The sequence below is a fragment of the Mesorhizobium loti CJ3sym genome (assembly GCF_000472785.1).
In the GTDB taxonomy this organism is placed as follows: domain Bacteria; phylum Pseudomonadota; class Alphaproteobacteria; order Rhizobiales; family Rhizobiaceae; genus Mesorhizobium; species Mesorhizobium loti_E.
In genome coordinates, this window is record NZ_AXAL01000001.1 from 721738 (window position 1) to 832797 (window position 111060).

Below are 111060 nucleotides of genomic sequence, written 5' to 3' on the forward strand. Positions count from 1 at the left end.
CACGCCGCCGGGCTGCGTGTCGTCCTTGCAGACAGCCCGGCGCATCCGATCGCCGCCGCGAGCACTGCCTGCGCCGCCTATTTCCGTCTGCCGCCGGCGCGCTTTGCCGGGCATGCCTATGGCGAGGCGGTGGAAGCGCTGGTGCGCAGCGAAGGCATCGATCTCGTCATCCCGACCTGCGAGGAAATCTTCTATCTCAGCCAGGTCTGGCGCGACCGCGCCATGCCGGCCCGACTGTTCGCGCCCGATATGGCGCTGCTGGCACAGGTCCATGACAAGCATGCGTTCATGCGACTGGCCGAAAGCCTCGGCCTTGCCGTGCCGGAGACAGCGCTGCTGCAAAGCAGGGATGATCTGCGAGCCGTGCGTGGTCAGTCTCGCGAGCTGGTGTTCAAACCGGTCTGGTCGCGTTTTGCCAGCCATGTCTTGCTGCGCCCCTCGCCGGAAAAGCTCGATGCGATCGACCCTTCGCCAGCAATCCCATGGGTGGCACAGCGCTTTGTCGACGGCGACGAGATCAGTGCCTATGCGGTGGCGGTGAAAGGCGACCTCAAGGCGCTGGGGCTCTATCGTTCGCTCTACCGCGCCGGCAAGGGCGCCGGCATCTGCTTTGAGCTGGTCGCCGATCCCGTCGCGCGGGATTTCATCGAAAGCTTCGTGGCAGGCACAGGCTGGACCGGCCAGATCTCCTTCGACCTGACGCGCGAACAGGGCGGTCGTATCCTGCCGCTCGAATGCAATCCCCGCGCCACAAGCGGCCTGCATTTCTTTCGCGATCCGCAACGCTTCGCCAAAGCCGTGCTCGCCGATGGCGACGAGGTGATGCCGGACGTCGAGGTGCCCCAAACGGTGCGGCTGGCGATGTGGATCTACGGATTTCCGGTCGCTTTGCGATCGCAAGAGATCGGGCGTTTCAACAAGGCGATGCGCGAAGCCGGCGAACTGCTCGACTGGCCCGGCGACCCCGCGCCGAAACGGGCGCAATGGCGCGCCTTGGCCGAGATCGCCGGCACGGCACTGCGCCAGCGCATCAGCCTGCAAGCAGCATCGACGCGCGACATCGAATGGAACGGACCGCTTCAGGATTGAAGCAAATGATTCCGCAAACGCGCCTATCCCTTTGTTCAGGCGAGTTTTTCTGACTGTCCGTAGAGACCTACAGTTCTATCCGGTGAACGCGCGGCTCCGCCGCGGCCGATGGCATCTTGCCGTCCATGATCGCGGCGATGTCGCGCCGCAGGAAATCCAGCGGCCCGATAGCAGGCAACACCTGAGGCGGACAGCGCGCATTGTCGCTCGCCGATTTCAACACCTTGCGATCCTGCTCCAGCGCAATGTTGAACAGCGGTTTGAAGGCGAGCGCCTTGAGATGACCAAAGCCACCCTGGCGCTGGCCGATCAGCCAGCCGACGCCCTCGACGGTCTGCTCATCGGCCTGGCGCAGATGAAAAGTCGTCGCCAGCGCGAGCCCGCCCTTGCCCCAATATTCCAGCTCGGCGATGCCGGGATAACGGAAGCGACCAATGGTTTTGGTCCGCTCTCCTTCCAAAAGCCGGCTGATCAAGCCCTGCTGGCGCTCTTCACCGATGTAGCAGGCCTCGACCCAGCCCTCGCCGCCGGTGACCTCGACCTGAACCAGATGGCGTTTGGCGCTGAGGCCGCGCAGCAGACCTTTGTGGGTGAAATGCGTGTGCGTGGCATCGAGGATGTTTTCCGCCGCATCGATGACCGTCGACTGCGTCGAAGAACGCACGCGCCGCACGATCACATCCTTGCCTTGCATGCAGTGCAGGTAGGGTTCGCCGGTGGGCGTACCGATCGCGACGAAGACGACGCCGTCGCGCTCGATCGCATGATAGCGCCGCACCCTGTAATGCGGCATCTCGCCGACATGGCCGGGAATGGCGGTGCAGCGGCCGTCGCCGTCGAAGCGCCAGCCATGATAGGGACATTCGATCTCGCCCCGGATGACCTTGCCGGTCGACAATTCGACCAGACGGTGCGCGCAACGGTCGAAAAGGGCCGATATGCCGGTGCTCGAACGAAACAGCACGATCGGCGCGCCATCAAGCAGGACACGCCAGGGCTTGCGGCCGATATCGGCCGACAGCGCCACCGCCTGCCAGAGATCCTTCTTCGCGGGAAGACTCACAGTTCAAATCTCCGCAGCAGCGGTATGCCCACCAGCGCCAGAACCGTTTCCATGATCCGCACCGCCGCGCGGCGGCGGCGGGGCAAATGGCCGACATAGACGGCGTTGTACTCGATTGCCGGCACGGCGCCGCGACGGCGTTTGAAATCGCCCGCACCGGCGCTCATGTTGAAGAACAGACCGCGCGCCGTGGCATGATCCTGCGCCATCGCCATCATCATGCGGTAGAGCGCGTCGCTGGCCGGCAGGCTGGTGTCGTAGCCGACGATGGGTTGGGTCAACGTCCCGCCATTCTCGAACAGGCCAGTGACCGCGACGAGCCTGCCACTGCCGTCACGCAAGCCGGCGAGCTGCAGGACGCCGCGCCGATGCATCTCACTGATGTAGCGTGCCGTGTAGTGCGGATTGAGCGGCGTGTATTTGTCAAGATAGAGCATGGCGTAGAGCTCTTCGCTCCTGGTGTAATCGGCTTCGGCAAAGTCGCTGTTGCCGACCCGTAGAAAGGGCGTCGCGCGCAATCGGGCGCGGTCGCGCTTCATGTCGCGTGTCATTGGCGGCGCAACACTGCGGTCGGCGAAGATATAGATCTGCCGCGCCGCCAGCATGCGAAAACCCTCCGCCTTCAGCGCCGCGATGGTCGAGGGATCGGCGATCTCATTGAGCGAACGGATGACGATGGCGCGGTCTGCAAAACGTTCCGTCAGACCGGCTCGTATCGCCGCGATCGCTATTCTATCGAGCCGCGGCACCGGATTGGTCGAATAGAGCCAGTTGTTGAGCTGCGCCTGGTGATCGAGACCGCTCGCTTTGACCAGCGGCGCGCAGGCTCGGATTAGCGCGCGAATTGTCCCCTGCAGCAATGGCACTGAGCTGAAGTTGCGCGTCTCGTCTATGGCATAGTCGATATAGGCGCTGGACGGACAGCAGATGTAGCAGTTGGGCGCCTCGCCGGCGTCGTTTAGCGTCAGCGGAAAGCTGCGCCCGGCGACTTCGAAAGTCTCGACCCTGACCGTCAGGTTGCGCACGAGGTCGTGCACCGGGCTTTCGTTGAACAGCCCGACGAAGGCCTCGACCTGGAGCGGGCTGTTCTCGACGCGGTCGGCCTGGGTTTCGTCGAGGGTTGCGAGGCTCATGGAGCCGCTCCTGGCGGCAGCCGACATTCTACCCGGCGTAGTTTGCGGCTGGTTTCCAGCGTCAGCGGCACACGAACGAGTTCGACTGTGGCGATTGACCGGCGCGCCGCGAGCAGCGCGCGTACTGCCCCCAGTGCGGCCTGCCCTGCATCATCGGCAAGGTCGGGCGCCAACCGCAATTCGACGGCATCGGGCGTGGTCTGGATCAACCGGAAATCGTCGATGCTCCGATCCGCCTTCAACACCGCGTTGCGCAAGACATCTGGTGTAATCTGGATCGGCCCATGCACGGATGCGAACCGGAAGGCATCATCCATGCGGCCGACAATCTCGTCCACCGTGCGCAGCGGCGAGCCGCAGCGACACGGTGCCTTGGACAGACGCAGCAGGTCGTTCATCCGATAGCGCGCCATGATCTGCGTGCGCCTGCGGAAAGCGGTGACCAGCGGCGTGACCAGGCCGTCGCCGACCGGCTCGAATTCGAAATGCACCGAATCTTCCGCCAGATGCAGCCCGCCTTGCCGGCAGGTGACCGCGAACAGCCCTTCCGTCGCCATGTAAATCTGATCGAGCGGAAGCGAGAAAGATGCCTCGATGACCGGCCTGTCGACGGGATCCAGCGTTTCGGCGGCCGAGAAGATTCGGACCGGCGACAACTTGAATTTCTCGGCTGCGAAATGCCGCAGCATCTTCGGCGGCGCGATGATCACAGTCGGCGCAAAATCCTCAAGTTCCCTTCGCCAGCCTTCCGGACCAAGTGTCAGATCGAAGAATCCAAGCTCGACACGCCGGGATGTTTGGGCGCTGTCATAGAGCCCGGTGTTCTGCGGCAGAATCACGGCCACGCGTTGCCGGCGCCATAAAAGATCGGGAATGGCTTTTGCCAGGATCGCACCCAGCCAACGATATGTCTCGGCCTCGGAAATGACGAACAGGCCGCGATTGCCTGAAGTGCCGGTGCTGGCGCCAACGGTCAGGTCGCCGAGGCGGCCATCGGCGGAAGCCGCGGCCCAAGCATCGCTGGCCGACACGCCAGCTATGTTGAAGCGCTCGAAGTTCGCCATCAGCAGCACCTTGTCGGTGACCGGAAGATCGCCAAGGCCGCGCGGCGGTTTGCCGTAGAAAGGCGCCAACGGCAGGTCACGATCAAGCCAGCGTCGCAAGGCGCGAGCCTGCCAGCGCTCGAAGTTTTCGCGGCTCTTGCGCGACACCCATTGGGTGACGGCAAACGAGCCCAGTGCCTCAGTGAGCCCGTTCATTCGCCCCCGGCGTCCAGATCGTATGGCGTCGGAATGGGATCGTGGCAGAACATCACTTCGCCGCCGGCCGCAGCAAAGCGCCGCAGCATATCGCTGGTCGGCTCGATCGCAGCGAAATCCTCGGCCAGCAGGCTCGCCGGAAAGCCTGGCGTTCGATTCTGCAAGAGCGCCGTGACCAACCACTGCACATCGACCGCGTAAAGCAGCGGACGCTCCCTGTCGGGAAACAGCAGGCCGAACTGGCCATCGGCATGGCCGGGCAAATCAACGGCGACCACGCTGCCGTCGCCGAACAGATCGGCGCCGCCAGGAATGGCTCCGCGCGACCCGATCTGCTGCTTCGCCGACAGCCCGTCGAGCCGGGTCCCAAAATCGGCCGGGAACAGTTCGGTGAAGACGCCATGATGCAAGTTCTGCCAGGCCGTCCGCACCTTCAGCCGCGACCAGGCAGCGTCGCTGGCGATGAAGCGGGCATTGGGAAACAGCGACAGGCCGGAAACGTGATCGGCATGGAAATGGGTGACGATGACGGTGCTGACATCCCGCGGTGTGAGACCGAATCGCGCCAGCAGCGGCAGCGGTTGTTCTGATGCGTTGAGCTGCGGCTTCAGCACCGCGCCATAGAGGTGCAGCGCTTTGCCTCTATGGTCGCCACTGATGGCCTGCGGCGTATAGCCCGTATCGATCAGCACCGGGCCGGCCTGTGGATGGATGATGAGGCCATAGCGGACACGCAGCCGGACGCTGCGCCAGCTGCCGCCGCGCAGGATCAACCTTTCGGCGGCACTGACCCAGGCGCTGTTGGCAAAGACAATCTTCACGCTGCCGCCCTCCCTGCGCCTTCCGCTTCGTTGCCGAATGTGCGGTCGAGCCCCTCCTCGAACGACACTTTCGGCGTCCAGCCAAGAATACGCCCAGCCTTGGAAATATCGAGGCTCTGAGCATAGGCGAACAGGCCAAGGCCATAACGGGTCGCCAGCGGCTCGGGACGACCCGGCAAGCGCAGCGCCACGGCCTCCATCACGCCCGCCGCCAGCATCGCCGGCCATAGCGGCATTTGTCGCCAACGCAGGGCCACGCCGGCACGTGCGCAGGCGCCTTCGGCGATGCGGCGCACCGGCAGCACCTCGCCACTGGAGACATTGAATATCTGGCCATCGACATCCCTTCTGCCCTCAAGCGCCGCGACCACCGCATCGACGACATCATCGACATGGGTGAGGTCTATGCGCGCATGGCCGTCGCGAAACAGCGGCAGCGGCCGTTGTCGGGCAGCACCAAGCAGGCGCGGCAGCAGCGAACGGTCGCCTGCGCCATAGATGCCGCGCGGCCTCAAGATGACCGGCCCGACCTCGGGTGCCGCCAGCACGATCTTCTCGCCTTGCCGCTTGGTGCGGGCATAGGCGTTGACCGGCTCCGGCAAGATCATGTCCTCGGACACATCGAGCTGGTCGCGAAAGGCGAAACAGACCGAAGGGCTGGAGATGTGGACGAAGCGGCGCACGCCTTGCCGCTGCGCGAAATCGACGAGATTGCGGGTTGCCGTGACATTGGCCGTCTCGAAATCCGACAACCGGCCAAAGGGCGCCGAAAGTGCGGCGCAGTGGACGATGGCATCGGGCTCGCCAAAGGTAGCGTCGGTGGCGGCATCAAACGGTCGCGACAGGTCGCGGCGGACGACCGCATATCCTCCGGCATCGAGCGCAGCGCAGCGTGCGGTGTCGCGGCCCTGAGCCATCACCTGCGTGCCAGTGGCTGCCAGCCTCGCCACGACATGCGCGCCGAGGAAGCCGCTGGCGCCGGTGACGAGCACGCGCCTCATGCCTGCAGCGCCATGCCGCCGAACGACACCCCGGCCGAGGTGCCCAGGAAGAGCACTTTTGCACCCGGCGTGATGCGACCTTGCCGACGGGCTATGTCGAGTGCGAATGGAATGGAGGCGGCGATCTGGTTGCCATAACGCGCCGCGATATCGACGAGCTTCTCCGTGGCGAAGCCGGTCTGGCGCGCCATGTGGGCCAAGGCAAAGGGACTCGCCTGATGCGGCACGACGAGGCCAACCTCGTCTTGCCGCCATCCCGCCCGTTCGAGAAGGTCGCTGACGAAGCCGTTGAAATGGCGCGATGTCACGCGAAACAGCTCCTTGCCATCCATGTGGAACAGAGTGTGGCTGGCGAACTCCTGCGGCTGGCCGTGAAAATCGAAACGCGTGCCACCGGAGCCGATGCCGCAGGCATCATAGGCCGAGGGATAGGTGCGCATCAGATTGGCCACCACCTTGGCCTCCCCTGACGCCGACCGGCACAAGACAGCCGCCGCCGCGCCGTCGCCAAAGAGCGCGGCGATTTCCGGCTGGTCTTTCCATGGCAGAGCCCGCGAGGCGATTTCCGAAGAGAAGATCAGCGCCCGTTCGCATTGTCCGGCCTCGATCATGCGGCCGGCCGTCTCGAAAGCGGTGAGGAAGCCGAGGCAGGTGCTGTTGACGTCAAAGGCGGCGGCCGAGCCATCGGCCATGCCCAGACGCTGCATGACCAGCGGCGCGGTCGACGGCAGCGGCTGGTAAGGCACCCCGCAGCCGCCGATGATGAGATCGATTTCGCTGGCCTCGATTCTGGCATCGGCGAGCGCCAGACGGGCTGCCGTGCAGGCGAGGTCTACTTGCGATTCGCCTTCGCAAACATAGCGCTCGACGACGCCGGTGACGGCCTCCAACTGGCCGCGGCCAAGTCCCAATCTTTCGTCGAGCGCGAGCGATGTCACGCACGTTGCCGGAACGGCACGCCCGGTTCCGATGATCTCGATCCGCATTCTCAGCCCGCCGTGAGAGTTGCTCTTCTTCCAACTCATAGATCGATGCTAGCAATTTATGGTGATATTCCGTCAACCGTCGTCGATGGTTAAGTTCTTAAATGAACCAGGGAAGGTATACGCCCTTGCAAAGCTCGATCGGTCTTGCCTTGGTTTTGGTGCTTGGCGGAGGCACTTCTTGCTTTGCCAACACCGATTTTCTGAGAGTTTCGGTCGAGTGCCCGACCCCCGGCGGCAGCAAGATTCTCGAGACGATCGACGAAAAGCCCAACGGAAACCAGTCGCGCGTTTCGACATTCTACATGGATGGGCGGGTAGACAGGATCGCCGTGTCATTTTCCGAAGACGGGTCCAACTTCCGCGAGCAATTCGCACTCAGTCGTTCAACAAGCGTCGGAACTAAGGAGTTTCCTGCGTTCCGCGCGCTCGAAGACCGTGCCAACGAACTGCTCAGATTCTTTTGCCAGGCCGATGCCGATACGGAAGCGAGGCAGCGGTATCTCGATCTGTTGAAGGCCAACCGGCAGTTTCTCAGCGAAGAGAAAGGCCAGTAACAGCCAAACTCAAGAGATCCCGATTGGCGGGAGCTCTCAGGCCTTGCGCTCCCAGCGCCGGTCCGGCGTCTGCTGCCAGTAGGTCACGGCGTGGCCGGCATCCTTCATCACCTTCCAGTGCCCACGGGCCGCCTCGACCTGGGCGGCGTCGTGGCCGTCGAACAGGAACACGGCACGCTCATAGCCGCTGAGCTCAGGCGGCACCGCGCCGTCAACCAAGAACCTTATTTTGGCTTCGTTGGGGTTGCCGTAACCGGTGGTCAACAGGACAGGTTGTTCGCCGGGATAGGCTTCGCGGTCGGTCGCGTGCGCCAGGAACGAATCATCGCGGAAGGTCCACAGATGCTGGTCGAGCGCGTCGCGCCGTTCCTCGGTGCCGGTCTGCACAACGGCGCGCCAGCCGCGATCGACGCTGCGCTCGAGCAGGCCGGGCAGCGCATCCTCCAGCGTCGATTCGGTCAGATGGTAGAACAGCACGTCGGCCATGGAATGAGGTCAGCTTTCGTAGTGATCGCGCACCAGCCGGTCGAGCAGCCGTACGCCGAAGCCTGAACCCCAGGACTGGTTGATCTCGCTCGATGGCGCGCCCATCGCGGTGCCCGCAATGTCGAGATGCGCCCAGGGCGTATCCTTGACGAAGCGCTGCAGGAATTGTGCCGCGATGATGGCACCGCCATAGCGGCCGCCGATGTTCTTCATGTCGGCGTTCTTGGAATCGATCAGCTTGTCGTATTCAGCACCAAGCGGCATGCGCCACAGCCGTTCCTGCGTCGCCTGCCCCGCCGCCGTCAGCCTTTCCGCCAATTCGTCGTTGTTGGAGAACAGGCCGGCATAGTGCAGGCCGAGCGCGACCATGATGGCACCGGTCAGCGTCGCCAGATTGACCATGAATTTCGGCTGGAAGCGATCGTTGCAATACCACAGCGCATCGGCCAGCACTAGGCGCCCTTCGGCGTCGGTGTTAAGCACCTCGATGGTCTGGCCCGACATCGAGGTGACGATGTCGCCGGGGCGCTGCGCATGGCCATCGACGGCGTTTTCGACAAGGCCGATGATACCAACGACATTGGCCTTGGCCTTGCGCGCGGCCAAGGCGTGCATGAGGCCGGTCACCGCGGCGGCACCACCCATGTCACCCTTCATGTCCTCCATACCCGAAGCTGGCTTGATCGAATTGCCGCCGGTGTCGAAGGTGACGCCCTTGCCGACAAAGGCGACAGGGCTGTCCTTGGGCTTGCCGCCGTTCCACTGCATGATCGCCATGCGGGCGCCGCGAGGCGAGCCTTGGGCGACGCCGAGCAGCGAGCCCATGCCGAGCTTCTTCATCTCCTTTTCGGTCAGGATCTCGACCTTGACGCCGAGCGCCTCGAGTTCCTTGGCGTAGCCGGCGAACTCGACAGGTCCCAGCACATTTGCCGGTTCGTTGACTAGATCGCGCGCCAGAAGCACGCCGTCGACCACCGCCTCGACTTCCGCGAAGGCCTTCCTGGCACCTGCCGGGTCGGCGGTGTGGATGGTTACCTTGACCGGCTTCTTCGGATCGGCCTTCGCGTCATCCTTGTCCTTCCTGGTCTTGTACTTGTCGAAGGAATAGCCGCGCAGGAGAATGCCCGCCGCCAGGTTGGCGGCGTCCTTGCCGTCAGGCGAGGCTCCGACGAGGTCGAACACCACGGCGACGTCGGTTGCCTTGCGCAGCGACGCTGCAATGGTGCCGCCGAGTTTCAGCCAGGCGTACTCGTCGAGCCCCGACACCTTGCCGGTACCGATCGCGATCAACCTGTCGAGCGACGTTGCTTCCGGCGCCAGAATCTCGACGACACCAGCGAACTTGCCCGTGAACTCTGCCACCGGGAAGGCCCGGTCCAGCGTCTTGCCGGGATCGTAGGCCCTGGCCGCATCGCTCAGGCCAGCGTCATCCGTCGACAGCACGAAGACCGTGCCCTTTCTGTTCGCCGCCTGCTGAGGCGCGGCGAATTTTGCAAAGGCGATCGACGGTCTCGGGTTCATCATGTCCTGCTTTCGGGGATTGCGCGATGGTGTGCGACGCGGTTTCAAGCGATCCGCGACATTTGGTCGTTTTCCGGCATTTGGCAAGACTTTGCCAAAATGGCTACCCATATGACACGTGGAATCGATGGCGATTCGTCGCGGCACGGCCCCGCTTCATGCCGCAACTTGTTGTTAACCATCGATGTTCGCCCTTTCTTATCCATTCCCTCCGACACTCCGGTTCATTGCGGCACGCGACGTGGGACGGGAACCGGATCGCCTGCCTGATCGAGCCTATCGCAGCCAGTTGTGCGGGCGTCGCCGGACAGCTACCCTTAGCGTGGTGGCATGATGCCGTTCGAGAAAACCGAGTAAAGCCTTCATGAAGGTCGTTGAACGCTACATCATGCGCCGCGCTTTCGTGGTCTTCCTGGCAGCGCTGGTCTGGACGCTGGCCATTGTGTGGACCACGCAGGTGCTGGCCAAGATCGATCTGGTCACCGATAGCGGCCAGTCGTCGCTGACCTTCTTCGAGGTCGCCGCCCTTATTCTTCCCTCGATCATCCCGATCGTCGTGCCTTTCGCGCTGGTGGTGGCGGTTGCCCAGACACTCAGTGTCATGAATTCGGATTCCGAGCTCGCCGTCGTCAACGCCGCTGGCGCCTCGCGCTGGACGATCGTGCGGCCAATCATGCTTCTAGCAATTGCAGCCAGCGTTTTTTCCTTTGCCGTCGACAATGGCATAGACCCCTATGCTCGGCAGAAGAACCGCGCTTTGGTGGCTGAGTCGCGCGCCGATCTGCTGTCGCTGATCATCCAGGAAGGCACCTTCCGAAAGATCGAGGACGGGTTGTTCCTGCAGATCGGCGAGCGGCTTCCCGACAACAGGCTGGGCGGCGTCTTCGTCGCCGATTCGCGCGAGGAAGGCGTCAACCTCGTCTATTACGCCAAGACCGGCAGCGTTGCCGAGCGAAACGGTGAAAAAGTCCTGGTGATGAATGATGGCGTCATCCACCGCAAAACGGTGACCGGAGATCTGTCCGTTATCCGGTTCACCTCCTATGCCTTCGACATGTCGGCCTTCCTGTCGGCAGCCAACCAGGTAACGCTGCTGCCGAAGGACCAGACGACCCAATACCTGCTCAATCCCAGCGCCAACGACAAGAATTTTCAGCAAAACCCCCAGGAATACCGCGCCGAGATCGATCAACGGTTTTCGGAATGGACCTATTCCATGGTTTTCGCGCTGATCGCGCTCGCGGTCGCAGGCGATGCGCGCTCGCATCGCGAGGCGCGCATCAATCCTTTGATCACCGCCATCACGATATCGCTGTTCGTGCGCTGGCTGGGTTTCTTTGCCGCGAGCAAGGCCGATGAAGTGCCTTTATACGGCTATATGGTCTATTGCGTGCCTATCGTGGCTGCTGTGGTGGCCATCTGGTTCATCGTCTCGAACCGGACCATGGAGCTGCCGGTGGCCTGGGCCGACTGGATGACAAACCTGGCGGGCCGCTTCGGCGACGGCTGGAACGCGCTCAAGCTGCGTTTCTCCCGGCGCGGCACTTCAGGTCAGGGGATCGGCTGATGGGCTGGACGCTGGGCCGTTATTTCTTCTTCCGTTACGTGACGATCACGATCTGGTTCTTCCTGGGCCTGCTGGCGCTGGTGTTCCTGATCGATTTCACCGAGCTGTCCGGGCGCACCACCGGCCTGCCCGGCTTCACCTATGGGACGGCGGTGGCCATTTCGGGCCTTCGGATGCCGATGATCATGCTGCAGACGGTGCCGTTTGTCGGCTTGTTCTCGGCAATGGCGACCCTGGTTTCGCTCAACCGCCGCTACGAACTGGTCATCGCGCGCTCGGCGGGTGTTTCCGCCTGGCAATTCCTGTTGCCATGCTGCATCGGAGCTTTGCTGTTCGGCTTGGTCTCAGTGGGGCTCATCAACCCGCTCGCCGCGCACGCCTTCTCCTGGTCCGAGCAGATCGAGACTCAATTACGCTCCGGCAAATCAAATACCGTTTCAGCCGACGCCGCCCCCTGGATCCGGCAGAAAACCAGCTCCGGCGACACCATCATCGGCGCGCGGGCCATCCTCAATCAGGGCCTTGAGATGGCCGATGTCGTCTTTTTCATTCTTGACCCGCAAGGCAATATCGTCGAGCGCAAGGACGCTGCCCGCGCCTATCTTCGCGACGGATATTGGGATTTGCAGGATGTAAAGACGTTCCGGAACGGCACCATCACGCCAGCGGCAAGCGATCGTGTGCCGACCTATTTGAAGCCGGAATTCGTGCAGGAGCGGCTGGCGCGCCCGGAAACCATCCCGTTCTACGACCTGCCCGGAAAAATCGAGGTTGCCCGCTCCTTCGGCCTCAAGGCAAATGCCTTTGCCATGCAGTTCGATTCGCTGGTGGCGCTGCCGTTCCTCCTCGTCGCCATGACGCTGATTGCGGCAACAGTTTCAATGCGATTTGCACGAATGGGGCAGTCTGCAACGATGATTCTGGGTGGCGTCGTTGCCGGGTTTCTGCTTTATGTCGTTTCGGTGCTCGTGAAGGCATTCGGCGTGGCAGGATTCGTGCCGACCGCCATAGCCGCCTGGGTACCGGTCGTGGTAGCTATGTTCTTCGGGGTGACTTTCCTGCTATACAAGGAAGACGGCTAGTGAGGGAGGCGTTTTTGCCCAGCAACAGGCAGGCCCGTTTGGCGCGCCTCTATGCGGCGAGCGCCTTGGCGTGCCTGCTTGCCTGCGGTGTCGCTCTGCCGGCGTTCGCGCAGAAGGTCGGCAACGTGTCGTCCGTTCCGGCCGGCACCCAGATGCTGCTGGCGGCTGATACGCTGGAGTATAACAACGACAACCAGACCGTGACGGCAATCGGTGGCGTGCAGATCGACTACGGCGGCAACCGCCTCGTCGCCCAGAGGGTTGTATACGACCGCGCCACCAAGCGGTTGGTTGCCAGTGGCAAAGTCGAGCTCGTCAACAGCGACGGCACCAAGATCAATTCGGAACATATCGACATCACCGACGATTTCGCCGACGGTTTCGCCAACGCGCTCCGCGTTGAAACCATCGACAAGGCCTATTTCGCCGCCGAAAGCGCCGAGCGCATGGGCGGTGTGCTGACCACCTTCCATAATGGCGTCTACACCGCCTGCGAACCGTGCGAAGACAAGCCCAACAAAGCGCCGACCTGGCGCGTGAAGGCCAGAAAGATCATCTGGAACGGCGAGAAGAAGACGGTTCGCTTCGAGAATGCGAATTTCGAATTCTTCGGTTTTCCGCTCGCCTATCTGCCGGCGTTCGAGATCGCCGACCCGACCGTGAAGCGCAAGAGCGGATTCCTCATCCCCAGCATCAGCTACAACAGCCATCTGGGATACAGCGTCAAGGTTCCCTATTATTTCGCCCTTTCGCCGACCTATGACCTGACGGTGACGGGCAGCGGCTACACAAAGCAGGGTTTCCTTGGAGAGGCCGAGTGGCGCCAGCGCTTCAACAATGGCGAATACACGTTGAAGATCGCCGGGATTCAGCAGCAGAATGCAGACGCCTTCATCGACAGCAACGGCCGCAATGTCGATTCGGGTGCGGCGGGCGATCCAAACAAATTCCGCGGCATGATGGGTACGCAGGGCCAGTTCGCCATCAATGAACGCTGGAATGTCGGCTGGGACATACTGCTGCAGACCGACAAGGATTTTTCGAACACCTATAATATCGATAAATACAACGCCTCCGTCCACCAGTCGACAGTTTACCTGACGGGCCTCAATGACCGAAACTACTTCGACGTGCGCGCCATGCATTTCGACGTTCAAGAAAACACCACCGACAGCACCGCGCGCAGCGGCCAGCAGCCCTGGGTGCTGCCTTCACTAGACTACGCCTACATTCCCGATGCGTCGGTTGCCGGCGGGCAGTTGTCGTTCAATGTCAATACGCGGGTCATCCGCCGCGATGATCTCGATGACGGCACGACGACACCTACGGTGCGCGTGCCCGGCATCGAGGGCGAATCCGGGCGCCTCACCGCCGAGTCCGAATGGAAAAGGACTTTTGTCACCGATGACGGGCTGGTGGTGACACCATTGCTGGCGCTGCAGGGTGACGTCGACTACCTTAACGCATCATCTGGTTCACTCGCCGCGATCAACCAGATGGCGACGAATTTGGGCCAACAGGATGACATGCGCTCATCGTTTGCCCGTTACATGGCAACCGCCGGGCTTGAAATGAGCTGGCCGCTGCTGTTTTCCTTGGCTAGCGGGTCCAGCCACGTCTTAGAGCCGATGGCGCAGGTGTTCATGCGTCCGAACGAACAATATGTCGGCGGCCTCGCTATTCCCAACGAAGACGCCCAGAGCATGGTGTTCGACGCGACCACTCTGTTCGAACGCGACAAATTCTCCGGTTATGACCGCATCGAGGGTGGCTCGCGCGCCAATGTCGGCTTCCGCTATTCCGGCTCCTACATCAACGGCTGGGGCACCAATGCCATTTTCGGCCAGTCCTATCAGATAGGCGGAGAGAACTCCTTCGCCGCGCCGGATGTGGTCAATGTTGGCGCTTATTCGGGTCTGGAAACCAGCAAGTCTGACTATGTCGGTTTGTTTGGCATCAACAGCCCGAACGGCTTCGCGGCCTCGGTCAGCGGCCGCTTCGACGAGCAGACCTTCCAGGTTCGCCGCGCCGAGCTGAAAGCCGCCTATTCAGGCCTACCGGTGTCGCTGAGCGCCAAATACGCCTTCATCCAGGCCCAGCCGCTCTACGGTTTCACCACCGACCGTCACGAGGTCACGCTTGGTGCATCGACGCATCTTGCCGAGAACTGGCGCGTGTTCGGGACAGGAACATACGATCTGCAGCAAAGCCTGCTGGTCAAGGATGGGGTCGGCTTCGCCTACAACGATTCCTGCTTCACCTATCTGATGACGTACTCTCAGTCGCGTGACCTGACCACCAGGGAAGTGACGCAGAGCATCGGCTTCAACCTGTCGTTCCGCACCCTCGGCGACTTCGGCTCGTCGACCAGCGCAGTCGACACCATCCAGTAATCGGCGACATCGTTTCGCCGCATAGGGCTGGCACGGATTCGCGCACCCGGAAGAGGACGAAATTGGGCGGGACCGGGATAGAATTGGGATGCTAACGATGAGGAAATACCTCTTTTCAGCAGGGTTTGCGCTGCTTGTGGCCGCGACATCCGTGTCGATGACCGTCATGACGCCGCCGGCTTTCGCCAGCGAGATCAAGTACGTCGTCAACGACATACCAATCACGTCAGGCGATATTGCGCACCGTGCCGCCTTCCTGAAGCTGCAGCACAAGAAGGGCGACGCGGGCCAGGAAATGATCGACCAGACGCTGCGGCTGGCCGAGGCCAGGCGACTTGGCATCCGCATCAGCGATGCGCAGGTCGAGGCGGCCTACCAGCGCTTTGCCTCGGGCAACAAGATGCAGCTCAGCCAGCTTGACGGCGTCATGGAAAAATCCGGCGTCAGCAAGGACCATTTCAAGGAATTCATCCGCGCCCAGATGGCCTGGAACCAGGCCTTGAGCGCGCGCTACCGTTCCGGCGACGGCGGCAGCGTGACCGAGCAGGACGCCGTCAGGCGCATGCTCGACAAGGGCGGAGCCAAACCGAGCGCCACCGAGTACATGCTGCAGCAGGTCATCTTCGTTGTGCCCGCCGCCGAACGCAGCGCGACGCTGGCCAAGCGCAAGCGTGAAGCCGATGCCATGCGTGCCCGCTTCAACGGCTGCACCACGACGCGCGAGTTCGCCAAGGGCCTGATCGACGTCACCGTTCGCGATCTGGGCCGGATCCTGGCGCCGCAATTGCCGCCGGACTGGGCCGAGCAGATCAAGGCCACCAAGGTCGGCGGCGCTACCGTCACGCGCGAGACCGAGCGCGGCGTCGAGTTCATCGGCATCTGCTCATCGCGCGAAGTGTCGGACGACAAGACGGCGCAGATGGTGTTCCAGAGCGAAGGCTCCGGTGACAAGGATGCCGACGCACTCAGCAAGAAATATGTCGACGAATTGAAGGCGAAAGCCCGCATCGTCAAGCGCTGACGTGAGCAGCGCGATGACCGCGCTGGCGCTGAGCGTCGGCGATCCCTCCGGCATCGGCCCCGAAATCGCCATCGCCGCCTTTCTGGCGCGTGAGGCTCTCGGCCTGCCCGCCTTTTATCTGCTGGCCGATCCGGCGCTGATCGCGTCGCGGGCAAACCACATCGGCGTGTCGGTGCCGATCGTCGAAACGACGCCGGCGCAAGCGACGCAAGCGTTTGCCCGGGCCCTGCCGATCTTCCCATTGACGGCCAAAAGCATCGACAGTCCCGGACGACCCGACCCGGCTAATGCGGCCGGCACCATCGAAGCGATCGACCGCGCCGTCGCAGCTTGCCTTGCCGGCCACGCGGCGGCCGTGGTCACCTGCCCCATTGCCAAGAAGCCGCTCTATGATGCCGGCTTCCGCTTTCCCGGCCACACCGAATATCTGGCGCATCTGGCGGCCCGGCACAGTGGGGTCGACGCAATGCCGGTCATGATGCTCGCAGGCCCAGACCTGCGCACGGTTCCCGTCACCATCCACATCGCTCTGGCTGAGGTGCCGAAGGCGCTGACCACCGAATTGATCATAGCTACCGCGCGCATCACCGCCGCCGATCTCGCCAGTCGCTTCGGCATCGCCAGGCCGAGGCTGGCCATAGCCGGCCTCAATCCGCATGCGGGCGAAGGCGGTTCCATGGGCCTGGAGGACGAGCGTATCGTGCGCCCGGCAGTCGAGATCCTGCGCGCCGAAGGCATCGATGCTTTCGGGCCGCTCCCGGCCGACACGCTGTTTCATGTCCGGGCGCGGGCAGGCTACGATGCGGCGCTATGCATGTATCATGACCAGGCGTTGATCCCGGCCAAGGCGCTGGCCTTCGACGAGGCGGTCAACGTCACGCTCGGCCTGCCCTTCATCCGCACCTCGCCGGACCACGGCACGGCGTTCGACATCGCCGGCAAGGGCATTGCGCGGGCCGACAGCCTGATCGCGGCGCTGAAGCTTGCCAGGAGGCTCGCCGACACCGACGCAAAGGCCGTGGCCGCATGAGCTTTTCGGCTTCAGGTCTCCTAGCATGAGCATCGACGGGCTGCCGCCGCTGCGCGACGTCATCGAGCGCCATGGGCTGCAGGCGAAAAAGGCGCTTGGCCAGAATTTTCTGCTCGACCTCAACTTGACCGGCAAGATCGCACGCAGCGCCGGCGATCTGACAAACACTGCGGTGATCGAGGTTGGACCGGGACCTGGAGGACTGACGAGGGCGCTGCTTTCCAACGGCGCTCGCCGGGTCGTTGCCGTCGAGCGCGATGAACGCTGCCTGGCAGCCCTTGCCGAAGTCTCCGCTCATTACCCCGGCCGCCTGGAGGTGATTTCGGGCGACGCGCTGAAGACCGACTTCGCCGCTCTTGCTTCCGCGGCTACCGCAGACGGTGGTCCGGTGCGGATCGTGGCCAATCTGCCTTACAATATCGGCACGGAACTGCTCGTGCGCTGGCTGACGGTCGTGGACTGGCCGCCCTTCTACGCCTCGATGACGCTGATGTTCCAGCGCGAAGTGGCGCAGCGCATCGTCGCCGCGCCCGGCAGCGATGCCTATGGCAGGCTTGGCGTGCTGGCCGGCTGGCGCACGCAGGCCAGGATCGCTTTCGACGTGCCGGCCCAGGCCTTCACACCACCGCCCAAGGTCACCTCTTCAGTGGTGCATCTGGAGCCGCGCGCGACGCCCCTGCCCACCGATGTCAAGAAACTCGGCCGCGTCACCGAGGCCGCTTTCGGCCAACGTCGAAAGATGTTGCGGCAGAGCGTGAAAAGCCTCGGCGGCGAAGCCCTGCTCGAACGCGCCGGCATCGACCCGACCCGACGCGCCGAAACGCTTAGCGTCGAGGAATTTGTGCGGTTGACGAACGCGGTTTAGCTCCCTTCTCCCGTTTTACGGGGAGAAGATGCCGGCAGGCAGATGAGGGGGCGGCACGAACTTTTCGCAGGTATGGCGCTGCCCCTCATCAGGCCCTTCGGGCCACCGTCTCCCACAAGGGGAGAAGGAAAAAGACTTCACTCCGTCTTCTCGTCCAACAGTCCAGAGACAAAATCGAACAGACCGGGTCGGCGGTCCCGCCGCAACCTTTCGGCGACAACGATGCCGCGCACCTCGGCGAAGGCGCGGTCGAGGTCGTCATTGACGATGACGAAATCATATTCCTTCCAGTGCTCGATCTCATTGCGGGCGTTCTTCAGCCGCGTCTCGATCACCGCTTCCTGGTCCTCGGCGCGGCGCTTCAGCCGCGCCTTCAATTCCTTCATCGACGGCGGCAGGACGAAGATCGAGACAATGTCGGCGCGCATCTTCTCCTTCAGTTGCTGCGCGCCTTGCCAGTCGATGTCGAACAACATATCGCGGCCCTGCGCCAGCGCCAGTTCGGCGGGTTCGCGCGGTGTCGCGTAGCAATTGCCGTGCACCTCCGCCCATTCAAGTAGCGCGTCGGAATCGCGCAGCCGCTCGAACTCGCGCATGGTGCGGAAATGGTAGTGAACCCCTTCGATCTCCGAGCCGCGGCGCGGTCTGGTGGTGACCGAGACCGACAGTTCGAGGCTGGAATCGCTTTCCAGGAGGTTGCGCGCGATCGTCGACTTGCCGGCGCCTGACGGCGACGACAGGACAAGCATCAGCCCCCGGCGGCGAATGCGGGACCCCAAATCCCTCAGAACCATTGGTTCCTTGGCAACCATCGGCTACTCCAGATTCTGGACCTGTTCACGAAACTGGTCGACCACCGCCTTCAGCTCCAGCCCGATCGCGGTAACGGCGGCGGCATTCGACTTTGAGCACAGCGTATTCGATTCGCGGTTAAATTCCTGTGCCAGAAAATCGAGCTTGCGACCGACGGCGCCGCCGTCCTTGAGCAGGGTTCGGCCGGACGCGACATGTGTTTTCAACCGGTCGATCTCTTCGCGAATGTCGGCCTTGGTGGCCAGGAAGGCCGCTTCCATATGCAGCCGGCTTGGGTCCAGATTGGCGGACGCATCCATCAGCAGCCTGATTTGCTCGGCGATGCGCTCACGGATCGCCGCCGGATCGCGTGACGTGTCCGCTTCGGCGCGCAGCGTCAATGCCTCGATGGCGTCGATCTGGCCCGACAGCAGCAGAGCCAATGCAGCACCCTCGCTCTGCCGTGCCTGTTCCAGCCCTTTCAGCGCCATGTCGAGCGCGGCCATGATGGCGATGTCGAGTGCGGCGCGGGCCTCTTCGGTTTCGACGGTTTCAGGAATGTCGAGCACGCCACGCAGCGACAGCAACCCGTCAGCCGTCGCGGGCGCTACGCCGAATTGCTCCTGCAGCCGCTTGGCCAGGCCGGCAAGGTCTTTCAGGAAGGCCTCGTTGACGACGGGTTGCGCCTGCGCGCCGGCGGCACGGCCGATGGTCAGCGTCGCCTGGAAATTGCCGCGGGCGAAACGCTTTTGCAACGTTTGCCTGACCGCCGGCTCCAACCGCTCGAAACCTTGCGGCAGCCGTAGCCGGACCTCGACGCTCTTGCCGTTGACGGACTTGACCTCCCAGGCGATCGAGGTGCCGTCATGCTCAGCGACGGCGCGTGCAAATCCGGTCATGCTCTGCAAATTCATGTCGCCTGCACACCCCTGGCGCATCACCCCGAAACCGGTTTTCCGGACAGGGGCAAGTGCTGCTTAAAAATAACCGCGCCGCGGATGCGTCGAAATCAGACGCGCGACGTTCTTCAAATGTCAGGCTGTCGCCTTCCGGGCAACGTCTTTCTTTGTATTACTGGGCATCGCCGCCGGCGTCGCCACTGTCGCCACCGCTGCTATCACCATCGCTGTTGTCGGCAGGCTTGTTGTCGGCGGGCTTGTCGGCATTGGTACCAGCGGCAGCGGCGGCCTTGGCCGCGTCATCGGCCTGCTTCTTCTGCAACGCACGATAACGGGCGACGTTCTCATTGTGCTCATCCAGCGTCGCGGCAAAGACGTGACCGCCCGTGCCGTCAGCGACGAAATAGAGGTCGTCGGTCTTGGATGGATTGGCCACGGCCTCAAGTGCTGCACGGCCCGGATTGGCGATGGGCGTCGGCGGCAGGCCGCTGATCACATAGGTGTTGTAGGGCGTCTGCTTCTGGATGTCCGACTGGTAGATCGGGCGATCCGCGGGCTTTCCCTTGCCGCCGAACAGACCATAGATGATGGTCGGATCGGATTGCAGGCGCATGCCCTTGGCCAACCGGTTGATGAAGACGGCGGCGACGCGCGAGCGCTCGTCACCCCTGCCGGTTTCCTTCTCGACGATCGAAGCCAGGGTGACAAAGTCATCGACGCTGGCCAGCGGCAGGTCCGGCGCACGCCGTTGCCATACCTCATCGACCAGCTTCTTCTGATCGGCCACCAGCTTGTCGATCATCTGCTGGCGCGTCGCGCCACGCGTGAAGCGCAACGTGTCGGTGGCAAGGCTGCCCTCGGGCGGCGTTGTCGTCGGCATGTCGCCACTCAAGGCGGGTTCGTCGGCGATGCGCTGCAGGGCCTGCTCGACCGTCAGCCCTTCGGGGATGGTCAGTGAGTACATCACCGACTTGCCGCTCTTCAAAAGCTCCATGATGTCGCGCATGGATGCCTTGGGCTTGATCTCGTACTCACCGGCCTTGAGCGCGGAATCGTTGCCGAAGGCACGCACGCCAAGGCGGAATACGCGGGCGTCGCTTATCAAGCCGCGGCGCTCAAGCTGGTCGGCGATGTCCGCAACGCCGGTGTTCGGCTTGATCAGGAAGGTGTCGCCATTGGCCGAGGGGCCTGGCTCGGTGAACTCCTGCTTGCCAAGATAGACTGCGACGCCCGCCGCCAGAACCATCAGCATCACCGAGGTGATGACGAAGTTCATGAACACAACCACTTGGCTGCGCGAAGCGCGCGAGCGCTTCGGCGGCGGCGTGCCGGCTTCCGGGCGCAAGGCCTCGCTGGCCGTTTTCGGCACAATCGGCCCGGTGTTCGCCGGCCGTTGCCCGAATTCTCCGTTGCCCGCCGGATTTGTGCTCATTTCGCCCTACCGTTTGATCGCCCAACGAATCCCCTGCGGCAGAGTAGGGGCGAATATGGCAAAATTGACGGCAGGCCAAAGCATCGCCCGGCAGCCGGGCTATCAGCCATTGTAGCGTTGGAACACAAGCGAAGCGTTGGTACCGCCAAAGCCAAAGGAATTGGACAGCGCCACGTCGATCTGGCGAGCGCGGGGCTTGTTCGGCACCAGGTCGATCGCGGTTTCGCGCTCCGGGTGGTCGAGGTTGATGGTCGCCGGCGCGACATTGTCCCTGATCGCAAGGATCGAGAAGATCGCTTCGGCGGCACCCGCCGCGCCAAGAAGATGGCCGATCGACGACTTGGTCGACGACATCGAAATCTTCGATGCGGCATTGCCGACAAGCCGCTCGACAGCGCCGAGTTCAATGGTGTCGGCCATGGTCGAAGTGCCATGGGCGTTGATGTAGTCGACATCGGCAGGCGTCAGCTTGGCCCGGTTCAACGCCGCCGTCATGCAGCGGAAGGCGCCATCGCCGTCCTCCGCAGGCGCCGTGATATGATGGGCATCGCCAGTGAGGCCATAGCCGGTCACCTCGGCATAAATCTTGGCACCGCGCGCCTTGGCGTGCTCCAGTTCCTCAAGCACGACGACACCGGCACCCTCGCCCATGACGAACCCGTCGCGATCGCGGTCGTATGGGCGCGACGCCGTCTCCGGCGTGTCATTGCGATCGGTCGACAATGCCCGACATGCAGCAAAACCTGCGATCGACAGCCGCGTCACCGGCGCTTCGGCGCCGCCGGCGACCATGACGTCAGCATCGCCCCACATGATCAGCCGGGCGGCATCGCCAATGGCGTGCGCGCCGGTCGAACACGCCGTGACCACGGCATGGTTCGGGCCCTTCAGCCCGTGCCGGATCGACACCTGGCCAGAGACGAGATTGATGATCTGGCCCGGGATGAAGAAGGGACTGATGCGGCGCGGACCGCGTTCCTTGAGGATCATCGCGTTCTCCGCGATGCCTTCGATGCCGCCAATGCCGGAACCGATTAGCACGCCGGTAGCGCATTGTTCTTCGTGGGTCTTGGGTTCCCAGCCGGAATCCTTCAGCGCCTCATCGGCGGCTGCAATCCCGTACAGGATGAAGTCGCCGATCTTGCGCAGTTCCTTCGGCTCGAGCACGGCCTCGGGATTGAAAGTGGCATTGCTGCCATCGCCACGCGGAACGACGTGGGCGATCTTGCAGGCAAGATCCTCCACCTCGAACTCGGTGATGCGCTTGGCGGCGCTGCGGCCGGTCAGAAGTTCCTTCCAGCTGTGCTCGAAGCCCATGCCGAATGGCGACAACAACCCAAGGCCCGTGACAACGACACGCCTCATCGCAGGTCCTCCCCGGTGATGACTGCGGAAAGCGTCAGGCCGAAGCCTTGTCGATGTACTTCACCGCATCGCCGACCGTCAGGATGGTCTCGGCTGCGTCGTCAGGGATCTCAACGCCGAACTCTTCTTCGAACGCCATGACGAGTTCGACCGTGTCGAGGCTGTCAGCGCCCAGATCATCGATGAAGCTCGCCTGCTCCGTCACTTTGTCGGCATCGACGCCAAGGTGCTCGATGACGATCTTCTTGACGCGCTCTGCGGTGTCACTCATTTGGGGCATCCTCGTCTTTTGTTTGTCTGTCTTCGTTAGCGGGCAGAATGCCGCTAATCAAGCTGAAAGATGGTCCTGCCGGAAACGCAACGGCCACGAACCGGTTTTTGCCCGAACCGCCGGGTTGCGGGCCGCATTACACGAAAAATCGCTGAGGTCCAAGGCGAAATGGTCTCTTTTCACAACCCCGCCATTACAGTCAAATCATCGCCATGCCGCCGTTGACATGGATGGTCTGGCCGGTGACGTAGGCGGCTTCGTTGGAGGCGAGATAGGCGACAGCGGATGCGACTTCAACACTCGTGCCCATGCGGCGTGTTGGGATCGCCGCCATGATCGCCTCTTTCTGCTTGTCGTTGAGCTTGCCGGTCATCGCCGATTCGATGAAGCCGGGAGCGACACAGTTGACGGTGATATTGCGGGTGGCGATCTCCTGCGCCAGCGACTTGGAAAAGCCGATCATGCCGGCCTTGGTGGCGCAGTAATTGGTCTGGCCGGGATTGCCGGTGACGCCGACCACCGAGGTGATGTTGATGATGCGGCCATGGCGGCGGCGCATCATCGGATGGGTGAGTTCGCGGGTCAGCCGGAACACGGCTGTCAAATTGACCTCCATCACCGTATCCCAGTCGGCATCCGACATGCGCACGAACAGGCCGTCCTTGGTAATGCCGGCATTGTTGACCAGGATGTCGACGCCTTCGAGATCGGCCTCCGCCTTCTGGCCAAGCGCCTTGACCTCGTCGCGGTTCGACAGATTGGCCGGAAACAGTTTTACCCGATCGCCGAGTTCGCTTGCCAAGGTCTCCAGTTTCTCGATGCGGGTGCCGTGCAGGCCGACAATGGCGCCTTGCGCATGCAGCACGCGGGCGATCGCCTCGCCGATGCCTCCCGATGCGCCGGTGACGAGCGCCTTGCGGCCGGTCAGTTCGAACATTTTTGTCTCCTGATCTTAGAGAACACCCTTCCCACGGGAGGGGTCAAATCGCCAGTGGATTATGCAAGTGAGGCCAGCGCGGCCTCGACATCGGCCGGCGTGCCGACGGCTGATGTGGCGATGTCGCGGTTGATCCGCCGTGCCAGACCCGACAGCACCTTGCCGGCGCCGATCTCATAAAGCGTGGTGACGCCATTGGCGCCAAACCATTCCACCGTTTCGCGCCAGCGCACGCGGCCGGTGATCTGGTCGACCAGGCGCCGCGCGATCTCGTCGGGATCGCTGGTCGGGGTCACGGTGACGTTGGACAGCACGGGCACCGCCGGCGCATGCTTCATCACGCCAGCCAGCGCGTCGCGCATGATGTCCGCGGCCGGCGCCATCAGTGCCGAATGGAAAGGTGCCGAGACCTGCAGCATCAACACCCGCTTGGCACCCTTTTCGGTGCACAATTTTGCAGCGAGCTCGACCGCGGCCCTGGCGCCGGAGATGACCAGCTGGCCGCCGCCATTGTCGTTGGCGATCTGGCAGACCTTGCCGGACCCTTGCGCGGCCTCGGTGCAGGCGGCTTCGACATCGGCCTGCTCCAGTCCAATGATCGCCGCCATGGCGCCCTCTCCGGCCGGCACCGCCGCCTGCATGGCATTGCCGCGAATGCGTAACAGACGGGCGGCATCGGCAACGGAAACAAAGCCCGCGGCGGCAAGCGCTGAATATTCGCCCAGCGAGTGGCCGGCGACATAGGCGACCTTGTCCCCCAGCAAGAAATCGCGCGCTTCCAGCGCCTTGATGGCCGCCAGCGATACCGCCATCAGCGCCGGCTGCGCGTTGGCAGTCAGCGTCAAGGTCTCTTCGGGACCTTCCCAGATCAACTTCGACAGGTTCTCGCCGAGCGCGTCGTCGACCTCCTGGAAGATCCTGCGCGCCTCGGGAAAGGCGTCGGCGAGATCCTTGCCCATGCCGACAGCCTGGCTGCCTTGTCCCGGAAAGGTGAATGCAATGGCCATGCGAGGGCTCTCCAAGACTGGTTTTGCTTGCCTGATAGTACGAGTTTTCCCTGCCTGTGGCGCAAGGCAGGCTGCTAAGTCAAGCCCGGATCAACCTGATCCCAAACCCGAACCCCGCGCGGAGTGCCTGTTCCAAAAGGGCTTTTTGGCGATCACTCCTGATGAAAACCGCTCACGAATCGTTTGCTGGCTCTTCTTATTTTCGCTACAGGCGCTAGCTTTGCGTGACAATTGTATGACAATCGAGCGACGTGCCTGTCGCTGGGTGGGGAAGTTAAGGTGGCAAAGAGTTCGAAACGCGTCGGCAAGGCCGCGCCACAGTTCCTGGAAGACGATCCGTCCACCGGCTATCTGCCGGGCCGGAGGTGGCCAGTGGTCCGTTACGGGCTGATCAGCTTGGCGATCTCGGCCATTCTTGTGTTTGCCATCGAATTGATCGTGCGCGGCGACTTTGCCGGCACCGTCTCCTTCTTCCTGCAGCCGCTCAAGCCTGGCTGGACCACGATCGTCGTGTTCGCGCTGATCCTGATCGGTCTCGACGCTGTGCTCGGCCGCAGTCATCAGAGCCTGATGATCGTCGCGCCCTTGACGCTGTCGCTGGCTTTTGTCGGCCACCAGAAATCGCATTATCTCGGCGATCCGCTCTATCCGACTGACTTTCTCTATGCCCGCCAGATCTTCGCGCTGCTGCCGCTCCTGGTGCGCGACCGGCCGATGACCGCTCTCGCCATGGTCGTCGGCATCGTCGCCGGCCTGTCGCTGCTCGTCTATGGCTGGCGGCTGTGGCGCCGCAAGGTTCCCGCACTCAGCCGCAAGGGGCGCCTTGCCCGGCTGACGCTGGCGGTGCCGCTGCTCGCCTTCTTCGTCTCGATCATGGACTACGCCACCTTCTCCTGGACCCGGGACCGGCTGCAGATCATCCCGATTATGTGGGACCAGAAGGAGAATTATGCCTCCAACGGCTTTGCACTGGCCTTTGCGCTCAATGTGCCGATGGCGCACGTCTCGGCACCGCCGGGCTATTCCGACAAGGCAATCGCCGCGATCGACCGGCCGCAGATTGCCGCTTCGGTGCCTGAGGAAAAGCCCGACATCATTGTCGTCATGAGCGAATCCTTCTGGGATCCGGCAAAGCTGCCCGGCGTCACCATCACGCCGGATCCCATTCCCACCGTGCGGGCATTGCGTTCCGGTTCGATGTTCTCGCCTGAATTCGGCGGCATGACCGCGAATATCGAATTCGAGGCGCTGACCGGCTTTTCAAACGCCTTCCTGCCCGCCGGCAGCATCCCCTACCAGCAATATGTGCGCACACCGACACCTTCGATGGCGACCTTCCTGAAGAGTGAAGGCTACCGGGCGCGTGCCATACATCCAGGCACCAACTGGTTCTGGAATCGTGGCGCGGTCTATGCCGATTTCGGATTCAACGATTTCAAGTCGGAAGAAACGCTGCCGCCCATGGAGAAGCGCGGACCGCTGGCATCGGATGCGTCGATGACCGACGAGATCATCCGCGAGGCGGACGCCAGCGACGAACCGGTCTTCTTCTTCGCAGTCAGCCTGCAGAACCATGGTCCCTACGAACCGAACCGCTATGACAACACGACCCACTCGGTGCAGGCGCCGATCAGCCAATGGGCGCGCGCCTCGCTGTTGAGTTATGCAGAGGGTTCAGCCGACGCCGACCACGGCCTTGAACGGCTGATCGAATGGGCCAAGAAGCGCGAGCGGCCGACGATTGTCGCCTTCTTCGGCGACCATCTGCCACCGTTGGGGCCGGTCTATGTCGAAACCGGTTTCCTCAAGGACAACGTCGCACCGCGCAAGGAGCCGACGCCGGAAGCCGCACTCGACCATCACGAGACACCGCTGGTCATCTGGTCGAACCGCTCCGGTCCGGTCAAGAACCTCGGGACGGTGAGCCCGGCATTCCTGCCCTATCATATCCTCACCGCAGCGGGCATCACCCATCCCTACTATACGGGCTTCCTGGGCGAGGTGCGGGAACGTTACCGCGTTGTCGACCGCAACCTTTTGCTGACCCCGGTTGGCGAGGCCACACCTGACTGGTCGCGTCAGAAGGATATCGACCCGGCGATCCGCGATTTCCGGCTCATCCAGTACGACATGATGTTCGGCAAGCGTCAGGCTGCGCCCGACTTCTTCCCCGAGACGGTCGACAAGGTCGTCGCCCATACGAGTTGACGCATTCGACGCGTTCTGAAGGTGGAATCCGGCGTCAATTCGTCAGTTGCAGCTTCGAGAACTTGTTGGCGATCTGCTCGAATACGTTCGGCAGTTTGGCGGGATCGTTGACGGCGTAGTAGTCGCTCGGATCCGAAGCGCAGGCGCTGTACAGCGTACGGTTGGCGGCGGTGTCGGACTGCAGAACCATGGTGTAGATTTGCGCGCCCTGGTTCTTGAGCTGGGTGCAGACGCTCTTGGTCCAGCCATCGACGTTGCGGGCCGCCGCCGCCTGGTTGTCCGATCCGAGGCGGCCCGGAGCGCCATACGGGGAGCCCGCGAGATAACCGTAGGACGTATAGTCAGACTTGGTCGTCTCGTTGCTGGCGCCGTAAACGACGTTCTCACCATCCGTCAGCAACATGACGATCTTGCTGACCCCGGGCGTCTTCCACGGCGTTCCATCGGGATACGGCGCACCGGGCGACAGCACACGCTGGCCCCAGGCCAGTCCCTCGGCGACGTTGGTGCCGGAGCCCGCCCAGGCAAGCATCTTGCCAGCCTCTTTGCGAAGCTTAGTAAAATCGTCTGTCAATGGAACGATCGGCGACGGGCAGGATCGGTTTGGCCCCACCGTCAATTGCAAGGCATTTGGGTCCGTCGTGGCTGCGGTGCCAATGGAGCTGTTCTGCGGTGCCACATATTTGGCGACCGTCTCGAGATCTGCCTTCGAAGGGCCGCCCAGCACCAAATTGACGACGCTTGCAAGCAGGCCGCTCAAATCTATTCCAAGGATGTTGACGCCGCCGTCGCGAGCGAGCTTGGCATCGTCAGGCGTGTCTTTGATAAATGAGTTGTTGTAGTGATTGGCGTCGTTTGAATAACTGCCTGAAGGTTTGGTGCCATCCCCCGGATCGTCCGGCGCGAAATAAGGCACGAACAGAGTGTCGGGCCTGGACGGATCCGGCGGCGTATCGGAGATGTTAAAGGTCCCGGGCCGTGCTTCGACACAACCTTTCCAGCCCGTGTCCGTCCCGGTAGCGTCCTTCCATCCCGTCAATTTGGCGGCGGAGGCCGGATCTTTCATAAGCTGCCTGAACAGCGCCATATGATTGGGACGCTTGCCATTGATGATGGGGAAATTGATTCCGTTGGTGGATGACTTGCCATCCATGTCGATCCAGGAGGGATCGAACCCGTCGCCATTGACATTGACAGCGGTCACGAATGGAACCAGCGCCACGTGGACCGTGCGCGTTGGTGACTGTGTCGCTTCGAGTTCCTTGAGCAGATTGTCGGTTGCTGTCTTGAGAGCGGCAATTTTTGCTCCCGCCATGGAGCCAGTATTGTCCAGCACCAGCACGACTTCGAGCTGGTTGTTCGATTCGACGGCCGAGGCATCGACGACGATGTGTTTGTTCTGGCCGAACAGGAAGGCGAAGTTCAAATTGACATCCGCGGAAGCGACAGCTTTCGTCTTGATGTAGTTGACGCCTTTGTCGACGGTCAGCGTCGCTTGCGCGTTGGCGAGTTCACCATGCCCGGCGATGTTGGCCTGAAAATAGCGATTGAAGGCATCGATGCGGGTGATGTCGAGATCGCCCAGATGCGAGGAGGCCAGATTTGCGGAATCGAGCGCATTCTGCAGGTTGCTCTTGGCCCGCATGATGGTCGACACGTCGACCGCAAAGGCCACGGCTGACAGGATAGCCGGCAGCCCAACCCCCATCATAAGCGCGAAATTGCCGCTCTTCGAACGCCAGAATCTGTTGAGAAGCATCCTTACCCCCGGAAATGCTTGCCGCCTGTTCTGCGCGGATTGCCCGGGCTTTTGCGCCTTCCATGATGAATCGACCGTTGACGAAGGCGCTCAACCCTGTGCAACCTGACATTGTGGTTAAGGGCTGGTTGCCGGGAAGTCGCCAAGCGGCTCTGGCGCCGGCGCTTTATTTTCCAGCGGGCTGCGACATCGGAAACGCCGCCTGCCCTTGCCTTATCAGTGGATTGCTGTATAGACGCTGCCAATCTGCCGGTCCCAGCTGGGGGCTGAACGGAGGGCCGGAGGTTTTTTCGAAAGCCTTCGTGTGAAGCCAGAAGTGCTTCCGCCTCCCGTGTCTCCGCTCTCGACCGTCTCGTCATGCTCCTTTCTTCCCCGCCCCTAACCGGGATCAGCGGGTCAGAGAAGTTGCAGAGGCTTTTGCCGCCGGGAACCGGAAGAGAAACGAAGAAAGGCACCAAGACATAATGGCTCTTTACGAACATGTGTTTCTTGCCCGGCAGGACCTCTCGCAGCAGCAGGTCGATGCGCTTGTCGAACAGTACAAGGGCGTCATCTCCGCGAATGGCGGGTCCGTCGGCCGGGTCGAGAACTGGGGACTGAAGTCCCTCACCTACCGGGTCAACAAGAACCGGAAGGCATACTACACGCTGATGGACCTCAACTGCCCGCCGGCCGCGCTCAACGAGATGGAGCGCCAGATGGGTCTGTCCGAGGACGTCCTGCGTTTCCTGACCATCAAGGTCGAGGCGCATGAGGAAGGTCCGTCGGCCATGATGCAGAAGCGCGAAGAGCGCTCCGAGCGCGGTGGCTTCGGCGACCGCGACCGTGGCGACCGTGGCCCGCGTTCGTTCGGCGACCGTGACCGTGGCGATCGTCCGCCGCGCAGCTTCGTCGGCGACGCCGGTGCTGATCGTGGTCCGCGCCGTCCGCGCGAAGGCTTTGAAGGGGGTGCAGAATAATGGTCGACATCAATCAGATCCCGACCCGGCGCCCTTTCCATCGCCGCCGCAAGACCTGCCCGTTCTCCGGCGCCAACGCGCCCAAGATCGATTACAAGGACGTGCGTCTGCTGCAGCGTTACATTTCCGAGCGCGGCAAGATCGTGCCGTCGCGCATCACCGCCGTCAGCCAGAAGAAGCAGCGTGAACTCGCCAAGGCGATCAAGCGCGCCCGCTTCCTCGGCCTGCTGCCCTACGTGGTCCGTTAATTCTCTCGAACGGGCGGTTCGCCGCCCGTTCCTATCGCCGGCCATGACGGGCATGACCGGTTTTAGGCATCAAATCCCGAGTTGAGGTCAAAACCTCTAACTGCCGCGACAGGCAGGACAGCGACACCGGCGCCCAATGCGCGCCCAAGCTTCCTGACCTGTTCCATAGAATTTGGCGCTTGCGCCTAACAAAAGGAACAACATCATGGACGTCATTCTTCTCGAACGCGTTTCCCGACTCGGCCAGATGGGCGACACCGTCAAGGTCAAGGACGGCTTTGCCCGCAATTTCCTGCTGCCGCAGGGGAAGGCGCTGCGCGCCAACGAAGCCAACAAGAAGAAGTTCGAAGGCCAGCGCGCCCAGCTTGAGGCGCGCAATCTCGAGCGCAAGTCGGAAGCCAGCCAGGTTGCCGAAAAGCTCGACGGCAAGAGCTTCATCGCCGTTCGCTCCGCCGGTGAAACCGGCCAGCTCTACGGCTCGGTGTCGACCCGCGACATCGCAGATCTGCTGATCGCGGAAGGCTTCACGGTCAACCGCAACCAGATCCTGCTCAATCAGCCGATCAAGACCATCGGTCTCACCAATGTGGCGATCGCCCTGCATCCGGAAGTCGAAGTCACGATCACGCTCAACATCGCCCGCACGGCTGATGAAGCCGAGCGTCAGTCCAAGGGCGAGACGCTGACAACCGCCGAAGCCATCTATGGCGACGACATCAACGACAATGCACGGCCGGAAAACTTCTTCGATCCGAACAGCGAGTTCGAAGGCGGCGAAGACAACGCCTGACCGCTCACGACAAGCGAGGGAGCAGCGCTCCGATCACTTTGTCGTCATCCAGCCTTTCTGGACCAATGCCCGGGCCTCTCGCCCGGGCTTTTTTGTGCCAAATGGAACTTTTCGAACCCCCATATATTGTTGCAGAATTAAGGCAGCCAGTCCGACCGTGAGGGGACATTTGGTTATGAATATCCTGCTGAAGCGCGTTCTCGACCGCCTGGTGCGTACGGGCAATCTCAAGGTTACCGGGCCAAAGGGTTCGACATTCGTGTTCGGCGACGGCAGCGGCGAGCCGGTGCACATGCACATCAAAACCCGACATGCCGAACGCGCTATCACCTTCGATCCGATGCTGGCGGTGCCTGAATCCTACATGGACGGCGAACTCGACATTCTCGAAGGCGGCGCGCTGGGCGTGATGCGCATTGCCTTCCAGAACATGGGCAGTGGCGGCATCGACGCAACCTGGTCGAAGGCGATCGAAGGCCTGCGCCATGCCTTCCGCCGCCTGCAGCAGATCAACACCGCAGCGCGCTCACGCCGCAACGTGCAACGCCACTACGATCTGTCGGGCGATCTGTACCGGCTCTTCCTCGATGAGGACATGCAGTATTCCTGCGCCTATTTCGAGCAGCCGGACATGACGCTTGACGAGGCACAGGCAGCCAAGAAGCGCCATATCGCCGCCAAGCTCAGGCTGAAGGCCGGCCAGACCGTGCTCGACATCGGCTCCGGCTGGGGCGGGCTCGGCCTTTATCTCGCCAAGGCCTTCGATGTCGACGTGCAGGGCGTGACGCTGTCGACCGAACAGCATGGCGTCGCCACCGACCGGGCGCATGCGCAAGGCCTGGAAAACCACGTCCATTTCGAGCTGAAGGACTATCGCGAACTCAACGAACGCTTCGACCGTATCGTTTCGGTCGGCATGTTCGAACATGTCGGCGTGAACCACTTCAGGACCTTCTTCGACAAGGCCGCAACGTTGCTGAAGCCCGATGGCGTCATGCTCCTGCACACGATCGGCCGCTCCGGCGTGCCATGGGCGACCAGCGCCTTCATCCGCAAGTATATTTTCCCGGGCGGGTACATCCCGGCAATGTCCGAGGTCATGCCAGCGATCGAAAAGTCCGGCCTTGTGGTCACGGACGTCGAGATCCTGCGGCTCCACTATGCCGATACGCTCAAGCACTGGGCTCTGCGCTTTGCCGCGAACCGTGACAAGGCCAAGGCGATCTACGACGAACGCTTCTGCCGCATGTGGGAATTCTATCTGGCCGCTTCGGAAGCTGCATTCCGCTGGCAGGACCTGGTGATCTTACAGTTCCAGATCACCAAGAAGAACGACACGCTGCCGGTGACCCGCGACTATATGGCCAAATGCGAAAAGGCGCTGGAAATGCGCGACATGGGCCGCCGCGAGGCGGCTCCGGTCGAGAAGCCCGCCAAGCCCGCCCGCCGCCGCAAGGTGGCTGAATAGAAGCAGGACTTTGGTGCGCTTCGCCATTGGCGCTTGCCATTCCCGGCCCCTGCCTTGAAAAAGGCTTCGTGATCGTCGCGAGACCTTTTTCATGACCTATCTCCTCTATGCAGCAGCAGCATTGGCCGAGATCGCTGGCTGTTTTTCGGTGTGGGCCTGGTGGCGGCTGGAAAGATCGCCGCTGTGGCTGGCGCCAGGCTTCGTCTCGCTGCTTGTGTTCGCCTGGCTTCTGGCGCTGGTCGACACCAATGCCGCGGGCCGTGCCTATGCCGCTTATGGCGGCATCTACATCATTGCCTCGCTGGCCTGGTTGTGGCTGGTGGAGGGCCTGCGGCCCGATCGCTGGGATGTTGCCGGTGCTTCGCTCTGCATAGTCGGCGCCTCGATCATCCTGCTCGCGCCGCGCGGGGCCTGACCATGGAGTTGCCAGCCCCATTTCGGAAAGCCGTCGATCGCATCCTGGAAAAAGTGCCACTTCCGGAGCTCAAGCAGGCGGCAAGGATACTCTCCGACCGCTACCGGGCCGAACTGCGCGACGGACGTCTGCACATGGCGCAGGACATGGCGGTCAAGGCCTATCTGGCGACGCGGCTGCCGGCGACCTATGCCGCGGTTCGCGCCAGCCTCGGCGCGCTGAACGAGGCCTGGCCGGATTTCATGCCGAAAACCCTGCTCGATGTCGGCGCCGGCCCTGGTACGGTGCTTTGGGCCACCAGCGAGCTCTGGCCCGATCTCGAACAGGCCGTTTTGCTGGAAGCGAGTGCAGCAGTGCGCAAGGTTGGCGAGACGCTTGCCGCCGATGCAATCACCGCCCGGACCGAATGGCGGGCCGGTGACGTCACAACAGACCTTGCCGATCTTCAGTCTGCAGACCTCGTCACATGCGCCTATGTGCTGGACGAGATCGTGCCGGCATCACTGCCCAAAATGGTCGCGCGGCTATGGCAACTGACGACAGACACATTGCTGATCGTCGAGCCGGGCACGCCGGCGGGCTGGCAGCGGATCCTGGCGGTGCGCGCGCAGTTGATCGCCGCCGGCGCGCATGTGCTGGCGCCTTGTCCGCACGAAGCGCCCTGCCCGCTCAGCCCGCCCGACTGGTGCCACTTTGCCCGCCGCGTCGCCCGCTCGCGCCTGCATCGGCTGGCCAAGGACGCGGAAGTGCCGTGGGAAGACGAGAAATTCATTTTTGTCGCCGTTTCGCGCCAACCCGCCGCGTCTCGCCCTGCGCGGGTGATCGCACCGCCGAAATCCGGCTCGGGCAAGGTTATGCTCAAGCTGTGCGGACCGGACGGCGGCGCCGGCGAACAACTGTTCACAAAACGCGACGGTGATCTGTTCAAGGCGGCGCGGCGCTTGGACTGGGGCGATACGCTGGAAGGGGGAAGCACGTGACCGCCAAGATTGTTCTTGATCTGTTCCAGCGACTCGGATAGGGATCCGCGCCTCCCGGAGTCAAACGGAATCGGGACACAGCAACACTCTCCTGTGGACGGTTTACCGTTCCTGTGAACAACGGGCATCGAGGCTGTTTGGTCGTGCAGTGATGCAGAAAGGTCAGCACCGTTTCGTCTCGTTCTGATATCGAGAAGCCGGGATCGAAATCGGGGACATCATGGCAGAGGCAGCGCGAAAATTTGGCGTGGCGGAGCAGCAACCGCTTTATCGCGAGGCGCCGAACAACATCGAGGCCGAGCAGGCACTGCTCGGCGCCATCCTCGTCAACAACGATGCCTTCTACCGCGTCTCCGACTTCCTCAAGCCGGGCCATTTCTACGAACCGCTGCACAGAAAAATCTTCGAAATCGCGGCCGAGCTCATCCGCATGGGCAAGGTGGCGACGCCGATCACCTTGAAGACCTTCCTGCCGGCCGACGAGAAGGTCGGCGACATGACGGTGGCGCAATATATCGTGCGGCTGGCGGTCGAAGCCGTCACAGTCGTCAATGCCACCGACTACGGCCGCGCCATCTATGATCTGGCGACGCGCCGCGCGCTGATCACCGTCGGCGAGGACATGGTCAACATCGCCTATGACGCGCCGGTCGACATGGCGCCCTCCGAGCAGATCGAGGACGCCGAGCGGCGCCTGTTCGAACTGGCCGAGACGGGCCGCTACGACGGCGGCTTCGAGAGCTTCACCGACGCGGTCAAGACCGCGGTGGACATGGCCAACGCCGCCTATATGCGCGACGGCCATCTGTCGGGCCTCGCCACCGGCATGCGCGATCTCGATCGCCGCATGGGCGGCCTGCAATCGTCCGATCTGATCATTATCGCCGGCCGTCCAGGCATGGGCAAGACATCACTCGCCACCAACATTGCCTTCAACATTGCCGAGATGTATGAGCCGGCGCAGCAGGCCGATGGCTCGTTCAAGGCGGCCAATGGCGGTGTCGTCGGCTTCTTCTCGCTCGAAATGTCGTCCGAACAGCTCGCCACCCGCATCATTTCCGAGCAGACCGAAATCTCGTCCTCGAAAATCCGCCGCGGCGAAATCACCGAAATGGACTTCGAAAAGCTGGTCGCCTGTTCGCAGACCATGCAGAAGATTCCGCTGTTCATCGACCAGACCGGCGGTATTTCCATTGCGCAGCTGTCTGCGCGCGCGCGTCGCCTGAAGCGCCAGCGCGGTCTCGACCTGATCGTCATCGACTATATCCAGCTGATGCAGGGCTCGAGCGCCAAGTCTTCGCAGAACCGCGTCCAGGAAATCACCGAGATCACCACGGGCCTGAAGGCGCTGGCCAAGGAACTGGCCGTGCCGATCATCGCGCTGTCGCAGCTGTCGCGTCAGGTCGAAAGCCGCGAGGACAAGCGCCCGCAACTCTCCGACTTGCGTGAATCTGGTTCGATCGAGCAGGACGCCGACGTCGTCATGTTCGTCTATCGCGAGGAGTATTATCTCAAGAACCGCGAGCCGAAGCTTGGCACGGAAGAATACGTCAAGTGGGAAAACGAGATGAACGAGATGCGCGGCAAGGCCGAGGTCATCGTCGCCAAGCAGCGCCATGGCCCGACAGGTTCGGTGACGTTGGCCTTCCACGGCGAATTCACCCGCTTCTCCGATCTGGCTGAGGAACATCATATAGCGGAGAGGTTTGAGTAGCCCTTTGACCCACCCAACCTTCAGCGATTGGCAAACGGCGCAACGCTAGTGGCCAAATCCCGTGTCCAGTTCATCTGCCAGAATTGCGGATCGGTGCATCAGCGCTGGGCCGGCAAGTGCGATGCCTGCGGCGAGTGGAACACGCTGGTCGAGGAAGGTACGTCCGGCGGCATCGGCTCGGGGCCTGCCAATACGCGCAACGCCCGCAAGGGCCGCGCGGTGGTGCTGACCACGCTTTCCGGCGATATCGAGGATGCACCGCGCATCATCTCGGGCATCGGCGAACTCGATCGCGCCACCGGCGGCGGTTTCGTGCGCGGCTCCGCGCTGCTGGTCGGCGGCGATCCCGGCATCGGCAAGTCGACGTTGCTCACCCAGGCTGCCGCTGCCCTTGCTTCGAGAGGCCACCGCATCGTCTATGTCTCAGGCGAAGAAGCCGTCGCCCAGATCAGGCTGAGGGCGCAGCGGCTGGGCGTCGCCGACACGCCGGTGGAACTGGCGGCCGAGACCAATGTCGAGGACATTCTGGCCACCATCGCCGACGGCAAACGGCCGGATCTGGTCATTCTCGATTCGATCCAGACGCTGTGGACCGACCTCGCCGATTCAGCGCCTGGCACCGTTACCCAGGTGCGCGCCGCCGCCCAGGCGATGATCCGCTATGCGAAATCCACGGGTGCAGCGATCGTGCTGGTCGGCCACGTTACCAAGGAAGGCCAGATCGCCGGCCCGCGCGTGGTCGAGCATATGGTCGATGCCGTGCTCTACTTCGAGGGCGAAGGCGGCCATCACTACCGCATCCTGCGCACGGTGAAGAACCGCTTCGGCCCGACCGATGAGATCGGCGTGTTTGAAATGTCGGACAAGGGTTTGCGCGAAGTCGCCAATCCGTCCGAGCTTTTCCTCGGCGAGCGCCATGCGAAATCGCCGGGTGCCGCGGTTTTCGCCGGCATGGAAGGCACAAGGCCGGTTCTGGTCGAGATCCAGGCGCTGGTGGCGCCCTCCTCGCTCGGCACGCCACGGCGCGCCGTCGTAGGTTGGGACGGCGCCCGGCTGTCGATGATCCTGGCGGTGCTCGAAGCGCATTGCGGCGTGCGCTTCGGCAGCCACGATGTCTATCTCAATGTCGCCGGCGGCTACCGCATCAGCGAGCCGGCGGCCGACCTCGCGGTCGCGGCCGCACTGGTTTCCTCGCTCACCGGTCTTGCCCTTCCCGCCGATTGCGTCTATTTCGGCGAAATCAGCCTTTCGGGCGCTGTGAGGCCGGTTGCGCATGCGCAGCAGCGCCTCAAGGAAGCCGAAAAGCTGGGTTTTGGTAGCGCGGTTCTGCCCTTGGGCAGCGAGGAACTTGCCGGAGGGATCGGGGCCGGCGCTTTCCAGCCCACCGAGCTTGCCGACCTCGTGGCACGCATAGCCGGCTCACGGCGCAGTCGTGCGGACGAAGAAGAGTGACGCGGCTGGTCGTGTGGTAAACGACATGAAGTGGGGCGAAAGACATGCCGATTACGCTGCTTGACGGAATTCTCGTCGGCTTCACCCTGGTCTCGGCGATGCTCGCCATGGTTCGCGGCTTCTCGCGCGAAATCCTGTCGGTCGTCTCGTGGGCGGCGGCAGCGGCGGCGGCTTTCTTCTTCTACAAGCCGGTCCTGCCCTATCTGAAGCCCTACATCGAGAACGAGAAGATCGCCATGGCCGCTTCGGCCGGCGCCGTCTTCATCATCGCGCTGATCGTCGTCTCGGTCATCACCATGAAGCTCGCCGACTGGATCATCGATTCCCGGATCGGCGCGCTCGACCGCACGCTCGGCTTCCTCTACGGCGCCGCGCGCGGCATCCTGGTCGTCGCGGTGGCGCTTTTGTTCTTCAACTGGCTGGCCGGCGCCAAGGCACCAGCCTGGGTGACGGAGGCAAAGTCGCGGCCGCTGCTGGAACAGATCGGCGCCAAGCTTGAGAGCCTGCTGCCCGAGGATCCCGAAAACGCCATCCTGAAGAAGCTCAATCCGAATCAGCCAGCCACGCCAGCGGCTCCGGCTGCGGATGCTCCTGCCGGCGGCGACGATGCCAACACACCGGCGCCTGACGACAATGACGCAACACCTCCGCCAGCCGACAACGCGCCAGCCAATCCGGCACCGGCAGCACCGGCAAACTGACGCGCATGGAAAAGGTCACGTTTCACAGAAACGGTGACCTTTTCCAGCTCTTTGTTTTGACGCAATTCCGGACGGAAAACCGTTTCACACTTTTCCTGGAATTGCTCCTGAACGGGCGTCAGGGCAGACGATGGTGTGAACGACTGCACAGTGTGCGTTGCTTTCGACGCGTGAGCACCTTATATGGCGATTTTAGCGGAGCTTAAGATGGCAGACGCAGACGACGTGCTTTCCGCAGAGGCCGACGACCATTTCCATGACGAATGCGGCGTGTTCGGCATTTTCGGCCGACAGGATGCAGCGGCCATCGTCACACTCGGCCTGCACGCCCTGCAGCATCGCGGCCAGGAAGCGGCCGGTATCGTTTCCTACGACGGCACCCAGTTCCATGTCGAACGCCATGTCGGCCTGATCGGCGACACCTTCACCAAGCAGCGTGTCATCGACAGCCTGCAAGGTAACCGCGCCATTGGCCATACGCGCTACGCCACGACCGGCGGCGCCGGCATGCGCAACATCCAGCCTTTCTTCGCCGAATTGGCCGATGGTGGTTTTGCGGTTGCCCACAATGGCAATCTGACCAACGCCATGACGGTGCAGCGCGCGCTGCAGAAGCAGGGCGCGATCTTCTCATCCACCTCCGACACCGAAACGCTTTTGCACCTGGTTGCGACCAGCAAGGAGCGCGACCTCAACTCGCGCTTCATCGACGCGGTGCGGCAGGTAGAAGGCGCCTTCTCGCTGGTGGCGATGACGGCCAAGAAGATGATCGGCTGCCGCGATCCGCTCGGCATCCGCCCGCTGGTGCTGGGCGATCTCGACGGCGCCTGGATTCTCGCCTCCGAGACCTGCGCGCTCGACATTATCGGTGCGCGTTTCGTGCGCGACCTGAAACCCGGCGAAATGGTCGTCGTCACCTCCAAGGGCATTGAAAGCCTGTTCCCGTTCGAGCCGCAGAAGACCCGTTTCTGCATCTTCGAATATGTCTATTTCGCCCGGCCGGATTCCTCGGTCGAGGGCCGCAACGTCTACGAGGTGCGCAAGCGCATCGGCGCCGAACTGGCGCAGGAGAATCCGGTCGAGGCCGACATTGTCGTGCCGGTGCCGGATTCCGGTACGCCGGCCGCGATCGGCTTTTCCCAGGCCGCGGGCATTCCTTTCGAGCTCGGCATCATCCGCAACCACTATGTCGGCCGCACCTTCATCCAGCCGGGCGATTCGATTCGCCACATGGGCGTCAAGCTGAAGCACAACGCCAACCGGCGCATGATCGAGGGCAAGCGCGTGGTGTTGGTCGACGATTCGATCGTGCGCGGCACCACCAGCCAGAAGATCGTGCAGATGGTGCGCGACGCCGGCGCCAAGGAAGTGCATATGCGCATCGCTTCGCCGCCAACCAGCGCGTCGTGCTTCTACGGCGTCGACACGCCAGAAAAATCGAAGCTGCTGGCGTCGCGCATGTCGGTGGAAGAGATGGCCGAGTTCATCCGTGTCGATTCGCTCGGCTTCCTGTCGATTGACGGGCTTTACCGCGCCGTCGGCGAGGCGGGCCGCGACAACGACCAGCCGCAATTCTGCGACGCCTGCTTCACCGGCCAGTACCCGACCCGCCTGCTCGACTTCGAAGGCCACGACAATGTGCGCACGCTGTCGCTGCTGGCGAACAACGGGGCGTAAGCCAGACTCTTGTTTTGACACAATTCCGGACGGAAAACCGCTTCACACTTGTCCTGGAATTGCTCTGGACCACCGTACGGAAATTCTCGCATGACCCTCGACCTTACCGGCCGCGTTGCGGTCGTCACCGGCGCTTCGCGCGGCATCGGCTATTTCGTCGCCAGGGAATTGGCCGCTGCCGGCGCGCATGTCATCGCGGTGGCGCGCACGGTCGGTGGGCTGGAAGAACTCGACGACCAGATCAAGGTAGCCGGCGGCCAGGCAACGCTCGTGCCGCTCGATCTCGCCGACATGGCCGGCATCGACCGGCTGGGCGGCGCCATCCATGAACGCTGGGGCAAGCTCGACATTCTCGTCGCCAATGCCGGTGTGCTCGGTGTCATCTCGCCGATCGGCCATGTCGAGGCCAAGACGTTCGAGAAGGTGATGACCATCAACGTTACCTCGACCTGGCGGCTGATCCGCTCGGTCGACCCGCTGCTCAGGCTTTCCGATGCCGGCCGGGCCATCATCCTGTCGTCCAACGCCGCGCATTCGGCGCGCGCCTTCTGGGCGCCCTACGCGGCATCGAAGGCTGCGGTCGAGACCATGATGCGCTCCTGGGCGCATGAGACGCAAAGCCTGCCGCTGCGCGTCAATGCCGCCGACCCAGGCGCCACCCGCACCGCTATGCGAGCCCAGGCCGTGCCCGGCGAGGATCCGGAGACGCTCCCGCACCCCTCCGAGATCGCCAAGCGCATCGTGCCGCTGGCCAGCCCTGAGCTGAAAGAGACCGGGCTGATCTTCCAGGCCAAGCACAACCGTTTTGTCGCCTACAGGCAGCCCGAATAGCTGCATCCGGCATGCAAATCCGCCGTATCATCACGCGGCTGTGATCTGAGCGAGAAAAGCACCGCTTCTGTCATGCTTTCGTCGTTTCCACAGAGTTGGTAGGATCGTATAGACTCCCACAACAACGAGCGCCCGAGCTGGGCAGAACAAGGACATCCCCATGGCTACGACCGCAGCGTTGGTTTGGTATCTGGTAATCGCCGGCCCGCAGGGCGGCATGGTGGTGCTGCCCAGCACCTTCGACAAGCGCGAACAGTGCACCGCCGCCATCACCGAATATCAGAAGCAGCCGACACCCACCGGCTGGTCCATACAGTGCGTGCCGAGCGCCTCGCCCTTCACCGACGAAGGCGATGCCGAAGTGCCGGCAGCACAGTAAGCATCCGTTACAACAGGTCCGCAGCGGCTGGCTGCGGGCCTGATAATTTCAGCGCCGGGCGCTCACCGTCAGTTCCGGCTTCTGGTTGATGGTCTGGAACACCACGCAATAGCGCTCGGTCAGCTTCAGCAATGAGTCGATGCGCTCCTGCGGCTCATCGGTGTCGAGACTGAAATTGAGGCGGATGGCACGAAAGCCGACGGGCGCATCCCTGGCGACACCGAGCGTGCCACGAAAATCAAGGTCGCCTTCGGCCTCCACAATGGCGGCGCCAAGCTTGAACTCGAGCGCTGTCGCCACTGCCTTCAGCGTCACCCCGGCGCAAGCCACCAATGCCTCAAGCAGCATGTCGCCTGAGCAGAGTTCGAGCCCCGAGCCACCTGTTGCCGGATGCAGACCGGCAATTGCGATCGCCCTGCCCGTCTCGACCTTGCAGGCCACCGACTGGTCGTCGATCGAGCCCTTCGCTCTCAGTGTAATCAGCGCCTGCGAGGCGTCGTCGCGATAGGCCTGCTTCAGCGGCGCCTGCATCGCCTTCAATTCGGTTGCATCCATTTCGATTGTCTCTTTCGCGGTTGCGGCCAGCGAGCAGCGTGGCTTTGTCAGATATAAGTGCCGATCACGTCCCGGAAGCAAGACAGCCAGTTCCTGCCCCAACGCAAGCCCAGAGCTGGCGTAGCGCTGTGCCAACTTTCGACCGTATAGCTTGGGAAGAAGGCTTGGCCTCCCGGCCATCGCGTTGATCCACGGCATTTCTGTCGCTTCCTGCAACACTGGTCCTGCGCCTATGGCCGATATCGCCATTCTGGAAACTCGTGAAAGGGTGCTTGCCGGCATCCTGTTCACAGGTGCTGCCTATCTCTTGTTTTCGACGCAGGACGCCTCGATCAAGCTGCTGGTCACCGGCATGACGGTCTGGCAGATCATGTTCTTCCGCAGCATCACCATTCTCGGCGCCTGCGCGGCGATCGGCGGGGGAGCGCTGTTTGTCGATACAGTGCGTTCGCCGATCGTAAAACCGATGCTGGTGCGCAGCGCCTTCACGCTTGCCGCCTGGCTCTGTTACTACAATGCCGCCCGCAGCCTGCAGCTTGCCGAATTGACCACCGTCTATTACGCGGCGCCGATCATCGTCACCGTGCTTTCGGTGTTCCTGCTCGGCGAAAAGGTGCCGATGCTCCGCTGGCTGGCGGTTTTGATCGGCTTTGTCGGCGTCTTCGTCGCCTGCGATCCGACCCATCTCGGCCTGTCCGTGCCGGTGATGCTCGTGCTGGCGGCGGCTCTTTTGTGGGCGATCGCCATCGTGCTCCTGCGCAGAACCGCACTGGCCGAACGCTCGATGATCCAGCTCCTCCTCAACAATTTCTATTTCCTGGTGTTTTCGGCGGTGCCGGCGCTGTTGTGGTGGCATACGCCTGATCTGACCCAGTTGCTGCTTCTTGCCAGCGTCGGCGCGCTTGGCGGCCTGGCGCAGTATCTTCTCTTCGAAGGCATGAAGCGCACGCCGGCATCGATCCTGGCGCCGCTCGAATACACCTCGCTGTTGTGGGCATTCGCGCTCGGCTCTGCGATCTGGGGCGACGTGCCGCGCCGCGAAGTCTTCCTGGGCGCTGCCCTCATTGTTGCAGCCGGCCTGCTGATCGTCGGCGGCGAGCATTTCCGCAAGCGGCTGTGATGGGGATGGCATTCATTGCTGACACTACGATGTCAGCATGGGACAGCGTAGGCTGCCAGCATGACTGACATGGCGGCCACAACCGAGACCACTGAGCACACGCTTGGCATCATACTGGTGTCGTCATCGGCTGCGGTGTTCGGCCTGACCGGCGTGCTGACAAAATCGATCCATGCCGACCCGCTGACGATCATCTGCTGGCGTGGCTTTGTCGGCTCGATCCTCATCAGCCTTTATGTGCTCTGGCGGCGGCATCGCTCCGGCGGACGCGAAAGCCTGCGGTTGGGCTGGCGCGGCTGGCTATTGGCGGTCGAAGGCGCGCTGGCGAGCATCGCCTTCATTTCGGCATTCAAATTCACCTACGTTGCCAATGTCGCGGTCATCTACGCCACCGCGCCTTTCGTCACCGCATTGCTGGCCTGGGTGCTGACGCGCGAACCCTTCCGCTTACAGACGATGGTCGCCGCGGCCGTTTCGCTTTGCGGCGTGGCGATCATGGTCTGGTCAGGCTTCGGAACAGGCCATCTGTTCGGAGACGGGCTGGCGCTGCTGATGACGATCGGTAGTGGCCTCTATATGATCATGGTGCGCGCCTTCCGCGACACGCCGGTGGTCTGGGCCGGCGCGGTTTCGGCCTTTCTGCTGTTCATACTTGGTTGGTTCGTCACCGATCCGCTGGCGGTGTCGTCAAGGGATGCCATTCTGCTCGTCACTTTCGGCGCATCCTTCGCGCTGTCGTCGATCCTGTGGACGGAGGGCGCGAGACTGCTGCCGGCGGCCGAATCCGGATTGCTCGGCTCGGCCGAGGTACCGTTCGCTATCCTGTTTGCCTTCCTGTTTCTGGGAGAGATAGCACCGGCGGCCAGCATGATCGGCGGCGCCATCGTGCTCTGCGCGGTGTTTGCCCATACTGGCCGCGACTGGCTGGTGGCCCGCTCACAGCAGGCAGCTTCAAATATTTCTTAAAAAAAATGACACAGTCACGGAACCATCATCGGCATCAGGCATTGTTGGTGCGACGGGCCACCCCCCAAGTCCCCCCAAACCCCTCGGCCCGTCCTACTCCCAAGCCGACCGCAAGGTCGGCTTTTTCTTTGCCCTTTAGACAAGCTGCAGGAGGCCCGAAGCCCACAGCTTCACCCGAAATGCCCGGTCGAAGCCAGGTTGCCGACAAGCAGCGCCGCCAGATCGCTCGCCGGAGCATCGGCGCCGGCGCGCAGCCGGATCGCGAACTCAGCCATCGGGACCGGCGGCAGGCCAAGCTCGCGCGGTGCTTCGACAATGCCGGAATGGGCAAAGCGCGGGGTTCGCAAGGTCAGCGCAACGCCGGCATTCACCGCCGTGCGCAGGCCGGCCAGGCTGGCGCTGCCGGCGGCGATGCGGTAGCGGCGGCCGGCGGCATCGAGCGCTGCGAGTGCGGCCTCGCGAAACCCGCAATAGGGATCAAGCAGCGCCAGCGGCAGCTCTTCCTGTCGCGAGGCCAGTCCCTTCTGCGAACACAGCCATATCATCGGCTCGCGCAGGACGCCGACCTCATCAGGTGCGGCGGCCTGGCGCATGACGATCGCCAGATCCAGGCTGCCGGCCTGCAGCGCCTGCGCCAGCTCAGTGGAGCGGCCGACCCGCAATTCGATCCTGACGCGCGGATGGCTGGTGGCGAAGGCACGCAGCAGGTCAGGCAGGCCACTGTCGGCGAAATCCTGTGTCGTGCCGATGGCAACATGCCCGGCGGCTCGCACCCCCTTCAGCGCCAGCCACGCCTCGCGATGCACGGCGAGAATGCGCCTGGCATGACCGACAAGGTCCTCGCCGGCTGGTGTCAGCCCACGACCCCGCCCCTGTGGCGCCAAAAGCGGCTCGCCGACGATCTCCTCCAGCCGCTGCATCTGGGCAGTCACCGCCGAAGGCGAACGGCCGACAGTTGAAGCTGCCTGCGCCAGCGAGCCGCTGTCGACGAAAGCGAGGAAGGTTTTGAGCAGATCCGGATCGAGCGTTTCCATAATTCGATATTATCGAATCTTAAATTGAAAACAATTCGATTTTTTTGATTCAAGGGTGGTGGCATTGTCTCTCCAACGGCGATCGCGCCGCTAGAAACCAAGGAGAAAAAAAATGCCCATCATCAACATCAGCGTCACCGGCAAGCCCGACGCCGCCCTTTCCGCCCGCATAGCCAAGGAAATCACTGAGATCACCGCCACGCAGTTGCGCAAGGATCCGACGATCACCGCAGTTGCGGTATCCTATATCGATCCGCAGCACTGGTTCGCCGGCGGGAAGTCACTGGCCGACCATGGCGCCAACACGTTCTGGCTTGATATCAAGGTGGTCGACGGCACCAACACCAAGCTCGAGCTTGAAGCCTATCTCAAGGCGCTCTTCGATGCCTTCGGCCGCCTGCTGGGCGGCGTGCACGAGGAAAGCTATGCCTTTGTGCATGAAGTGCCGGCAGCCGCCTACGGCTATGGCGGCAAGACGCAGGAGTTCCGATTCATCAGCGGGCGGTTGAAGGCGTCATGAGGGTCTTGTTCCTTCTCCTTCCGGAGGGAGGAGGAAAGCCCGCCCTCTTCCTACATTGACCTTGGGCCTACTTCCGCTACCCTCTGCCTCCGAAGCGGCCGCAGAGCCGCGATGACAAAAATCGTTGGGAGAGATGCGGCATGATCCTGACACTGGCGCTGCTTGCGGGTCTTGTTGTGGCCTGGCTGATGATCGGCGTGGCGGAAAAGTTTCGCCTCGGCCTGCGTTTCACCCAGGCGCTGCTCTATGTGCCGTTCAAGCTCGCCTACCGGATCAGCGACCATCGCATCAGGATCGCGCGCAAGGCGCAGGCGCCGGTCATCTACGTGATCTCGCACCAGTCGCGCTTCGAACCGGCGCTGATGCTTTCGCTGCTGCCGGACGACACGCTGCACATACTCGACGAGGTCTCGGCACGGTCACCATGGCTGGAGCCCTGGCGTGAGCTTGGCCGCACCATTGCCTTCAATGCCGAACATCTTTTCGTCAGCCGCAGGCTGGTTCGCGTGCTGAAGGGCAAGGGGCGGCTGGCCGTCTATCTGCCGGATGCGGTCGAGCCCGACATCAAGACGTTTCGGCTGTTTCGCGCCGTCACCCGCATTGCCATGCAGGCGGACGCCCGCATCGTGCCGATCTTCATTACCGGCGCGCGCAGCCTGCCTGTTTCGCTGACGCCGGCGGACAAGGCGCCACGGCACTGGTTTCCCCAGCTGTCCATCAGCGTGCTGGAGCCGATGACCATCGCCGAACTGGTGGCGCGCAATCCGGACCAGGCCTCCAACACCAATGCGCTGTTCGACCGCGTCGCCGAGGCGCGGCTTTTCGGCACCGATCTCGATCGTGGCCTGTTCCTGGCCATGCGCGATGCGGCGGCCAGGGTCGGCGCCTCGCATCCAATCATCGAAGATGTCATTTCGGGCGCGCTGAGCTACCGCAAGATGTTCATCGGCGCGCGCGTGCTGGGCAAGCGCTTCGAAGCGGTGACGGCACCGGGCGAAGCGGTGGGGGTGATGCTGCCCAACGCTAATGGCGTCGTGCTGTCGTTGGTCGGCCTTCTCTCGGCGGGACGGGTGGCGGCCATGATCAACTATACGGCCGGACCGGCGAGCGTTACTGCCGCCGTGCGCACGGCCGTCATCCGCACCGTCATCTCTTCGCGCGCTTTCGTCGAGAAGGCCGATCTCGCCGATATCGTTGCGGCGGTCGAAAAGGGCGGCGCCAAACTGCTGTGGCTGGAAGATATTCGCGCCAGCGTCACCACGCTCGACAAGCTTGCCGCCGCTCTGCTGTGGCGCTGGCCGCTGCAGCGGCAGGATGCGGCCAAGCCGGGGGTGATCCTGTTCACGTCGGGTTCGGAAGGCACGCCGAAGGCGGTTGTCCTGTCGCAAAAGAACCTTCTCGCCAACGCCATGCAGGCCGAAGCGCGCATCACCATCTCGCCGGCCGATATCCTGCTCAACGTGTTGCCGGTGTTCCATTCCTTCGGCCTGACGGGCGGCACCATCCTGCCGCTGGTCACCGGGGTAAAACTGTTCCTCTACCCCTCGCCGCTCCACTACAAGATCATCCCCGAGATCGCACGCAAGGTGAAGCCGACCATCATGTTCGGCACCGACACGTTCCTCGCCAACTATGCCCGCACCGCCAAGGATGGCGATTTCTCCAGCCTGCGCTTCGTCGTCGCCGGCGCCGAGGCGGTGAAGCCTGAAACCCGCCGCGTCTATCGCGAGCGTTTCCAGGCCGAGATCATCGAAGGTTTCGGGTTGACCGAGGCCGCACCCGTGGTTGCCGTCAACACCGCTATCCACGGCCGCGACGGCACCGTCGGGCGGTTGTTGCCGGCGATGCGCATGAAGCTGGAACCGGTCGAGGGCATTTCCGACGCCGGCCAGCTGTGGCTCGACGGGCCGAATTTGATGATGGGCTATATGACCGCGGATCGCCCCGGTGAGTTGCAGCCGCTGACCGGCTGGCACGACACCGGCGACATCGTCGCCGTCGACCGCGAAGGCTTCATCAGCATTCGCGGCCGCGCCAAGCGCTTTGCCAAGATCGCCGGCGAGATGGTGTCGTTGGGCGCGGTCGAGATGCTGGTGCAATCGCTATGGCCGGAAGAGCGCCATGCCGCGGTTGCGGTACCGGACAAGCGGCGCGGCGAGCGCATCGTGCTGGTCACCACCGCCGACGATGCCAACCCCGACGAATTGCGCAAGTTCGGCAAACAAGCAGGTGCGGCCGAATTGATGGTGCCTAACGACATCGTCAAGGTGGAAGAAATCCCGGTGCTCGGTTCCGGCAAGACCGACTATGTTTCGACGAGAAAGCTGGCGATCGACAGGCTGGGGCTGGGCGTCGCGGCCTGAGTCAGATCAAGGGCTTCGGCGGACCTTTTAACCTATGTCCGAAGCTAACCTATGTCGGAAGGCGGCACCTTCTCGCCCTCGAGCTTGGCGCGCTTGGAGTAGGCGCGCACGGAAAACGGCAGGAAGATCAGATAGCCAGCGACCGACGCCGTCAGCGTGTACCAGGGATAGGTCATCAGCAACAGGATGTAGAGCACCGCGGCCAGAATGACCGGCAGCACCCTGTCGCCCGGGATCTTGATGCTCTTGCCGGAATAGACCGGCAGCCGGCTGACCAGCAGGAAGGCGACCAGTATGGTGAAGCCGGTGGCGACGAAGGCTGCCGGGCGGCTGGGCTCAACCCCGAACCGCAGGAAATAGAGATAGAGAGGCAGCATCACCAGAACGGCGCCCGCCGGCGCCGGCACGCCGACGAAGTATTCGGACTGCCAAAGCGGCCGTTCGGCCTTCTCGTCGTCGAGCACGTTGAAGCGGGCAAGCCTCAACCCGCAGGCAATGGCGAACAGGAGCGCCGCGATCCAGCCCGGCGAGCCGGCACGGTCGAGCAGGAAGGCATAGAGCACCAGAGCGGGTGCCACACCGAAATTGACGATGTCGGCCAGCGAATCCATCTGCGCGCCGAATTTGGACGTCGCCTTCAGCATCCGCGCCAGGCGGCCGTCGATACCGTCGAGGAAGGCCGCCAGCAGCACCATCACCACCGCCGGCTCAAAACGGCCTTCGAAGCCGAAACGGATGCCGGACAGGCCGGCGCAGATGGCAAGCACGGTGACCAGATTGGGCAGCACCATGCGCATCGGGATCTCGCGGATGCGCGGACCGCCGCTGGCGTGGGCCTCGAACTTTTTGTACTGCGTGCCCACCGCTCAGGAAATCCGTACGAGGGGCGTGCCGGCGACGCCACCGAATTCGGCGAGCACGGTTTCACCGCCGACCGCCGTCTGGCCAACAGCAACGCGCGGCGTTGCAGTCAAAGGCAGGAAGACGTCGACGCGCGAGCCGAAACGGATCAGGCCGAAACGCTCGCCAGTGCCGATCGAAGCGCCGGCTTCCGCCCAGCAGACGATGCGGCGGGCCACCAGGCCGGCGATCTGGACGGCGGCCACGGTGCCGTTGGGGCTCTCGATGACCATGCCGTTGCGTTCATTTTCGGTGCTGGCCTTGTCGAGTTCGGCATTGAGGAATTTTCCCGGCCGATGTTCGATCCTGGCGATGCGGCCGCGCACGGGGGCACGGTTCACATGGCAGGAAAAGACATTCATGAACACCGAGATGCGGGTCATTTCGACATTGCCGAGGCCAAGCTCGCGCGGCGGCAGGGCCGGACCGACCGCCGAGATGATGCCGTCGGCGGGGCTCACCACCAGGCGGTCGTCGACGGGCGTGACACGCTCGGGATCGCGGAAGAAATAGACGCACCAGGCGGTCAGGATCAGGCCGATCCAGAACAGGACCGAGGAGAAATAGCCGAGGAAAAGCGTTGCCGCGCCAAAGGCCGCGATGAAGGGATAGCCTTCGCGATGGATCGGTACGAACGCGTTCTTGACCGTATCGACAAGGCTCATCGGGCTGGGGCTGGCTCCGTTTCAAGTCCGGCCTCAATAGCCGAAAGCCCCCTTCGCCGCAACGCAACAATCGGGCGTGCGGGCGAAGGGGCAAGGGCCTGCCGTGTCCAGGCAGCCGGACGCTCCGCGTTTCGTGAAGTCGCGGCCGGCTTGCGCGCCCATGACATTGCCGTCAGAATTCCGGAATGGGCGGGAAACAGACCTGATGAAAAGCCGGAAATTCACGGTCCGCGTTCTCTATCCTGGGCTGATATTTGCCATGGTGTCCGCAATGTTCGGCCATGCGCAGGCGCAGACCAAGCCATCCTTCGACTGCGCCAAGGCGGCCAGCGTGGCGGAAAAGGCCATTTGCGCCGACCCTGCTCTGGCGCAGGCCGACGCCGATGTGGAGAAGAACTATGCGGCATTGCTGAAGATGCTTGATCCTCATGCAGGCAAGGCCTTGCGGAACGACCAGAGCGATTTCATCGGATATCGCGACCAGATCGCCGGCTTCAACGAGAACACGCCCAAGGATCAGCAGACTTTCGATCTCGGCGAGTTCCTGCGCGACCGCGCGACCTTCCTGGCCGGCATCCGCAAGCCGGCGGACACCGGCTTCATCGGCACATGGAGCAGCGTCGGCGGCTCGGTCGAGATCAAGGCGGCAGGCGCCGGCAAGCTCGACATATCGGAAGATGTCGCCAATCCTGTCTCCGGCGGCGGTGAGTGCGATATCAGTGGTACGGTCAAGGCCGGCAAGAGCTTGCGGCTGGTCGACACAGACGACAACGACAAGCCGACCGGGTTCGTTTTCACCTTCCGCCGTGACGGCGATGCACTTGTCGTCGAGCAAAGCGGCACTGGCAAGGATGGCAATTCGGAACCGCCCTCATGCGGCGCCAACGGCCATGTCGATGGCACGTTCTTCCTTGGCGAAAAGCAGAAAAACTAGTGTCGGAATATCGCCTCCTCGCCCGTCCTTGGTGAGAAGTCCCTCATCGAGCCGCAAGGGTCGATGGCGCGTGCAATGGAGGCTCCGATCATGCAGACATCATCCGGCAACAAACCTGTTATCGTCACGGACGGTCTCGCCTTCGGCGAATCGCCACGCTGGCATGACGGACGCCTGTGGGTTTGCAATTGGGGCACCGGCGAGATTGTCGCCATCGATGCCGACGGCAAATGCGAGATCGTGCTCACCGTGCCGGCCGTCCTGCCCTACTCCATCGACTGGCTGCCCGACGGACGGATGCTCGTCGTCTCAGGCCGGGAAGGGTTGTTGTTGCGGCAAGAGGCCGATGGCAGGTTCCTCACCCATGCCGATTTGCGCGGCCTGTCGAAAAGTCCGTGGAACGAGATCGTCGTCGATGGGCGCGGCAACATCTATGTCAATGGCGGCGGGCCGGTGCCGGCTCTTGGTCAGCATTTCGGCCCGGGCACCATCGTTCTGATCACGCCGGATGGCGCGATCCGACAGGTGGCGGAGCATATAGCCTTCGCCAACGGCATGGCGGTGACCCCGGACAACAAGGTGCTGATCATTGCCGAATCGCACGCCAACCGGCTGACCGCTTTCGACATCGCAGGCGACGGCACCCTGTCCAACCGGCGCGTCTGGGCCGATCTCGACGGCTACCCCGACGGCATCTGCCTCGATGCTCAAGGAGCGGTCTGGTACGCGGATGTTCCCAACAAGCACTGCGCGCGGCTGCGCGAAGGCGGTGAGGTTTTGCAGACCGTCACCGTCGATCGCGGCTGCTTTGCCTGCATGCTTGGCGGCGCGGACAGGAGGACGCTGTTCATCACTGCCGCCGAATGGCGCGGCTTCGAGCATATGGTCAGCGATATCAGAACCGGCCAGGTGCTCAGTGTGGAAGCGCCGGCACCTGGCATTGGCTGGCCGTAGGCTACACCCCGGGAATCCGCTGGTAGTTGGCGATGTCGGCCCGAACGCCGAGCCGGGCGAGCGTCTCCTGCGGGTTGAAGGCAACCCTTTCCTGCGCCGCCTTGACGATCGGCACGACCTTGTCGACGGCGGCCTGGTTCTCCCATTCGACGATCGTCACCAGATTGAATTCACCTGGCCCCGAAAATTGCTCGAGCAGGAAATCCTGCACGAAACCCTGCTGCTGGCGCAGCAATTCGTGTGTCGTCCTGACCTTGGCCAGGATCTCCTCGCGGGCGGCGGCCGGGACCACGAACTTGTCCACCCTGAACACGCTACCGCCATTAATAGTCTGATTTAGATCGCTCATTTCAGTTCTTCCGTTCCTGGATAGTGGTGTTTGCGGGCTCCAGGAAACGGCGTACAATCTCAACTTAACTTGAGGTCAAGCAGGATTCTCGATTGATTTCTGGAAAGGCTCAGACAGCGGCGCCTACTCCGAAAGAAACTGGAGATGACTGCGGGACGGCGCCCCCTCTGCCCTGCCGGGCATCTCCCCCCCAAGGGGGGAGATTGCTCCTCCACCGACTACGACAGCTCCGACGTGCGCCGGCGAACGACGACGCCGAGTTCGTCGCCTTCGCGGGCGAGGCGCAGCCGCTCCTCGGCCTCGGTCGCCTCGCGCTGGCGGTCCCACATCGAGGCGTAGAGGCCATGCTTTCGCATCAGTTCGATATGGGTGCCGCGCTCGGCGATCTGGCCGTCCTTGAGCACGATAATCTCGTCGGCCGAGATCACCGTCGACAGGCGATGGGCAATGACAATGGTGGTGCGGCCCTTGCTGACGAGGTCGAGCGCTGCTTGGATCTCCTGCTCGGTGTGGCTGTCCAGCGCCGAGGTCGCTTCATCGAGCATCAGGATCGGCGGCGCCTTCAGGATGGTGCGGGCAATCGCGACGCGCTGCTTCTCGCCACCCGAAAGTTTTAGGCCACGCTCGCCGACCATCGACTTGTAACCTTCGGGCAGCTTCTCGATGAACGGCCCGATCTGGGCGAGTTCGGCGGCCTTGTGCACCTCCTCCTCACTGGCGCCGACCCGGCCATAGCGGATGTTGTAGGCTATGGTGTCGTTGAACAACACGGTGTCCTGCGGCACCATGCCGAGCGCCGCGCGCAGGCTGTCCTGGGTAACATCCCTGACGTCCTGGCCGTCGATCAGCACCTGGCCGCCCTGCACGTCGTAGAAGCGGAACAAGAGACGCGAAATGGTCGACTTGCCGGCGCCCGAGGGTCCGACGATGGCGACGGTCTTGCCGGCCGGCACCTCGAAGCTGACGCCTTTGAGGATTTTTCGGTTCGGATCGTAGGAAAAATGCACATCGCGGAACTCGACCTTGCCGGCACCAACGACCAGAGCCTTTGCATCGGGCTTGTCGGTGATCTCCTGCGGCACGTCGAGCAGGTCGAACATGTGCTCGATGTCGGTCAGGCCCTGGCGGATTTCACGGTAAATGAAGCCGATGAAGTTGAGCGGCACGGACAACTGAATCAGCATGGCGTTGATGAAAACGAAATCGCCAACCGTCTGCGTGTGGGCCTGCACCTCCAGCGCCGACATGCACATGACGACGACGGTGCCGAGGCCGAAGATGATGCCCTGGCCAAAATTCAGCCAGCCGAGCGAAGTCCAGGTCTTGGTGGCGGCAATCTCGTAGCGCGCCATCGAGCGGTCGAAGCGCTCGGCTTCCATGGCTTCGTTGGTGAAATATTTGACTGTCTCGAAATTGAGCAGCGAGTCGATCGCCTTGGTGTTGGCGTCGGTGTCGCTGTCGTTCATGTCGCGGCGGATCGAGATGCGCCAGTCGCTGGCCCTGACCGTGAACCAGACATAAAGACAGACGGTGGCTGCGACGACGGCCACGTATTTCCAGCCATAGGTGAAGCCGAATATGCCAGCGGTCAGCGCGAATTCGAGGATGGTCGGCGCCGTGTTCAGCATGATGAAGCGTACGATCGTCTCGATGCCCTTGGTGCCGCGCTCGATGATGCGCGACAGGCCGCCGGTGCGACGCTCAAGATGGAAGCGCAGCGACAATTGATGCATGTGGACGAAAGTGCGGAAGGCGAGCTGGCGCACCGCATGCTGACCGACGCGAGCAAACAGCGCGTCGCGTAGCTGGTTGAAGCCGAGCTGGACGAGCCTCAGCACGTTGTAGGCAATGACCAGCATGACCGGGGCAAGCATGAAAGACGGCAGCGGCGGCGGCACCCTGGAGCCTCCGGCCAGCGCATCAGTGGCCCATTTGAAGAAATAGGGACCGGCGACCAGGGTCAGCTTGGCGACGACCAGAAGTAGCGTCGCCCAGGTGACGCGTGCCCTGAGATCAGCACGGTCGGCCGGCCACATATAAGGCCAGAGGTTGCGCAATGTCGTGAGAGTTGAGGTTTCGGCGGAGACGGTTTTTTCGACCACTTTTCTTGCCTTTTGGGTGAGAGGGTCAGCGGCCGGAGCAGCAGGAATTGACGAGGGCGTTCAGCGATGCCGATATTTCGGCAAGTGCCGCGCGGTCGACCGCGTAGCGGGAACGCTGGCGGTCGGGCTCGAAGCGGACCAGGCCGGCCTCGACCAGTATCTTCAGGTGCTGTGAGACCGTCGACTGCGCCAGATCGAAACGGTCGACGACCTCGCGGCAGCAGCATGAATTGCTGGCCGAGAGGTGCTTGATGATTTCGATACGCGCCGGATGCGAAAGCGCGGCCAGCCGGGCGGCGATTGCACGGCTGTCGGGCGCGCTCGAAATGGCGTTGGGTCCGTGGGTTTCGAAGGGAATGTCGATCATCGTCCATCGGCGATAACCGATGGTTGGCACCACCGCAAGCTACTCTTCTGGGCAGAGATAGCGGCTAACGCCGCGAGATGGATTTCTCGATCCCCGGTATGCCGGCAATCTGTTCAGCCAGAAAGTCCAGCAGGAGGCGGACCCTTGCAACGCCCGCGCGCTCCGGGACAATCAGCATGTTCAACGCGACGGACGGCAGCGAATAATCATCCAGTATCGTCTCAAGCTGGCCCGCTGCCAAAAGATCATCGACGAGCCATCGATGAGCCGGTGCGATCCCTCGACCCGCGACCAGGGCTGCGCGCGCGGCCAGTCCATGGTCGACACGCAATCGCCCCGCGAATGGAACCATATGGCGTTCGCCGCCGGCGGCCTGCAAGGCAAGAGTTTCACTGCCCGCCACATTCGACATCCTTATACCCTCATGTCCGGACAGGTCGGACGGCACCACCGGCCGGCCTCTAACCGCCAGATAGTCTGGCGATGCCACGAGCAGGCGCCGCGACAGGCCGAGGGCACGCAGCCTCAATGAGCTGTCCGTAAGCGGCCCCAGGCGAAGTGCGATATCGACACCCTCCCGGACGAGATCCACGCGTTCGTCGGTAAGGCTGAGGTCGATTCCAATATCGGGATATCGCTCCTGAAAGGCGAAGAGCAGCCGGCTGGTGTGCAGAACCCCGAAAGCGGCGGTGCAGGATATGCGGACGGTGCCAGTCGGTGCACCAAGCGCGCCGCGCACTTCGTCGCTGGCCTGTTCGACAAGACGCAGGATCTGGATGCTGTTTGCATAGTAGCGGCTGCCCTCATCGGTCAGCGTGACCCGCCGGGTGGTCCGGCTGAGCAAAGGCACTCCCACTGCCTCCTCGAGCTCCTGCAAATGCCTCGTGACTGTCGATTGCCCGATGCCGAGTTCGCCGGCAACCGATGACAGATTGCCCCGCTCCGCGACACGAACGAAAGTCCGCATGCGTTCGAAGGTGATATCCGATTTATCCATTATTTGGCACAATCATATGCATTGCCGATACATAGCGGATTACCGCGATATTGCCTACCTGACTGACAGGTTTTCAACCCCTGGAGTCACCTGCATGAAAATCCTGCTTGTCTTCGCTCATCCTGAATCGCGCTCACTCAACGCAGCGCTCCGAGACGTCGCCGTCCAAGAACTCGAAGCACAAGGCCACGAAGTGCGGGTGACGGACCTTTACGCCCAGGGTTGGAAATCAGTGGTCGACCGGGCCGATTTTCCTGTTCTGGACTCAGACGCGCGGCTGAAGCCTGCCGCCGCGTCGAAAAAATCGTTCGAGGCCGACGCACTGACAGAGGACGTCAAGGCCGAGATCGCAAACCTGATGTGGGCGGATACGTTGATCCTCCAGTTCCCGCTGTGGTGGTTTGCCATGCCGGCGATCCTCAAGGGCTGGGTCGACAGGGTCTTCGCTTACGGCTTCGCCTACGGTGTCGGTGAACACAGCGACAAGCGGTGGGGCGACCGCTACGGGGAAGGAACGCTGGTCGGCAAGCGCGCAATGCTCATCGTGACGGCCGGTGGCTGGAAAGAGCACTATGCGCCGCGTGGCATCAACGGAGAGATCGACGACCTGCTGTTCCCGATCAATCACGGGATCCTCTACTACCCCGGCTACGACGTGCTGCCGCCGTTCGTCGTCTACAGCGTCGATCGCTTCCGTGAAGCCGACTTCGAGCCGACTGCCGAACGCCTGCGCGAGAGGATGAGGACGCTCCCTATCACCCAGCCTATCCCCTATCGCCGGCAGAATGGCGGCGACTATTTGATCCCGATCATGAACCTGCGCCCTGAGCTGGGCGATCAGAACATGACCGGGTTCAAACTTCACCTGAGCGGTCCAACGAGCTAGCGCACTCGACCGTTCGATAGCCTTGGCTATTCCGTCTTGGTCGGCGTGGTCGTCGCCTGTTCGCCCATGGCCTTGAGGTCGGCGGCTTCGCCTTCCTTCGACTTTTCCGGGACCTTGAACACTTGCCCTGGCCAGATGCGGTCAGGGTCGCTGATCTGGTCCTGGTTGGCCAGGTAGATGGTGGAATAGCGCACGCCGTGACCATAGACGCGCCGCGAAATCCGCCACAGCGTGTCGTGACGGCGGATGATGACTGCGCCGTCGGAATGTTCGAGCTTGGGTGACACCACCTCGGGCACATCGCTTGGCGGTGTTGCGGCCGCCACGACGGCCGGAACCTCGGTGGCGGGAGCTGCTGGTGCGGCTGGTGCCGTCTCGGCCGGAGCGGCGGCAACGGCTGGAGCCGGCACTGGTACCACGGTGGCCGGCGCGGCTGGAGCCGGCGCGGGCGCAGCCGGAGCAGCAGCGACAACAGCGGGCGCCGATGGCGCTGGAGCGGCAGGCGCCTCGGCAGCGGCAGGTGCGGATGGTTTCGTTTCAGCCGGTTTTGCTTCGGCAGGCTTCGTCTCTGCAGGTCTGTTGTCGGCGGGCGCCACGGCGGCGACCGCTTCGCCCGGCTCGCGCTCGAACGGCACGGCGGCGCGGGCTACGACCTTCACGCCGTCGGCATCGAGGCCGTCAACATGGATGGTGTAGCTGCCGACCGGAATGTCGCGCGTCGCCTCGACCAGGAAATGACCGTCCGGCGATGTCTGCGCATCACCGAGCAGGATGTCATTGGCATAGGCACGCACCTTGCGGCCCGGATCGGCAAGGCCGGCGACAAAGATCTTGTTGCCATCGATCTCGACCGCCTCGACGACGATCTTGGGTTCGGCCACCGCCGCGGCGGGCGGCGTTGCCGGTGCCGTCGGGGCTGGCGCCGCCGCGACGGCGGCTGGCGCTGGTGTCGTTGCAGCCGGCGCCGCTGGTGCCGGAGCGGCTGGCGCCGGGGCAGCCGGAGCGGCAGCCTGGTCACCAGTGGCCGGAGCGGCTGGTTTGGTCTCAGGCGCCGGAACCGTGAGCAGTTCGGCCGGCTTGCCCGGCTCCTCGACCATGGCCAGCACCTGGCCGGCGGCATCCTTGGGAACCGAAACCACGGCGGTCTGCGCGGAGGCGGTCACAACCGTGCCGGCGGTCGCGCGCAGCGCAATTGTATAGTCGCCCGGCTTCAGCGGATCGTCGAGCACGATGACAAAGGCACCATCGGGTCCCGCCACTGTCGAACCCAGCACGGTGGTGCCGTTGAGGATCTCGACCTTGGAATTGGGTGCCGCATTGCCGGCAACCACGATGGAGCCGTTGGCCTCGACGCGCACGACATCGAACGTCGGCGCGATCGGGCCTGATGTGGCGGGCGCGGTCGGTGCCGCCGCATCGGTCGCGGGTGCGGCCGGTGCTTTGGCTTCGGTTGCTGGTGCAGCCGGCGCTGGAGCCGTCGTTGCCGGGGCGGCCGGGGCCGTCGCCTGGGGAGCCGTAGCGGGCGCGGCAGGTACTGCCGGCGCCGGCAATCGCCCTTCCGTGCCGGGATCCGCCGGTTTCGGCGCCTCGGGCGGCGTCAAGGCCGCTATCTGCGCCGGCGGCGTTGGATGAAGATACGGGTCGAGTGCGCCCGATACATAGGCGGCTCCTGCCACCGCGACGGTCCCACCCGCCGCGAACAGAAACCCCTTCAATGGATTAATTGCCATATTCCCACCCCTTAGCCACCTAATGCCGGTCTAGCGTGTTTTGCCAAAGCCGACAAGAAAAAGCCCGGCTTGTTAACCCCTTGGGCTTGACCTCGGTCGTGAACTCATAAATCTGGTTCACGACCCTTAACTGCTAACCTCATTATCGATCAGTTGCATGAACACGATTCGATCCGTCTGCGTCTATTGCGGCTCGTCACCGGGCCGCGATGAAATCTATGTAAAGGCCGGACATCTGCTTGGGCGCTCGATTGCCAAAGCAGGCCTGCGGCTGGTCTATGGCGGCGGCACCAAAGGCATCATGGGCGCCGTCGCCGAAGGCACACTCAAGGCCGGCGGCAAGGTCACCGGCATCATTCCCCGCTTCCTGATCAACAAGGAAGCAACAGAAACCGCGCTTGACCGGCTCGATGAACTCCTCATCACCGACAACATGCACGAGCGCAAACACAAGATGTTCGAGAAATCCGACGCCTTTGTGGCGCTGCCTGGCGGCATCGGCACAGTCGAGGAGATCGTCGAGATCATGACCTGGGGCCAACTCGGTCATCACCGCAAGCCGATCGTCTTCGGCAATGTCAACGGATTCTGGGACCCGATGCTGTCGTTGCTTGATCACATGGCGGCAGAGGGCTTCATCCACACTGCAAAACGCGTTCAGCCACTGGTGATCAACGATCCGGAAGCAATCGTCCCGGCCATCATGGTGGCAGGCGCTTCCGTTGATGCGCCGACCGAAGGCGTGCAGTCGGTAATCGATAAAATGTAGGGAATAGGGCTTGCCTACTGCCCTACTGCCCTACTGCCCTACTGCCCTACTGCCCTACTGCCCTACTGCCCTACTGCCCTACCGCCCTACCGCCCTACTGCCCTACTGCCCTACTGCCCTCCGCAAATCCCCGATCACCGCCCGCCGATCCTGCCGCCGCCAGGCCAGATGAATCGAAACCGTGCGGTCGAACCATGGCAGGTCGCGAAACACGATCCGCGGCGGAGCGGCGGCACGCAGGCTGGATTGCACCGTTGCCAGGCCAAGGCCGGCGCTGACCAGGCCGAGCGAAGTCAGCGGATCGGCTGTTTCATAGGCGATGTCGGGCAGAAAGCCGGCCTTGGCGCAAGCGGCAAGGAATTGGCCGCGATTGGTGTCGTCAGGCTGGCGCACCACGGTGATCCAGGTGCGGCCATCGAGGTGCCCCGGCCCGATGTCTGACATCTCGACAAGCGGATCATCTTCGGGGATCGCCAGCACCAGCGGCTCGCGCCGCACCAACATGCTTTCGATGTCCGGATCGTCGGCTGGGGCCGGAGCGTAGACGAAGCCGAGATCGAGCACACGCTGCCGCAAATCCTCGAACTGCGCCGCCGTGCGACTGCTCCTGAGCTGAAGATGGAAATCGGGCCGCTCGCGGCGAAATTGCCTGAGCATGTCCGCAACCAGCCCGGCATGCACGGCGCCTTCGACATAGCCAATGGCGAGACGGCCGAGCGCGCCGCTAGCCAGGTTGCGACCGAACTCCTCCACACGTCGCGCATTGGCGAGCAGCGCTCGGGCTTCGCTGAGGAAGGCGCGCCCCTCGGCATTGAGATGAACCCGTTGCTTGGTCCGTTCGAACAGGGCGACACCCAGTTGCTCCTCAAGCTGCATGATCTGCCGGCTGAGCGGCGATTGCGAGATATGCAGGATTTCGGCGGCGCGGCCGACATTGCCGGTTTCGGCGACGGTGACGAAATATCTGATCTGGCGCAGGTCGAACATTTTTCTCCGAAGCTCTAAGCCCTGATAGGTCTCAACTTTAGCCTAATCAGTCTTGGACAGTCTGACCAGCCAAAAGCAATAATCGGCCATCCCAACCCAGAGGAGACCGACATGCAGTTCTTTGCCCTTCTTACCCGCAACACCGCAAAGTTCAGCGATGCTGACTTCGCACCGCTCCTGCCTGGCGAGGCCGAGCAGCGGCGCACGCTCTATGCCGAAGGCGCTGTGCGCCAGGTCTGGAACCGCGGCGACATTCCGGGCAGCGGCATGATGTTGGAGGCGGCCGACGACGCCGAAGTGCGCGGCCATCTCGCCACTTTGCCGCTGATCAAGGCCGGCATGATGGACATCGCCGCGATCGTGCCGCTCAACCCCTATCCGGGCTTTGGGCCGAAGCGCTGAATTGCCTCAATCGCGAGCGGTGACGGCGCAGGCGCGCCGTCACCACTCGTACTGGTCGACACAGTGTGATCGACCGTCAAGAAACTGTCACACGAAACCGGCTTCTCGCATGCTAAAACCTGGCAGTTGAGCCGCTGGCGCGGTTCGTTGCTTGGACCATCTGGAGAAGCGACAATGAATATCGCCCTCCCCGCCGAAGGTACCGACCTTTCGCCCTATTTGCCCGATGAACACGGGCTGTTCTTCATCTACCATTTCACCGCCGACGGCTCCCGCACCAAGGACCCCGCGCAGGCGCATTGGACCTGGCGCAGCTACCAGATCACCGATCTCCACGCCCGCCAGGAAATCGCTGCCGAGCAGGCTCTGCCGGCGCCGGCGCGCGATGCATTCCTCGCCCCCAGCCGTGGCTGCCACATCGACTATGAGGACGGCTGGCTCTATGGCGATCTGCCTGATCTCAAGCACGACTTTTCGGAAGCGCGCGGGCTCGTCCATTTCCGCTTCGCCTTCAACGACACGATGCTGATCGGCGCCCGCAAGCAGCCGCTGGAATCGGTCGACGCCGTCCGCAAGGTGGTGGAAAACGGGTCACGGAAATTCCGCTCGCCGTCGGACCTGATCGAGGCGGTCATGGGCCAGTCGCTTGACGGCATGGCGACCGAACTCGGCAAACTCGGCGACACGCTCGACGGCATCGAGGACCGCGTCGTGCGCGATGCATGGCACAATGAGCGGCAAGCGCTGGTCGAGGCGCGCCGGCAGCTGGTGGTGATCCACCGGCAGATGGCGACGATCACCAACCTGTTCCGGCATCTCGACCATTCGCATCGCGACGAATTGCCTGACCCGATCAACGACATGGCGGCCCGGCTCTCGCACCGGGCGCAGACGCTCTACCATGATGGCGAGCAGCTGCAGGCGCGCACGAGGCTTTTGCAGGACGAGCTGATGGCCAAGCTGACGATGCAGTCGAACCAGTTGCTCTATGTTCTCTCGGTGATGACAGCGGTGCTGCTGCCGATGACCATTATCTCCGGCCTGTTCGGCATGAATGTCGGCGGACTGCCGCTGGTCGACACACCAGCGGGCTTCTGGGTGGTGACGGCGGTGTCGGTGGTTATCGCTCTGGCCACCTACCTGTTCGTCAGGCGGCTCGGCCGCGGGTTGTAGCGGCGGCCCGGCGGGCTGTGACCAGCATCGACCAGGAATAGATCGCGAGCGCCGCCCAGATGAGGGCAAAGGCGACGGCCTGCGTGGTGCCGAACGGCTCATCAAACACCAGCACGGCGATGAGGAACACCATGGTCGGCGCGATGTATTGCATGATGCCGATGGTGGAGAGGCGCAAAAGCTTGGCGCCGAAGGCAAAGAGCAGAAGCGGTATCGATGTGATTGGACCGCAGCCAATCAGCAGCGCCGTATCGGTGCCGCTGCTTGACACGATGTGGTCCTGTCCGGTCGCGATCAGGTAGACGATGTAACCGAGCGCCGGCACCGATAGCAGCAAGACTTCCACAAGGAAGCCCTGGCTTGGGCCGATGGGCAGCGTCTTGCGGAAGAAGCCATAGGCGGCGAACGAAAAGGCCAGCGCCAGCGAAACCCAGGGCAGCTTGCCGCCCTCGATGGTCAGCACAGTCACCGCCACCGCCGCCAACACCACCGCCGCGATCTGCAAACGGTTGAGCCGCTCGCCAAGCAACAGCGCACCGACCACAACGACCACCAGCGGGTTGATGTAATAGCCGAGCGCGGTCTCGACGGTGCGGTCGACGGCGATCGCCCAGACGTAGATGCCCCAGTTAACCGAGATGAGCGCGGCCGTCAGCGCGGCCATGGCGATGGTGCGGGGCGAGCGAATTGCGGCCTTGAAATCCGCTGTGCGGCCGGCCCAGACCAGAACCACTGCCGCGATCGGCACGGACCAGACGATGCGGTGAGCAATCACCTCGGCAAGCGGCAAATGAGCCACGGCCTTCATGTAGAAGGGCAGCAATCCCCACAAGAAATAGGCACCCAGCGCCAGCAGGAAGCCACGGCGGGCTTGTGAATCTGCGTCGAGCGTAATTGCTTCAGTGGCCATGGGCCAACGCTATGGCCCAGTAGTCTTGGCAAGACCATCGCAAAGTTCTGATGGATCAATGGACTTTCGCTGATGGTTCAACCTTACTCGGCCGCAACAAGCCCGGCCATCTCGCGGTTCTTCATTAGCTTGTAGACAATCGAATCCATCAACGCCTGGAACGAAGCGTCGATGATGTTCTCGGACACCCCAACGGTCCACCAGCGCGCGCCTGTGCCGTCATGCGATTCGATCAGGACGCGGGTGATCGCCTCGGTGCCGCCATTGAGGATACGCACCTTGAAGTCGGCGAGCTCGAGATCGACGATCTCGCTTTGGTATTTGCCGAGATCCTTGCGCAGCGCGATGTCAAGCGCGTTGACCGGGCCATGGCCTTCGGCGACCGACATCTTCTCCTCGCCATCGACCAGCACTTTCACGATCGCTTCGGACACCGTCTTCAGCTGGCCGTTGGCGTCGAAGCGGCGCTCGACCATGCAGCGAAAGGAGGTGACGTTGAAGAATTCGGGCAGGCCATGCAGCATCTTGCGCGCCAAGAGCTCAAAGGAGGCATCGGCGCCCTCATAGGCATAGCCCTCCGCCTCGCGCTCCTTGACGACCGCAATCAACGCGTCAAGCCGGTGATCGTCCCTGGGCACGTCGATACCGCGCCGCTTCAGCTCGGCAAGGAAATTGGCCTTGCCGCCCTGGTCGGAGACCATGACGCGGCGACGGTTGCCGACCGTTTCCGGCGGCACGTGCTCATAAGTCGCCGGTTCCTTGGCCAGCGCGGAGGCATGGATGCCGGCCTTGGTGGCGAAGGCCGAGGCACCAACATAAGGCGCCTGTGCTTCAGGGGCACGGTTCAGCAATTCGTCGAAAGCGCGGGACAGGCGCGAAATGCCGGTCAGCGCCTCGGCCGAAATGCCCGTTTCAAAACGATCGGCGAAAGCCGGCTTCAGCGCCAGCGTCGGGATGATCGAGATCAGATTGGCGTTGCCGCAGCGCTCGCCGATGCCGTTCAGCGTGCCCTGGATCTGGCGCACGCCGGCCTCGACGGCGGCCAAGGAATTCGCGACAGCCTGGCCGGTATCGTCATGGGCGTGGATGCCCAGATGATCTCCCGGTATGCCTGAGGCGATGACCTTGTCGACGATGACGCGGACTTCCGAAGGCTGCGTGCCGCCATTGGTGTCGCACAGCACCACCCAGCGCGCGCCGGCGTCATAAGCGGTCTTGGCGCAGGCCAGCGCATAGTCGGGATTGGCCTTGAAGCCGTCGAAGAAATGCTCGCAATCGACCATCGCCTCCTTGCCCGAAGCGACAGCCGCTTCGACCGACGCCTTGATCGAGCCGAGGTTCTCCTCGTTGGTGCAGCCGAGCGCGACGCGGACATGGTAGTCCCAGCTCTTGGCGACGAAGCAGATGACGTCAGACTTCGATTGCACGAGGGCGGCAAGGCCTGGATCGTTGGACGCCGACACCCCTGCCCGCTTGGTCATGCCGAAGGCGACGAATTTGGCCCGTGCCGTGCGTTTCTGCTGAAAGAACGCCGTGTCTGTCGGATTTGCGCCGGGATAGCCGCCCTCGACATAATCCATGCCGAATGCGTCGAGCAGTTTTGCAATCGCGATCTTGTCCTCGACGGAAAAATCGATGCCCGGCGTCTGCTGGCCATCGCGAAGTGTCGTGTCGAAGAGATAGAGGCGTTGCTTTGTCATGTCTGCGCGGGTGCCTGCGCACCCTCCTCTGGCCCGGAGGCCCATGTCATTTCTTGCCCGCGAACTTGTCCGTTGCCCGGATCAACTGATCGAGAATGCCCGGCTCCGAATAGGCATGGCCGGCACCTTCAATCAGATGAAAATCGGCCTTCGGCCAGGCCTTGTGCAATGCCCAGGCATAGTGCGCCGGACACGGCATGTCGTAACGGCCGTGGACGATGGTGCCGGGGATATCGCCGAGCTTGTGCGCATCGCGCAGCAACTGTCCCTCTTCCAGCCAGCCGGCATGGACGAAATAGTGGTTTTCGATACGGGCAAAGGCGATGGCAAAGTCGTCCTCGCCAAACTTGCCGCTGGTTTCCGGCTCCGGCAGCAGTGTGATGGTTTCGCCTTCCCACAGGCTCCAGGCGCGGGCCGCTTCCAGCTGCGCCTTACGATCCGAACCAACCAAACGCTTCCGGTAAGCGGCCATCATATCACCGCGCTCGGCTACCGGAATCGGGGCGAGGAAACGCTCCCACTTGTCGGGGAACATCTCGGACACGCCGAACTGATAGTACCATTCGAGTTCCGCACGGGTCAGCGTGTAGATGCCGCGCACCACAAGTTCGCTGACCCGATCAGGATGCGTCTCGGCATAGGCGAGCGCCAGCGTCGAGCCCCAGGAGCCACCGAACACCAGCCATTTGTCGAAGCCGGCCATCTCGCGCAAACGTTCGATATCGGCAACGAGATGCCAGGTCGTGTTGGCTTCCAGCGAGGCGTTCGGCGTCGATTTTCCGCAGCCGCGCTGATCGAACAGGATGACGTCATAAAGCTTTGGATCGAACAGCCGCCGGTGTTTTGGCGAAAAGCCGCCGCCCGGTCCGCCATGCAGAAACACCGCGGGCTTCGCGCCCTTGGTGCCGGACCGTTCCCAGTAGATCTGATGGCCATCGCCGACGTCGAGCATCCCGGAATCAAAGGGCTCGATTTCGGGATAGAGGGTACGCAATTGACTGCTCATAGCTGCAAACCTTTGGTCGGCCAGTCGGCCGTTTCGTGATCTGGATGCTGGAAGGAGATGATCTGCTCCTGCCTGGTGTAGAAGTCAGGATCCTGATGGATGGGCTGATCAAAGATCGTCTCCACCCAGGGCAGCCGCGCGGCATAGTTGACCTGGATTTGCGGCGCCAGATCGGAGCGGTCGTCGAAGGCGCCGATGGCGATTTCGAGCCCGCCGGGCTGGCGGTAGGTCAACGGCGTGCCGCAACGGGCGCAGAAGCCGCGATCGATGTTGACCGATGACTGGAAATAGCTCGGTTCCTCATGGGTCCATTCGACACCATCCTTGGGCACCGTCACCAGCGCTCCGAAAAACGAACCGAACTGTTTTTGGCACATGCGGCAATGGCAGATGGACGGGCGCCCGAGCGCGCCCTTGATGCGGAAGCGCACGGCGCCGCACTGGCAGCCGCCGGTTCGAACAGTTTCGGTCATGTTTTTTTCTCCGACGGCCATTGTTCGGTATCGTGGTCGGGATGCTGGTAGGAGACGAGATCGGCAAGGTATGGAGCCGACGACATGTCGGCCATCGTGTCCTCGCCCGGCAGGTCCGGAATGATGTCGACATAGGGCAGTTTTGCCTCGGTGCCCCACTGCATCGACGGCACGATTTCCCCAGGATTGTCGAAAGCACCGATTGCGAGCCCAATACCATCCGGCGCGGTGAAGGTCAGCGGCGTGCCGCAATTGGCACAAAAACCACGATCGACATGGCTGGATGAACGGAAATATTTCGGCTCGCCGCGCGTCCAGTCGAGCTTGGCGCCGCGCACCGACACCAGCGGCGCGTAGAACGAGCCGAATGCCTTCTGGCACATGCGGCAATGGCAGACCGATGCGTCGCCAAGCGCGCCCTCGACGCGGAAACGGACCGCACCGCATTGGCAGCCGCCCGTGTAGATCGGCCGGTTGTCGAGGCTCATGCCTTCCTCCAAATCCTGGGTTCACTCCGGCGCATGGCAGACGGCCTCGACATTGTTGCCGTCGGGATCGAAGACGAAGGCACCATAGTAATTCGCATGATAGTGCGGGCGCAGACCCGGTCCGCCATTGTCCTTGCCGCCGGCGGCAAGAGCGGCGGCATGGAAGGCTTCGACTTCGGCACGGCTGCGCGCGGTGAAGGCGACATGCTGATGGGCCTTCTGGCCATCCTTGCCTTCCTGCAGCCAGAACACCGGCCGATCGCGGCCGTAGCCGCCAACCTTGGCGCCGCCGGTGTATTCCAGCGGCACCATATAGAGCAGCGAGGCGCCAAGCGGCGCCATCGCCTTGTCGTAGAAAGCCTTCGAAGCGTCGAAATCGGCAACGTCGATGCCGAGATGGTCGATCATGAAAATGCCTCCCTTGCTGGTTCGTGTGCTGGCACTTCGGCACCAGCCAAGCCGGCCTCGATCGCGATGTGCTGGCAGACATTGTCGATATCGCGAATGACTTCGTCGTTCCAGAAGCGCAGGATGGTCCAGCCCAGAGTTTCGAGCCTCGCAGTCCGCGCGGCATCAGACGACGAAACCTCATGAGAAGCGTGCTGGGAGCCATCGAGCTCGACGATCAACTTCCTGTTGGGGCAAGCAAAATCGACGATATAGCCCGCGATCGGCATTTGACGTCGAAATGCCAGCCCCATAAGTCGGTGTGCGCGTATCTCATTCCAAAGCTTCAGCTCGGCGTCAGTCATAGCCCTGCGCATCTTGCGCGTATTGCCGCGATTGACGGGAGATACGCGATGATGGGTCATCGCGAGGCGCCCCCCTCTGTCCTGCCGGACATCTCCCCCTCTAGTGGGGAGATCGGCAGCCCCAGCGACGGCCTCCAATCATATACATTTGCGATTGGCGAAAGCAGAACCGACGTGCAATCTCCCCCCTTGAGGGAGAGATGCCCGGCAGGGCAGAGGGGGGCGCCTGGCACCACCCTCACCGCTTCACCTCCCACGTCGTCACACGCTCGCCGGTGGCCGGATCCTTGCCGTCCTTCAACTGGACACCATGCGCCAAAAGGTCGTCGCGGACGCGGTCGGCTTCGGCCCAGTTCTTGGCAGCGATGAGCGCGAGACGATTGGCGATTGCCTTGGCGACCTTGTCCTCATCGACCTCCGCCGAGGCGACATCGAAGCCAAGGAACAGGAGCGATGCCTTTAGTGCAGCAGCAGCTTCGTTGCCTTCTTCTGCCTCGCCCGCCAACTGCGTCAAAACCTGGAAGGCAGCGTAGGTGGCGAGGTCGTCCGACAGCACATCGATGACCTCCGCCGGCAGTTGCCCGGCCACCGGCGCCAGGTCCGCCGCACGTTTCCATTTGCGCAGCATGTTCTCCGCCTCTTCCAGCTTGCGCACGGAGAAGTCGATCGGCTCGCGGTAGTGCGTCATCAGCATCGCCAGCCGCAGCACATCGCCCGGCCACCGGCGGCCGCCAAAGGTCTCGGTCTCCAGCAGCTCGTGGATCGAATAGAAATTGCCGAGGCTCTTCGACATCTTCTGCCCTTCGACCTGCAGGAAGCCATTGTGCATCCAGACATTGGCCATGACTGATGTGCCGTGGGCGCAGCGCGACTGGGCGATCTCGTTCTCATGATGCGGGAAGATCAGGTCCAGACCGCCGCCATGGATGTCGAACACCTCGCCGAGATAGGCGGCCGACATCGCCGAGCACTCGATGTGCCAGCCCGGCCGGCCCCTGCCCCACGGCGAATTCCAGCCGGGCTCTTCCGGCGACGACAGTTTCCACAGCACGAAGTCGCCGGGGTTTTTCTTGTGGGCGTCGACGGCGATGCGGGCGCCGGCCTGCTGCTCGTCGAGATTGCGCTTCGACAATTGCCCATAGTCCGGCATGGATACCGTGTCGAACAGCACTTCCCCTGCCGCGACATAGGCATGGCCGCGTTCGATCAGGCTTCGAATCAAGGTGATCATGTCGGCCTTGCCGTCGGCGCGGGGCTCGACGAATTCCGTGGCGCGCGGTTCGACCGTCGGCTCCAGACAACCGAGCGTGGCGACATCCCTGTGGAACTGGTCGGCGGTCTTTTCGGTCACCCGCCGGATCGCTTCGTTGAGCGAAAGCGTCCCCGAAGCGATCTCGCCACCGAAATCACGCAGGGCGCGCGCGTTGATCTTGTCGTCGACGTCGGTGATGTTGCGCACATAGGTAACATGCGTCTGCCCATAGAGATGACGCAGCAGGCGAAACAGCACGTCGAAGACGATCACCGGCCTGGCGTTGCCGATATGGGCGAAGTCGTAGACGGTCGGGCCGCAGACATACATGCGGACATTCTGCGCATCGATGGGAACGAAATCCTCTTTCGTGCGCGTCAGCGTGTTGTAGAGGCGCAGGCCTTGCGATGCGTCGAACATTCCATGCTTTCCCGGTTCAGAACTCTATCTGGATGGAGCCAAGCCGCGCCGAGGCGCATCCGGACTCCAGCCTGCTGGCCGGGGCGTTTGTCCAATCTGGGGAAAGATGAGGCGAAAACGTCCGGTCCAGCGCGAGGCTAGCCAATAATGCAAATGCCACAAATGGCGAAAGACGTTTTCATGGGCGGCTTTATCGCCTTGGCCAGTGTTGCCGTCAAGCCGCTGATCCCAGGAAAAACATCGCCGAGACTGGCAAACCCGTCGCTCGATCACACGGAATCAGTCAGTGAAACATTTTATTAAACATGTCGGCACAGTCATGAAACATTCGCCGGCTAGATCACCAAGCGTCACGATTTGGTCGGAATCAGCCATCAAACGCAAACACGAAAACGTTACCAGGGAAGAGAATATGTCTCGAAGCAAGCAGGAAGCCAACCGCGCCAAGCAACCGGCGCTGGCCAACCACTATCGCGCAATCGGCCCCGCCGCGATCGTCGCTGCCCTTCTTCACACCGCGAAGAAGAAGAAGCCGGCACCCAAGATCGTATCGCCCCGCGCTGCCTGAAGCGATGCGCGACCGGCGCCAACGGCGCCGGGCATGAGGCGCTCATCCACGCCTCCAGATAACAGCTTCAGTCTTTTGCTGAGCATGATCTTTCCCGAAAACCGGGGCCACTTTTCGGGATCATGCCCTAAAACAAAGTCATCTGACTGTCGTCCGCGCCGGGCTTCTGGCGCTTGACCTTCTCGGGCTCCGGCCCGATCTCGCCCTTTTCTTGAATCTCCGGTCCAGTGTTGGCGACCTTGTTGACGAGGTCGGACACGGGGATAGCCACGAAGAAATCGCGTTGTGCCGGCCGCAGCAGGTCGGCGACATCGCGCGGCTCGAGCGTACGGCAATCCAGCCAGCGGGCGAAATCCCTGGGATTGATCACCACCGGCATCCGGCCATGGATATAGGCGATGTCGGCATTGGCGTTGACCGTCAGGATCGCGCCGGTGTCCATTTCCGAGCCGCCCGGCTCGGCATAGGTCTCGATCAGGCCGGCAAAGGCGACCAACCCGCCATGCCTGGGTCGGATCCAATAGGGTTGCCCCTTCTTGCCCCCTGTCTGCCGCCATTCATAGAAACCTGACGCCGGCACCAACGCACGGCGATGGCGCATGGCAGCCTTGAACGAGGCCTTTTCGATCGCACCTTCCGAACGCGCATTGAACAGCAGCGGAAATTCCCTGGTATCCTTGACCCAGGCGGGAATGAGCCCCCAGCGCACCAGCATCGGCTGCCGGTCCGGCAAATTGGAACCCGGCGCCCGCGGAACGCCGGCGGTCACCATCAACACCGGCTGCGTCGGCGCAATGTTGTAGCGTGCCGGGAAATCCTCCAGCTCGGCCAACCCCAGCAAGGCGGCCGTCTGATCCGGCGTGGCGGTCAAGGCAAAGCGTCCGCACATGATCGATTGTGCCCTTCGAACAATTCGGGTTGAAAGTGGCGATCGAACTGGCGTTGCGCAACCGCTAAAGCTTCACCATGCTGCGTGGTCCACAATAGACCTGCCTCCAATGAACTGATCGAGAACGGATGAACGCCGCACGCAAGACACTTCCGGCAGTTTCTGTCGCCGTGGTGCGTGGCGACACCGTGCTGCTGGTCAAGCGGGCACGGCAGCCCTCACAGGGGCTCTACGCCTTTCCGGGCGGCAAGGTCGAGGCCGACGAGACATTGGAGGATGCCGCGAAGCGCGAACTGCTGGAGGAGACCGGTTTGCGTGCCACCGACTTTCGCCCGCTTCGGGAAATCCATATCGACGGCAGGGACGACAACCACCCGGTCGATTACCGCCTGACGGTGTTCGGCGCCGCCTATGCCGGCGGCGAGGCCGTGGCCAGCGACGATGCCGAGACAGCCGCCTTCTATACGCTCGGCGAGATGGCCGCGCTGCCGCTTGCCGGTTCGGTGTTCGCGGTCGCCGAAGAACTCCTCGGTCCGCATTCAAACACCCTGACCCGGCCCTGAAAATCGCCTTGCAGGCGACAAATTGTTTCGCCACAAAGGCTTACATTATCTGGCCGGCCATAACGGCCTAGGCAGAGAAGCCTATGAACCGTCCGTCGATATTCCTCGCCCTTTGTCTCGCCGTCAGCACGGCCGCGTCGGCGCGGCCTGCGTTCAGCGCCGAGTCGCCGTTCGAGCCGGGGCTGATGCGGCTGGCAGAGGTTCTGGGGTCGCTGCATTTCCTGCGCAATCTGTGCGGCGAGAAGGGCGATCAGTGGCGTGGCGAGATGGAGAAACTGCTCGATTCGGAAAATCCGGACCCGGACCGGCGTGCCCGTTTCATCGCCAGCTTCAATCGCGGCTACCGCTCCTTCGGCGGCACCTATACCCAATGCACCGCTTCTGCCACCGAAGCCATCAGCCGTTACATGAAGGAAGGCGAGACGCTGTCGCGCGATATCGCCTCGCGCTACGGCAACTAGGCATCCGCCAACAGATATCCAGATCTGCGCCACCCGCGACAGACATATCCTGCTTGTGCCGGGCGATTTCTTGGTGCAATCCTGATGTGGCACTTCTGCAACAGTATTAACGAAACGTTACCGTGCAGATGCAGAATTAACTCAAACTGAAGGTTTTCGCCCCGCAGGCCGGTCTTATCGGCTAAAGTTTGAGCTGAATTGAATGGAGCTTCGCCAAGCGCAGCCGGCTTTTGTAAAGAACGATCAAAAAAATGTCGTATTTACAAATACTTACTTGAGGCTGCGTGTAAACGGAACAAATCAAGCCTGATCCGCTGATGGATCGCCGCTTGAAAGGGTGGACATCGCTTATGGAACATGCTGCCAACGACATCGACGCGCTGGTACGGGAAGAAAAACGCCTGACGGCGGTGGAGAGCCACAGCGAAGCTTGGGCTGAAGGGCTTTCGGCCGGCATCGAGCCCGAGATCATTGCCGAGGCGGCGCTCGAGACCGCGTTTGGCGAAATGTTGCGCGCCAATGGCGAGACATCGGCCCTTGCCCTGCTCGACCGCATGCGTGAAAAGGTGATTGGTGGTGCCTTCGACCCCGAGCGGCTGCGGCATTGAACCGATATCCGGTTCTTTGACGATCCAGTGCCGTTCGGGCATCATGCCCGTGAGCAAGGAGATACGGGCAGTGAATTATCCGATGTCAGGCGGGCCGAAGGGCCTAGTCCTCTACATCCGCCTCGCCGCTTGCTGCGCGGCAATTGCCTTGCTGACGTGCCTTGCCAGTAGCCCTGCCTATGCGCTGAGCGAGATCAAGCGCGAAGAGCTTCCAGCTCCCGTCACGCCATCCACGAATAACGAAGCGCCGGGAACCTCGATTCCCATGCCTGCCCCGGTGGGCAGGCCGCCCTCGACCAGCCAGCCGGCTGCGCCGGACGCCGAGCCCGAAGGTCCATCGGACAGCGGCAGCAACAGGCCGCGCGTCGATCCGGAGACGCCCCCGCCAGAGGTTGTCTACGACCTTGGCAAGCTGCCCGAGCCCGTGCGGCGCATGCATGATTTGATCATCGAAGCCTGCAAAAGCGGGGACATCGAAAAACTCAGGCCCTTGATCGGCAAGGGCGACAGCATGACCCAGCTGTCGCTGAGCGACATTGACGGCGATGCCATCACCTTCCTCAAGGGGCTCTCAGGCGATCCTGACGGCCAGGAAATCCTGGCCATTCTGGAAGAGGTGCTCAGTGCCGGTTATGTCCATGTCGACGCCGGGACGCCGCAGGAGCTCTATGTCTGGCCGTATTTCTTCGCGCTGCCGCTGGACAAGCTCGACGCCAAGCAGCGCGTCGAGCTGTTCAAGATCGTCACTGCCGGCGATTTCGACGACATGAAGCAGTTCGGCGCCTATATTTTCTACCGTGTCGGCATCACGCCCGCCGGGCAGTGGACCTTTTTTGTCGCCGGGGATTGAGCAGCCCTCCTCAAAGGAGAGCAAGGAAGGCTAGGCGGACAGCGCCTCGGAAAACTCGACCGCCCTGCCCTGACTTGGCGTCACGATCTCGCCTTCCCACATGACGCGGCGGCCGCGAATCACGGTGCCAACCGGCCAACCGGTGACTTGCTTGCCATCATAGGGCGTCCAACCTGCCTTCGAGCCGGCCTGCGCATTGGTGATGGTCTCGCGCCGCTTCATGTCGACAATGGTAAAGTCGGCATCGTAGCCGGCGGCGATGCGGCCTTTTCTGGCCATGCCAAAAATGCGCTGCGGGCCGTGGCTGGAGAGATCGACAAAGCGCTGCAGGGTGAGCCGCCCCGCATTGACGTGGTCGAGCATGATCGGCACCAGCGTCTGCACGCCGGTCATACCCGAGGGCGAGGCCGGATAGGGTTTTGCCTTCTCGGCCAGCGTGTGCGGCGCGTGATCGGAGCCGAGCACGTCGACGATGCCTTGCGCAATGCCATGCCAGACGCCGTCGCGATGGCGGGGGGCACGCACCGGCGGGTTCATCTGGATCAGCGTGCCGAGCCTGGGATAGTCGTCGGCACTCAGCGTCAGATGGTGCGGCGTCGCCTCGCAGGTCGCGACATCCTTGTGCTGTTCGAGGAGCAAGATTTCCTCGGCGGTCGAGATGTGCAGGACGTGGATGCGGGCGCGGGTCTGTCTGGCGATGCGAACCAGCCGTTCAGTGCATCGCAAGGCAGCGATTTCGTCACGCCAGACCGGATGCGATGACGGATCGCCTTCGACACGCTCGCCAAGGCGCTCGCGCAGGCGAAACTCGTCTTCCGAATGAAAGGCGGCACGGCGGCGGGTGTTTCGCAGGATCGAGGCGACGCCTTCGTCATCCTCGACCAGCAAATCGCCGGTGGACGAACCCATGAAAACCTTGATACCGGCAGCGCCCGGCAACCGTTCGAGTTCGCCGACATCCCTGGCGTTGTCGCGGGTACCACCGACCCAGAACGCGAAATCGCAATGCATGCGGCTGCTGCCACGCCGAACCTTGTCGGCAAGCGTTGTCTCGCTGGTGGTCAACGGGTTGGTGTTGGGCATCTCGAACACGGCGGTGACGCCGCCAAGCACCGCTGCCCGCGAGCCCGTTTCCAGATCTTCCTTGTGCTCCAGTCCCGGTTCGCGAAAATGCACCTGGCTGTCGACGACACCCGGCAGGATGTGCAGGCCGCGGCAGTCGATCGTCTCGCCGGCCGAGGCCTGGCGGAGATCGCCTATTGCCGCGATACGCCCGTCCCTGACACCGATGTCGCGGGCACCTTCGCCGTCATGATTGACCACAATGCCGCCTGTCAGGATGAGGTCGTAGGTCATGGCCATGCTCTCTTGCGGGGGGAGTGTCAGCGGCTTACGTAATGACCAACCGTTTTGCAAGATCAGGCTTTTATCCGTGCCATGCCCTTTGCCCTGCTGAAAGACCGCGCGCTCATCTCCGTCTCAGGCCCGGATGCCGAGCACTTTCTGCAAAACATCCTGACCACCGATCTCGACGCGCTGACCGCCGGCGAGGCCAAGCCCGGCGCGCTGCTGGCGCCGCAAGGCAAGATCATGTTCGACTTCCTGATCTCGCGTGCCAGTGAAACCGACCTCCGGCTCGAATGCCGAGCCGACATTGCGGATGATTTCGTTCGCCGGCTGATGCTCTACAAGCTGCGCGCCAAGGTCGAGATTGCCAAGTCGGAACAGGCGCTTGTCACCCTTGCGTGGGGAAAAGAGTCAATCGCCTCAAAAAGTGATTCAATTGCGGTTGCCGACAGGCGCTTTGCCAATGAAAGCGTTACGCGCTCCTATGCCGGCACCGCAGATACCGGCGACGTCGCCGCGTGGCAGGCCTTGCGCATCGCCAACGGCATTGCCGAAAGCGGCGCCGACTATGCATTGGGCGATGCCTTCCCACATGACGTGCTGCTCGACGAGACGGGCGGTGTCGGGTTCAGGAAGGGCTGCTATGTCGGGCAGGAGGTCGTCTCGCGCATGCAGCATCGCGGCACGGCCAGGCGGCGCGTGCTGATTGTCCAGGCAGAGCTTGCCCTGCCCGCTTCGGGCACCGAGCTTACGGTCGAGGGACGGCCGGTCGGTACGCTCGGCTCGATCGCCGGAGCTACCGGACTTGCCATTGCCCGCATCGACAGGGTCAAGGCAGCGCTCGACGCCGGCCAGCCGATCCTGGCGGCCGACGTACCCGTGACCGTGGCCATTCCTGCCTGGGCCAAATTCGGATTTCCTCAGGAAGCCGTCAGCGCGGAGGAAGCCTGATGGCGGCGGATCGTACCGGCGCGCCGCCACGCGCCTGGCAACGCATGCTGTCCGGCCGTCGGCTAGATTTGCTCGACCCCTCGCCGCTCGACATCGAGATTTCGGACATTGCCCATGGGCTGGCCCGCGTCGCGCGCTGGAATGGCCAGACCAGCGGCGAGCATGCGTTTTCGGTCGCCCAGCATTCGCTGCTGGTCGAGTCGCTGTTCAACGACCTGGTACCCCGGGCTTCGGCCGCTGACCGGCTGTCGGCGCTGCTGCACGATGCGCCTGAATATGTCATCGGCGACATGATCTCGCCGTTCAAATCGGTGATGGGCGGCAGTTACAAGGACTGCGAATTGCGCCTTCAGCGCGCGATCCATTTGCGCTTCTCGCTGTCTCCCGAACCGGCTGCGGCGTTGCGCAGGGATATCAAGCGCGCCGACCAGATCGCCGCCTATTTCGAGGCAACGCTGCTTGCCGGCTTCTCGACCGCCGAGGCGACCGAATTCTTCGGCCGCCCGCGCGGTTTTTCCGCTGAGCGCTTCGACTTCACGCCACGCTCGGTAACCTGGGCGCAGAATGCGTTCCTGAAGCGATTTTCGGCGATCGAGAAGTCGCGGCACCAGGTTTCGACGCCGGCGGTTGGGTAGAAAAACGCTAAATTAACCGGAAACGTCAACAGTGCGGTGTTGGATCACGCACCGCAGGCGCGCCTCATGCCCGTCGTGGACGTCAAGAATGGTTCGGTCGTCCCGAAGCGGGTGGCCGAAGGCGTGGGGCACTCGCGCCGTATGGAAGACGAACTGCGCGAACAGAACGAACGCTTTTCAGCCGCTGTCGAGAACATGTCGCATGGCCTGTGCATGTTCGACGCCGACGAGCGCATGATCATCTGCAACGGCAACTACATCAACATCTTCTGCCTCGACGCCAGGCTGATGCGACCAGGCATCCGCTTCATCGATATCCTGCGGCACAGCGTCGACATCGGCATCGCCTCGCAAAGTGCTGACGAGCTCTATGCCATCCGCAAACCCTATATCGACCAGGCCAAACCCTCGACCTACGAAGAGACGCTGTCTGATGGTCGCATCATCAACATCTCGCACCGCCCGCTTGCCTTGGGCGGCTGGGTCTCGATCTACGAGGACATCACCGAACAGCGGCGCGCCGAACAGGATCTCAAGGAGCAGCATCGCCGTTTCGACGCGGCACTCGCCAACATGTCGCAAGGCCTGGTGATGTACGACGCGGGCGGCAAGATGATCGTGCGCAACCGGCGTTTTCTGGAGCTCTACAACGTCACGGCGGCGGACTTTCCGCTTGGAACGACGCACCGCGACGCGCTCGAACGGTTGCTGGAACTCGGCATCTATACGAAGATCGACGTCGACAGCGAGGTCGCCAAAACCGAAGCCTACCTGGCAGCTGCAAAAATTCATTCGGCTTATCGCTATCTTACCGATGGCCGGACGGTTCTGGTCACCCGCCGGCCGATGAGCGGCGGCGGCTGGGTGGTGACCTTCGACGACGTCACCGACCGCCGCCGCACCGAAGAGCGCATGATCCATCTTGCGCATCACGACACGCTGACCGGACTGCCCAACCGCTCCATGTTTCGCGAACGGCTGGACCTGGCGCTTGAGGATGCGGCGGCCACGCCGTTGGCGATCTTCTCGCTTGATCTTGATCGCTTCAAGGTGGTCAACGATACCTGGGGCCATCCTGCCGGCGACTGGCTGTTGAAATGCGTGGCCGAGAGGCTGCAGCGCTGCCTGCGCAATGAAACAGACATCGTTGCCCGCTTCGGCGGCGACGAGTTCGTGGTCATACAGTTCAATTCCAGCGGCATTGCCGATGCTGAAAAACTGGCGAAGCGCATCGTCGAGGCAATCGTCAAACCGTTTCGTGACAAGAGCCGGGAGATGCATGTCGGCATCAGCCTGGGCATTGCCGTTTCTCCCGACAATGGCAGGGATGCCGACACGCTGCTGAAAAACGCCGATACGGCGCTCTATCGGGCGAAGAGCGAAGGGCGCAATCTCTATCGCTTCTTCGAGCCCGCAATGGACGCCATGGTGCAGGCCCGCCGGGCGCTCGAGGTCGACCTCGAGGCCGCACTGCCACGCCAGGAATTCGAACTCGATTTCCAGCCCATCATGAACATCGCCTCCGGCGAGATCAGCGGCGCGGAGGCCTTGATACGCTGGCATTCGCCAGCACGCGGCATTGTCGCGCCGGACGCATTCATTCCGGTCGCCGAAGAAACCGGACTGATCGTGCCGCTTGGCGAATGGGCGCTGAGGAAAGCCTGCACGGCGGCGGCAAGCTGGCCTCCCGGCTTGCGCATTGCCGTCAATGTCTCGGCCGTGCAACTCAAAAGCGGCGGGTTTGCCCGCAGCGTCATCTCGGCGCTGGCCTTTTCTGGCGTACCGGCCGGGCAGCTGGAGCTGGAAATCACCGAAACCGTGCTGATGGACGAGAGCAAGGCGGTGCTCAAGACGCTGCGACAATTGCGCGAACTTGGCATCCGCATCGCGCTGGACGATTTCGGCACCGGCTATTCCTCGCTCGGCTACCTCAGGCGTTTCCCTGTCGACAAGATCAAGATCGACCGTTCGTTCGTTCGCGACATGGGCAATCGCCACACGGCGGCGATCGTTCGCACCATCATTGGGCTCGGCACCGAGCTTGGCATTGTTGTCACCGCCGAGGGCGTCGAAACCGAGCTGCAACTCGACATGCTGCGCGACAATGGCTGTGTCGAGGCGCAGGGTTATCTAATCGGCGTGCCGTCAAAGGCGGCGGCCATCCAGCGCCTGTTGAAGTCGCGTGCAGCCAACAGCCAGACCGGCTGATCCTTCGAGGGCACATCGCCGAGTTTTCAAGCCCCGCCTTTTATTGGGGGATTGGTTGCCAGCTCGGTCTTGACAGGTGGGCAGCCATGAAACCGGCGACGGCTTCGACCTTTGCCGGGCGCGAGCGGGCCGACGGCGTTACGAAATACAGCGCGCCCCTCGGCAAAGTCCAGTCGGTCAGGATCGCTTGCAACCGCCCGTCGGCAAGATATTCACTGGCAATGAACTCCGGCAGCTCGGCTATCGCCGTCCCGGCCAGGACCGTTGGAACCAGCGCTTCGGCATTGGTCACGCGCAGCGGCCCGGACGGCGTGACGGCCTCTTCGTCACCTGCGGCATTGCTGAAATGCCAGACATCCTGGCGCGGCCGATAGGCATAGCCAAGACAGTGATGCGCGTCGAGGTCGCGTGGCGTAACCGGCCGACCATGCCTGGCTAGATAGGGCGGTGCCGCAACGATGAACGGGGCGATGTTGCACAAGCGCCGGGCAACCAGCGAGGAATCCGGCAACACGGCAATCCGAAGTGCTGCGTCGAACCCCTGACCGATCAGGTCAACGACTTCGTCACTCAGATGCATATCGATCGACACGTCGGGATAGAGCTTGAAGAAATCAGGAAGCAACGGCGCCACCCACCGCAACCCGAACGCCATCGGCACAGCCAGACGGACAAGGCCGCGCGGATTGGCCGACAGTTCGCGGGCCGCATTCTCGGCATCCTCCGCGTCACGGTAGAGGCGCGACGCCCGCTCAGCGAGCTGACGCCCGAAATCCGTGAGCGCCAGGCGCCGTGACGTCCGGTTGAATAGCCGCGCGCCAAGCCGCTCCTCCAGGCGGCTGACACCGCGTGACACCGTCGCCACCGACAGGCCGAGCACGCGTGCGGCAGCGGCAAAGGATCGCTCCTCCGCGACCTTGGCGAACATGGCCAAGCCTTCAAAATCCGGGATTTTCGACATCACCAATCCTGCAATGATTATTTGCAAGCATTGCTATTTCGAAAGGCTCCACCTGTCCATATGTGTCTGTCACCTCAACAGGAGTGACGGAAATGACAACGAAACTTGAAGGAAAGATCGCCGTGATTACCGGCGGCAGCAGCGGCATCGGCCTTGGCATCGCCAAGCGCTTCGCCATGGAAGGCGCGCATGTCTACATTACCGGGCGGCGCAAGGCCGAGATCGACAAAGCTGTCGCCGCAATCGGCAGGAACGCCACCGGCATCCAGGCCGACTCGACCAGTTTCACCGATCTCGACCGGCTCTATGCCCAGGTGAAAGCACAAAGCGGCCGTATCGATGTGCTCTCGGTCAATGCTGGCGGTGGTTCCATGCTGCCGCTCGGCCAAATAACCGAACAGCACTTTGATGACACGTTCGACCGCAACGTCAAAGCCGTATTGTTCACGGTGCAGAAGGCGCTTGGATTGCTGGTGGACGGTGGATCGGTGATCCTGACCGGTTCGACCGCCGGCTCAACCGGCACCGCAGCGTTCAGCGTCTATAGCGCGTCGAAGGCGGCCCTGCGCAATTTTGCCCGCAGCTGGATAATCGACCTGAAGCAGCGGCGGATCCGCGTCAACGTCCTCAGCCCAGGCCCGACCCGCACAACAGGCCTGGCCGAGCTTGCCGGAACTGAAGCCGAACAGCAGAAAGGTTTGCTCGAGTTCCTGGCTACCCAAGTGCCGCTGGGCCGGCTCGGCGACGCTGATGAGATCGGCAAGGCGGCGGTGTTCCTGGCCTCGGACGATTCCAGCTTTGTCACCGGGGCCGAGCTGTTCGTCGACGGCGGTACGGCTCAGGTCTAGCGCGTTTCACCGTTTCACAGAAACGGTGAAACGCTCTATCTCCTTGTTTCTACGCAATTCCCAAGGGAAAGCGCTACGCGCTTTTCCCGGGAAAACCGTTTCACACGTTTCCTGGAATTGCTCTAGCCCGGCATGCCGGTCGTCCTCAAGCAGGCGCGACCGGTTGCCGACTGCGCATCATCATCTATGCAATGTCTCGATGTATTTCTCGTGGAAACGGACATAGCCGGGCTCGACCACCTTCAGATGCAGCTCGATCAGCGCGTGAAACCGCGGCAGTTGATGAAACGGCACGCCGGGATAGGCATGGTGCTCGGCATGGAACGGCATGTTCCAGGCGAGCTTGCGCACCACCCAATTGGTCAGCGTGGTTCTTGTGTTCTCCAGCATGTTGGCAACGAACGGACAGCGGCCGTGCTCGGCCAGCAAATAGAGGCGCAGAAAGGGCTGCCCGAGCAGTGCGGGAATGATCCAGACATAGAGAAGCACTGTGAGCCGGAGATACACGGCGAGCAGAAGGACGACAGCGTAGAAGGCAATCATGGCGCGTGCCTCGGCTCGCACCTTGGGTCGGCCTTTCGGCGGCACATAGCTTTCCTGGCTGCCACCAACTGCATTGGCGTAGAGCGTCCTGAGATGGCCCCACCACAGCGGGATGCCAGACACATGCACGAGATATTGTCGCAGCGTTTCCGGTTTGGGAAAGGCCAGTTCCGGATCGTTCTCAGGATCCTGCGTGTATCGATGATGGGCGAAATGGAAATAGCGGAACCAGTCGGCCGGCAGCGCGAGTGCCAGGCTGCACACCCGCGCCACGGCATCGTTCAGCCATTGCTTCTCGAACGCGGTGCGATGAACCGTCTCGTGCAGAAGCGTGAACAGGAACACGATCAGGATGCCTTGCGGCAGCATCAGCAGCGGCCAGAATGGCACTCTCGCGGCGATCAGCGATCCAATGACCACAATCGCACCCCAGTGGGCGCCGAGCTGCAAGAGACCCGCGACATCGGATTTGGCGGTCAGGCGACTGCGCTCTTCAGGGGTCAATGAGGCGATTATGTCGCGATGGTCCATCGGCTTCGATCCAGACTGGCGATTTGATGGTGCCCACCCTAGTCGGTGAAAAAGCTTTCCAAAAACGACGATTCCTGCAATTTAGATAAGCTTACCTTATCTATCTGGCGATCATGGTCACATCTCCGTCCCTGAAAGGACTTCAGGCTTTCGAGGCCGCGGCACGCGCAGGCAGCTTTGCCGCGGCAGCGGAAGAGCTTTCGGTTTCGGCCGCCGCCGTCAGCCAGCTTATCCGTACCGTCGAGGAACAGATGGGGCGCAAGCTGTTTCATCGGGTCAACCGCAGGGTTGTCCTCACCGAGGCCGGCGTGGAGATGCTGCCACGGCTGACCATGGCCTTCCAGGAAATCGGCAGTGTCTCGCGCGAACTCAGCGGCGATGCATTTCGCCCGCGCCTGGTGGTTTCGGTGCCGCCATCCATGGCCATGGGTTGGCTTTCGCAGCGTCTGGCCGGCTTCGTCGCCAGCCATGGCGCCGCCGACATATCGCTGCGCGGCGATGATGATCCGGTGCCGTTCGACCATGGGCTGATCGATATCAGGCTCTCCTACGGTCCGCACTATCGCGAGCACCCGACCGAGGACATCGTCCGGGACGCTGTCTATCCCGTATGCGCGCCAACGCTTGCCAGCGCGGTCAAGACGCACGGCGGTCCACTCGCGGGGCTGCCGCTGATCCACACCGACTGGGGACCGACCGGCGCCTCGTTTCCGTCCTGGCGCAACTGGTTCGACGCTGCCGGTGTGCAACCCGGCCGGGCGGCGCAACGAGGCCTGTCGGCCAACTCGTCGCGCGCAGCCCTCGACCTTGCCATTTCGGGGCTGGGTGTGGCGCTAGCGCAAGGAGTCTATTGTGCCGAAGCGTTGGAGGATGGCAGGCTGGTCCGGCCCGCCGTCAGGTCGATCGCGTTGCGCCAGCCCTATTGCCTGACGATTCCGGAGCGCAGCGGAAGACGCGACGTGGTGGCGGTGTTCCGCGCCTGGTTGATCGAGCAATGCCGGCACGCGGTGGGCTCGCCGGCGCTCCGTTGAAGACTTGCGGCTCAGAAAGATGGGCGGCCATGCGGCCCACTTAGAGATGAGCGGCCAATGCCGCTGTCATATCCTTGTTCGTCGCCACGGGAATGATCTCGAATTCCACCAGGTCGGCCCATTCGATGACCCAGCGCTGCAACAGCGTGACATCATCGGCTTCGACCAAAAGGAAGCAGCGGCTCATATCCGCCGCGATCCAGGAGTGGTGCACGACAAGCTCGTCCGGCTTCAGCCGGCCACGCTCACCGAAGCGGCGATAGATCTCCTTGCGATCGCAGCCGATGAAATCCTCAATGACGATGAACTGCATAGTCTGCCCTCAATTAAATCAACGTCCCGGCCGGTCGAGCCGTTCGAGGAACCATTGTGTCAGCCGAACCCAGACCTCGTCCTTCTCGCCGGAATCCTCCCAGCCATGGTCGAGATTGGGGTTGTCGTTGACCTCGATGACGAAGACGCCGTCCTTGGTCTCCTTGAGGTCGACGCCGTAGAGGCCGTCGCCGATGCAGCGCGCGGCCTTGACCGCGGTCTCAACGACATGGGGCGGCGTTTCCTTCAGCGTGAAAGTCTTGATGCCGCCCTGGTCGGGCTTGCCATTGGCCTTGTGGTTGACGATCTGCCAGTGCTTCTTGGCCATCAGATAGTGCACGGCAAACAGCGGCTGGCCGCCGAGCACGCCGACGCGCCAGTCATATTCGGTCGGAATGAATTTCTGGGCGATCAGAAGGTCGGAATCCTCCAGCCATTCGGTCGCAAGCCGTGTCAGTTCCTCCAGATTCTCGCATTTCTTGACGCCGCGCGAGAAGGAGGAATCCGGGATCTTCAGCACCAGCGGAAAGCCCAGCGTCTGTGCGGCCAGCTCGAAATCGGAGGTGCCGGCAATCATCACCGTCGGTGGCACCGGCACCTTGTTGTAGGCCATCAACTCATTGAGATAGACCTTGTTGGTGCAACGGATCATCGACAGCGGATCGTCGATGACAGGCATGCCTTCCTGCTGGGCGCGGCGGGCGAAACGATAGGTATGGTTGGAGATCGAAGTCGTCTCGCGGATGAACAGCGCATCGTAGTTCGCGAGCTTGGCCAGATCCTTCCTGGTGATGGGTTCGATTTCGACGCCCATCTTTTCGGCGATCTTGGCCCAGTAACGCAGCGACGAGATTTGCGACGGCGGCAATTCCTCATGCGGATCGACCAGCGTGGCGAAGGTGTAGCGCGCCGGCGTGCGGCCCTTGGTGTCGCGCCACTCGCGGTTGGTGTAGGTCTCCAGGCACTGGATGAAGCTTTTTTCTTCGTCCTCGGTCATCCGCGCCAGCGGATGGAAGCCGATCTTGCGGATCGAGGCCCATTCGGCGCTGTCCTTGATGTGGACTTCGAGCGCAGGCGCCCGGAACCAGTCGAACAACAGCTTGGCGAAGCGGTCCCAGACCTTGGACGGACCGATGCCAAAGAAGATGCAGACCTTGGCCGGAAAGGCGCCGCCGAGATCCTTGCGGCATTTGTTCAGCGCCAGCTCCAGTTCCGGCAACGCGTGCTCGTAGAGTTTGCGTTCCGACAGGTCGATCATCGTCTCGACGGTCGGGATGACCTTGTGGCCGCGCGAACTCGCCAGCAGCGAGGCATAGTAGCCACGGCTCTGATAGGCGTAGTTGTTCGACAGGTTGATGACCTTCGGCCGCTGTCCGCGAAACAATGAGGGATGCGCGAGATAGTCGCGATTGGTGATGATCTTGTGCGGTGTCGCCACCTGGTCGAGATCGCTCTGCCGGCCGGTAAGGATGACCCAGGTCATTGTGTGTCGCGCTTCCCCAGAGTGATGGCGGCGCGCAGTCCGTCGCGGCCGAACTGCGCCATGTTCATGAAGATGCCGTAGGGCACGGGAATGTTGGCGGCATCAAGGATGGTTTCCTGCCTTTCGTCCTCGACCCAGGGATCGTGGATCAGAATATGGTCGCCATCATCGCCAATGGCCAGCACCCAGTGCGGCACCTTCTTGCCAAACATCAGGAAGCCGCTGATCAGCACCAGCACCAGTTTTCCGCCAGCGATCGCGGTTCTGATATCATCGATGGTGAACGGGCGGTAATTCACCGGGATACCGTAAAGTTCCGCACGGCGGCGAAAGTCGACCTGGGCCAGCTCCATCACCCGGCGCTTGTCCTCGCTGCGCACCGATTGCAGGAACAGCGCGCCGTAGAAGGAAACGAAAATCTCTGCCGCGAGTCCACTTTCGTATCCCGAGACGGCCAAGCCGAATGGCTCGCAGCCGCCCGGTCCCGACATCATGAAGACAGTGGTCGCCTCTCGCCAGAGCCGGATTTCCATCACCGGATCCGGCACGAAGCCGCGGTCGAAATTGGCCATCGCCATCATCAGGCAGCATGGGCCGCAAGTGAACTCGCAGGTCTGCTGATAGAACGGCACCCGGGTGGCGATCGGAACGTCGCCGCGCAGGGTTCTCTCATAACGAAGCGCCGTCGCGCCGTCCTCGTAGTAGCCCGGCTCACGGCCGATCTTGCGGTAGCCGGCCTGCTCGTAGATGCGGATGGCGCGGCCATTGTCCTCGCGCACTTCGAGACGCAGCATCATGCGGTCGTGTTCGAATGCAGCCTCCTCCGCTGACGCAAGCAGCATGCGGCCGACACCCAGCCCGCCAAAAAACGGGCCCGTGGCTATGGAATAAAGCCGTGCCACCCCACTGCCCTTGCGAAACAGCACGATCGCGTAGCCGGCGACGCGGCCATCGACTTCGGCGACCAGCGTCTCCGCTGTCTCGCGTTCGATGAACAGACGAAAGGAGCGACGGGAAATGCGGTCGCTCGAGAAAACGGCTTTCTCGATGGCGGCGAGATCATCGACGTCAGACGCGCGGGCCGTGCGGATCTCGGCAGGCATGCGACTTGAGAAAACCTCGATTGGGTTGCGGAAACGGCCCGGTCAAAAGCGTCGCAAACACCGGCCGAAGCGCCGGTATTCATCAAGCGCTATCGCTCCTTGATTAGGGCCGAATTGTGACAGTTTCCGCCGCGGCAGGGAAGCGCGCCGGCTTTGAACAGGATCGCTATTTTGAAGAGCCGCCGGCGACGAAAATTGTGGCCAGCTCAGCTTGCAAGGCCTGCCATAAGCTGGCCGTAAGCGCTCCTGGCCACGACCGCCAATTGCTCGCGCGGCAGCGAGCCGACGACGGCGCAGCCATAGCCCTTGTCCAGCCAGTAGACGGCCTGCGGGCCGTCCTGCGCCGAGGCATAGGTGCCCTTGGCATTCTCCGTCGATTCCGCGGTGACGAAGAGGGATATGCGCTCGCCCTTGTCGTCCTCGTAGAGCAGCATCGCGGCCTTGCTTTCGCCGGCCGGCAGCAAGCGGCCACCAACCAGTTGAAAACCGTTCGCGGTTAGGTCCGGTGCGACCAGCTTCAAGCCAACCCGATTGGACAGCCAGGTCTGCAGATGATCCTTGTCGCTGGCCGGCACTTCCACCGCATGCCGCTTCTCGGCGGCGTAGATGACATGGGCGGCGATTGCCTGTTCGGCTAGCTGATCCTCCGCCGGGTCCTCCTGGCCGATGCCGTCAATGCCGGCAAAGTAGCCGCCAAATCCGCCGGTGGCCAAAAGCACGGCAGCGGCAGCGGCAAGCCACCAGCGTGAGCTTGGCGCAGCCGCCTTGACCGGCGCCTCGCCGAGCACCACCTGGCGCAAGCGTACTGGTACAGCCTCGTCCAGCACACCAGCAAAGGCTGCGCGCAACGCCTCCCGGTCGGCGGTGAAGCGGGCGCTTCTGGCCTTCATCTCGGGATTGGCTTCGAGCCAAGCATCGTAAGAGGCACGCTCATCGGCCGGCAGTTCGCCGTCGAGCGCCATATGGATGTCACGTTCGGAAAAATCGCGGCGGATCATTTCTCGACGATCCTTATCGCACGGCGGCGCGCCGTATCGTCCAGCAAGCCACGCAATTCCTCACGCCCGCGCGCAATGCGCGACATCAGCGTGCCGGCGGGCACGCCCAGAATGTTGGCGGCCTCGGCATAGGAAAAGCCTTCGATGGCAACCATGACAAGGGCCGCGCGACGATCGGGGCTGATCGCCTGCAACGCGTCGATGATCTCGCGCGAGGCGATGCCCTCCAATTGCTCGGCCGGCTGGGCCACCCCTTCGCCCGCCTCCAGCGGCAGCATTGCCGTTTCGCCGCGGCGATTCACCTTGCGCATCTGGTCGATGAACAAATGATGCATGATCGTAAACAGCCACCTCCTGGGGCTCTCTCCTGTCTGCCAGTTGTCGAGCCGCGTGAGTGCGCGCTCGAGGCAGTCCTGAACGAGGTCGTCGGCAGAATCGCGATCGCGCACAAGCGAGCGTGCGTAACGGCGCAGGCGCGGTATTTCGCCAAGGATTGCTGCCTTCTTTTCGTCCATGACCGCTGGTTCTGAGGTCGCCCTTGTAAATCCCAATTGAACGCGCCTTCCCGGCGCGACGCAAGCGGCCAGCGCGAAGCGGTCCGCCGCCCCGGTCACCCAAGCAATGAGATAACGCTGGCGGGTGTCGGTTTATTCCCGGCTCATTGAACTGTCGTCATCCCTGCTCGCTGACCGACATTTTCTCCTTCGCCGCGCGCGTCAAAAGCCGCTGGTAGAACAGGCCGATGCCGATCAGTACGGCGCCAAGCCCGATGAAGGACAGTGCCCTGAGCACGCCTTCCAGTTCCGACATGTCGAAGAGGAAGACTTTCACCACCGCAATCGCAATCAGCGCTGCCGAGGCGATACGCAGCACCTGCGATTTCAGCCAGACGCCGGAGGTAAGCAACACCACGCCGATGACCAGCCAGAGCGCCGAATAGGTGTAGGTCTCCAACTGGCCAAGTCCGCTCCACAGACCGATGAACTCGCCCTTGAACAGGCGACGGACCGACAGTGTGGCATAGGCGAAGGCAAGCACTGCCGCCACCAGCGCCAGCATCTGCGCATACCATTTCGGCCGCTTATCCCTGGCAAAGAGTGCCAGCCCGCCGGCCGCGACGGCCGGCAGCAGATAGGCCAGGAACAACAGGTTGAACACCGGGATGCGGCCGGTCGATCCGTCGGTAAGCAAAGGGTTCAGCTGCAGGAAATGCTGGAAGACGATGAAGGCAACCGAGAGCACACCGGCGGCCATCGAACCGTAGCGCAGCACCGAGCTTGGCGAGCGCATGTCGATGGCGACCAGTATGGCGCCGGCGCCGATGGCGATCAGCGTGTAGATCGCCTGTTCGGCGAGCGTCACGGCGCCTGTTTCGATGACGCCGCCATGCATGGCGTGGCGCACCAGCATGGCGACGGTGAGCAGCGCGAAAAGTGCTGCACCCGCCTCCATGGCAAGGCGCGGCCGGCCATTTGTGGTGCGCGCGAGCTGCCAGGCCGTGAAGCCGAAGGCGAGCGCCGGGACGCTGTAGCCCGGCAGCAGCCAGTTGAACACCGGTGTCGTCGACAGGAATTCGGCGCCGACGATGGTCGGGTCGAAAGCAACGCGGCCAAGCACGGCGATCACCGTGCCGACCGAAATCCAGCCGAGCACCGGATAGGAGCGCCAGCGGGTGGCCAGCGCCGGCACAATCGCCGCGGCACCAAGCAGAATGGTGGTCCAGCCGGAATCGAAAGCCATATGCAGCATCAGGAGGCCAGCGATCGCCGCGCCCCCCAAGGCGAATGAAACAGCCACGCTGCCCTTGAGCGGCGGCTCTTCAGCCCGTGCGATCCACTCGCCGCCGGCGGCAAAAACCACGACCAGCGAAGCGGCGACCGCGGCGTAGGCAAAATCACGGTCGAGATTTCCGTAAGTGAGCCACAGCGCCAGCAGGATGACCAGCGGCGCAGCGATGCCCCATGCCGCCCAGCATGCCGCACGGATCTGCGCGACGGCGGCGAAACGGCGGGCGGCCCAGAAACCGGCGGCGACAAAGACCAGGCCGAGGCCAATACCAATGCGCAGCGTCAAGGCATTTCCGGCTGCTACCTGCAGGCCGTCAAAGCCTATGTTACCCTGGGATAAATCGGTGCCGATGGTGGTGGGCGGAATGATGCCGAGATAGATCATCACGCTCACCACCCCAGCGGCGTGCAGCAGCGGCACGGCGCGCGGCCGGTAGAGTGCGGTGGCGACAAGGGCGACGAGGACCAAAGCGCCCGGCAAGGCATCGCCGGCGGCGACAAGTGTGGAGTCGACGGACAGGCCGAGTGCTGAAAACGCGACAAAAACGCCCGGCACGATCGATGGCCAGTCGAAACCCTTCTTTGCAGTTTCCGCTTCACCGCCGCGGCTTCCCAGCCAGACGAGAGCAAGCACCGCCAGCGTCACCGCGTTGATGAACAGGATGACGGCAAGGTCGGCACCGGGCGCATTCATCATGTAGGCGATGGTCCAGGCGCCGGTGCCAAAGAAGGCGGCTGCCATCAGGAACTTCCAGTCGCGCATGCGTGCGATCACCGCCGTGGCGGCAAGCACGATGGCGAGATAGACGAACAGCGCCCATGGATTTGGCGCCTGCGATGACACAAGCGCCGGCGTCGCCATCGAACCGACGAGACCGATGCCGGCCAGGGCCTGGCCGTGGACGAGAGCAGCGACAATCGTCGTCACGCCGATGGCGCCGAGCACGGTGAAGGCGAAGGCCGGGCCGACGAAGCCGTAAATGGCATAGGCGGCGTAGACCGTGCCGAACAGGATGAAGGCGCCGGCCGCGGTCAGGATGGCTGGAATATAGGCGCCGGCGACACCTTGCACCGGCACCTTGAAGCCGGTGCGACGGATGAACTCGCCGCCGGCGACCAGGACGAGCCCGAGCAGCGCTGCCATGATGAGCCGCACGCCGGGGCCGAAAATGCCGGCCTCGATGGTGTAGCGGATCAGGAACAGCCCGCCCAAAGCCAGCGCGATGCCACCGACCCAGACCGCCCATCGGGTGCCGAGTGCTGTTTCGACATCGGACTGGCGGGCGGCTTTTGCTGCTGTGGCGGGCTTGGCAGGCTCTGCCACAGTCGGGGCTGCCTCGCCAGCCGACGACGGTCCGGACACAACCTCAACGGCCTCGATAGCCGGCGCTTGCGCGGCCATCTCCGGCTCGCCAGCCACCGGCGCGGCGATTTCGGCCGCTGCCGCAGCTACCGGGGTCGCATCGGCCGGCTTACCTTCGGTGGCGGCTTGTTCGAATGGCTTGGCCGCCTGCGGCACCACACCTGAAAGAACGAGGCTGCGCAGTGCGCCAAGTTCGCGCTCGATCAGGCCGATGCGGCCCTGCTGGCGTGAAATGATGACGAACAAAGCGATGATGGCGACAAGGCCAATCAGGCTCTCAAACATGGCGGTTCCCCCAAACCAGGCCAGTTTTCACTGACGTTTCGTCTCACTGACATTCAAATACGGCGGCTAAACGGCTGGTAAACTCAACGCGCCGCCAGATTCGCAGCCGGAAAGATCGAACATGTTTCGGTGCCGAAAGCCAGCAGCTTGCCGTTGGCATCCTTCAGCGTCGCTTCCGAAACGGCAAGTGTGCGACCCTTGTGGACCACTTTGCCTTCGCAGACCACCTCGCCGGTCCCGGGCGTGATCGGCCGCGTCAGGTTCACCTTGAACTCCGCCGTCGTATAGGCCTCGCCCTTCTCGAGCAGTGTCTGCACGGCGCAGGCCAATGCCGAATCAAGCAGCGTCGCCGCCCAGCCGCCATGCACGCTGCCCAGCGGGTTGAGGTGGCGTTCGCCCGGCATACCGCGAAACACGGCGCGGCCTTCCGACACTTCAGCCAGGGCGAAGTTCAGTTGAAACGAGATTGGCGGCGCCGGATATTTGCCGTCGACGATGCGCTGCAGCAATTCCAGGCCGGTGTATTTCAGGATGTCGGCGTGCGGAATGGTGCCGAGGCCGAGCGGCGAGACCCGGCCAGGATAGAGTTCGACTTCGCTCATGTGATGATTTCTCTGGCTGCATTTTCTCCGGCTATGGTCTTGCCGCGCGCGTGGTGCTTGCGCAGTGCGACAAGAAAGCCGGCGCGGGCATCGGGCTGTTCGATGCCGCGCGGCTCATAGACATGGCGCGTGAAGAAAAACCCGGTCAGCCGGAAGGCATCCTCGACCGCCGCCGGATCCGCGCGCAGGCCGGAGCCGCGCTGCAGAAACGCCGGCAGCGCCAGCATCTTGTCGTGCCATGGCGCGCCTGCGTCGCGCGACACTGCGCGGCCCGACTTCGGCGACACATAGGCAAGGTCCTGTCGCGTGCCGGTCGCGGCGCATTGGCTGAGATCGAGGCCAAAACCCAGTTCTTCGAGGATCTGAAGCTCGAAGCGCGCCACCAGTTCACCAGCAGCATCAGCATCGTCGAGATGGACGATCATCACGGCGAGCGCTTCGTAAAGGCCGCCATGGGCGTCACGTTCCGGCAACAGGCGCAGATGCGCAGCCATCGTCTGCAGCCCATAGACGGCGACAGCGCTATCCATCAATCGGGCAGCGTTCATCTCGATCGCCTCGACCTGAAAGGTTCCGAGATGCTCGTCGAGCCGCGCCCGCCACAGAAGATCGACGCGATTGCCGGCTTGGAGGACAGGTTGCTGCTTGCGCGAGCGGCCGCCACGGACGAGGCCGAGATGACGGCCATGCGCGCGCGTCATCACCTCGATAATGGCGCTGGTTTCGCCATGCTTGCGGGTGCCGAGAATGATTCCCTCGTCGCGCCATTCCATGCCGGAGCTTTTCACCGATCGGGTGGCGAAATCAAGGTATAGGCCTGGCGCCGAGGCCAACGCTCGCAAGAACACATAAAAAACCGCCCGCGGCGCTGCGGGCGGTCTGGTAAGGTCAGTCGATCTGTTAGAACGAACGCTGGAAGCGGAGAATGCCGCCGAGGCTGCTCTTCTTGGTAGCCTTGGTCCAGTTGTTGAAGTCGGCGTCGCCGAACTTGCCTGCATTGAGGTAGTCGACTTCAGCCGTGACCGTAAAGCCGGGCACAACAGTGTAGGCAACGTTGGCGGCGATGCCGAGGTTCTTCCAGTCGTCATAGGAGACCTGGGCGTTGAACGCAGTCTTGGCGTTGAACTTGTAGGTGCCGCCACCCCAGATTGCCCAGTTGCCGCCCCACTGCTTGTAGAAGCCGCGACCTTTGGCATTGACGAAGTTGGTCGGATCGTTGAGGTTGTTGTCCGAACCGTAGCCGCCCATGACGAACAGCGTGAGTTCCTTGCTCACATTCACGTCCAAACGAACTTTGCCGGCCACTTCCTCGTAGTTGCTGTCATAAGCGACGACGCCGGTGACCGCGCCCCAGTCACCCTTGTACTTCAAGCCGCCGACCACATGCGGGACGTAGCTGTCGATGGTGCCGGTGCCAGCGCCTTCTTCAAGCGAAACCAGCCCGGTCAGCCCGTTGCCTCCGTCGAAGTAGTACTGAACGACGTTGCTCTCCTGCCCGCCATACGGAACGAGCGTATCCTGGATGACGTTGCCGGCATAGCCGATGAACGTATCGAAAGCCGTATCGTCCTTGCCGACGCGCAGGCCACCGAGCTGGATCCAGGCGAAACGCAGCGAGAGAGACTTGTTAACCGCCTGCCAATCGGTGCTCGCAACCTTCGGACCCGCCCCGTCAGGATCGGAGTAGTCGCCAGGCTTGTTGCCGAAATTGAATCGTGTCTCGGTATAGGTCTTCAACGTGCCGAGTTCGGTCTCTTGGCCGGTCCAAGTCTTCAGCGTGAAGCGGGTGTTCTTGTAGTAGGTCGAGTGATCGCCATTGCCCCTGCTGTCAGCAACATGGTTGACACCATCGAGCGAGCCGACGTCACCGACGCCGATGTCATAACGGACATAGCCGCCGATGCGCAGGCAGGTCTCGGTGCCCGGGATGTAGAAGTAGCCGGCGCCGTAGACGTCGCAGATCTTGACGTATTCGGCCGGTTCCGGCTCGGCGACGACAACCGCGTCCGCGGCGCGAGCGCCGGAAACCGCGATCAGCGCCGCGGCTGAGCCGAGAAGGAGGCTCTTGATGTTCATTTTCTGACCTCTCCAGTCAAAGTTAAAAATAGCTTCGGATTTGTGGCTGGCGGATATGTTTTCCCGCCTCACCCCCACAACGAAAAAAGGCTCGCACCGCGTCCCCTTTTCGCGGCGAACATACCCATCAATCCTCAGCCTTCAATGACGGTTTGGGAAATAACGGCGATTCCGTGAACAGATTAATGCTGTGTTGCACAAATAACACTGGCCTATATGGCGAATGGCACAATTGGCACAACGTCATATATTCAATATATATATGGATAGTTTCTCGGCTAACTATGTATTAATAACGAGATATTTCCAATCAGCAGCTCAAAAATGGCATTTTTTGGCTATTTATCTTGAAAAGCACCCGTTTCGTTGCGTTCAGCAGATGCCAGGCGAGTGTCCTCCACCTGCGATGACGCAAGGGAATTCCAACATCGCCTGCCAAGTCGGCCAAATCTCGCCAAGGCGGTCGAAACAGGCTGGCGCACGCTCCAGCGCTATCGATTGTGACAGCCACCCGGTCGCCGTGGGCCGGTGCGGGGCCGCTTTTTCAAACCCAATGCGACGAAGGAAGGCGAACAAGAAACAAGGGCGATCGCGGAATCACGTCACGCTGAGTTTCTTGTAATCGGCCAGCACTTCGTCGATCACGCGTCGGGATTTTTCGACTTCTGCCTGATTGTTGATATGGCCAGCGACCGTGATCAGCGCCTTCCACAGCGCCCAGCCACGTCCGCGTGCCCAGGTCGCATCATCAACGGCAAGACCGGTGCGGAAAACCTCCCTGCTCTCGCCCTCGAACAAGGTCCAGGCGATCGCCAGGTCGCATGAAGGGTCGCCGACGCCGGAGGTGCCGAAGTCGATCACGGCGCTCAATCGCCCCGCTTCGACAAGGAGATTGCCCCAACTAACATCGCCATGGAACCAGACCGGCGGCCCCTTCCAGGTCGCGGCAAGGGCCGCTTCCCAAACGGCACTCGCCAGGCTTGCGTCGATGTGGTTGCCGAGAGCGGTGATCGCTCGTCTTGTCTCGCCGTCATATACGGCCAGCGGTCCGCCCCGAAAGAAATTATGCTGCCCGGGCGCCGGCCCGCCGGTAGGGTCGATGCGCTTCAGGGCAACCAGGAAACTCGCCAGGTCCGCCGCGAATTGCGACAGGTCAGAGATGCGCTCCCGCTTTGCCGTCTCGCCCTCGATCCAGCCATAGACGGACCAATGCCAGGGATAGTCCCCGGCCGGCACGCCCATCGCCAATGGCAGGGGGATCGGCAATGGCAAAAGCGGCGCCAGCCTTGGCAGCCAGCGATGTTCTTTTTCCACTTGCGGGGAATAGTCGGCCGCGCTCGGCAGCCGCACGGTCATCTCATCGCCCAGATGAAAGGTCCTGTTGTCCCAACCGCCAAATTCTACCGGCCTGACAGCAAGATCCTTCCACTGGGGGAATTGCGCAGCGACCAACCGGCTGACCAAAGCCATATCGATGTTCAGCTTGCCGGCCATTTAATGCGGGAATTCGAGACCCATCTCGCGATAACGCTCAGGATCGTCGCCCCAGTTCTCACGCACCTTGACGAACAGGAACAGGTGCACCTTCTGCTCGAGAATGCCTGCTATCTCCATGCGCGCGGCCTGGCCGATGGCGCGGATAGTCTCGCCCTTGTGGCCAAGCACGATCTTCTTCTGGCTGTCGCGCTCGACATAGATGACCTGATCGATACGCACCGAGCCGTCCTGCTTCTCTTCCCATTTCTCAGTTTCGATATGGGAAGAGTAAGGCAGTTCCTGATGCAGCCTGAGATAGAGTTTCTCGCGGGTGATCTCGGCGGCAAGCTGACGCATCGGCAGGTCGGAAATCTGGTCCTCGGGATAATACCAGGGGCCGGCAGGCAGCGTTTCGGCCAGATAGTCGAGAACATCCTTGCAGCCGGAGCCGGTCAGAGCCGAGACCATGAAGGTGCGTTTGAAAGGCACCCGCTCGTTCGCCACGGCCGACAGCGCCAAGAGTGCCTCGTGCTTGACCCGGTCGACCTTGTTGAGGATCAGCACCATCGGCTGGCGCACGTCCTTCAATCGCTCCAGGATCGCGTCGGCATCGCCGCGGATACCGCGCTCGGCGTCGATCAGCAAAAGCACGACATCGGCGTCCTTGGCGCCACCCCAGGCGGTGGTCACCATAGCCGTGTCCAACCGCCGCTTCGGCTTGAAGATGCCGGGCGTGTCGACAAAGACGATCTGCGCATTTTCATGCGTGGCGATGCCGCGCACGATGGCGCGGGTCGTCTGCACCTTGTGGGTGACGATCGACACCTTGGCGCCGACCAATTGGTTGACCAGCGTCGACTTGCCGGCATTGGGCGCGCCAATCAGCGCGACAAAGCCGGAATGCGTGGCGGGGGCTTCAGCAGTTTCAATATCCGTCATGCAGCGCTCCATACACCTTCGCGCAACAGAAGGGCAGCCGCAGCAGCCTGTTCGGCCTCGCGCTTGGAACGGCCGTTGCCGATCGCCGGCTGAAATGCACCAACCTTGACGCTCACCGTGAACAACGGATCGTGGTCCGGCCCTTCGCGGCTGTCGATCTGATAGGCAGGAACGGCATTCGCCGCCTGATGCGCCCATTCCTGCAATTCCGTCTTGGCATCACGGCGCGCCGCACCCGAAGCCTGCGAGCGCGGCTGCCAGTATTTGTGGATGAAGCTGCGCGCTGCTTGCAGTCCGCCATCAAGGTAGAGCACGGCGATCAGCGATTCCAAGGCATCGGCGCGCAGATTGACGCGCTTGCGTCCCTCAAGGCCGCGCACATCCGATCCGGCACGGATCAGCTCCGGCAGCCCGATATCCTCGGCGATCTCGGAAAGCGCCTCGGCATTGACCAGCGCATTGAGCCGCAGCGACAATTCGCCTTCCGCCGCATCAGGAAACGCGGCCAGCAGCATGTCGGCAACGACCAGACCGAGAACCCGGTCGCCGAGAAACTCGAAACGTTCATAGTCGGCGCCGGCATTGGCGCCGCGAGCACTGGCATGGGTGAGCGCACGCTGCAAGCGCTGGCGGTCGGCAAAGGCATGGCCCGTGCGTTCCACAAGCGCTTCGGCGAGCGCGTCGGCGGTCAGCCGCTTCGCCGCTGCCATCCCTAGTTGACGAAATGGAACAGCCGCGAAGCGCGCATCAGCGACGGCCATTTCCAGATTTCGAGCGGGCTCGCCTTGCCGGCGATCGAGAAGAAGACAAGGTTGGCGCGGCCAACCAGATTCTCGGCCGGAACATAGCCGACGGTGAACCGACTGTCGGCGGAATTATCCCTGTTGTCGCCCATCATGAAATAATGGCCGGGCGGCACATCGAACTCGCGCGTGTTGTCGCCGATCGAATTCGGATTGAGGTCAAGCGTGTCGTAGCTCACGCCGTTGGGCAGCGTCTCGCGGTAGACATCGATCGGCTGAGGCATTTCGGTGATATCGGGATTGTCGATCTGGCCGGTCTTCACGCGCGGCACGCCGACGCCGTTGATGAACAGCTGGCCATCTTTCATCTGGATCTTGTCACCGGGCAGGCCGACCACGCGCTTGATATAGTCGACGGACGGATCGGGCGGGAACTTGAACACCACCACATCGCCACGCTTGGGTTCGGAGCCCCAGATACGACCCGAGAAAATGTCAGGTCCAAAAGGCAGCGAATAGCGCGAATAGCCGTAGGACCATTTGGTGACGAACAGATAGTCGCCTTCCAGAAGCGTCGGCCGCATTGATCCCGACGGGATCGAAAAGGGCTGGAACAACAGCGTGCGGATAACGAGCGCAAGCAAAAGCGCCTGGACGATGACGCTGACGGTTTCGCCAAGCCCGCCGGATTTCTTCTGGGATTTTTCAGCCACGCTCATGTCGTCCTCGATTGTGCGTTGGATGGTATAGAGTCTCGGCGCGCGCTGGGCAACGTCAATGCCGGTCGTCAGATGCAATCAATGTGGCGCTTCTTCGACGGGCAACGCCTCTATGATCACAAAGGCTTGAGCAAGCGGAAAATCATCCGTGATGGTGAGGTGGATCGCCGCCCGATGGCCCTTTGGCAGGATTTTGTCCAGCCGCGCCAGGGCGCCGCCGGTCAATGCCATGGTCGGCGCACCGCTGGGCAGGTTCACGACACCCATGTCGCGCCAGAAGACGCCTTGCGCCAGACCGGTACCCAATGCCTTGGCGCAAGCTTCCTTGGCGGCGAAGCGCTTGGCGTAGGAGGCCGCTCGGGCGCGTCGGTTCTCGGAACGAGCCTGTTCGACCTCGGTGTAAATCCTCTGGACGAAGCGCTGGCCGTGACGCTCCAGCGACTTCTCAATGCGCCTGATATCGATCAGGTCGCTGCCGATGCCGATGATCATTGTGCGGCGGAACCGACGCTTCCGCCGGGATGGGACGATTGCGCGTGGCGATGCGCGCGCTCGGCAAGGCGCTTGCGCCTTTGCTCGCGGAAGACATTCATGCCCCAGCGCGTGACACCGTAGAACAGGAGGCCAAACACCAGCCCGAGCGGCACCGCGCCGATCAGCATGGGCTCCAGCACGGGATGCCACAGTTTCGCGAAGGAAAGCGTGTGCAGCATCTCGCCCAGATGCGCAGGCGGACCATGCGCCGGCAGCCGGTCATGCAGGATGAGCTTGCCGGTCTCCCAGGACGCGCCCCACAGAATAGGAAAAGTCAGTGGATTGCCGAAGAAAACAGCGCCGAGTGCGGCCGCCACCAGATTGCCGGCGATCACCCAGCACAGGACGAAGGCAATGACGAAATGGAAACCGACGGGAAAGAACGAGGCGAAGACGCCAGCCGCAACACCTGCCGCAACCGCATGCGGCGTGGCCTTCAGCCGCAGGATGCGCTTGGACAAGTACTGAAGTGAGCGCGAAAACGAGCGGCGCGGCCAAAGGTAGGTACGCACCCGTTCGAGAAGGCCATCAGGCTTGCGGCGTCGAAAAAGCACTCTGTTCCCGTTCCACAACTCTCGCACCGGCAATTTCCGCCGGCTATGAGATACATCATCTTGCGCTTAACGATCGCCCGATGGCAATCACAACGTTGATATAGCGACGCGCGTCGGCAAGAACAACCGAACACCGTCTGCGCAGCGCGTGCATGTTGCCGCCCTTCCGGGACAGGCGTCCTTCGGTTCGAACATTGGACAATCGCGGCGAATTTATGGAGCCGGCAGCCGCTTCGCCGAAAGGACGGCCTTGCTGGCGGCTAAGATCGGTATTCGCTAACCTCGACCAGATTGTCGTCCGGGTCGCGAAAATACACCGACAGCATCGGGCCTCGAGCGCCGACACGTTCGACCGGGCCGAGTTCCACCACCACGCCATTGGCCTCGATGTGGGCTCGGATTTCGTCGAGCGGCCTGTCGGTGATCAGGCAGAAATCGCCTGAACCTGGTGTCGGTGACTTCGCCTTCGGCTCGAAAGTGCGGCGGACTTCGTGAACATTGATCTTCTGATTGCCAAACACCAGCGCTGTCGGCCGTCCCGTAGTGTCGATGCGTTCAAAGCCCAGCACGCGTTGATAGAAGGCGCAGGTCGCTTCGAGCGAAGCGACCGTCAACACGAAATGATCGATGCCGACGATCATCTGCATTTATTTTCATGCATGTCGTCCCTCCCAAAACCGCTGCACACTCTTGGGCGACATGCACGGTCAAATGTTGCGACTACCGGGCTTAACGGCCGGGATGGCGGCAAGTTCCGGCGGCAAACGATCGGCGGGATAGGCTGGAACCTCATATTCGGCGAGCGCGATCAGCGGCACACCGACATGGGACTTGCCGGCAGAACGGTCGATGATGCAGGCAGCCGCCACCACTTCGGCGCCAAGCTCGCGCAGGCAGTCGATGGTTTCGCGGATCGACAGGCCGGTGGTGACGATGTCCTCGACGATGACGACGCGCGCACCTTTGGCAATCTCGAAGCGGCGCAGGCGGAACTCGCCCCCTTCCCGCTCGACCCAGATCGCCGGCACGCCGAGATGGCGCGAGGTTTCGTAGGCCGGAATCAGGCCGCCGATCGCCGGGCCGACGACATAGTCGATCTTGCCTGGCACCGCCTTGCGGATTTTCTCGGCCAGCGCCTTGCATAGCCGTTCGGTCTTGTCGGCATGCATGAACACCCGCGCCTTTTGCAAGAAGACCGGGCTGCGCAGGCCCGACGTCAAGATGAAATGCCCTTCCAGAACAGCACCCGCCTCACGGAAAATGCCCAGCACTTCATCGGTATTCATCTGCGCCCCTCTTGAATTGACCATTCCGAAAACCGGTTCCCACTTTTCGGGATCATGGTCTAGCCATTTACGCGCCGTGCATCGCTGACGCTCGAATTGTCCTTGAGCTGCGACAGCAGCCGGTTGAGATGCTTCAAATCCCAGACTTCGAGATCGATCAGCATTTCGGTGAAGTCGGGCGCGGTGCGCACCATCGACAGCGTATGGATGTTGGCGTCGTTGGACGCAACGACCTGGGCGATATCGGCGAGCGACCCCGGCGCATTAATGGCGGTGACCGAGACGCGCGCGGGAAAGCGTTCCTTGGTGCGTTCATCGATGTCCCAACGCACGTCGATCCAGCGCTCAGGCTGGTCGTCGAAGGCCTGCAGTGCCGGCGACTGGATCGGATAGATGGTGATGCCGGTGCCTGGCTGGACAATGCCGACGATGCGGTCGCCCGGCACCGCACCTTCCGGCGCGAAGCGCACCGGAAGGTCGCCACGCACACCACGGATCGGCACGGCGCCATCGCGCGGCTGGTCCTTGTCCTTGCGCGCGGCCCGAGTACCGGGCATCTGGAACAGCATGCCGGCGGCGTTGCGGATCTTCGACCAGCCTTCCTCACGCTGCTTGGGGGCACTGACGGTGACGCGCTCGTCCTTGTAGTCGGGGAAGACCGCCTTCATGACGTCGGTGGAGGCCAGTTCGCCACGGCCTACGGACGCCAGCACGTCCTCGATGTCCTTGCGCGCCAGCCGGTGCAGCACCGGCTTCAGGCTTTCCTTGGTGAAGGTCTTGCCGGCCCGTTCGAAGGCGCGCTCCAGAATGCGCGCGCCAAGGCCCGAATACTGTTTGCGGATGGCGTTCTTGGTGGCACGACGGATGGCGGCGCGGGCCTTGCCGGTGACAACGACCGATTCCCAGGCAGCCGGCGGCACTTGCGCCTTGGAGCGGATGATCTCGACCTCGTCGCCGTTCTTCAGTTCCGTCATCAGCGGCATGATGCGGCCATTGACCTTGGCGCCGACGCAGGTGTCGCCGACGTCGGTGTGCACGGCGTAGGCGAAGTCGATGGGCGTGGCGCCACGCGGCAATGCAATCAGCATGCCTTTCGGCGTGAAGCAGAACACCTGGTCCTGGAACAGTTCCAGCTTGGTGTTTTCGAGAAAATCCTCGGGATTGTCGCCTTCGGCGAGCTGCTCGATGGTGCGCCGCAACCAGGCATAGGCGTTGGTCTCCTTCGAGATCGCGGGGGCAGCACCATTCGTCTTGCCGCCGGTGTCCTTGTAGATGGAATGGGCGGCGACGCCATATTCGGCGATCTTGTTCATTTCGCGGGTGCGTATCTGCAGCTCGACGCGCTGACGCGACGGCCCGACGATGGTGGTGTGGATCGAGCGGTAGTCGTTCTGCTTCGGCGTCGAAATGTAGTCCTTGAAGCGGCCGGGCACCATCGACCACGTGGTGTGGATGGCGCCGAGCGCGCGGTAGCAGTCTTCGACGCTGTCGACGACGACGCGGAAGCCGAAAATGTCGGAGAGCTGTTCGAAGGACAGCGCCTTGGCCTCCATCTTGCGGAACACCGACCACGGCTTCTTCTGGCGGCTCTTCACGCCGGCATTGATGGCATGCTTTTCAAACAGCGCCGACAGTGCCTTTTCAATGTCGGTCAGCACGCCCTTGTTGCGCTCGAATATCTCGGCAAGCCGCGCAGTAACGGCGCGGTAGGCTTCCGGATTGATGAAGCGGAAGGCGATCTCTTCCAGCTCTTCGCGCATGCCTTGCATGCCCATGCGCCCGGCCAGCGGCGCATAGATGTCCATCGTCTCCTCGGCGATGCGCAGGCGCTTGGCCTCCGGCATATGGTCAAGGGTGCGCATGTTGTGCAAACGGTCGGCGAGTTTGACCAGCAGCACGCGCACATCTTCCGAAATCGCCAGCAGCAGCTTGCGCAGGTTCTCCGCCTGCTCAGCCTTCTTGGACACGAGATCAAGCTTCTTCAGCTTGGTCAGGCCCTCGACCAGCTTGCCCATTTCGGGGCCGAACAGATCGTCGATCTCGGCCCGCGTCGCGGTGGTGTCCTCGATGGTGTCGTGCAGCAGGGCGACGGCTATCGTCGCCTCGTCCATGTGCATTTCGGTGAGGATGGCTGCGACTTCGAGCGGATGCGAGAAATAGGGATCGCCGGAAGCGCGCTTCTGATGGCCATGCTTCTGCATGGCATAGACATAGGCCTTGTTGAGCAGCGCCTCGTTGACGTCAGGCTTGTAGCGCTGGACGCGCTCGACAAGCTCATACTGACGCATCATGGGCGAAATCTCTCAGCGATGAAATGAATCATGCGCCGCACTGCTGTACGGCGCATGTCATAGATAGCCACGAAACTGCCGAGACGGAAGTGCCGCTGGATTGTTCCAGGCGCTTCCGGAGCGTTGTCTTAGTAGTCGTCGCTCTTTTCCGGGGGCACCAGACCCTCGATGCCGGCCAGCAGATCTTCCTCGGTCATCCGATCGAACGTCACATTCTCCTCGGCGTCATCGTTGTTGGTGGCCGCAACTGCACCGCCGGTCTGATCGGCGATCACTTCGCCATCGGCTTCGGGCTCATCGACCTCGACATGCTTCTGCAGCGAATGGATCAGATCTTCCTTGAGGTCGTCGGGCGACAGCGTCTCATCGGCGATCTCGCGCAGCGCGACGACCGGGTTCTTGTCGTTGTCACGCGGCACGGTGATCGGCGCGCCCTGGCTGATCTGGCGAGCACGGTGGCCGGCCAAAAGCACCAGCTCGAAGCGGTTGTCGACCTTGTCGATGCAATCTTCAACGGTTACGCGGGCCATGGACTGCCCCTTTCATGCCTGGATTTGATGGAAAACAGGCGCGGTCCATAACCCGAACGCCGCCAAAATACAAGCATCATGCCAAAGTCGGCGCTGCGGGGCCTCAATCCTGCGGTCAAACATCGGATTGAAGCACAACCCCGTCGTATCCGTGGCGTCGGATGCCTCGATCACAATTGCTTGCGTTGCCTCATCTCGCCTTGGATTGCCGCCAAACTGGCGTTATCTCGGATGGCGAAGGTCAGCCGGTTTATTATGAGCCTGACCGATAGTCGCTGCCGCATTTCGTTTAGACGACCGCATTTTTCGAAAAGGAATATTTTCCATGTTCGACCCTCGTGAAAAAATAGCCCTGTTCATCGACGGCGCCAATCTCTACGCCACGTCGCGGGCACTCGGCTTCGACATCGACTATCGCAAGCTCCTGTCGAGTTTCCACAAGCGCGGCTATCTCTTGCGCGCCTATTATTACACGGCTTTGGTGGAAGATCAGGAGTACTCCTCGATCCGCCCACTGATCGACTGGCTGGACTATAACGGCTTCAAGGTGGTGACCAAGCCGGCCAAGGAATTCACCGACTCGACCGGCCGCCGCAAGATCAAGGGCAATATGGACATCGAACTGACCGTCGATGCGCTCGAGCTGGCCGACGTCGTCGACCACTATGTCATCTTTTCCGGCGACGGCGACTTCCGCACGCTGGTCGAAGCGCTGCAGCGGCGCGGCCGCAAGGTGTCGATCGTCTCGACCATGGCCTCGCAGCCGCCGATGATCTCAGACGATCTGCGCCGCCAGGCCGACCATTTCATCGACCTGACGACGCTGAAGAACGAAGTCGGCCGCGATCCCTCCGAGCGGCCGGTGCGCCGGCCCGAACCAGCTGAAGTCGACGAGGACGACTACTGAGGGCGGTCACCTTGACCGCCCTTTCCGCTTCCGAACCCGGCCGCGACTGTCCGCTCTGCCCGCGGCTGCATGGCTTCATTGCGCAATGGCGGCAGCGCGAGCCGTCCTGGTTCAATGCGCCGGTGCCGACCTTCCTGCCACCGGGCGGCGAGGGTGCCGTCCGGCTTCTGATCGTCGGGCTGGCGCCCGGCCTACGCGGTGCCAACCGCACCGGGCGCCCGTTCACCGGCGACTATGCCGGCGACCTGCTCTACTCCACGATGATTGCGCACGGCTTCGCACGCGGTGAGTTCAAGGCACGTCCCGATGACGGGCTGGAGCTCGTCGGCACCGCGATCACCAATGCGGTGCGCTGCGTGCCGCCGGAGAACAAGCCGGTGGGCGCCGAAATCTCCACCTGCCGGACATTCCTGGTGCCGACGATCGCCCGGTTCCCCAACCTGCGCGCCGTTCTGGCGCTGGGGTCGATCGCCCACCAGTCGACGGTGCGCGCGCTGGGCGGGCGTGTCGCCGCCTACCCGTTCAAGCATGGCGGGCAATTGCCGGCCGGCGGCATTACGCTGTTTTCCAGCTATCATTGCTCGCGCTACAACACCAATACCGGTGTTTTGACGGAAGCCATGTTCGTCAAGGTTTTCGCCGAGATCGCGGCATTCCTGCGAACATAGCTCCGTCTTTGTTTTTATGCATGTCGTGGCCCCAAAACCGAGGTCACTTTTGGGCGACATGCATTAGAACCCTTCCAGCACGATCTTGCCCTTGGCCTTGCCGGTCTCGATCAGCGCATGGGCGCGCTTCAGATTGGCGGCATTGATGGTGCCGAATATCTCGCCCAGCGTGGTGCGGATGGTGCCGGCGTCGACAAGCCGTGCCAGTTCATTGAGATGCTCGCCCTGCGCCGCCATGTCCTGCGTCTCGAACATCGATCGGGTGAACATGAACTCCCAATGGACCGAAACGCTCTTGCGCTTGAACGGGTTGATGTCGAGCGTCTTGGGATCATCGATCAAGCCGAACCGGCCCTGCGATGCGATCAATTCGGCGATCTCGGCCAGGTGCTGGTCGGTGTTGGTTGTCGAGAACACAAAGGCTGGTGCGCCGATGCCGAGGGCTGCGACTTCGGCAGCCAGCGGCATGGAATGATCGATCACATGATGGGCGCCAAGCCCAAGCACCCAATCGCGGGTCTCTGGCCTCGATGCGGTGGCGATCACCGTAAGTTCGGTCAACTGGCGCGCAAGCTGGACCGCAATCGAACCGACGCCGCCCGCACCGCCGATGATCAGGATGGCGTTTGCGGCGCCAACGACAGGCTTCTTCACGTCAAGACGGTCGAACAGGGCCTCGAAGGCGGTGACCGCCGTCAGCGGCAGCGCCGCCGCCTGCGCATAGTCGAGTGATGCCGGCTTGCGACCGACGAGGCGCTCATCGACAAGATGGAACTCGGCATTGGTGCCTTGCGGGGCAAGCGCTCCGGAGTAAAAGACATCGTCGCCGGGCTTGAACAGTCTGGCGTCCGGACCGGCCGCGACAACGCGGCCGGCGGCGTCCCAACCGAGCACCCGCCACGTTCCGGCTTCGGGCTTGGCGCTTTTCCGGATCTTGGTGTCGACCGGATTGACCGAGATCGCCTTCACCTCGACCAGCAATTGACGGCCTTTCGGCTCCGGCTTGGGCAGGTCGATATCGACAAGGGAGGCCTCATCGGCGATGGGGGCTGGGATTTGATAGCCGACGGCACGCATTCTGGTTCTCCGCGATTGCTGTTGAGCGTTGTGTGGGTCAGAGATGCGGATTATGTGCGCCGAGCGCAAGAATGCACATATAAAGCACATAGTGTCGAAAAGGATACCGTCATGCCGCGCATTCGCCATGAACGATTCGATTGCAGCCCCGGCTGTACCGTGGAGGGAACGCTCCGCTATATCGACGGAAAGTGGAAAGGCGTCGTGCTCTACCACCTGTTCGAGGGCACGCTGCGCTTCAACGAGATACGCCGGCGCATTCCCAACTGCACGCAGCGCATGCTGACGAACCAGCTCCGTGAACTGGAAGCCGATGGGCTGATTGCCCGCAAGATCTATCCGGAAGTGCCGCCGAAGGTGGAATACAGCCTGACCCCGCGCGGCAGAAGCCTGGAACCGGTGATTACAGCCCTGAAGGTCTGGGGCGACGCGAATGTGACGCTGGCGCCGGAGGTCGCGCAGGTTGCGGCTTGAAGCGACGCCGGTAGGGCCGGCAGAGTTCACACCGGCAACAGCCGGATCGTCAATGTTTGCAACAGCATAACCGGGCTTGTGAAGAAACGGATACTGACGTGCAGCCCCGATCGATTTGGCCGGAAAATCTTAATGCGCGGATGCAAGCAGCGCGGCCAATTTCTCGGGCCCACCCTGCAAAACATTCAGGTCGACATCGCCCTCGATGCCGTCCACGCGGCCCCTGTTGTGGTACTGCCAGCAGACCCAGTCGTGGCGATCCGGCTCCATGAGCAAGGAGCGAAGCCAGAGTGGGCGAGCGGCGATCTGCCCAGCGTAGGCCGCTTCTGCCTCATCGGTCAGATAGACGATGGCCGTCTTGCCGAACGCCGCCTCGACAGGTCCGAGGAAAGCCTGGAGTTCGGCATTCAACTGTTCGGGCGATGGCCGCTGCGGACAATTGCCCCCGAACTCGATGTCGACGACCGGCGGCAGCAAGGGCTGATCGTGCGGCACGACAGCGATGAAATTCTTCGCCTGGTCGGCGCCTGGCCGGCAGAAGGTGAAGAAGTGATAGGCGCCGACAGCGAGGCCAGCCGCGCGAGCCTCACGCAGATTGGTGGCAAAGGCGCGATCGACATGATCGCCACCCTCGGTCGCCTTGATGATGGCGAAGGCGACATCGTCGGCGGCAACGCGGCTCCAATCGATCTGTCCTTGGTGATGGGAGACGTCGATGCCTCTGAGCGGATATTTGCCGCGATCAGGAGAATAGGTGTGGAAATAGGTAACGCCGGCGGCAACGATGACGCCCGCAAGAACCACACCAACCAAGCCCCAGAAGACGATCCGATTCTTCAAGGCTGTCCTCAGGTGGTAGCCGGCTCGGTGTGTTCAAGACTTGAAAGCCAACTTGGCTTTTTTCAGGCCATCACCTGACGTCCGGCCCTTCGCTGTGGCTCCGGGCGTTCGTCGCTCGAAAAGCCAAATCGTTGGCTTTTCGTCCGCTTCGCGGACCGCTCCTCACCCACGTTCCTTCAAGAGCCGGCCCTTCTCGCGCGACCAGTCGCGCTGCTTTTCGGTCTCGCGCTTGTCGTGCAACTTCTTGCCGCGGCCGACGGCGAGCAAGAGCTTGGCGCGGCCCTGGTCGTTGAAATAGATTTTCAACGGCACCAGCGTCATACCTTCGCGGTCGACGCTTTGCGACAGCTTCGCCATCTCGCGCTTTTTGAGCAGGAGTTTGCGGCGCCGGCGCGGCTCATGGTTGAAGCGGTTGGCCTGCAGATATTCCGGCAGATAGGAATTGATCAGCCAGATCTCGCCGCCCTCGACGGAGGCATAGCTGTCCTGGATGTTGGCTTGGCCCTGGCGCAGCGACTTGACCTCGGTGCCGGTCAGCACCAAGCCGGTCTCGACAGTGTCGAGCACCTCGTAGGAAAACCGCGCCTTGCGGTTTTCCGAGACGGTCTTGTTGTTGGGATCGGCTTTTCTGACTTGGTTCATGATGTGGAGAGGTGGCGCCTCATCGCTAATTAATCAAGCCGGCGTGCTTCAAAGCCGCATCGATCTTCTCGGTCGTCGACTGCTCAACGGTGACCAATGGCGAACGCAGCACGTTCTCGACCTTGCCGAGCTTCGACAGGGCATATTTGGCGCCGGAGACACCGGGTTCGATGAAGATCGCCTTGTGCAATGGCAGCAGGCGGTCCTGCAATTCCAGCGCCTTGGCACTGTCGCCGGAGAGCGTTGCTTCCTGGAATTCAGCGCACAGCCGCGGCGCGACGTTCGATGTCACCGAGATAGCGCCGACGCCGCCATGCGCGTTAAAGCCGAGCGCCGAAGCGTCCTCGCCGGAAAGCTGGATGAAACCCTTGCCGCAGGTCATCCGCTGCTCGGATACACGCTCGACCTTGCCGGTGGCATCCTTGACACCGATGATGTTCTTGAAGTCGTGCGCCAGCCGGCCCATCGTCTCCGGCATCATGTCGATCACCGAGCGCGGCGGGATGTTGTAGATGATGATCGGCAGCTTGGTCGCCCTGGCGACGGCAGCAAAGTGCTCGTAGAGGCCGCGCTGCGTCGGCCTGTTGTAATAGGGTGTGACGACCAGTGCGGCATCGGCGCCGGCCTTCTCGGCATATTGTACAAGCCCGACCGCTTCTTCGGTATTGTTGGAGCCAGCACCGGCGACGACCGGGACGCGGCCCTTGGCTACCTCGATGCACACCTTGATGACGTGGCGATGCTCGTCATGCGACAGAGTCGGCGACTCGCCGGTCGTGCCGACGGGAACCAGACCCGTAGTGCCTTCCCCGAGCTGCCATTCGACAAACGCGCGAAAGGCTTTCTCGTCGAAACGCCCGCTCTTTTCGAACGGTGTCACGAGCGCAGTAAGCGAGCCTCTCAGCATGTCGTCCAACTCCTTGGGACTTTTTGTTTACGCATATCGTTCCCCCAAAACCGGTATCCACTTTTGGGCGACATGCTTCGGTTTGTTTATGCATGCCGTCGTCCCAAAACCGGTAACCACTTTTGGGCGACATGCATCGGTGTTTTGTCGTGCGCGCCTTCTAACCGAAAGCGAAGCGGCGCACCATAGTCTCGACATGGTTACGCGGCAAGCATTGCCATGGTGCCAGCAAGCGCAATTCGAACGACCTCGATAACTCTTTGTTTACGAGCCCTTCACCACCTAAGTTTAGGCTTCGAAGCATCTTCGCCTGCTGGTAAAATGCTGGAACAGGGAAAGACACGGGATCATGCCGGCCAATCGGCCCCACCTCCTCGCGCTGCTTGGCGCCATTGCCGCGCTGATGCCGGGCGTAGCGATCAGCGGCAGCGTCGATGTGCAGGTGACGTCGGCCATCCCGATGCCGGGAGTGCAGGAAAAAGCTCAACAAGACACCTCACCCAGCGTCGCCCGGCTGAAAACTGGGCTGGATGCGCTGGCGGCTGGGGATATTCCTACCGCCCGTTGCATTCGTGAGGCTCTTCCCGGTCAATCGCTCGACCAGCACATTCTCGCTTGGGCGATCGCGCTTTATGGCGGCGACAAGGTTCCGAGCGGCGACATCGCCGCCGCCGCGAAGATGCTGCCCAACTGGCCGGGCACGGTTGCCCTGCGCAAGAACAGCGAGCGCGCGCTCTACCGCGAGAACCCCGCCCCCGACATCGTCATTGCGGCATTCGATGGCAGCCAGCCGCAAACATTTGAAGGCGTCATGGTCCTCGCCCGCGCCTATGTGGCAACGGGCAACGTCAAGGCGGCCCGCTCGGTGCTGTCGCCGTTCTGGCGCACCACGGTCCTGGAAGCCAAGGACGAGACGGCGCTGATCAAGGAATTCGGCGGTCTGATCCCTGCCGCCGACCACCGTTTTCGCATGGACCGCATGTTCTATGCCGACCGGGTGAATTCCGCGCTGCGCATTGCCGGTCTTGCCGGCGCCCAGCAGTTTGCCGAGGCCTGGGTCGCGGCTGACAGAGGGGACAAGAATGCGCTGAAACTGCTGAAGGCAGTGCCGGAATCCCAGCGTTCAGCCGGCTACTTCTTCGCGCAGGCGGAATATCTGCGCAAGCAGGAGGATTTTGCCGGCGCCGCTGCCGTTGTGATGAAGGCGCCGACGGACCGCGAAGCTTTGGTCGATCCCGACGCCTGGTGGGTCGAGCGCCGGGTGCTGTCGCGCGAACTCGTCGACCAGGGCGACATGAAGACGGCCTACCAGATCGTCGCCACGCATGCCGCCGAAAGTGCGGCCAATGCGGCGGAGGCCGAATTCCACGCCGGCTGGTATGCGCTGCGTGGCCTCAATGACCCCAAGCTTGCCGCAACGCATTTTTCGCGCATCGCCGACCTCGCGCAAGGGCCGATGACATTGTCGCGCGCCTATTACTGGCTCGGCCGCGCGGCGGAAGTCGGCGGCCCCGGCAATGCCAAGGACTATTTTGGGCGGGCCGCCACTTACGGCACGACGTTTTACGGCCAGCTCGCCGCAGAACGTATCGGCCGGCAGGCGCTCGACATCGTCTATCCCGCGCCAAGCGCTGCTGACCGGCAGAGTTTTGTCAGCCGCGAGGCGGTCAGCGCCATCAAGCGCCTGCAAGAGGCGGGTTACGACCGTTATGCCGAAACGCTCTATCGCGACCTTGCCGGGCAGCTGACCAGCCCGGGCGAACTGGCGCTGCTCGCTGTCCTTGCCGAGAAGCAAGACAACCATTTCATGGCGCTGAAGGTCGGCAAGATCGCCGGCGCGCGCGGCATCGATGTCGGCGCGCTGTCGCATCCGCTCGGCGTCATTCCCGATTCGGCCAATATTTCCGGCTCGGGCAAGGCACTGGCCTACGCGATCGCCCGCCAGGAAAGCGAATTCAACATCGGCGCGGTATCCAGTGCTGGCGCGCGCGGGCTGCTGCAGTTGATGCCGGGAACCGCCAAGCAACTGGCGAAGAAGGCCGGTTTGGAGTTCTCGCAGAGGCGGCTCACCACCGATGCCGGCTACAACGCCACACTCGGCTCAGCCTTCCTTGGCGAGCAGCTTGACCGCTTCAACGGCTCCTACGTGCTGACTTTCGCCGGCTACAATGCAGGCCCCAACCGGGCCAGCCAGTGGGTGGCGAAATACGGCGACCCACGCGGCAAGGACATCGATGCGGTGGTGGACTGGATAGAGCGGATTCCCTACACGGAAACAAGAAGTTACGTGCAGCGCGTGATGGAGAATTACGAGGTCTACAAGATGCGTATTTCCGGCAAGTACGACATCGTCGGGGATCTGGTGAACGGGCGCAGCTGAGGCTTGCCCTGCTCGGTCAGGTTGAGGGACAGAGCGTCTTTCATTTGACCAGCCCTGCCCTCGCCTGTAGCTGTCTCTAGTCTATCCAGCCAGGGCAGCATTTCAAATGTCGAGCGACGAAGGCTTTACCGACTTCTTCTATGCGGCGCCGGACGGGTTGAAACTGCACGCCCGTGTCTACGGCAAGGCCAATACCAGCGACTGGCCGGTGGTCTGCCTGCCCGGCTTGACCCGGAACGCCCGCGACTTTCATGAACTTGCGCTCTATCTGTCGCAGCGCGCTGGCACTTCGCGCCAGGTCGTGGCCTTCGATTACCGAGGGCGAGGAATGTCGGCCTACGATCCCGAAATCGCTCACTACAATATCGGTGTCGAAGCTGGCGATATCCTGGCCGGGCTAGCGGCACTCGGCATTGACCACGCGGCTTTCATCGGGACGTCGCGCGGCGGCCTGATCATTCATGTGCTCGGGGCATTGAAGCCGGCCGTGCTGAAAGCCATTGTGCTCAATGACATCGCGCCAGTGATCGAAGCCGAAGGCCTTGCCAACATCCGCTCCTATCTCGAGCGCTCGCCGAAGCCGAAGACATTTGATGAAGCCGTGGACGCGCAGTGGCGCACGCATGGCGGCGACTTTCCGGCACTTACCCATGCGGACTGGGCTCGGATGGTGGGTGCGCTCTACCGCAACACGGATGTAGGACTGGTGCCCGATTTCGACCCGGCCTTGATCGACACTCTGGCCGGAATCGATTTCAGCAAGCCGTTGCCAGATCTGTGGCCGCAATTCGATGCGCTGAACGCCGTGCCACTGCTTGCCATCCGCGGCGGCAATTCGAAACTGCTCTCCACCGCAACGCTCGAGGACATGCAAAAACGCCATCCCGGCATGGAGACGATCACCGTCGAGGGCCAGGGCCACGCGCCATTCCTGGAAACCGGAAATCTGCCGAGCGCCATCGCGACCTTCCTGGATCGGGCGCAACAGCAACCTCAAACAAAGTAAACCCAAGACCAGATCTGGTCCTGGGGTCATCATGACAATATATTTAGGCTCGGCGAACTATTTGACTTTCGAGCTTTTCCCGGGCGCCTTTGCCGCGACCGCCTTGCCCTTTTTCGCGGGCGCTGCCGCTGAAGGCGTGGTCAGCGGAGATGAAAACGCCGAACTTTGTGCGCCGCCAGCCAGTCCCTCGCCACGGGGCGTTTCCAGGACCACAACGCAACCGTCGAGATCGTTGGTGGCCAGATGGGCGTAGCGCATGGTCATCGAAAGTGTCTGGTGGCCGAGCCACATCTGCACGCGCCTGATGTCGATGCCGCCTTGGACAAGACGTGAGGCGCAAGTGTGGCGCAGAATGTGCGGCACGACCTGATCGTCGGCGCCGAGGCCGACTTCTGCTTTCGCGTCGTTCCAGATGGCACGAAACTGTGCCTGGCTGAGCTTGGTGAACGGACCTTTGGGCCGGCGGCCTTCGGTCGGCGGCAGCTTGATGACTTCCTTGACCCGCTCGGTCATCGGAATGGTGCGACTGCGGCCGGACTTGGTGATCCAGAAGGAGACGCGATGCTCCTGGATGTCATTCCAGATCAATCCGAGCGCCTCGCCGAGGCGGCAACCGCTGTCAACCAGGAAGACGGAAAGCCGGTAGGCATCCTCGCTGCGACTCTTTATGGCAGCGAACAACCGCGCCTCTTCGTCCCTTTCCAGGAAACGAATCCGTCCCGCCCGCTCCTTCTGGCGGCGGAACTCGGGCAGGCTGTGGATATCTCCCATCTTGTGAGCCTTGCGCAGCAGTTTGCTGAGAGCAGCCATCTTTCGATTGATGGTTGCGTTGCTGTTGCCGCGCTGGCGCAAGGTGCCGATAAGGTTATCAAGGGTACTCTGGTCAACGGCGCTGAAACGCTCCCCAAGGAGAATCTCATCTATTTCGCCGATGAATGAGCTGACATTGTATTTATGCCGCCCATCATCCCACAGTATGTCCCGGTAAGCTGAAAAAAGCTCTCCGACCCTGTACGACTTTACTTCTCTTATCTTGTTGTAGGTGTAGTTGATCTTTGAGTTCTGAGAAGAAAACATCGAAAACGGATCCGGGGGGCTACCCTCTTGAATCGCTTCGTTGGTCATAATTCGTCACACCCCCGAGTGGATAGATCAGCCCTATCCGCTTGGAAGCGTCCTTTCAAGAGATTTTAATCACGCGGTTGTGATCCCATCCGCCCATCAACGGATCCCACGATATCGTCCCGCGGATTTATTCAGCTACCGATTCCCCCTGTTCCTTCTGTTGCGTTGACCCAGTCACGAAACAAAAACAGCCCGGGCGATTGTGCGCCCGGGCTGGATTTCACCTGTAAGGAACCAGCCCTTAGAAGGAGCGCTGGAAGCGGAGCATGCCGCCGACGCTGTTCTTCTTGTCTGCATTGGTCCAGTTTCTGTCGCCAATGTTCCCGAACTGACCGTCGTGAGCATAGTCAACTTCGGCAGTGACCGTGAAGCCGGGAACGAGGTCGTAGGCCACGTTCGCCGCGACGCCATAGTTCTTGTCCTGGTCAACTGACGCCTGAAGGTTGAACGAGGTTTTCTCGTTGAACTTGTAGGTGCCACCGCCCCACACTGCCCAGTGACCGCCCCACTGCTTGTAGAAGTTGCGGTCGATATTCTTGTCGGAACCCCAGCCGCCCATGATGAACAGCGACAGTGCGCTGGTCGCATTCACGTCCAAGCGGACCTTGCCTGAGTACTCATCCCAGGTACTGTCATAGGCTGCAACGCCAGTGACGGCACCCCAGCCCTGCGTATACTTCACGCCGCCGACAACGAACGGAACGTAGCTGTCGATCGAATCGTTGCCCGAAGTGCTGGCCTGGTAAATTCCAGGCGTACCGCTGGCGCTACCCGAGCCTTCTTCCAGCGAAACCACAGCCGAGAACCCGTTTCCGGCATCGAAGTAGTACTGCAGGACGTTGGTGTCGAAGCCGCCGTAGGGGACGAGCGTATCGTTGATGACGTTGCCAGCATAACCGATGAACGTATTGAAGGCCGATTCGTCTTTACCGACGCGGAAACCACCAAGCTGGATCCAGGCGAAGTTCAGCGAGATGCCCTTGTTTTCAGCATAATTGTCGCTGATGTAGTTGTTGTGGTTGCCGAAGTTGATGCGGGTTTCGGTGTAGGTCTTCAACGTGCCGAGTTCGGTTTCCTGGCCGGTCCAGGTCTTCAGCGAGAAGCGGGCGTTCTTGTAGTAGGTGCTCTGGTCTTTGCCGGACCGCTGATCCTCTGTCTTTGCACCGTCGAAAGAACCGACGTCACCGACGCCGATGTCGTAACGGATGTAGCCGCCGATGCGCAGGCAGGTTTCGGTGCCGGGGATGTAGAAGTAGCCAGCGCCGTAGACGTCGCAGATCTTGACGTATTCAGCGGGTTCCGGCTCGGCGACGACGACGGCGTCGGCGGCGCGAGCACCGGAAACTGCGATCAGGGCCGCAGCGGAGCCGAGGAGAAGGCTCTTAATGTTCATTTTCTGACCTCCAGTCAAAAGTTAAAAAACGGGTCTGGGTATTCTTTGCTGAAGGACAGCGTTCCCTGCCCCATCCCCACTACCGAAAAAGATGCGCACCGCGCCGCTTCCTCGAAACCGACATTACCCATGAGCCGGCGCCGTTCAACAACGATCGTACCGGCGAAAGGGCTGTTCGGCTGCTATCCCCCGGCGTTGTTGCACAAATGACACGATTTGGCCTCACTCAGAAAGCTCTTGTTAACCATCAGGCCTGCCGCTACCGCCTATTTCCCGCCGAATCCGGCAATCGGCCGACGGAATCATGGCAGGGTCGCGAGTCACCAGCCAGGGAGTTGCCGCAAAACGGCCGTACCAGGTAACCCCGCGGTTCCGGCCCGCTGTTATTTTTCCATATAATGATGCGGGCTTGTTGATTGTGCCGGCGCTTTTCTTTATCCACCGGCCCAACGGAGAGGTGGCCGAGTGGTCGAAGGCGCTCCCCTGCTAAGGGAGTAGAGGTCAAAAGCTTCTCGTGGGTTCGAATCCCATCCTCTCCGCCACCCTACGCCCTGCGGGCTTCGGGTGGCAGGCCACCCGTAGCGCAAAGGGCGTGGGGTGTCGCCCGAAGCTACGAAGTAGCGTAGGGGGACTATGT

111 protein-coding genes and 1 tRNA gene (1 of these 112 only partly in view) are annotated in these 111060 nt (G+C 62.3%); 49 read left to right on the top strand and 63 right to left on the bottom strand.

Annotated elements, in window-relative coordinates:
- Positions 1-1089 carry the 3' portion of a hypothetical protein gene (locus A3A9_RS0103955; RefSeq protein ID WP_027057609.1) on the top strand. The gene continues 69 nt to the left of window position 1, outside the view, so the window shows 1089 of its 1158 coding nt (coding positions 70-1158); the start codon falls outside the window, past its left edge; the stop codon is at positions 1087-1089.
- A 67-nt stretch (positions 1090-1156) separates the two neighbouring features.
- Here the strand turns inward: A3A9_RS0103955 and A3A9_RS0103960 are convergent, their stop codons facing one another.
- The 6 genes from A3A9_RS0103960 to A3A9_RS0103985 are packed head-to-tail and all read right to left on the bottom strand — an operon-like array spanning position 1157 to position 7352.
- Entirely contained in the window at positions 1157-2152 is a 996-nt protein-coding gene (locus A3A9_RS0103960) for a Rieske 2Fe-2S domain-containing protein (protein WP_027057610.1), read from the bottom strand.
- Positions 2149-3285, bottom strand: coding sequence for a GNAT family N-acetyltransferase (locus A3A9_RS0103965; RefSeq protein WP_027057611.1), 1137 nt, complete (start codon positions 3283-3285; stop codon positions 2149-2151). Before A3A9_RS0103965 ends, A3A9_RS0103960 begins: the two co-directional genes overlap by 4 nt.
- Positions 3282-4544, bottom strand: coding sequence for a F390 synthetase-related protein (locus A3A9_RS0103970; RefSeq protein WP_027057612.1), 1263 nt, complete (start codon positions 4542-4544; stop codon positions 3282-3284). Before A3A9_RS0103970 ends, A3A9_RS0103965 begins: the two co-directional genes overlap by 4 nt.
- The gene (locus tag A3A9_RS0103975) at positions 4541-5365 is read right to left on the bottom strand and encodes an MBL fold metallo-hydrolase (RefSeq protein ID WP_027057613.1); all 825 of its coding nucleotides are present in this window, start codon (positions 5363-5365) and stop codon (positions 4541-4543) included. Before A3A9_RS0103975 ends, A3A9_RS0103970 begins: the two co-directional genes overlap by 4 nt.
- On the bottom strand, positions 5362-6366 hold the full coding sequence (locus tag A3A9_RS0103980; RefSeq protein WP_027057614.1) for an NAD-dependent epimerase/dehydratase family protein: 1005 nt from the start codon (positions 6364-6366) through the stop codon (positions 5362-5364). The genes A3A9_RS0103975 and A3A9_RS0103980 overlap by 4 nt, the downstream gene beginning before the upstream one ends.
- The gene (locus tag A3A9_RS0103985; protein ID WP_027057615.1) at positions 6363-7352 is read right to left on the bottom strand and encodes a 3-oxoacyl-ACP synthase III family protein; all 990 of its coding nucleotides are present in this window, start codon (positions 7350-7352) and stop codon (positions 6363-6365) included. Before A3A9_RS0103985 ends, A3A9_RS0103980 begins: the two co-directional genes overlap by 4 nt.
- Before the next feature lie 101 nt (positions 7353-7453).
- Here A3A9_RS0103985 and A3A9_RS0103990 point away from each other — a divergent pair, with 101 nt between their 5' ends.
- On the top strand, positions 7454-7906 hold the full coding sequence (locus A3A9_RS0103990) for a hypothetical protein (RefSeq protein ID WP_027057616.1): 453 nt from the start codon (positions 7454-7456) through the stop codon (positions 7904-7906).
- 36 nt (positions 7907-7942) lie between these two features.
- Here the strand turns inward: A3A9_RS0103990 and A3A9_RS0103995 are convergent, their stop codons facing one another.
- Together A3A9_RS0103995 and A3A9_RS0104000 are read right to left on the bottom strand one after the other, a co-directional pair.
- Positions 7943-8392, bottom strand: a complete 450-nt coding sequence (locus A3A9_RS0103995; protein WP_027057617.1) for a DNA polymerase III subunit chi — start codon at positions 8390-8392, stop codon at positions 7943-7945.
- A 9-nt stretch (positions 8393-8401) separates the two neighbouring features.
- Positions 8402-9913: a leucyl aminopeptidase gene (locus A3A9_RS0104000; RefSeq protein ID WP_027057618.1), complete on the bottom strand. Its 1512-nt coding sequence runs from the start codon at positions 9911-9913 to the stop codon at positions 8402-8404.
- 364 nt (positions 9914-10277) lie between these two features.
- On the opposite strand from A3A9_RS0104000, the gene lptF reads away from it, so the two are divergent.
- From lptF to rsmA, 6 genes are all read left to right on the top strand, one after another.
- Positions 10278-11480 (top strand): LPS export ABC transporter permease LptF, encoded by a 1203-nt coding sequence (lptF, locus tag A3A9_RS0104005; RefSeq protein ID WP_027057619.1) that lies wholly within the window; start codon positions 10278-10280, stop codon positions 11478-11480.
- The gene (gene lptG / locus A3A9_RS0104010; RefSeq protein ID WP_027057704.1) at positions 11477-12562 is read left to right on the top strand and encodes an LPS export ABC transporter permease LptG; all 1086 of its coding nucleotides are present in this window, start codon (positions 11477-11479) and stop codon (positions 12560-12562) included. The genes lptF and lptG overlap by 4 nt, the downstream gene beginning before the upstream one ends.
- A complete protein-coding gene (locus A3A9_RS0104015) occupies positions 12562-14955 on the top strand; it encodes an LPS-assembly protein LptD (protein WP_027057620.1) in 2394 nt (797 codons plus the stop codon). The genes lptG and A3A9_RS0104015 overlap by 1 nt, the downstream gene beginning before the upstream one ends.
- 88 nt (positions 14956-15043) lie before the next feature.
- Entirely contained in the window at positions 15044-15976 is a 933-nt protein-coding gene (locus A3A9_RS0104020) for a peptidylprolyl isomerase (protein WP_027057621.1), read from the top strand.
- A 13-nt stretch (positions 15977-15989) separates the two neighbouring features.
- The gene (gene pdxA / locus A3A9_RS0104025; RefSeq protein ID WP_202596345.1) at positions 15990-17006 is read left to right on the top strand and encodes a 4-hydroxythreonine-4-phosphate dehydrogenase PdxA; all 1017 of its coding nucleotides are present in this window, start codon (positions 15990-15992) and stop codon (positions 17004-17006) included.
- Positions 17007-17031: 25 nt separating this feature from the next.
- A complete protein-coding gene (gene rsmA / locus A3A9_RS0104030) occupies positions 17032-17871 on the top strand; it encodes a 16S rRNA (adenine(1518)-N(6)/adenine(1519)-N(6))-dimethyltransferase RsmA (RefSeq protein ID WP_027057623.1) in 840 nt (279 codons plus the stop codon).
- A gap of 137 nt (positions 17872-18008) precedes the next feature.
- Here rsmA and gmk read toward each other — a convergent pair whose 3' ends face one another.
- The 3 genes from gmk to mltG form a co-directional block, all read right to left on the bottom strand.
- Positions 18009-18665, bottom strand: a complete 657-nt coding sequence (gene gmk / locus A3A9_RS0104035; RefSeq protein WP_051370752.1) for a guanylate kinase — start codon at positions 18663-18665, stop codon at positions 18009-18011.
- A gap of 21 nt (positions 18666-18686) precedes the next feature.
- On the bottom strand, positions 18687-19577 hold the full coding sequence (locus A3A9_RS0104040; RefSeq protein ID WP_027057625.1) for a YicC/YloC family endoribonuclease: 891 nt from the start codon (positions 19575-19577) through the stop codon (positions 18687-18689).
- A gap of 157 nt (positions 19578-19734) precedes the next feature.
- Positions 19735-20838 (bottom strand): endolytic transglycosylase MltG, encoded by a 1104-nt coding sequence (mltG, locus tag A3A9_RS0104045; protein ID WP_245278970.1) that lies wholly within the window; start codon positions 20836-20838, stop codon positions 19735-19737.
- Between mltG and A3A9_RS45660 the strand changes: the two genes are divergently transcribed.
- The gene (locus A3A9_RS45660) at positions 20825-21109 is read left to right on the top strand and encodes a hypothetical protein (RefSeq protein ID WP_245278971.1); all 285 of its coding nucleotides are present in this window, start codon (positions 20825-20827) and stop codon (positions 21107-21109) included. The genes mltG and A3A9_RS45660 overlap by 14 nt on opposite strands.
- On the opposite strand, the gene fabF is transcribed toward A3A9_RS45660, so the two are convergent.
- The 4 genes from fabF to fabD all read right to left on the bottom strand — a co-directional run bounded on the left by fabF (position 21097) and on the right by fabD (position 24574).
- A complete protein-coding gene (gene fabF, locus A3A9_RS0104050) occupies positions 21097-22359 on the bottom strand; it encodes a beta-ketoacyl-ACP synthase II (protein ID WP_027057627.1) in 1263 nt (420 codons plus the stop codon). The genes A3A9_RS45660 and fabF overlap by 13 nt on opposite strands.
- Before the next feature lie 34 nt (positions 22360-22393).
- The gene (locus A3A9_RS0104055; RefSeq protein ID WP_006203723.1) at positions 22394-22630 is read right to left on the bottom strand and encodes an acyl carrier protein; all 237 of its coding nucleotides are present in this window, start codon (positions 22628-22630) and stop codon (positions 22394-22396) included.
- A 199-nt stretch (positions 22631-22829) separates the two neighbouring features.
- Positions 22830-23567 (bottom strand): 3-oxoacyl-[acyl-carrier-protein] reductase, encoded by a 738-nt coding sequence (gene fabG, locus A3A9_RS0104060; protein ID WP_027057628.1) that lies wholly within the window; start codon positions 23565-23567, stop codon positions 22830-22832.
- A 59-nt stretch (positions 23568-23626) separates the two neighbouring features.
- Positions 23627-24574 carry an ACP S-malonyltransferase gene (gene fabD, locus A3A9_RS0104065; RefSeq protein ID WP_027057629.1) on the bottom strand — a complete coding sequence of 316 codons (948 nt, stop codon included), beginning with the start codon at positions 24572-24574 and terminating at the stop codon, positions 23627-23629.
- A 255-nt stretch (positions 24575-24829) separates the two neighbouring features.
- On the opposite strand from fabD, the gene A3A9_RS0104070 reads away from it, so the two are divergent.
- Positions 24830-26782, top strand: a complete 1953-nt coding sequence (locus A3A9_RS0104070; RefSeq protein ID WP_082221855.1) for an LTA synthase family protein — start codon at positions 24830-24832, stop codon at positions 26780-26782.
- 34 nt (positions 26783-26816) lie between these two features.
- On the opposite strand, the gene A3A9_RS0104075 is transcribed toward A3A9_RS0104070, so the two are convergent.
- Complete coding sequence (locus A3A9_RS0104075; protein ID WP_027057631.1) at positions 26817-28541, bottom strand: pilus assembly protein; 1725 nt, start codon at positions 28539-28541, stop codon at positions 26817-26819.
- A 464-nt stretch (positions 28542-29005) separates the two neighbouring features.
- On the opposite strand from A3A9_RS0104075, the gene rpsF reads away from it, so the two are divergent.
- The 12 genes from rpsF (at position 29006) to A3A9_RS0104135 (ending at position 40155) form a co-directional block, all read left to right on the top strand.
- On the top strand, positions 29006-29500 hold the full coding sequence (rpsF, locus tag A3A9_RS0104080; RefSeq protein ID WP_027057632.1) for a 30S ribosomal protein S6: 495 nt from the start codon (positions 29006-29008) through the stop codon (positions 29498-29500).
- Positions 29500-29748 (top strand): 30S ribosomal protein S18, encoded by a 249-nt coding sequence (rpsR, locus tag A3A9_RS0104085; protein WP_006203718.1) that lies wholly within the window; start codon positions 29500-29502, stop codon positions 29746-29748. The genes rpsF and rpsR overlap by 1 nt, the downstream gene beginning before the upstream one ends.
- Before the next feature lie 205 nt (positions 29749-29953).
- Complete coding sequence (gene rplI, locus A3A9_RS0104090) at positions 29954-30538, top strand: 50S ribosomal protein L9 (RefSeq protein ID WP_027057633.1); 585 nt, start codon at positions 29954-29956, stop codon at positions 30536-30538.
- 175 nt (positions 30539-30713) lie between these two features.
- The gene (locus A3A9_RS0104095; RefSeq protein WP_027057634.1) at positions 30714-32006 is read left to right on the top strand and encodes an SAM-dependent methyltransferase; all 1293 of its coding nucleotides are present in this window, start codon (positions 30714-30716) and stop codon (positions 32004-32006) included.
- A 91-nt stretch (positions 32007-32097) separates the two neighbouring features.
- On the top strand, positions 32098-32421 hold the full coding sequence (locus A3A9_RS0104100; protein WP_027057635.1) for a YnfA family protein: 324 nt from the start codon (positions 32098-32100) through the stop codon (positions 32419-32421).
- Between the two features lie 2 nt (positions 32422-32423).
- Positions 32424-33401 (top strand): small ribosomal subunit Rsm22 family protein, encoded by a 978-nt coding sequence (locus A3A9_RS0104105; protein ID WP_027057636.1) that lies wholly within the window; start codon positions 32424-32426, stop codon positions 33399-33401.
- A gap of 220 nt (positions 33402-33621) precedes the next feature.
- The gene (locus tag A3A9_RS0104110; RefSeq protein ID WP_027034476.1) at positions 33622-35115 is read left to right on the top strand and encodes a replicative DNA helicase; all 1494 of its coding nucleotides are present in this window, start codon (positions 33622-33624) and stop codon (positions 35113-35115) included.
- A gap of 48 nt (positions 35116-35163) precedes the next feature.
- Positions 35164-36567, top strand: coding sequence for a DNA repair protein RadA (radA, locus tag A3A9_RS0104115; RefSeq protein ID WP_027034475.1), 1404 nt, complete (start codon positions 35164-35166; stop codon positions 36565-36567).
- Between the two features lie 44 nt (positions 36568-36611).
- Positions 36612-37268 (top strand): CvpA family protein, encoded by a 657-nt coding sequence (locus A3A9_RS0104120; protein ID WP_027034474.1) that lies wholly within the window; start codon positions 36612-36614, stop codon positions 37266-37268.
- Positions 37269-37475: 207 nt separating this feature from the next.
- Complete coding sequence (purF, locus tag A3A9_RS0104125; protein WP_027034473.1) at positions 37476-38945, top strand: amidophosphoribosyltransferase; 1470 nt, start codon at positions 37476-37478, stop codon at positions 38943-38945.
- Positions 38946-39035: 90 nt separating this feature from the next.
- Positions 39036-39776 carry an SDR family NAD(P)-dependent oxidoreductase gene (locus tag A3A9_RS0104130; RefSeq protein WP_027057637.1) on the top strand — a complete coding sequence of 247 codons (741 nt, stop codon included), beginning with the start codon at positions 39036-39038 and terminating at the stop codon, positions 39774-39776.
- A 160-nt stretch (positions 39777-39936) separates the two neighbouring features.
- Positions 39937-40155, top strand: a complete 219-nt coding sequence (locus tag A3A9_RS0104135; RefSeq protein ID WP_027057638.1) for a hypothetical protein — start codon at positions 39937-39939, stop codon at positions 40153-40155.
- 48 nt (positions 40156-40203) lie between these two features.
- On the opposite strand, the gene A3A9_RS0104140 is transcribed toward A3A9_RS0104135, so the two are convergent.
- On the bottom strand, positions 40204-40710 hold the full coding sequence (locus A3A9_RS0104140; RefSeq protein ID WP_027057639.1) for an OsmC family protein: 507 nt from the start codon (positions 40708-40710) through the stop codon (positions 40204-40206).
- Positions 40711-40942: 232 nt separating this feature from the next.
- On the opposite strand from A3A9_RS0104140, the gene A3A9_RS0104145 reads away from it, so the two are divergent.
- Positions 40943-41830, top strand: coding sequence for a DMT family transporter (locus tag A3A9_RS0104145; protein ID WP_027057640.1), 888 nt, complete (start codon positions 40943-40945; stop codon positions 41828-41830).
- 60 nt (positions 41831-41890) lie between these two features.
- Positions 41891-42796: a DMT family transporter gene (locus A3A9_RS0104150; RefSeq protein ID WP_027057641.1), complete on the top strand. Its 906-nt coding sequence runs from the start codon at positions 41891-41893 to the stop codon at positions 42794-42796.
- 170 nt (positions 42797-42966) lie between these two features.
- On the opposite strand, the gene A3A9_RS0104155 is transcribed toward A3A9_RS0104150, so the two are convergent.
- Complete coding sequence (locus A3A9_RS0104155) at positions 42967-43830, bottom strand: LysR substrate-binding domain-containing protein (protein ID WP_027057642.1); 864 nt, start codon at positions 43828-43830, stop codon at positions 42967-42969.
- A gap of 112 nt (positions 43831-43942) precedes the next feature.
- On the opposite strand from A3A9_RS0104155, the gene A3A9_RS0104160 reads away from it, so the two are divergent.
- Together A3A9_RS0104160 and A3A9_RS0104165 are read left to right on the top strand one after the other, a co-directional pair.
- Positions 43943-44350: a tautomerase family protein gene (locus tag A3A9_RS0104160; protein WP_027057643.1), complete on the top strand. Its 408-nt coding sequence runs from the start codon at positions 43943-43945 to the stop codon at positions 44348-44350.
- Between the two features lie 140 nt (positions 44351-44490).
- Positions 44491-46713, top strand: coding sequence for an AMP-binding protein (locus A3A9_RS0104165; protein ID WP_027057644.1), 2223 nt, complete (start codon positions 44491-44493; stop codon positions 46711-46713).
- Between the two features lie 44 nt (positions 46714-46757).
- Here A3A9_RS0104165 and A3A9_RS0104170 read toward each other — a convergent pair whose 3' ends face one another.
- Positions 46758-47576: a CDP-alcohol phosphatidyltransferase family protein gene (locus tag A3A9_RS0104170; protein WP_027034464.1), complete on the bottom strand. Its 819-nt coding sequence runs from the start codon at positions 47574-47576 to the stop codon at positions 46758-46760.
- A gap of 3 nt (positions 47577-47579) precedes the next feature.
- Positions 47580-48278, bottom strand: coding sequence for a phosphatidylserine decarboxylase (locus A3A9_RS0104175; RefSeq protein ID WP_027057645.1), 699 nt, complete (start codon positions 48276-48278; stop codon positions 47580-47582).
- A gap of 205 nt (positions 48279-48483) precedes the next feature.
- Here A3A9_RS0104175 and A3A9_RS0104180 point away from each other — a divergent pair, with 205 nt between their 5' ends.
- Positions 48484-49212, top strand: a complete 729-nt coding sequence (locus tag A3A9_RS0104180; RefSeq protein ID WP_027057646.1) for a lysozyme inhibitor LprI family protein — start codon at positions 48484-48486, stop codon at positions 49210-49212.
- Positions 49213-49302: 90 nt separating this feature from the next.
- Positions 49303-50166 (top strand): SMP-30/gluconolactonase/LRE family protein, encoded by an 864-nt coding sequence (locus tag A3A9_RS0104185; protein WP_027057647.1) that lies wholly within the window; start codon positions 49303-49305, stop codon positions 50164-50166.
- A gap of 1 nt (position 50167) precedes the next feature.
- On the opposite strand, the gene A3A9_RS0104190 is transcribed toward A3A9_RS0104185, so the two are convergent.
- From A3A9_RS0104190 to A3A9_RS0104205, 4 genes are all read right to left on the bottom strand, one after another.
- A complete protein-coding gene (locus A3A9_RS0104190; protein ID WP_027057648.1) occupies positions 50168-50515 on the bottom strand; it encodes an antibiotic biosynthesis monooxygenase in 348 nt (115 codons plus the stop codon).
- Between the two features lie 218 nt (positions 50516-50733).
- Positions 50734-52617, bottom strand: a complete 1884-nt coding sequence (locus tag A3A9_RS0104195) for an ABCB family ABC transporter ATP-binding protein/permease (RefSeq protein ID WP_027057649.1) — start codon at positions 52615-52617, stop codon at positions 50734-50736.
- Between the two features lie 25 nt (positions 52618-52642).
- On the bottom strand, positions 52643-52984 hold the full coding sequence (locus tag A3A9_RS0104200; protein WP_027034458.1) for an ArsR/SmtB family transcription factor: 342 nt from the start codon (positions 52982-52984) through the stop codon (positions 52643-52645).
- 64 nt (positions 52985-53048) lie between these two features.
- Positions 53049-53981 carry a LysR family transcriptional regulator gene (locus A3A9_RS0104205; RefSeq protein WP_027057650.1) on the bottom strand — a complete coding sequence of 311 codons (933 nt, stop codon included), beginning with the start codon at positions 53979-53981 and terminating at the stop codon, positions 53049-53051.
- Between the two features lie 94 nt (positions 53982-54075).
- Between A3A9_RS0104205 and A3A9_RS0104210 the strand changes: the two genes are divergently transcribed.
- Complete coding sequence (locus A3A9_RS0104210) at positions 54076-54867, top strand: NAD(P)H-dependent oxidoreductase (protein WP_027057651.1); 792 nt, start codon at positions 54076-54078, stop codon at positions 54865-54867.
- Between the two features lie 26 nt (positions 54868-54893).
- Here the strand turns inward: A3A9_RS0104210 and A3A9_RS0104215 are convergent, their stop codons facing one another.
- Positions 54894-56597: a LysM peptidoglycan-binding domain-containing protein gene (locus tag A3A9_RS0104215; protein WP_027057652.1), complete on the bottom strand. Its 1704-nt coding sequence runs from the start codon at positions 56595-56597 to the stop codon at positions 54894-54896.
- A 157-nt stretch (positions 56598-56754) separates the two neighbouring features.
- Between A3A9_RS0104215 and A3A9_RS0104220 the strand changes: the two genes are divergently transcribed.
- Complete coding sequence (locus A3A9_RS0104220; protein ID WP_027057653.1) at positions 56755-57366, top strand: TIGR00730 family Rossman fold protein; 612 nt, start codon at positions 56755-56757, stop codon at positions 57364-57366.
- A gap of 102 nt (positions 57367-57468) precedes the next feature.
- Here A3A9_RS0104220 and A3A9_RS0104225 read toward each other — a convergent pair whose 3' ends face one another.
- On the bottom strand, positions 57469-58353 hold the full coding sequence (locus tag A3A9_RS0104225; RefSeq protein ID WP_027057654.1) for a LysR substrate-binding domain-containing protein: 885 nt from the start codon (positions 58351-58353) through the stop codon (positions 57469-57471).
- A gap of 111 nt (positions 58354-58464) precedes the next feature.
- Here A3A9_RS0104225 and A3A9_RS0104230 point away from each other — a divergent pair, with 111 nt between their 5' ends.
- The gene (locus tag A3A9_RS0104230) at positions 58465-58755 is read left to right on the top strand and encodes a muconolactone Delta-isomerase family protein (RefSeq protein ID WP_027057655.1); all 291 of its coding nucleotides are present in this window, start codon (positions 58465-58467) and stop codon (positions 58753-58755) included.
- A gap of 174 nt (positions 58756-58929) precedes the next feature.
- Positions 58930-59928: a transporter gene (locus tag A3A9_RS0104235; protein WP_027057656.1), complete on the top strand. Its 999-nt coding sequence runs from the start codon at positions 58930-58932 to the stop codon at positions 59926-59928.
- On the opposite strand, the gene rarD is transcribed toward A3A9_RS0104235, so the two are convergent.
- From rarD to cysS, 8 genes are all read right to left on the bottom strand, one after another.
- Positions 59903-60838, bottom strand: a complete 936-nt coding sequence (gene rarD / locus A3A9_RS0104240) for an EamA family transporter RarD (protein WP_027057657.1) — start codon at positions 60836-60838, stop codon at positions 59903-59905. The genes A3A9_RS0104235 and rarD overlap by 26 nt on opposite strands.
- Positions 60839-60921: 83 nt before the next feature.
- Positions 60922-62538 (bottom strand): citramalate synthase, encoded by a 1617-nt coding sequence (gene cimA / locus A3A9_RS0104245; protein WP_027057658.1) that lies wholly within the window; start codon positions 62536-62538, stop codon positions 60922-60924.
- A gap of 46 nt (positions 62539-62584) precedes the next feature.
- A complete protein-coding gene (gene pip / locus A3A9_RS0104250) occupies positions 62585-63544 on the bottom strand; it encodes a prolyl aminopeptidase (protein WP_027057659.1) in 960 nt (319 codons plus the stop codon).
- Positions 63541-64017, bottom strand: coding sequence for a GFA family protein (locus A3A9_RS0104255; protein ID WP_027057660.1), 477 nt, complete (start codon positions 64015-64017; stop codon positions 63541-63543). Before A3A9_RS0104255 ends, pip begins: the two co-directional genes overlap by 4 nt.
- Positions 64014-64505: a GFA family protein gene (locus A3A9_RS0104260; protein WP_027057661.1), complete on the bottom strand. Its 492-nt coding sequence runs from the start codon at positions 64503-64505 to the stop codon at positions 64014-64016. Before A3A9_RS0104260 ends, A3A9_RS0104255 begins: the two co-directional genes overlap by 4 nt.
- Before the next feature lie 21 nt (positions 64506-64526).
- Complete coding sequence (locus tag A3A9_RS0104265) at positions 64527-64913, bottom strand: VOC family protein (RefSeq protein WP_027034444.1); 387 nt, start codon at positions 64911-64913, stop codon at positions 64527-64529.
- Positions 64910-65317, bottom strand: coding sequence for an endonuclease domain-containing protein (locus tag A3A9_RS0104270; RefSeq protein ID WP_027057662.1), 408 nt, complete (start codon positions 65315-65317; stop codon positions 64910-64912). Before A3A9_RS0104270 ends, A3A9_RS0104265 begins: the two co-directional genes overlap by 4 nt.
- A gap of 178 nt (positions 65318-65495) precedes the next feature.
- Positions 65496-66929 carry a cysteine--tRNA ligase gene (gene cysS / locus A3A9_RS0104275; RefSeq protein ID WP_027057663.1) on the bottom strand — a complete coding sequence of 478 codons (1434 nt, stop codon included), beginning with the start codon at positions 66927-66929 and terminating at the stop codon, positions 65496-65498.
- 162 nt (positions 66930-67091) lie between these two features.
- Between cysS and A3A9_RS45100 the strand changes: the two genes are divergently transcribed.
- Both A3A9_RS45100 and A3A9_RS45105 read left to right on the top strand, forming a co-directional pair.
- Positions 67092-67232, top strand: coding sequence for a hypothetical protein (locus A3A9_RS45100; RefSeq protein ID WP_202596346.1), 141 nt, complete (start codon positions 67092-67094; stop codon positions 67230-67232).
- Between the two features lie 109 nt (positions 67233-67341).
- Positions 67342-67497 (top strand): hypothetical protein, encoded by a 156-nt coding sequence (locus A3A9_RS45105; protein WP_082221857.1) that lies wholly within the window; start codon positions 67342-67344, stop codon positions 67495-67497.
- Between the two features lie 127 nt (positions 67498-67624).
- On the opposite strand, the gene A3A9_RS0104290 is transcribed toward A3A9_RS45105, so the two are convergent.
- Positions 67625-68386 (bottom strand): SOS response-associated peptidase, encoded by a 762-nt coding sequence (locus A3A9_RS0104290; RefSeq protein ID WP_027057664.1) that lies wholly within the window; start codon positions 68384-68386, stop codon positions 67625-67627.
- 128 nt (positions 68387-68514) lie between these two features.
- Between A3A9_RS0104290 and A3A9_RS0104295 the strand changes: the two genes are divergently transcribed.
- The 4 genes from A3A9_RS0104295 (at position 68515) to A3A9_RS0104310 (ending at position 70868) form a co-directional block, all read left to right on the top strand.
- A complete protein-coding gene (locus tag A3A9_RS0104295) occupies positions 68515-68949 on the top strand; it encodes an NUDIX hydrolase (protein ID WP_027057665.1) in 435 nt (144 codons plus the stop codon).
- A gap of 83 nt (positions 68950-69032) precedes the next feature.
- Positions 69033-69410 carry a TIGR02301 family protein gene (locus A3A9_RS0104300; protein ID WP_027057666.1) on the top strand — a complete coding sequence of 126 codons (378 nt, stop codon included), beginning with the start codon at positions 69033-69035 and terminating at the stop codon, positions 69408-69410.
- A gap of 350 nt (positions 69411-69760) precedes the next feature.
- A complete protein-coding gene (locus A3A9_RS0104305) occupies positions 69761-70018 on the top strand; it encodes a hypothetical protein (protein WP_027057667.1) in 258 nt (85 codons plus the stop codon).
- Between the two features lie 70 nt (positions 70019-70088).
- Positions 70089-70868, top strand: coding sequence for a hypothetical protein (locus tag A3A9_RS0104310; RefSeq protein ID WP_027057668.1), 780 nt, complete (start codon positions 70089-70091; stop codon positions 70866-70868).
- Positions 70869-70898: 30 nt separating this feature from the next.
- Here A3A9_RS0104310 and A3A9_RS0104315 read toward each other — a convergent pair whose 3' ends face one another.
- Positions 70899-72230 carry a dihydroorotase gene (locus A3A9_RS0104315; RefSeq protein ID WP_027057669.1) on the bottom strand — a complete coding sequence of 444 codons (1332 nt, stop codon included), beginning with the start codon at positions 72228-72230 and terminating at the stop codon, positions 70899-70901.
- A gap of 75 nt (positions 72231-72305) precedes the next feature.
- Here A3A9_RS0104315 and A3A9_RS0104320 point away from each other — a divergent pair, with 75 nt between their 5' ends.
- The 3 genes from A3A9_RS0104320 (at position 72306) to A3A9_RS0104330 (ending at position 76009) form a co-directional block, all read left to right on the top strand.
- Entirely contained in the window at positions 72306-73166 is an 861-nt protein-coding gene (locus A3A9_RS0104320; protein ID WP_027057670.1) for a YgfZ/GcvT domain-containing protein, read from the top strand.
- Positions 73166-73801: an HD family hydrolase gene (locus tag A3A9_RS0104325; protein WP_027057671.1), complete on the top strand. Its 636-nt coding sequence runs from the start codon at positions 73166-73168 to the stop codon at positions 73799-73801. Before A3A9_RS0104320 ends, A3A9_RS0104325 begins: the two co-directional genes overlap by 1 nt.
- A gap of 66 nt (positions 73802-73867) precedes the next feature.
- Complete coding sequence (locus A3A9_RS0104330; protein WP_027057672.1) at positions 73868-76009, top strand: putative bifunctional diguanylate cyclase/phosphodiesterase; 2142 nt, start codon at positions 73868-73870, stop codon at positions 76007-76009.
- A 40-nt stretch (positions 76010-76049) separates the two neighbouring features.
- Here A3A9_RS0104330 and A3A9_RS0104335 read toward each other — a convergent pair whose 3' ends face one another.
- Complete coding sequence (locus A3A9_RS0104335; protein ID WP_027057673.1) at positions 76050-76970, bottom strand: LysR family transcriptional regulator; 921 nt, start codon at positions 76968-76970, stop codon at positions 76050-76052.
- 92 nt (positions 76971-77062) lie between these two features.
- Here A3A9_RS0104335 and A3A9_RS0104340 point away from each other — a divergent pair, with 92 nt between their 5' ends.
- Positions 77063-77818, top strand: a complete 756-nt coding sequence (locus tag A3A9_RS0104340) for an SDR family NAD(P)-dependent oxidoreductase (protein WP_027057674.1) — start codon at positions 77063-77065, stop codon at positions 77816-77818.
- Between the two features lie 180 nt (positions 77819-77998).
- On the opposite strand, the gene A3A9_RS0104345 is transcribed toward A3A9_RS0104340, so the two are convergent.
- Positions 77999-78892 (bottom strand): fatty acid desaturase family protein, encoded by an 894-nt coding sequence (locus tag A3A9_RS0104345; protein WP_027057675.1) that lies wholly within the window; start codon positions 78890-78892, stop codon positions 77999-78001.
- Between the two features lie 113 nt (positions 78893-79005).
- Between A3A9_RS0104345 and A3A9_RS0104350 the strand changes: the two genes are divergently transcribed.
- Positions 79006-79923 carry a LysR substrate-binding domain-containing protein gene (locus A3A9_RS0104350; protein ID WP_027057676.1) on the top strand — a complete coding sequence of 306 codons (918 nt, stop codon included), beginning with the start codon at positions 79006-79008 and terminating at the stop codon, positions 79921-79923.
- A 40-nt stretch (positions 79924-79963) separates the two neighbouring features.
- Here the strand turns inward: A3A9_RS0104350 and A3A9_RS0104355 are convergent, their stop codons facing one another.
- From A3A9_RS0104355 to rpoZ, 19 genes are all read right to left on the bottom strand, one after another.
- Positions 79964-80236 (bottom strand): DUF3303 domain-containing protein, encoded by a 273-nt coding sequence (locus A3A9_RS0104355; protein WP_027057677.1) that lies wholly within the window; start codon positions 80234-80236, stop codon positions 79964-79966.
- Positions 80237-80254: 18 nt separating this feature from the next.
- Positions 80255-81718, bottom strand: coding sequence for a RimK family protein (locus tag A3A9_RS0104360; protein ID WP_027057678.1), 1464 nt, complete (start codon positions 81716-81718; stop codon positions 80255-80257).
- Positions 81715-82821, bottom strand: a complete 1107-nt coding sequence (locus A3A9_RS0104365) for a peptidase C39 family protein (protein WP_027057679.1) — start codon at positions 82819-82821, stop codon at positions 81715-81717. Before A3A9_RS0104365 ends, A3A9_RS0104360 begins: the two co-directional genes overlap by 4 nt.
- Positions 82822-83027: 206 nt before the next feature.
- Positions 83028-83819, bottom strand: a complete 792-nt coding sequence (locus A3A9_RS0104370; protein WP_027057680.1) for an anti-sigma factor family protein — start codon at positions 83817-83819, stop codon at positions 83028-83030.
- Positions 83816-84334, bottom strand: coding sequence for a sigma-70 family RNA polymerase sigma factor (locus A3A9_RS0104375; protein ID WP_027034427.1), 519 nt, complete (start codon positions 84332-84334; stop codon positions 83816-83818). The genes A3A9_RS0104370 and A3A9_RS0104375 overlap by 4 nt, the downstream gene beginning before the upstream one ends.
- 157 nt (positions 84335-84491) lie before the next feature.
- Positions 84492-87254, bottom strand: a complete 2763-nt coding sequence (locus tag A3A9_RS0104380) for a DUF2339 domain-containing protein (RefSeq protein ID WP_027057681.1) — start codon at positions 87252-87254, stop codon at positions 84492-84494.
- Positions 87255-87337: 83 nt separating this feature from the next.
- The gene (locus tag A3A9_RS0104385; RefSeq protein WP_027057682.1) at positions 87338-87856 is read right to left on the bottom strand and encodes a PaaI family thioesterase; all 519 of its coding nucleotides are present in this window, start codon (positions 87854-87856) and stop codon (positions 87338-87340) included.
- Positions 87853-88629: a DNA repair protein RecO gene (recO, locus tag A3A9_RS0104390; protein WP_027057683.1), complete on the bottom strand. Its 777-nt coding sequence runs from the start codon at positions 88627-88629 to the stop codon at positions 87853-87855. The genes A3A9_RS0104385 and recO overlap by 4 nt, the downstream gene beginning before the upstream one ends.
- Before the next feature lie 127 nt (positions 88630-88756).
- Positions 88757-89932: a porin gene (locus A3A9_RS0104395; protein ID WP_027057684.1), complete on the bottom strand. Its 1176-nt coding sequence runs from the start codon at positions 89930-89932 to the stop codon at positions 88757-88759.
- Positions 89933-90529: 597 nt separating this feature from the next.
- Positions 90530-91426 carry an aminoglycoside phosphotransferase family protein gene (locus A3A9_RS0104400; protein ID WP_027057685.1) on the bottom strand — a complete coding sequence of 299 codons (897 nt, stop codon included), beginning with the start codon at positions 91424-91426 and terminating at the stop codon, positions 90530-90532.
- On the bottom strand, positions 91427-92359 hold the full coding sequence (gene era, locus A3A9_RS0104405; protein ID WP_152536061.1) for a GTPase Era: 933 nt from the start codon (positions 92357-92359) through the stop codon (positions 91427-91429).
- Positions 92344-93057 (bottom strand): ribonuclease III, encoded by a 714-nt coding sequence (gene rnc / locus A3A9_RS0104410; protein ID WP_027057687.1) that lies wholly within the window; start codon positions 93055-93057, stop codon positions 92344-92346. The genes era and rnc overlap by 16 nt, the downstream gene beginning before the upstream one ends.
- Before the next feature lie 2 nt (positions 93058-93059).
- A complete protein-coding gene (gene lepB / locus A3A9_RS0104415; RefSeq protein ID WP_027057688.1) occupies positions 93060-93809 on the bottom strand; it encodes a signal peptidase I in 750 nt (249 codons plus the stop codon).
- 78 nt (positions 93810-93887) lie between these two features.
- The gene (acpS, locus tag A3A9_RS0104420) at positions 93888-94301 is read right to left on the bottom strand and encodes a holo-ACP synthase (protein WP_027057689.1); all 414 of its coding nucleotides are present in this window, start codon (positions 94299-94301) and stop codon (positions 93888-93890) included.
- Positions 94298-94897: a DUF2062 domain-containing protein gene (locus tag A3A9_RS0104425; protein WP_027034417.1), complete on the bottom strand. Its 600-nt coding sequence runs from the start codon at positions 94895-94897 to the stop codon at positions 94298-94300. The genes acpS and A3A9_RS0104425 overlap by 4 nt, the downstream gene beginning before the upstream one ends.
- Positions 94898-95157: 260 nt before the next feature.
- Positions 95158-95538, bottom strand: coding sequence for a VOC family protein (locus A3A9_RS0104430; RefSeq protein WP_027057690.1), 381 nt, complete (start codon positions 95536-95538; stop codon positions 95158-95160).
- Positions 95539-95604: 66 nt separating this feature from the next.
- Complete coding sequence (gene pyrE, locus A3A9_RS0104435; protein WP_027057691.1) at positions 95605-96183, bottom strand: orotate phosphoribosyltransferase; 579 nt, start codon at positions 96181-96183, stop codon at positions 95605-95607.
- Between the two features lie 59 nt (positions 96184-96242).
- Complete coding sequence (locus A3A9_RS0104440) at positions 96243-98474, bottom strand: RelA/SpoT family protein (RefSeq protein WP_027034414.1); 2232 nt, start codon at positions 98472-98474, stop codon at positions 96243-96245.
- A gap of 128 nt (positions 98475-98602) precedes the next feature.
- Complete coding sequence (rpoZ, locus tag A3A9_RS0104445) at positions 98603-99004, bottom strand: DNA-directed RNA polymerase subunit omega (protein WP_027057692.1); 402 nt, start codon at positions 99002-99004, stop codon at positions 98603-98605.
- A 325-nt stretch (positions 99005-99329) separates the two neighbouring features.
- Between rpoZ and A3A9_RS0104460 the strand changes: the two genes are divergently transcribed.
- Both A3A9_RS0104460 and A3A9_RS0104465 read left to right on the top strand, forming a co-directional pair.
- Positions 99330-99911 carry an NYN domain-containing protein gene (locus tag A3A9_RS0104460; RefSeq protein ID WP_027057693.1) on the top strand — a complete coding sequence of 194 codons (582 nt, stop codon included), beginning with the start codon at positions 99330-99332 and terminating at the stop codon, positions 99909-99911.
- A gap of 11 nt (positions 99912-99922) precedes the next feature.
- Positions 99923-100579 (top strand): uracil-DNA glycosylase, encoded by a 657-nt coding sequence (locus tag A3A9_RS0104465; protein ID WP_027057694.1) that lies wholly within the window; start codon positions 99923-99925, stop codon positions 100577-100579.
- A gap of 63 nt (positions 100580-100642) precedes the next feature.
- Here A3A9_RS0104465 and A3A9_RS0104470 read toward each other — a convergent pair whose 3' ends face one another.
- Positions 100643-101656 (bottom strand): zinc-binding alcohol dehydrogenase family protein, encoded by a 1014-nt coding sequence (locus A3A9_RS0104470; RefSeq protein WP_027057695.1) that lies wholly within the window; start codon positions 101654-101656, stop codon positions 100643-100645.
- A gap of 111 nt (positions 101657-101767) precedes the next feature.
- Here A3A9_RS0104470 and A3A9_RS0104475 point away from each other — a divergent pair, with 111 nt between their 5' ends.
- The gene (locus A3A9_RS0104475; RefSeq protein WP_027057696.1) at positions 101768-102130 is read left to right on the top strand and encodes a winged helix-turn-helix transcriptional regulator; all 363 of its coding nucleotides are present in this window, start codon (positions 101768-101770) and stop codon (positions 102128-102130) included.
- 129 nt (positions 102131-102259) lie between these two features.
- Here A3A9_RS0104475 and A3A9_RS0104480 read toward each other — a convergent pair whose 3' ends face one another.
- From A3A9_RS0104480 to dapA, 3 genes are all read right to left on the bottom strand, one after another.
- A complete protein-coding gene (locus A3A9_RS0104480) occupies positions 102260-102970 on the bottom strand; it encodes a glycoside hydrolase family 25 protein (RefSeq protein ID WP_027057697.1) in 711 nt (236 codons plus the stop codon).
- A gap of 162 nt (positions 102971-103132) precedes the next feature.
- Entirely contained in the window at positions 103133-103612 is a 480-nt protein-coding gene (gene smpB / locus A3A9_RS0104485) for an SsrA-binding protein SmpB (protein WP_027057698.1), read from the bottom strand.
- A gap of 25 nt (positions 103613-103637) precedes the next feature.
- On the bottom strand, positions 103638-104519 hold the full coding sequence (dapA, locus tag A3A9_RS0104490; RefSeq protein WP_027057699.1) for a 4-hydroxy-tetrahydrodipicolinate synthase: 882 nt from the start codon (positions 104517-104519) through the stop codon (positions 103638-103640).
- 349 nt (positions 104520-104868) lie between these two features.
- Between dapA and A3A9_RS0104495 the strand changes: the two genes are divergently transcribed.
- Both A3A9_RS0104495 and A3A9_RS0104500 read left to right on the top strand, forming a co-directional pair.
- On the top strand, positions 104869-106899 hold the full coding sequence (locus tag A3A9_RS0104495; protein ID WP_027057700.1) for a lytic transglycosylase domain-containing protein: 2031 nt from the start codon (positions 104869-104871) through the stop codon (positions 106897-106899).
- A 106-nt stretch (positions 106900-107005) separates the two neighbouring features.
- On the top strand, positions 107006-107905 hold the full coding sequence (locus A3A9_RS0104500; protein ID WP_027057701.1) for an alpha/beta fold hydrolase: 900 nt from the start codon (positions 107006-107008) through the stop codon (positions 107903-107905).
- A gap of 57 nt (positions 107906-107962) precedes the next feature.
- Here A3A9_RS0104500 and A3A9_RS0104505 read toward each other — a convergent pair whose 3' ends face one another.
- Together A3A9_RS0104505 and A3A9_RS0104510 are read right to left on the bottom strand one after the other, a co-directional pair.
- The gene (locus A3A9_RS0104505; RefSeq protein ID WP_430515871.1) at positions 107963-109030 is read right to left on the bottom strand and encodes a tyrosine-type recombinase/integrase; all 1068 of its coding nucleotides are present in this window, start codon (positions 109028-109030) and stop codon (positions 107963-107965) included.
- A gap of 241 nt (positions 109031-109271) precedes the next feature.
- Positions 109272-110423, bottom strand: coding sequence for a porin (locus A3A9_RS0104510; RefSeq protein ID WP_027057703.1), 1152 nt, complete (start codon positions 110421-110423; stop codon positions 109272-109274).
- Between the two features lie 451 nt (positions 110424-110874).
- Between A3A9_RS0104510 and A3A9_RS0104515 the strand changes: the two genes are divergently transcribed.
- A tRNA-Ser gene (locus A3A9_RS0104515) sits at positions 110875-110965 on the top strand.
- Positions 110966-111060: the final 95 nt, after the last annotated feature.

Coding starts and splice junctions, on each gene's coding strand:
- A3A9_RS0103965 (WP_027057611.1), bottom strand. CDS start 3,285: ATGAGCCTCGCAACCCTCGACGAAACCCAGGCCGACCGCGTCGAGAAC.
- A3A9_RS0103970 (WP_027057612.1), bottom strand. CDS start 4,544: ATGAACGGGCTCACTGAGGCACTGGGCTCGTTTGCCGTCACCCAATGG.
- A3A9_RS0103980 (WP_027057614.1), bottom strand. CDS start 6,366: ATGAGGCGCGTGCTCGTCACCGGCGCCAGCGGCTTCCTCGGCGCGCAT.
- A3A9_RS0103985 (WP_027057615.1), bottom strand. CDS start 7,352: ATGCGGATCGAGATCATCGGAACCGGGCGTGCCGTTCCGGCAACGTGC.
- A3A9_RS0103990 (WP_027057616.1), top strand. CDS start 7,454: ATGAACCAGGGAAGGTATACGCCCTTGCAAAGCTCGATCGGTCTTGCC.
- A3A9_RS0103995 (WP_027057617.1), bottom strand. CDS start 8,392: ATGGCCGACGTGCTGTTCTACCATCTGACCGAATCGACGCTGGAGGAT.
- A3A9_RS0104000 (WP_027057618.1), bottom strand. CDS start 9,913: ATGAACCCGAGACCGTCGATCGCCTTTGCAAAATTCGCCGCGCCTCAG.
- lptF (WP_027057619.1), top strand. CDS start 10,278: ATGAAGGTCGTTGAACGCTACATCATGCGCCGCGCTTTCGTGGTCTTC.
- A3A9_RS0104020 (WP_027057621.1), top strand. CDS start 15,044: ATGCTAACGATGAGGAAATACCTCTTTTCAGCAGGGTTTGCGCTGCTT.
- pdxA (WP_202596345.1), top strand. CDS start 15,990: ATGACCGCGCTGGCGCTGAGCGTCGGCGATCCCTCCGGCATCGGCCCC.
- rsmA (WP_027057623.1), top strand. CDS start 17,032: ATGAGCATCGACGGGCTGCCGCCGCTGCGCGACGTCATCGAGCGCCAT.
- gmk (WP_051370752.1), bottom strand. CDS start 18,665: ATGGTTCTGAGGGATTTGGGGTCCCGCATTCGCCGCCGGGGGCTGATG.
- A3A9_RS0104040 (WP_027057625.1), bottom strand. CDS start 19,577: ATGAATTTGCAGAGCATGACCGGATTTGCACGCGCCGTCGCTGAGCAT.
- A3A9_RS45660 (WP_245278971.1), top strand. CDS start 20,825: ATGACGAAGTTCATGAACACAACCACTTGGCTGCGCGAAGCGCGCGAG.
- mltG (WP_245278970.1), bottom strand. CDS start 20,838: ATGAACTTCGTCATCACCTCGGTGATGCTGATGGTTCTGGCGGCGGGC.
- fabF (WP_027057627.1), bottom strand. CDS start 22,359: ATGAGGCGTGTCGTTGTCACGGGCCTTGGGTTGTTGTCGCCATTCGGC.
- A3A9_RS0104055 (WP_006203723.1), bottom strand. CDS start 22,630: ATGAGTGACACCGCAGAGCGCGTCAAGAAGATCGTCATCGAGCACCTT.
- fabG (WP_027057628.1), bottom strand. CDS start 23,567: ATGTTCGAACTGACCGGCCGCAAGGCGCTCGTCACCGGCGCATCGGGA.
- fabD (WP_027057629.1), bottom strand. CDS start 24,574: ATGGCCATTGCATTCACCTTTCCGGGACAAGGCAGCCAGGCTGTCGGC.
- A3A9_RS0104075 (WP_027057631.1), bottom strand. CDS start 28,541: ATGCTTCTCAACAGATTCTGGCGTTCGAAGAGCGGCAATTTCGCGCTT.
- rpsF (WP_027057632.1), top strand. CDS start 29,006: ATGGCTCTTTACGAACATGTGTTTCTTGCCCGGCAGGACCTCTCGCAG.
- rpsR (WP_006203718.1), top strand. CDS start 29,500: ATGGTCGACATCAATCAGATCCCGACCCGGCGCCCTTTCCATCGCCGC.
- rplI (WP_027057633.1), top strand. CDS start 29,954: ATGGACGTCATTCTTCTCGAACGCGTTTCCCGACTCGGCCAGATGGGC.
- A3A9_RS0104095 (WP_027057634.1), top strand. CDS start 30,714: ATGAATATCCTGCTGAAGCGCGTTCTCGACCGCCTGGTGCGTACGGGC.
- A3A9_RS0104100 (WP_027057635.1), top strand. CDS start 32,098: ATGACCTATCTCCTCTATGCAGCAGCAGCATTGGCCGAGATCGCTGGC.
- A3A9_RS0104105 (WP_027057636.1), top strand. CDS start 32,424: ATGGAGTTGCCAGCCCCATTTCGGAAAGCCGTCGATCGCATCCTGGAA.
- A3A9_RS0104110 (WP_027034476.1), top strand. CDS start 33,622: ATGGCAGAGGCAGCGCGAAAATTTGGCGTGGCGGAGCAGCAACCGCTT.
- A3A9_RS0104120 (WP_027034474.1), top strand. CDS start 36,612: ATGCCGATTACGCTGCTTGACGGAATTCTCGTCGGCTTCACCCTGGTC.
- purF (WP_027034473.1), top strand. CDS start 37,476: ATGGCAGACGCAGACGACGTGCTTTCCGCAGAGGCCGACGACCATTTC.
- A3A9_RS0104130 (WP_027057637.1), top strand. CDS start 39,036: ATGACCCTCGACCTTACCGGCCGCGTTGCGGTCGTCACCGGCGCTTCG.
- A3A9_RS0104135 (WP_027057638.1), top strand. CDS start 39,937: ATGGCTACGACCGCAGCGTTGGTTTGGTATCTGGTAATCGCCGGCCCG.
- A3A9_RS0104140 (WP_027057639.1), bottom strand. CDS start 40,710: ATGGATGCAACCGAATTGAAGGCGATGCAGGCGCCGCTGAAGCAGGCC.
- A3A9_RS0104145 (WP_027057640.1), top strand. CDS start 40,943: ATGGCCGATATCGCCATTCTGGAAACTCGTGAAAGGGTGCTTGCCGGC.
- A3A9_RS0104150 (WP_027057641.1), top strand. CDS start 41,891: ATGACTGACATGGCGGCCACAACCGAGACCACTGAGCACACGCTTGGC.
- A3A9_RS0104155 (WP_027057642.1), bottom strand. CDS start 43,830: ATGGAAACGCTCGATCCGGATCTGCTCAAAACCTTCCTCGCTTTCGTC.
- A3A9_RS0104160 (WP_027057643.1), top strand. CDS start 43,943: ATGCCCATCATCAACATCAGCGTCACCGGCAAGCCCGACGCCGCCCTT.
- A3A9_RS0104165 (WP_027057644.1), top strand. CDS start 44,491: ATGATCCTGACACTGGCGCTGCTTGCGGGTCTTGTTGTGGCCTGGCTG.
- A3A9_RS0104175 (WP_027057645.1), bottom strand. CDS start 48,278: ATGAGCCTTGTCGATACGGTCAAGAACGCGTTCGTACCGATCCATCGC.
- A3A9_RS0104180 (WP_027057646.1), top strand. CDS start 48,484: ATGAAAAGCCGGAAATTCACGGTCCGCGTTCTCTATCCTGGGCTGATA.
- A3A9_RS0104185 (WP_027057647.1), top strand. CDS start 49,303: ATGCAGACATCATCCGGCAACAAACCTGTTATCGTCACGGACGGTCTC.
- A3A9_RS0104190 (WP_027057648.1), bottom strand. CDS start 50,515: ATGAGCGATCTAAATCAGACTATTAATGGCGGTAGCGTGTTCAGGGTG.
- A3A9_RS0104200 (WP_027034458.1), bottom strand. CDS start 52,984: ATGATCGACATTCCCTTCGAAACCCACGGACCCAACGCCATTTCGAGC.
- A3A9_RS0104205 (WP_027057650.1), bottom strand. CDS start 53,981: ATGGATAAATCGGATATCACCTTCGAACGCATGCGGACTTTCGTTCGT.
- A3A9_RS0104210 (WP_027057651.1), top strand. CDS start 54,076: ATGAAAATCCTGCTTGTCTTCGCTCATCCTGAATCGCGCTCACTCAAC.
- A3A9_RS0104215 (WP_027057652.1), bottom strand. CDS start 56,597: ATGGCAATTAATCCATTGAAGGGGTTTCTGTTCGCGGCGGGTGGGACC.
- A3A9_RS0104220 (WP_027057653.1), top strand. CDS start 56,755: ATGAACACGATTCGATCCGTCTGCGTCTATTGCGGCTCGTCACCGGGC.
- A3A9_RS0104225 (WP_027057654.1), bottom strand. CDS start 58,353: ATGTTCGACCTGCGCCAGATCAGATATTTCGTCACCGTCGCCGAAACC.
- A3A9_RS0104230 (WP_027057655.1), top strand. CDS start 58,465: ATGCAGTTCTTTGCCCTTCTTACCCGCAACACCGCAAAGTTCAGCGAT.
- A3A9_RS0104235 (WP_027057656.1), top strand. CDS start 58,930: ATGAATATCGCCCTCCCCGCCGAAGGTACCGACCTTTCGCCCTATTTG.
- rarD (WP_027057657.1), bottom strand. CDS start 60,838: ATGGCCACTGAAGCAATTACGCTCGACGCAGATTCACAAGCCCGCCGT.
- cimA (WP_027057658.1), bottom strand. CDS start 62,538: ATGACAAAGCAACGCCTCTATCTCTTCGACACGACACTTCGCGATGGC.
- pip (WP_027057659.1), bottom strand. CDS start 63,544: ATGAGCAGTCAATTGCGTACCCTCTATCCCGAAATCGAGCCCTTTGAT.
- A3A9_RS0104255 (WP_027057660.1), bottom strand. CDS start 64,017: ATGACCGAAACTGTTCGAACCGGCGGCTGCCAGTGCGGCGCCGTGCGC.
- A3A9_RS0104260 (WP_027057661.1), bottom strand. CDS start 64,505: ATGAGCCTCGACAACCGGCCGATCTACACGGGCGGCTGCCAATGCGGT.
- A3A9_RS0104265 (WP_027034444.1), bottom strand. CDS start 64,913: ATGATCGACCATCTCGGCATCGACGTTGCCGATTTCGACGCTTCGAAG.
- A3A9_RS0104270 (WP_027057662.1), bottom strand. CDS start 65,317: ATGACCCATCATCGCGTATCTCCCGTCAATCGCGGCAATACGCGCAAG.
- cysS (WP_027057663.1), bottom strand. CDS start 66,929: ATGTTCGACGCATCGCAAGGCCTGCGCCTCTACAACACGCTGACGCGC.
- A3A9_RS45100 (WP_202596346.1), top strand. CDS start 67,092: ATGGCGAAAGACGTTTTCATGGGCGGCTTTATCGCCTTGGCCAGTGTT.
- A3A9_RS45105 (WP_082221857.1), top strand. CDS start 67,342: ATGTCTCGAAGCAAGCAGGAAGCCAACCGCGCCAAGCAACCGGCGCTG.
- A3A9_RS0104290 (WP_027057664.1), bottom strand. CDS start 68,386: ATGTGCGGACGCTTTGCCTTGACCGCCACGCCGGATCAGACGGCCGCC.
- A3A9_RS0104295 (WP_027057665.1), top strand. CDS start 68,515: ATGAACGCCGCACGCAAGACACTTCCGGCAGTTTCTGTCGCCGTGGTG.
- A3A9_RS0104300 (WP_027057666.1), top strand. CDS start 69,033: ATGAACCGTCCGTCGATATTCCTCGCCCTTTGTCTCGCCGTCAGCACG.
- A3A9_RS0104305 (WP_027057667.1), top strand. CDS start 69,761: ATGGAACATGCTGCCAACGACATCGACGCGCTGGTACGGGAAGAAAAA.
- A3A9_RS0104315 (WP_027057669.1), bottom strand. CDS start 72,230: ATGGCCATGACCTACGACCTCATCCTGACAGGCGGCATTGTGGTCAAT.
- A3A9_RS0104320 (WP_027057670.1), top strand. CDS start 72,306: ATGCCCTTTGCCCTGCTGAAAGACCGCGCGCTCATCTCCGTCTCAGGC.
- A3A9_RS0104325 (WP_027057671.1), top strand. CDS start 73,166: ATGGCGGCGGATCGTACCGGCGCGCCGCCACGCGCCTGGCAACGCATG.
- A3A9_RS0104330 (WP_027057672.1), top strand. CDS start 73,868: ATGCCCGTCGTGGACGTCAAGAATGGTTCGGTCGTCCCGAAGCGGGTG.
- A3A9_RS0104335 (WP_027057673.1), bottom strand. CDS start 76,970: ATGTCGAAAATCCCGGATTTTGAAGGCTTGGCCATGTTCGCCAAGGTC.
- A3A9_RS0104340 (WP_027057674.1), top strand. CDS start 77,063: ATGACAACGAAACTTGAAGGAAAGATCGCCGTGATTACCGGCGGCAGC.
- A3A9_RS0104345 (WP_027057675.1), bottom strand. CDS start 78,892: ATGGACCATCGCGACATAATCGCCTCATTGACCCCTGAAGAGCGCAGT.
- A3A9_RS0104350 (WP_027057676.1), top strand. CDS start 79,006: ATGGTCACATCTCCGTCCCTGAAAGGACTTCAGGCTTTCGAGGCCGCG.
- A3A9_RS0104355 (WP_027057677.1), bottom strand. CDS start 80,236: ATGCAGTTCATCGTCATTGAGGATTTCATCGGCTGCGATCGCAAGGAG.
- A3A9_RS0104360 (WP_027057678.1), bottom strand. CDS start 81,718: ATGACCTGGGTCATCCTTACCGGCCGGCAGAGCGATCTCGACCAGGTG.
- A3A9_RS0104365 (WP_027057679.1), bottom strand. CDS start 82,821: ATGCCTGCCGAGATCCGCACGGCCCGCGCGTCTGACGTCGATGATCTC.
- A3A9_RS0104370 (WP_027057680.1), bottom strand. CDS start 83,819: ATGATCCGCCGCGATTTTTCCGAACGTGACATCCATATGGCGCTCGAC.
- A3A9_RS0104375 (WP_027034427.1), bottom strand. CDS start 84,334: ATGGACGAAAAGAAGGCAGCAATCCTTGGCGAAATACCGCGCCTGCGC.
- A3A9_RS0104380 (WP_027057681.1), bottom strand. CDS start 87,254: ATGTTTGAGAGCCTGATTGGCCTTGTCGCCATCATCGCTTTGTTCGTC.
- A3A9_RS0104385 (WP_027057682.1), bottom strand. CDS start 87,856: ATGAGCGAAGTCGAACTCTATCCTGGCCGGGTCTCGCCGCTCGGCCTC.
- recO (WP_027057683.1), bottom strand. CDS start 88,629: ATGGAATGGCGCGACGAGGGAATCATTCTCGGCACCCGCAAGCATGGC.
- A3A9_RS0104395 (WP_027057684.1), bottom strand. CDS start 89,932: ATGAACATCAAGAGCCTCCTTCTCGGCTCAGCCGCGGCGCTGATCGCG.
- A3A9_RS0104400 (WP_027057685.1), bottom strand. CDS start 91,426: ATGGCCGGCAAGCTGAACATCGATATGGCTTTGGTCAGCCGGTTGGTC.
- era (WP_152536061.1), bottom strand. CDS start 92,359: ATGGAGCGCTGCATGACGGATATTGAAACTGCTGAAGCCCCCGCCACG.
- rnc (WP_027057687.1), bottom strand. CDS start 93,057: ATGGCAGCGGCGAAGCGGCTGACCGCCGACGCGCTCGCCGAAGCGCTT.
- lepB (WP_027057688.1), bottom strand. CDS start 93,809: ATGAGCGTGGCTGAAAAATCCCAGAAGAAATCCGGCGGGCTTGGCGAA.
- acpS (WP_027057689.1), bottom strand. CDS start 94,301: ATGATCATCGGCATCGGCAGCGACCTGATCGATATCAGGCGCATTGAG.
- A3A9_RS0104430 (WP_027057690.1), bottom strand. CDS start 95,538: ATGATCGTCGGCATCGATCATTTCGTGTTGACGGTCGCTTCGCTCGAA.
- pyrE (WP_027057691.1), bottom strand. CDS start 96,183: ATGAATACCGATGAAGTGCTGGGCATTTTCCGTGAGGCGGGTGCTGTT.
- A3A9_RS0104440 (WP_027034414.1), bottom strand. CDS start 98,474: ATGATGCGTCAGTATGAGCTTGTCGAGCGCGTCCAGCGCTACAAGCCT.
- rpoZ (WP_027057692.1), bottom strand. CDS start 99,004: ATGGCCCGCGTAACCGTTGAAGATTGCATCGACAAGGTCGACAACCGC.
- A3A9_RS0104460 (WP_027057693.1), top strand. CDS start 99,330: ATGTTCGACCCTCGTGAAAAAATAGCCCTGTTCATCGACGGCGCCAAT.
- A3A9_RS0104470 (WP_027057695.1), bottom strand. CDS start 101,656: ATGCGTGCCGTCGGCTATCAAATCCCAGCCCCCATCGCCGATGAGGCC.
- A3A9_RS0104475 (WP_027057696.1), top strand. CDS start 101,768: ATGCCGCGCATTCGCCATGAACGATTCGATTGCAGCCCCGGCTGTACC.
- smpB (WP_027057698.1), bottom strand. CDS start 103,612: ATGAACCAAGTCAGAAAAGCCGATCCCAACAACAAGACCGTCTCGGAA.
- dapA (WP_027057699.1), bottom strand. CDS start 104,519: ATGCTGAGAGGCTCGCTTACTGCGCTCGTGACACCGTTCGAAAAGAGC.
- A3A9_RS0104495 (WP_027057700.1), top strand. CDS start 104,869: ATGCCGGCCAATCGGCCCCACCTCCTCGCGCTGCTTGGCGCCATTGCC.
- A3A9_RS0104500 (WP_027057701.1), top strand. CDS start 107,006: ATGTCGAGCGACGAAGGCTTTACCGACTTCTTCTATGCGGCGCCGGAC.
- A3A9_RS0104505 (WP_430515871.1), bottom strand. CDS start 109,030: ATGACCAACGAAGCGATTCAAGAGGGTAGCCCCCCGGATCCGTTTTCG.
- A3A9_RS0104510 (WP_027057703.1), bottom strand. CDS start 110,423: ATGAACATTAAGAGCCTTCTCCTCGGCTCCGCTGCGGCCCTGATCGCA.